Consider the following 115343-nt stretch of genomic DNA (forward strand, 5'->3'; position numbering starts at 1 on the left):
TGCTGACGGCGGCCATGTCTCAGAAGGCGATCATCTGATCTCTCCTCCCGCTTGACGCAATTTCAGAAAATTGAGTGTTCGAGATTGAGGCGCTGCCGATTTTGGCGGCCGTTGGCTTCACGCGCCCGAAACGCGCAGGCGGTCCCGGCCTGATTAGACCTTAGTCGGCTGCGTCGTTACGGCTCATATGTAGTTTATCTTACGCAGTCGACCGAATTACGTTGTGTGCACTCCGCGTTTTAGAGTGCATCCTGCAAGCTGCGGGGTGTCGGACGGGACACCTGCAAGCAGTGGTCGATTTTTCGAGCGGTGCGGAAATGGAAGCACCAAGGAATGGAGATCACCCGCTGACGTAGCAAATGAAGGCCGTGCCACAGGCACGAAGGAGGGACATATGGCTTATTTCGACGCGGGTACCCCCGGCCAGGGCGCAGCACCAAGAATGACAGGTGCTCCCATCTGCACACCCAGCAAGACATCGTTTTCGGAATTTGGCGGCAAGGCTGTCCAATACGATACCCATGCGGTGATCTATTACGAAGGCGATCCCGCAAAGCGGCTCTATGAGTTGGTGAAGGGCTCGGTGATGCTCTACAAGCTGCTGCCGGACGGACGCCGCCAGGTTGTCGAAGTCCTTCGTCCCGGTGACATTTTCGGTCTCGCCGGCAGTGACGAGAACGACTGCACCGCCGAAACACTCACCAATGCCGAAATTCAGGAAATCGATCTGAAGCAGGTCGAACGTTCCGATGCGCTTCAGCGCACGCTCACCAGATGCCTGACCAACCAGATGCGCGTGCTGCACGAGCATGCGGTTCTGCTTGGCCGCAAGTCCGCCGTCGAACGGGTTGCAAGCTTTCTGATGCATCTCGTTCCGGATCGCGGTGGTGTCGGCTGCGTTGGGCCGATTGACGACAGCGACGACGGGTTCGACCTGAGACTGCACATGACCCGGCAGGAAATTGCCGACTATCTGGGGCTGACCATCGAAACTGTCAGCCGCGTTGTGTCCGATCTGAAACGCCGGGGCGTTATCCGCGTCGACCGCGCCGACCAGATCCATCTCAACAAGGTCTGCAGCCTCTGTCAGATGACAGGTATGCACTGATCCGTTGCTTTATAGTCGACTTGGAAAGGGCTGCGATTTTCGCGGCCCTTTTTTGTTTTCGATCTTCGGCGATCCGTAAGCTGGCAAGTTTGGTATTCGGCCCCGAGGTCTCGCCTCGGGGCTATTTTCTTCAAACCGCGGCAGAATGCCGAGCCTTGCCACTTGCCTGGCTCGCCGCCAGGTAGGCGTCAAAGGCGGCGGCTGCGAGACGTACGTAAGGCCGTCCGGCCTCAGTTACCTCAACCCTGGCAGTTTCATTGCCCACTTCCAGACGGACCAGGCCGTCGGCGGCCAGGTCCTGCAAGGCATCGAAAGCACCGTTCAAGTGGCTTGTCGGCAGGCCGAATGCGCGGCAGGCCGGCACGAGATCGCAGGCATAGTTGGTCATCAGCTCTTCGATGATCCGTGCCCGCAAACGGTCGTCGGCAGAAAGCGCCAAGCCCTTGGATACGGGCAATTCGCTCGCCATGATTGCCCGGCGCCAGTTGCCGACATCAGACATGTTCTGAACATAACCGGCAGACAGACGTCCGATGGAGGAGACGCCGAAGCCAACGAGTTGTTCGCCCTGGTCCGTCGTATAGCCCTGGAAATTGCGCTTCAGGGAGCCGTCCGAAAGGGCGATGGCCATGCTGTCGTCCGGCCGGGCAAAATGATCTAGCCCGATGGCGACATAACCGGCCTTGAGGAGTACCGCGCGGGCGAGGTCCGCAAGGGCCAGCCGTTCGGCGGCGTTCGGCAAGGTGCTTTCGTCAATCAGGCGCTGGTGCTTGCGCATCCAGGGCACATGGGCATAGCCGAACAGGGCAATGCGCCCGGGTGCCAGCGAGAGCGTCTTTTCCACCGTATCGAGTATCGTTTCCGGCGACTGGCCGGGCAATCCGTACATCAGGTCGAAATTGAGCGCGGTGACACCGGCTGCTGTCAGAAACTCTACGGCCTGTTTGACGACCCTGTAGGGCTGAAGACGGCCGATGGCCTTTTGAACGTCGGGATCAAAGTCCTGAACCCCAAGGCTGGCACGGTTCACTCCGATGATGGCCAGTGTCTCGGCGAGCTGTTCCGTAACAAGCCTCGGATCGAGTTCGATGGCATGTTCCAGGTCCGGTGCAAGGTCGAAATTGACACGCATCAGGCCGGTGAGGTCGATCAGGCTCTGCCGTGGCAGAAGGCTGGGCGTGCCGCCGCCCCAGTGAATGTGCCGGACAGGACCGGCATTCGGCATGTGCCCGGCAACCAGATTGATTTCCTGGCCGAGTGTCGCTGCATAGGCCTTGAGCGGCGCATCCTGACGGGTCGCCTTGGTATGGCAGCCGCAATAATGGCAGAGCTCACGGCAATAGGGGACATGCAGGTACAGCGAAAGCGAGTCCTGCGGCGAAAGCGCCTTGAGCCAGTCCGCGTAAACGCCGGCCGTTACGCCGTCATGAAAATGCGGTGCTGTCGGATAACTTGTATAGCGCGGTACGTTGCGCATGGCGTAGGAGAGCGGATCTTTCATCATGTGTCGATCTATCCGCCCTTCCCCCGGTCGTGCCTTGATATCGCTCAAGTCCAGCCGTTTGAAAGACACGCAATTCGATGGAGAGCTTTGGGGTGACCGATTTGCTTGTCGCAACTGAACCGACCCGGAAACCTGAGGGTCTGGAGCGCTATCGCCTGCACGGTTCGCCTGACAGCGCCAATTTCATTGTCAGGATGATATTGGAAGAACTGGGCCTGCCCTATGACTACGTGGCTGTTGACAGGTTGATCTCCGAACAGAATTCGGAAGCATATCGGCGGCTCAATCCTCAAGGTTTGATCCCGGTTCTGGAAGTGCCGGGTCAGGATGCCCCCATGTTCGAAACCGCCGCGATCGCCCTGCATCTGGCAGACGCGCACGGCTGTCTGGCCCCGGAGCCGGCCTCTCCACAGCGCGGCCGCTTCCTGAAATGGCTGTTTTTTCTCTCAAACACCCTGCATTCCGACCTTCGGATCTCCTTCAAGCCGGAAAGATATGTTCGCGAACCGGAGACGGCCTTGAGCCTTCACGCCGGGCTGACCCGCCGGATTGCCGGCAGTTTCGCGCATCTGGAAACTGAACTTGCCACTTGGAATGGACCATTTCTCATGGGGCAGGACATTTCCATCCTCGACCACTATCTTGCTGCCTGTGCCAGGTGGGCGCAGATCTATCGTAATGATGGCAAGTGGTCCCTGGCGGCGACGCCGCGCCTGCGCGCCCTGTGCGAACGGCTGGAAATGCGCCCGGCGATACACAGGGCCTGTGAACTGGAAGGAATTGAGGGTAAACCTTTCACGGAGCCCCGTCCTGTACAGTTGCCGGGGACAACCGCCTGATAAAATACAGGCCGTACATGTTGATCCATGCAATCAACCATGCGCTGGCCGATCAATCCATTTATAGCTCAAGGAGCCATTCCAAGCTCAACGGTTCCCGATGCCTGCCAATTCGTTTCAATCTGCCGCCGGAAGACTTGCGGTCACACTTCTCATTGCCGCTGCCGGAGGAGCAACATTCAACCTGTTCGGGCTTCCCGCGGCATGGCTGTCGGGAGCCATGGTCTTCGTTGCCATTGCAACGCTTGCGCAAGTGCCGACGCTCATGCCGGTCCCGCTGCGGGACGCGCTCTTCGTCATGATCGGCATCTCCATGGGGGCGGGTGTCCATCCCGATATCGTTGACCGGGTGGCGGAGTGGCCGGTGTCCATGGCCATGCTGATCGCTGTCATGGTGGCGGTCACGTTCGCGGGCTACGCGGTTCTGCACTACGGGGCAAAATGGTCCAGGGAAACGGCCTACTTCGGCGCCATTCCCGGCGCACTTTCCTATGTCATAGCCCTTGCCACCGAACGAGGGGCGGACCTTCCCCGCATCGCTTCCAGCCAGTCCTTGCGTCTGTTCGTTCTGGTGGCGGTGCTGCCTTTCGCCGTTGTGTCCTCCGCAGAACCGGCGGGCGGTGGCAGCAGCACGATTTATGTCTCCGGTCTCAAGGACTTCCTGATCGGGATACCGCTCTGCCTCGCGGCAAGCTGGCTTGCCATCAAGGCCAGAGTTCCGGGGGGCGGTCTGACGGGTGCGTTTTTCATGAGTGCCGGCCTCAATGCATCCGGCCTCTTGGTCCTTGTCCTGCCGGGCTACATCGTGCTGCCGTGTTTTGTCATGATGGGCGCTCACATCGGTTGCCGCTTTGCGTCCATGACACTGCGCCAGTTTCTCAGCGTGCTCGGCGCATCCATGGCCGCCTTTGCCGCGGCGTTCCTGACCTCGCTTGCCGGGGCGTGGATCGTTGCCGAACTGGTGGACATTCCCTTTGGCCAGGCCCTGCTTGCCTATGCGCCGGGCGGACTTGAGGTGATGACGCTGCTCGCATTCATGCTGGATCTCGACCCCGCCTTTGTGGCTGCGCACCAGATCGCCCGCTTTACCGGAATGGTGCTGCTGCTGCCTTTCATCACCGGACTTGTTCTGGGGCGTCGAAGCAACTGATCCTGCTTGGCGGTCCTGCGTGCGGAACAAAGAACCGCCGATCTGCAGGTTGAGTGATGCTTCTCAAGGGTGGATGAAGTGGAGCGTGTTGAAACTCTGGCGCCATTTGGCCACGCGTCCTGCCATCGCTGACGGATCGTTCGATCGCAGCGCTTCGGCTATCATTTTTGCCAGCTCTGGCATGTCGGCCGTCGTCATGCCCCAGCGGACCAGTTCCGGTGTTCCGAACCTCAGGCCGTTCATGTCACCGGCGACGGACGCTATCGGCAGTCCGATTCCGCATGCCAGAAACCCTGCCTGGCGAAGCTTCTTCGAAGCTGCCTGACCGCCGCCGAGGGCTGCCGCTTCCAGGGCAAACTGATGTGAAGCGGTTGTCCCCTTGGCGGTAGAGAACACCGGCATTCCCTCTGCTTCGAGAGCTGAGGCGAGCGCACCGGCGCTGGCGGCCATTTCGGCAGCGTAGGCCTTGCCGAAATCGCGCCAATCCAGAAGGGTGATGGCGAGCGCGGCAGACTTAGCAACGTCAAAGTTGGCTGTCAGCCCTGGAAAGGCAATCTTGTCGAGCTTTCGGGCAAGATCCTGGTCATTGCTTACGATCAGCCCGCCAGCGGGACCTCCCAGGCTCTTGTAGGTGCTCATGGTCATGAGATGTGCGCCTTCCGACAGCGGGTCGGAAAAGACGCCACCGGCAATCATGCCGCACTGATGGGCAGCATCGAACAGGACAAAGGCGCCGACTTCATCGGCGATGGCCCGAATTTCTTTTACCGGGTGCGGGAACAGGTTGAGGCTCATGCCGATGGTAATCAGCTTCGGCCGGACCTTCAGGGCCAGGGCGCGCAGACCTTCCAGATCGATTGTGTAGCCGTCGGCATCGACCGGTGCTTCGTGGATATCCAGGCCATAAAGACCGGCACACCCCGGCGCATGGTGAGTGACGTGGCCACCGACGGACGCAGGCGGTGCGATGATGGCGTCGCCCGGCTTTGTGGTTGCCATGAATGCATAAAGATTTGCCAGCGCGCCCGAGGCGACCCGGATTTCCGCATAAGCCGACTGGAAGATTTCGCAGGCAAGGTTCGCTGCGATCACCTCGATTTCCTCGATGGCTTCGAGGCCCATCTCATATTTGTCACCCGGGTAGCCGAGCGAGGGACGGGACCCCATGCCGCTCGCCAGCAAGGCTTCGGCGCGCGGGTTCATCACGTTGGTCGCGGGGTTGAGATTGAAGCAGTCTTTCTCGTGGATGGTCCTGTTGGCCTCGGCCAGCGCTTCGATGCGCGCGGCAATTGCTTCGGATCCGAGAGGCGAAGTTGCCTGGGTGATCTCGTCGATACGGGTGGCAGCCACAGCGGGGAGCCAGGGGCATTTGTCTTGCGCGGTCATGTCGGAACTCCGGTTCTATTTGGACAAAGTGTCCATCTCCGCTTGTGTTCGCGCAAATCAGATTTTAGAAATTCGAGGGCTAGAAAAAATAGGCCTTGTAGATGTCCGTAGCTCCTCCCGTCCCCAGACTGCCTTCGCTGAACGCACTGAGAGCGTTCGAAGCGTCCGCGCGCCTCGGTGGGTTTGCACAGGCCGCGGCGGAACTGCAGGTTACACCCGGAGCCGTGGCAGCGCAGATCAAGGCGCTGGAGCAGGAGGTCGGCGCGGCCCTGTTCGTGCGGCATGCCAAGGGGGTCCGCCTGACGGCCACTGGTCAGCGGGCACTGCCGGGTTTTGTCGCCGCATTCGACCAGCTTGGAACTGCGGTGCGCGACCTGAGGCGTGACGCGGCACCCGGCAGGATACACATTGCGGCCCTGCCGGCGCTGGCGCAGCTTTGGCTGGCCCCCAGACTGCCGCAGCTACGCGAGAAGTTGCCGGAGATCGACATTTCGGTCACAGCCCTTGAAACACCGCCGAACCTGAAGCGGGTGCCATTCGATCTCTGCCTGTTCTACTGCGACAGCGTTCCGGACAACGGGATCGCGTTTTCGGGAGACGAATTGCTGCCGGTCTGCACACCAGCGCTTGCAAAGGCACTCAAGCAGCCTGGTGATCTGAAAGAGGCGGTTTGTCTGACGGACACGGCCTGGGCAGACGATTGGCGGATATGGGCGGATGAAGCTATGCCGAGCGAGGGGTTTGCGCCACGCGGACCTGTCTTCTCGCTTTATGCTCTTGCGGTCGAAGAAGCACTGAACGGCGCAGGCGTTCTGATGGCGCATCGCTCACTTGTCGCAGATCAGCTTGCCGCCGGCACCCTGGTGGCGCCTCTTGCAGCAGTTGTCCCGCTACAGCGTCAGATCTGCCTGTGGACCCTTCCGGCAAGCCGGGGCAAAGGTGCGGCCGGACAGGTGCTGCAGGCCTTGCGTCAGATGGGCTAGGTGCCTGAAAGGCTATTCCCGTTTCAAGTGCGCCGGGTCTTCGCCTTGTTGCCGCGCCACAGGATGAACAGTCCCGATCCGACGATGACGGTGCAGCCAACCAGCATCTGCGCGTCGATCCGCTCGTTGAACCAGACGGCACCGAGCAGGACGCCGAACAGCAGCCGCGAATAGCGGAACGGTGTGACGGTGGCGATTTCTCCGGTGCGCATGGCCTTCATCAGGGCGCTATAGGCAAAGACACCACAGAAGACTGCGGTTCCGAGGGCGAGAAGGGCGGTTGTGTCAGGCACCACGAAGGCGGACCTGTCCCAAAGACCATAGACAAGACCGGCGATAATGATCGTCAGGAAACCGTAGAACCCGAGGATATTGGTGCTGAGGGTCGCCGGCGCAGCGCGGCTGGCAAGGTCGCGGCCGGAGAAGCCAAGCATGCCGATGACGGCCAGGACCGAAAGCAAAGAAAAGCTGTCGCTGGTCGGCCGGAGCACGATCAGGACGCCCACAAGGCCGATAAAGATTGCTGTCCACCTGCGCCAGCCGACCTTTTCGCCAAAGAACAGGGAAGCGCCCAGCACAACGAATATCGGTGTTGCCTGGAGAATGGCAGTGGTCGAGGAGAGCGGCGTCAGGGCCAACGCCAGAACATAGAACAACCGGCCGACCAGTTCGAAGGCGAAGCGAACTCGCATGACAGGCGAGAATACGTCCCGGTTGAGAACTTTCTCGCCTGTGACAGTGGCAAGGCCGAAGAAGGCAATGGTTCCACCGACGCCGAACAGCACCAGGATTTCCGCCACGGGCAACTGTGCCGCAGCCTGCTTCACGAAGGCATCTTCCAATGCGAAGGCGGCCATCGCAGCCACCATCCAGAGGCTGCCGATGATATTGGGATGGAGGCTTGCGCCATTTTGAGATGCAGCGTTCAAGGGAGGGGTCCCGTGTCGAGGTGGAAGGTCGTCAGCGGCAGATCAGGGGCCATCGGACGCGCCAGAAAGCATCGCCCTTCAGCGGAGGGAAGAACGGCGTAACACGTTTCCCGGTCCTTGGCTTCGGAAAACCGCAAGGCCGGCGGATGAGCAAGGGTGCCAGGACGTTGCCGCAAACCGGCCTACGTCCTTCAGGCGGGCGTCACATCCCTTTCACGGCGTGCCTTCATCTTGCCCGCGACAATTTACGCAATGCAATCTGACCTTTGGAGGCTGTTCCGACATCGCCAATTGCTGGCATGTTGATATGAATCAACGCGGCATTTTCAGAGTCGTGTGCATGGTCGTGCCATCGTTGGCACCTTGTAACGATTTCAAGACTGGGGCGCTAAAATGGCACAAAACAAGGCCAAAATGATCTCGCTCGAGGAAGGCGGCTTCGCCATCTTCCTTGTGCTGCTTGCGTTTGCCTGCATCATCGTGGCAGGCAAGACATTCGATCAGGTCATGGCATTCCACGCTGGCATAGGCGCATTGTTCGCCGCCGTCAGCGTGTTTCTGATTTTCAAGAACTACTTCGATGACGGCGGGGAAGTGATTCCGGCCGAAATCGACGGCAAACCAAACTACAACATCGGACCGATCAAATTCGGTGCGGTCGCGGCAATGTTCTGGGGCATTGCCGGTTTCACGGTCGGTTTGATCATCGCTCTTCAGCTGGCCTGGCCTGCGCTGAACTTTGATTTGCCGTGGACCAATTTCGGGCGCCTGCGTCCGCTGCACACCTCCGCGGTGATTTTCGCCTTCGGCGGCAACGTGCTGCTGGCAACGTCCATGTATGTGGTCCAGCGCACCTGCCGTGTGCGCATGCCCGGCAAGGTCCTGCCCTGGTTCGTGATCCTGGGTTACAACGCCTTCATCGTGATCGCGGGAACGGGCTATCTGCTCGGCGCGACACAGAGCAAGGAATATGCCGAGCCGGAATGGTATGCCGACCTGTGGCTGACCATCGTCTGGGTGGCCTACCTGCTGCTGTTCCTGGGCACGCTCTGGAAGCGCAAGGAACCGCATATCTACGTGGCCAACTGGTTTTATCTGGCGTTCATCGTCACGATTGCCATGCTGCACATCACCAACAACCTGACCATTCCGGTCTCGATCTACTCGACCAAGTCCTACATCGTCTGGTCGGGCGTTCAGGACGCCATGGTGCAGTGGTGGTACGGCCATAACGCGGTGGGCTTCTTCCTGACCGCCGGCTTCCTTGCCATCATGTACTACTTCATCCCGAAGCGCGCGGAGCGGCCGGTCTATTCCTACCGTCTTTCCATCGTGCACTTCTGGGCGCTGATCTTCATCTACATCTGGGCAGGTCCGCACCACCTTCACTACACGGCTCTGCCGCAGTGGGCGTCTACGCTGGGTGCAACCTTCTCCATCATCCTGTGGATGCCGTCCTGGGGTGGCATGATCAACGGCCTGATGACGCTTTCGGGTGCATGGGACAAGCTGCGGACCGACCCGGTTCTGCGCATGATGGTGGTTTCGGTCGCCTTCTACGGCATGTCCACCTTTGAAGGTCCGCTGATGTCGCTGCGCTCGGTCAACTCCCTGTCGCACTACACCGACTGGACCATCGGTCACGTGCACTCCGGTGCTCTGGGCTGGGTTGGCTACATCTCGTTCGGCGCGATCTACTGCCTGATCCCGTGGCTCTGGAACAAGCGTCAGCTGTATTCGCTGAAGCTCGTGAACCTGCACTTCTGGCTGTCCACGATCGGTATCGTTCTCTACATCACCGCGATGTGGGTGTCCGGTATCATGCAGGGCCTGATGTGGCGCGCCTACGACCAGCTCGGCTTCCTGGAGTACTCCTTCGTGGAAACCGTCGAGGCGATGCATCCCTTCTACATCATCCGTGCTCTTGGCGGTGCGCTCTTCGTGCTCGGCGCCGTGATCATGGCCTACAATCTCTGGATGACCGTCCGTCACGGCGAGGCTGAAGAAGCCGATGCCACGCCGGCTGGCTCCCTGGCTCCGGCCGAATAAGGGAGGGACAGACTATGTCTGCATGGAAAAAACACGAAGTCTTTGAAAAGAACTCCTTCGTTCTCTTGATCGGCATTCTGGTCATGGTCGCCATCGGCGGCCTGGTCGAGATCGCTCCACTCTTCTATCTGAAGAGCACGATCGAAAAGACCGAAGGCGTGCGGCCCTATACGCCGCTCGAACTGGCCGGACGCAATATCTACATCCGCGAAGGCTGCTATCTGTGCCACTCGCAGATGGTGCGTCCGATGCGCGATGAAATGGAACGCTACGGTCATTTCTCGCTGGCTGCGGAATCGATGTACGATCATCCGTTCCAGTGGGGGTCCAAGCGTACCGGTCCGGATCTGGCCCGCGTCGGTGGCAAATACTCCGACGACTGGCATGTGGAGCACCTGAAGGACCCGCGCGCGCTGGTTCCAGCGTCCATCATGCCCGGCTATCCGTTCCTGGCTGAAAATCGCCTCAACACCCGGGACATCGAGTCTCACCTGACGGTCAACACCGTGATTGGCGTGCCGTATACCGAAGAGCAGATTGCAAATGCCGCATCTGACATCCTCGGTCAGGCGAGACCGGACACGGAAGCGGCTGATGGCTTCGAGGAACGCTGGCCGAATGCCACGATCCGCGATTTCGACGGCAACCCGAGGGAAGTGACCGAGATGGACGCGCTTGTCGCCTATCTCCAGGTGCTGGGTACCATGGTCGATTTCTCGATCTATGACGACAAGGCAAACGCGAGGTAAGGGCGATGAACGAGACATACTCAGCATTCGCAGGCTTCGCACAAACCTGGGGCCTACTCTACTTCATGATCCTGTTTGGCGTCGTTCTGGCCTACGCATTGTGGCCGAAGAACCGGAAAAAGTTCGACGACGCTGCTCAAATCCCGTTTCGGGAGGACTGATCCATGGCAGACACACATAACAAGGAAGTCGACCAGATCTCCGGGGTCGAAACCACCGGCCACGAATGGGACGGTCTGAAAGAACTGAACAATCCTCTGCCGAAATGGTGGCTGTATCTGTTCTACGCCTGCATTGTCTGGGCGGTGATCTACTGGGTTCTCTACCCGTCCTGGCCGCTGGTCTCCAGCTACACCACCGGTGTACTGGGTGCCAACCAGCGGACCGAGGCGATCGCAGCCTACGACAAGGGGATCTCCGACCGGTCCGTCTTTGCCGACAAGATCGTGGCAGCCTCGCTTGAGGACATCTCCACTGATCAGGAGCTGCTGCAATTTGCCCGGGCCAACGGCCAGGCAGCTTTCGGTGACAACTGTGCACCGTGCCACGGTTCCGGCGGCACGGGTGCGGAAGGTTATCCGAACCTGCAGGACGACACCTGGATCTGGGGTGGCACGCTGGATAACATCCACACCACGCTGGAATTCGGTATCAGGTCCGGTCATGACGAAGCACGCATCGGCGAAATGCCTGCCTTCGGCCGTGATGAGCTGTTGAGCCGCGAGGAGATCAATCAGGTTGCCAACTTCGTCGCATCCCGCGCGGGACTTGAGACCGACGAAGGCGTCGATCTGGCTGCGGGGCAGACCGTCTATGACGACAACTGCGCAGCCTGCCACGGCGAAGACCTGAAGGGCATTCAGGATGTCGGTGCGCCGAGCCTGCTGTCTGCCAATTACCTCTATGGCAAGTCGCTGGACGCCATCAAGGCGCAGATCAACAATCCGCGCAACGGCGTGATGCCGGCCTGGGTCGATCGTCTCGATCCGGCGACCATCAAGTCGCTGACGGTCTACGTCCACTCCTTCGGGGGCGGGCAGTAGAACCAGCGGATCTGGTGCGACAAATGCGCCAGATAGCTTGAACGATTTGATCCGGCGCAAAGTGTGACGCTTTGCGCCGGTTTATTTTGAGCACTCGCTGCTAATGGTGGGCGGCGAATGATTTTCCAAAGATCCTATTGGGGCAGGATCGCGTTGAAGAGGACGGACGGTATGTCTACGGACACCGAGACGCATGAGGGCGCGCAATCCGATGAATGGTTTGCATCAGCCAAAAAGATCTATCCCATGGCGACGCACGGCCTGTTCCGCAGGATCAAGTGGGCGCTGCTGTTCATCACGCTGGGCATCTATTATTTCCTGCCTTTCATCCGGTATGACCGCGGCCCGGATGCTCCAAGCCAGGCTGTTCTTGTCGATATGGAAGGCAGCAGGGCCTATTTCTTTTTCATCGAGATCTGGCCGCAGGAAGTTTACTACCTCACCGGTCTCCTGATTCTTGCAGCGCTGGTACTGTTCCTGATGAACGCGGTCGCAGGACGCGTCTGGTGCGGCTATCTGTGCCCGCAGACGGTCTGGACGGACCTGTTCCTCTGGGTCGAGCGCAAGGTGGAAGGCGATCGGCGCGAGCGCATCGTGCTGGACAAGGACCCCTGGACCTTCGACAAGGTCCGCAAGCGCGTGACAAAGCATTTCCTGTGGCTGATGATCGCCTGGTGGACGGGCGGTGCGTGGGTGCTTTACTTCAACGACGCACCGACCCTGGTATGGGAACTCCTGACCTTCCAGGCGCCGATGATTGCCTATGTCTGGATCGCCATCCTGACCACGACGACCTATCTCCTCGCAGGCTTCATGCGGGAGCAGGTGTGCATCTACATGTGCCCGTGGCCGCGCATCCAGGCTGCCATGACCGACGAGAAGGCCCTAAACGTCACCTATCGCTGGGACAGGGGCGAGCCGCGCGGTTCCCTGAAGCAAAACAAGAAACTTGCCGACCAGGGCATGCCTGCTGGCGATTGCGTGGACTGCTACCAGTGCTTCCAGGTCTGCCCGACCGGTGTCGACATCCGCAAGGGAATGCAGCTCGACTGCATCCAGTGCGGCCTGTGCATCGATGCCTGCGACAACGTCATGGAAAAGATCGGCAAGCCGAAGGGACTGATCGGCTACGATACGGACGAAAACATCCAGCGCCGCCTGGAAGGCAAGGAATCGGTCTACGAGATCGTCCGCGTCCGAACGGTCATTTATGTCGGCATCATCGCCGTGGTCTGCGGTATCATGCTGTTCGCACTGCTCAATCGTGATTTCGCCGATATCAGCGTTCTGCATGACAGAAACCCGGTGTTCGTCGAGCAGTCGGACGGGTCCGTGCGCAACGGCTATACAGTGCGTCTGTCGAACAAACGCCGCCACGAGCGCCATTTCATGCTGCATGTGGAAGGCATGCCGGCCAACACGATGGTGGAAGCCGTCGGTACGGAGGACACCTTCGCCGGCCGTCCGATCATCTCTGTCGGTCCTGACACGACCCGGGAAGTCCGTATTCTCGTGACATCGCCGCCCTGGGCAAAGATGCCACATTCGACGCCGGTTACCTTCCGGATCACCGAAAGCGTCATGGGCGAAGTGGTCACAGCCAAAGACACGTTCAAGGCACCGGAAAAACCTTGAGGAGCAAAGAATGACGATGGTTCAATCGAACATGAAAGATCCCAAGGCGATCACCGGAAAGACGGTCCTGGTCTGGCTTCTTGCCTTCTTTGGCGTGATCTTTACCGCCAACGCCGTGTTCATCTATCTCGCGCTCGGGTCTTTCCCGGGCGTGGTGGTGGAAAGTTCCTATGAAGCCGGACAGGCCTACAACCAGGAAATCGCGGCCGCCAAGGCTCAGGCAGACCTGAACTGGCAGGTCTCGACCGAATTTACCCGCACCAGCAGTGCGGATGGCAAGCTGGTCGTCACGGCCAACGATGCGCAGGGAACGCCGCTTTACGGGGTGGTCCTTCATGCCCTTTTGCGCAATCCGGTTCATGACGACGCCGACGTGAAGGTCGATTTCACGGCTGACGGCGGTGGGCGCTATGTCGGCACAGTCGAGAACCTTGCCGACGGCAACTGGACACTCATCCTGGAAATCGAACAGGATGGCGAACGGAAATTCCGGTCCGAGAACCGGATCTTCGTCAAGAACTGAGGCACGTACCGTGACGGTCCATCAGCGTGATTGGCAGGCATTCGTGACGCCGGGCGAAGACGGTGCGGTCCACATGGACCTTGCCGTCGACGGCATTACCTGCGCTGCCTGCATGGGAGACATCGAGCGAGGTCTGAAACGGCTTCCGGGCATCCGGGCGGCACGCGTCAACCTGACCAGCCAGCGGCTCGCCGTCGACTGGTCGGAAGACCAGACCGGGGCTGACGAGATCGTCGCCGAGCTGGAACGTCTCGGATACAAGGCCCACCCGTTTGATCCGGCAAGCCAGAAGGAGCGTCAGGACAAGACCGGCAAACAATTGCTGCGCTGCCTGGCGGTTTCCGGCTTTGCCGGCATGAACATCATGCTGCTGTCCGTTTCCGTGTGGTCGGGCAATGCCACCGACATCACCCCGGAAACCCGGGATTTCTTCCACTGGCTGTCTGCGCTGATCGCCTTGCCGACAGTTGCCTACTCCGGGCGGCCGTTCTTTCGCAGCGCCTTCAACGCCCTGGCTGCCGGCCGGTTGAACATGGATGTGCCGATCGTGATCGGCGTGACACTGGCGGTCGCTCTGTCGGTCGTCCAGACCATCCAGCACCAACATCACGCCTATTTCGAATCCGCCGTTATGCTGTTGTTCTTCCTGCTGGTCGGGCGGTATCTCGACCACAACATGCGGGGGCGGACGCGGTCCTTTGCAGAGAACATCGCCGCGCTGAAGGCGGAAGTTGCCGCACTGATCCATTCCGACGGCGCTGTCCGCGAAGTACCGCTTTCAAAAATCGCCGCAGGTGACCTGGTTCTGGTATCGGGCGGCGAGCGGGTGCCGGTGGATGGTGTGGTTGAAACTGGTGTTTCCGAGATCGACCAAAGCCTTGTGACCGGTGAAAGCGTGCTGGTGCCGGTTGCGGCCGGTCAGCGGGTCTACGCCGGTACCTTAAACGGAGCGGGGGTGTTGCAGGTCCGGGTTCAGGCTGCTTCCGGCGCGACGTTGCTGGATGAGGTCAACCGCCTGCTGGAAGCGGCATCCCAGGCCAAATCCAAATACGTGCGCATTGCCGACCGAGCCGCCCGCCTTTATGCGCCCCTGGTGCATGGCGCGGCTGCGCTGACATTTCTTGGCTGGTTGCTGGCCGGGCTAGACTGGCAGCCAGCCCTGATCATCGCCATTTCCGTCTTGATCATCACCTGTCCCTGCGCGCTCGGTTTGGCGGTTCCTGCTGTGCAGGTGGTGGCATCCGGGCAGCTCTTCCGGTGTGGAATCCTGCTCAATTCGGGCGATGCCATCGAACGATTGTCGGATATCGACACCATCCTGTTCGACAAGACCGGTACGTTGACGCTTACCGAGCCGGATCTGTGTAGCTCCATCGATCCAGATGACGAAACGCTCGCACTGGCCGGACGCCTTGCCCTGGCCAGTCGGCATCCCTTGTCGGCAGCCCTGGTCAAGGCAACAGGAGCGCTGCAGCCTCTGCCGGACGTCAGCGAGATATCCGGGGCGGGTCTTGAAACCCTGGTTGCCGGACAGCGTCTGCGGCTTGGCAGCCCGCTGTTCTGCGAAGCATCCGACGAACAGGTCGAGGCAGCACTGCAGTCGAACCCGGGTGCCTCTCTGCTTGCTATCCGCTTTGGCGCGGATCCTGCCCGCCTGTTGGCCTTCCGGCAACGGCTGCGGCCGGATGCCAGGGCGGTGGTCGATCAGTTGAAATCAGCCGGCTACGCGCTTGAAATTGTTTCCGGGGATACGAAACCTGCTGTGGCCGATTGCGCGGCTGTGCTGGGTGTATCGGACTGGCGCTCGGGCATGAAGCCGGCCCAGAAAATTGCACGTCTCGAAGAACTCCAGGCCAGTGGCCGCAAGGTCCTGATGGTTGGCGATGGCCTGAATGATGCTCCGGCGCTGGCCGGGGCGCATGTCTCGTTGTCGCCTGTCTCGGCCGTGCATCTCAGTCAGGCCGCTGCAGACGCCGTTTTTCTCGGTGACAAATTGCAGCCGGTGGCCGATGCGCTCAGGCTGTCGAAACGGGCAAGGGCGGCAATCGAGCAGAACCTCTGGATTTCGGTCGTCTACAACATCATTGCCGTGCCCATTGCCGTGGCCGGTTTCGTCACACCTTTGATGGCGGCAGCAGCGATGTCCGCATCGTCGCTGGCAGTTACCGCAAACGCGCTCAAGCTGCGCTGGGGAGAGGGCGGCAGGAACGCGGGAGCGAACGCACCCACGTTGCGACAGCAACAGGCTGCTGAATGAGATCGACATGGACGTTCTGATCTATCTGATACCGATTGCACTGCTCCTGGGAGCGCTGGGGCTGGGGGCTTTCCTCTGGTCCTTGAAAAGCGGCCAGTATGACGATCTCGAAGGTGCCAAATGGCGCATCCTTGACGACGACGACCTGCCAGACAAGTAGTTGCCGGCAATCTTGACTTTGTGTTCCCGTGCGCCTAGCCCCATGCATTCCTTTAGGTAACTGGAGCTATGCATGGATTCGTTTCCGGACGCGCACAAACCGGGCTACGCCGTTTATTCCAGAACGTCGCTGGCCATCTACGATGCCCTGGTGCTGGGTTTGTCGAACCGCTGGATCTGGCGTTGTCCGAGCTCTCATCTGGTCGCGCTCTATGACCAGCATGTTTCCGCCAAGCACCTGGATATCGGCGTGGGCACCGGTTACTTCCTGGACAAGACCAGGTTTCCCGTTGCAGATCCAAGGGTGACGTTGCTCGATCCCAACCGGGAGTGCCTCGACAAGGCTGCCGCCAGGATTGCCCGCTTGAACCCCGTCACCGTTCAGGCAGATGCACTCGTGCCGTGGCCAAAAGACATCGGCAGTTTCAAGACCATCGGCCTCAACTACGTGCTTCATTGCCTTCCGGGCACCATGACTGAAAAGGCAGTGATCTTCGATCATGCGGTACCGCATCTCGAAGAAGGGGCAACGGTCTTTGGCTCCACCATCCTGCAAGGCGATGCGCCGCGGTCCGGTGCCGCCCGCAAGCTGATGCAGATCTATAACCGCAAGGGTGTCTTTTCGAACGAAGCCGACACGCAGGACACTTTGCGAGCGGAACTTGAAAAACGCTTTGCCGAGGTGAAGATTGAAAGGATCGGGTGCGTGGCACTCTTCAGTGCCCGGAAGCCGCGCCTTGCCTGAGCCCTGTCGCGGCACGGCACAACGGGCGGCTTAGGAGAGGACGTTGGACAGGGCCATGCCTGTGGCAAGCAGGACGAGCCCTATGCCGGCAAGCAGAAGGAGATTGTCTCTCAGTCTTGCATTTGTGCCGAGGTCGGACGGTTCATGCTCCATAGGGAGCGGATCGTCTTCCCCGAACGTTTCAGGATCCCGGGACATGGTTCTTACAATCGTTTGCAAAAGGCTGCTCATTCAGTTCGATTTCTTGCCTGAAAGATGGGGGCGTACAATTGAAAGTCCCGTTAATATCGAACCAGCCAAAAGATTAATTGAGCGCAACATTACCAATAGGTGAAATCCCTCAGTGTATTGCGAGTAATTTCTCAGCCTTTCCGAAACTATTCAAAGTCGATGCCGCGTCGGCGGATGTTTGTGGGCTCCTCGCGGCCGGAGACTAACTCATTGTTCAGACTTTCATGGCAAAGGTTAAGTCAAACAAGGAGGACTAGGTGAGCCTGGATCTTGCCTCTCTGACATTCTTGCTGGTCGAAGACAGTGCTTACATGCGGACCATCCTGCGCACCATGCTGCAGGGGTTCGGTGCGCGGCGCATTGTCGAGGCTGAAGACGGCGCGTCCGGCCTTGAAGCCATGGACCGGGCGAACCCTGACATCCTTATTCTGGATTGGGTCATGCCGATCCTGGACGGGGCGGACATGGTGCGCATGATCCGCAGTCCGAACAATCCCTTCGCCTATATCCCGATTATTATGGTGACCGCCCACACCGAGCGTAGCCGGATCGTGGAAGCGCGCCGGCTCGGCGTACACGAGCTGCTGTCCAAGCCGATCTCGGCAAAGGCACTGTATCAGCGCGTTTCCAGCGTGATCCTGCACCCGCGCGATTTCATCAAGACGGCCACCTATTTCGGCCCTGCACCGCGCGAAATCCGGAACCGCCAGAAGATCTGGCAAGGTGGCCCCGGCCAGCCGCAACAGCAGGGCGGCGAAGGCGACGGTAACCTCACCGCGATCGGTTAAGCGTAAAATTCAGCTGAATGTGATGTGGACGCGTCAGGCGGCCGACTGTGCTGCCGCGCGATTTTCCGCTGCCGCATAAGACGATGCGCCTTGAGCTTGGGCACTTTCTGCCGCTTCGGCAAACTGCGCCAGAACGTCAAGATCAACCGTGTAGTGGTCGAGCAGGAACTGGGAAAGAACATCGATAGGGAGATGATGGTAGCCTTCGATGGCGGCCATCAAAGCTTCAAGTGTGTCCAACCGTTCGCGGAGTTTAATCATGGTTACCCGATGAGCCGATTTTTTCTCACACTGGAGTTTTATAGTTAATAATGCGTAAAACCGAGCGTCGCAAGGATGCGGGACCGCGGTATCACCTCCGATAACAATCGTCCACAAACTTTTGCCGGAAATCTTCGAATTTCTTGGTAAAAATCGCCAGTGCGGGGCAAGTTGTCGACGAAGGTCTAGGGAAAATTCAATGGCAAAAATCATCTATGTTCTGAACGGTCCGAATCTCAATCTGCTTGGCAAGCGGGAACCGGAGATCTACGGGGCTCAGACCCTGGATGATGTCCGTGCGATGTGTGAGGCCGCCGCTGCGCCCAAGGGCTTTGAGATCGCATTCCATCAGAGCAATGCCGAACATGTGCTTATCGACTGGATCCATGAGGCGAGGGAAGCGGCCGCGGGTATCATCATCAACCCGGCGGCCTATACGCACACGTCGATCGCAATTCTGGACGCATTGAATACCTGCACCTGTCCGGTGATCGAGGTTCATGTCTCCAACATCCACAAACGGGAAAGCTTCCGACACCATTCCTACGTTTCAGCCCGCGCGGATGCGGTGATTGCTGGCTGCGGTGTGGAGGGTTACCTGCTTGCCCTGCAGCGCATGGCGACTTTGTGCGCAGACGCATGATCCTGCGTCTCCGCCAGGGACACTGTTTGAGGATTTTCCGGCGGTTCAGTAACCGTTGCCGTTGAAGAATTCCCTGGCGACCGTCGTCGCGAGGATTTTGACATCAAGGATAACCGACTGACGCTCGATGTAGGCAAGATCATAGGCAAGCCGCATGCGGGCCGCATGAGGGTTTTTGGTTTCCCCGCGAAAGCCGTTGACCTGTGCCAGGCCTGTGATGCCCGGAAGCACCTTGTGGCGGTCCATGTACCTGGGGTGGAAGTCTTCATAAGGCATTCCGGCGGCCAGCATGCCGGGCACATGCGGTCGAGGACCTACCAGGGACATCTCTCCCCGCAACACGTTGATGAGCTGCGGCAATTCATCGAAGTTGCTCTTGCGAAGGAAGGCGCCGATCAATGTGACGCGCGGATCGTTGGCAACGGTTTGCGAAATCCCGGAGCTGTCGCACTGGTTGGCATGCATCGTCCGGAACTTGAGAACGGCAAACTTCTTGCCATTCAAACCGTAGCGCCACTGACGGAAAAATACCGGTCCGCGGCTTGTCAGTTTTATTGCAACCGCGAGTGCAACAAATAAGGGAAAAAGCAGTAGAAGGCCGGCACTTGCACCGGTCAGGTCAATACATTTCTTCAGTCCGGATTGAATCACTCCGCGTGCCGGGCGGAGGTCGCGGGAGGCACGGTTTGTCGCATCGAGCAGGTCGGGGTGCGGATAGCCCCACGTCGCGAAGCCGGCGATATTCATCGCTTCGCGGCCGTGATCATCTGCTTCGTAAGATACTGTTTCGTCTGCCAAGATATGCCAGCCTCAACCCGATTTACGAGACCACTTGATGTGCGCCGGCATCCTGTCTGGAGGCAGTCGCAATCACGATCGTATCGTTAATATTTGGGTAACAAGATCGGGAAAATTGTTATCCATTAAGGGTTTGGTTACCATAGTGACGCGACGGGAGCAATGTTCCGGCGTCAAAAGTGATGTGAAATTTAATTAATTTTTAAAAAATTGAACGCCGGGCTAGGGTTAGCCCGACGTTCGCATAGGATATTAAATTCTGAGGTGGGAACCGGCCGCTTAGTAGCTGCGGCCGACGCTGGTGTACTCGAAGCCACGGGCTTCCATGTAGTCCGGCTTGTAGATATTTCGCAGGTCGACAACCTTGGGTGCAGAGACCAGAGTTTTGACGCGGTCGAGGTCAAGCGCACGGAACTGATCCCACTCCGTAACGATTACAACCACATCTGCGTTCTCGATGGCATGATAGGGGCCATCGCAGAACATCACACCCGACATGACCTTCTCGGCTTCTTCCATGCTGGCCGGGTCGTAGGCACGGATCTTGGCACCAGCAGCCTGCAGTTTTTCCACGATGTCGATGCTCGGAGCTTCGCGCATGTCGTCCGTATTGGGCTTGAAGGCGAGGCCAAGCAACGCGATCGTCTTGCCGCTTACGTCGCCGTCCATGAATTCGATCACCTTGTCGGCCATCTTCTTCTTGCGGGCTGCGTTCACCTCGATGACGGAATCGACGATCTTCAGATCCGACTGTGCATCCGCGGCGATCCGCGAGAGGGCAAGAGTGTCCTTCGGAAAGCAGGAGCCGCCGTAGCCTGGGCCGGCATGCAGGAACTTGCCGCCGATGCGGTTGTCGAGGCCGATACCACGCGAGACTTCCTGGACGTTTGCCCCGACTTTCTCACACAGGTCTGCAATTTCGTTGATGAAGGTGATCTTGACCGCGAGAAACGCATTGGCCGCATATTTGGTGAGTTCCGATGTGCGGCGGCGGGTCACGATGATCGGGGTTTCGTTGAGATACAGCGGGCGGTAAAGCTCACGCATCACTTCGACCGCGCGCTCGTCATCGGTCCCGACCACCACCCGGTCGGGGCGTTTGAAGTCGCTGATGGCGGCGCCTTCGCGCAGGAATTCCGGATTTGAAACGACGGCGAATTCTGCGTCAGGGTTGGTCTTGCGGATGATCGCTTCCACTTCGTCTCCCGTGCCGACCGGAACGGTCGATTTGGTGACGATCACGGTGAAGCCCTCGATCAGTCGTGCGATTTCCTCTGCCGCGGCATAAACATAGGACAGATCGGCATGGCCATCGCCTCGGCGTGTCGGCGTGCCGACGGCAATGAAAACGGCATCCGCTTTGCGGATCGCTTCTTCAGGAGCAGTGGTAAAGAAGAGGCGTTCTTCGGCAACGTTCTTTGCAACGAGTTCCTGCAAGCCAGGTTCATAGATCGGGATCTGTCCGTTGTTCAGGGCGTCGATCTTGCTTGCATCCTTGTCGATGCAGGTCACGACATGTCCGAAATCGGCAAAACAGGTTCCGGACACCAGACCGACATAGCCGGTCCCAATCATTGCAACACGCATTTTAAATTTTCCTGCTTCTGGGTGGTCTTCAGGCGCTAGTCAATCACCATAAGCCCGCTAGGTGCTGCCCGAATTACATGGACCGGCAGCAAAAGACCAGTTCGTTGAAAACGTATTGTTTGAAATTTTGAAATTCTGCTCCGCACACTACTCTGAATAGGGACAGGATGAGGCGTCTGCAATTGCCTGAACGCGTCCCGGTCATGAAGACTAACGGAACGACACAAAAAACGGGAGCATTTTTCTGGCTAAAGAGGGGATGTGCTCCTCCGGAAGGAAGGCCCTGTGCGAAGAAGGGCCTCCTCATTTCGGTGCAGCTGAACTGGCCTACGTCGGTGCGATGCCGCACCAGGCAGCGGTAAACAGGGCGATCGTCTTCGTCACTCTTTTCAGCGACGGCAGGTTCACGCATTCGTCTATGCCGTGAATGTTCTTTGTCAGCGGGCCATAGGTGAGGGCGGGAATGCCGCAATGGTTCACGTAAAGAGCCGCATCCAGATAGCAGGCCATGATCGACCGTTTGAGCGCAGTTTCGGATGTGATCTTGTGTGCGGCGGCGAGCGCATTTTCCGCGTCGCTGCCTTCGGCAAGAAGATATCCTGCCTGACATGTCCCGATCCATTCGAGCTTTGGATTGGCTTTTTCAAGCCGGGGATCCTTCGTACCAAGCGTTTTCAGCATCTGTTCCACGCTGGCCATCCGGTCTTGTGGGGCGTCACCCGGATAAAATCCGATCCGGCCTTCGAAACGGCATTCAAACGGGATGGACGCCGGCCATTCGCCGCCGTTGATGGTGCCGATGTTGAGGCTTGCAGGATTGCGCAGGTCATCGAAGCCGGGATGGCTGGTCTTTTCCTCATTCCAGCGAGCTTCCAGAACCTTCAACTCATTGATGACGAGGAACGCCGCCTCGATTGCGCTGAGGCCTGACTCCGGCTCACGTGGGTGAGCCGGCACGCCCTGGACGGAGATCCGGAACTTGATGACACCGGAATTTGCATAGGTGACCTCTTCGTCTGTCGGCTCGGGAATGAGAACCGCGTCCGCTGTCGCACCATTCATGATCGCAGCTGCGGTGCCATTGCCCGTCACCTCTTCGTCGATGACAGATTGGAACTCGAGCGGCCCTTTCAAGCTGAACCCGGCAGCCTCGATGGCATCGACTGCGAAGAGATTGGCTGCGAGGCCTGCCTTCATGTCCCCCGCGCCCCGTCCGAAAAGCCAATCGCCCTCGCGCACGGCTGCAAACGGCGGATGGGTCCAGTTTGCCGGATTGGCAGTGGGCACGACATCGACGTGGGCATTCAGGATCAACGAACGTCCGCCATGGCCAGACTTCTTGCGACCACTGACGTTGAACGTGTCGGTGTAGTCGATAGTGGCTGGAGAATAGGCCGGATGGGACTGCAGTTGCGCCACATCAAGCCCATAGGTCTCGACGTCATAGGCACGGTCACGGAGAGCGTCTGCAATGATCTTCTGGACACCGGCCTCCTCACCGCGAAGGGATCTTGCCCGCACGATATCCTGCAGGAAGGCGATCTCGTCCTCGAATGCGGCGTCAACGGCAGCGGTGATTGCGGAAATGGCTTCGTTGGAAAGTGGTTCTGACATGACGATCCGGCTGGGAAGGATGATGAGGTGGGCGATTTGCCCGCACCCTATCAACTGCACTGCCTGCGTCAAATGCGGGTAACAGAACGCCTAGCCCCATCATCTCACGCAGCATCGTTGAAGCAGCTCCCCAGGATGAGGCGGAAAAGTGAGCTTTGGGAGACGTTCCCCTGGCCTAAACAGTCAGATACCGACGGACTTCCGTTTCAGAAAGGTCGGCACCCGTGCCCGAGAGCACCACTTCGCCGCGGTCCATGACGGCATAATCGTCGGCCAGATCACGGGCGAACTCGAAATATTGTTCCACCAGCACGATGGCCATCGTGCCCTGGTCGCGCAGCCACGAGATTGCCCGGCCAATGTCCTTGATGATTGAAGGCTGGATGCCTTCCGTCGGTTCATCAAGCACCAGAAGTTTCGGACGGGTGACCAGGGCTCGTGCAATCGCGAGCTGCTGCTGCTGTCCGCCGGACAGATCACCGCCACGGCGGGACAGCATGTCCTTGAGCACCGGGAAAAGTTCGAAGATCGTATCGGGAATGAACCGTTCCTTGCGCGGGATCGGGGCATAGCCGGTCTCAAGATTTTCCTTTACCGATAGAAGAGGGAAGATCTCGCGTCCCTGCGGCACAATTGCGATGCCTTTCTTGGCGCGGGCGTGGGCTGCCAGCGAGGAGATGTCCTCGCCGTCCCACAGGATCTTGCCGGCGCTGATGCCGTGCTGACCGGCCACGGCACGCAAGGTGGACGTCTTGCCAACGCCATTGCGCCCCATCAGACAGGTTACCTTGCCGGTCTCGGCCTTCAGCGAAACCTTCTTCAGCGCCTGGGCGGCGCCATAATGAAGATCGATGTTTTCAACTTGCAGCATGAGCTGACTTCCCTTGGCTGATCGCGATGCGCCTTGTGGCCGTTGGTTCGTTCGTGGTCGGTATCGCCGTATCACTTCCACGAGCGACGAGACGCGAAAGACAAAGCCTACTCCTCATCGTCCGAGATAAACTTCCACGACACGTTCGTCGGCTGAGACATGGTCGAGTGAGCCTTCAGCCAGGACCGAGCCTTCGTGGAGAACGGTGACTTTGACACCCAGGGAGCGCACAAACACCATGTCGTGCTCGACCACGACGACCGAGTGATCATTGGCGATATCCTTCAGAAGTTCAGCAGTTTCGGCAGTTTCGGCATCCGTCATGCCGGCAGCAGGCTCGTCCACGAGAAGCAGCTTCGGATCCTGTGCCAGCAGCATGCCGATCTCCAGCCACTGCTTCTGGCCGTGGCTGAGGTTGGCTGCGAGCTCGCTTCTCTTCGAACCAAGCCGGATCAGATCGAGCAGATATTCAACCCGCTTCTTCTCACCACCCGAAATGACATGAAACAGGGTCGCAAATGGGCCACGCGGTGCCTTGAGCGCCAGTTCCAGGTTGTCCCAGACGGTATGGCTCTCAAAAACGGTCGGCTTTTGAAACTTGCGGCCGATCCCGAGTTCGGCGATCGAAGCTTCGTCCTCGCCGGTAAGGTCCACGGTGCCGTTGAAAAAGACCTCGCCACTGTCCGGTCGGGTCTTGCCGGTAATGACGTCCATCATCGTTGTCTTGCCCGCCCCGTTGGGACCGATGATGGCCCGCATTTCACCCGGGGCAATCGTCAGCGACAATTCGTTCAGTGCCTTGAAACCGTCGAAGGAAACCGACACGCCGTCGAGATAAAGAAGACTGGAAGATCGTGCCATGGCTTTACTCCGCGGGCTGGGGTTCGGCATCCGCCGGAACGGTCGAGGCAGATTTTTTCGGGCTGACGTTGGCCGGAGAGGCGGGCGACTGCGGCGCCTGGCTCGGAGGTTGGTCCGACCCGGCTTCGAAGTCTTTGGAGACTTTCCGTTGCCGCAAGGCCGTCCAGCCCTGGGAAAGGGTGCCGACGATGCCCTTCGGCAGGAACAGGGTCACGACCACGAAAAGGCCACCGAGCGCAAAGAGCCAGATGTCGGGCAGGGCGGCGGTGAACCATGTCTTGGCGAAGTTGACCAGAACGGCGCCGAGAACGGCCCCGACCAGCGTTCCGCGCCCGCCGACGGCAACCCAGATCACCACCTCGATGGAGTTGGCAGGTGCAAATTCACCCGGGTTGATGATGCCGACCTGCGGCACGTAAAGGGCACCGGCGATACCGGCCATCATGGCCGACAGGGTCCAGACGAACAGCTTGTAGTGTTCCACACGGTAGCCCAGGAAGCGTGTCCGGCTCTCCGCGTCGCGCACGGCCACCAGCACCTTGCCGAGTTTCGATCGGGTGATCGCCCGGCAGATGAGGAAACACAGGACCAGCGCCAGGCCTGAGGCTGCAAACAGGCCCGCGCGGGTCGTGTCGGCTTGAATATCAAAGCCGAGAATGTCCTTGAAGTCGGTCAGGCCGTTGTTGCCGCCAAAACCCATGTCGTTCCGGAAGAAGGCAAGCAGCAGCGCGTAGGTGAGCGCCTGCGTGATGATCGACAGGTAAACGCCGGTGACGCGTGAGCGGAAGGCGAACCAGCCGAAGACGAAGGCCAGCACGCCCGGCACCAGCACCACCATGAGCGCCGCAAACCAGAACATGTCGAAGCCGTACCAGTACCAGGGCAGTTCTCCCCAGTTCAGGAACACCATGAAATCCGGCAGGATCGGGTCGCCATAAACGCCGCGGGTCCCGATCTGGCGCATCAGGTACATGCCCATGGCATAGCCGCCGAGCGCGAAGAAGGCCGCATGACCGAGCGAGAGAATGCCGCAATAGCCCCAGACCAGATCTACCGCCAACGCCAACAACGCGTAGGTCAGGTATTTGCCCATCAGCGTTACCGCGTAGGTCGGCACATGGAAGGCCGAGCCTTCCGGGACAAGCAGGTTGCCGGCAGGAACCAGGACAATCACGGCCGCCATGATGGCGAGGAAGATCCCTGCTCGGGCGTCCATGGCGCGGAAGAGGAAAGAGGTCATCATGCTTCAACTGCCCGGCCCTTGAGGGCGAACAGGCCCCTCGGACGCTTCTGGATAAAGAGAATGATAAAGATGAGCACGAAGATCTTGCCGAGCACGGCCCCGGCATAGGGCTCCAGGAACTTGTTCACGACACCGAGGGTCATGGCGCCTACCAGCGTGCCCCACAGATTGCCGACCCCGCCGAAGACCACGACCATGAAACTGTCGATGATGTAGCCCTGGCCCAGGTTCGGCGAAACGTTGTCGATCTGGCTGAGCGCGACGCCCGCGATCCCGGCAATGCCAGAGCCGAGCCCGAAGGTGAGGGCGTCGATCCAGGGAGTGCGGATGCCCATCGAGGCGGCCATGCGCCGGTTCTGGGTCACGGCCCGGGTATAGAGTCCGAACGGGGTCTTCTTGAGGACAAGCATCAGTCCGGCGAAGACCAGCATCGCGAAGACGATGATCCACATGCGGTTATAGGTGATCGTCATCTGGCCGATCTCGAAGGCGCCGGACATCCAGTCCGGGTTGCCAACCTCACGGTTGGTCGGACCGAAAATCGAGCGCACTGCCTGCTGCAGCACCAGCGAGATGCCCCAGGTCGCAAGCAGTGTTTCCAGCGGGCGTCCGTACAGCCAGCGGATCACGCCACGCTCGATGGCAACGCCCACCAGTCCTGAGGTGAGGAAGGCAAGTGGCAGGGCGATGAACAGGGAATAATCGAAGAGCCCTGGCGCGGAGGAGCGAATGAATTCCTGAACCACGAAGGTGACGTAAGCCCCGATCATCACCATCTCTCCATGCGCCATGTTGATGACGCCCATGACACCGAAGGTGATGGCAAGACCAATGGCAGCGAGCAGCAGCACGGATCCAAGCGACAGGCCGTACCAGACATTCTGTGCTGCATCCCAGGCGGCGATGGATTTCTCGATCTTGGTGATTTCCGTGGTTGCCGCTTCGCGCAAGGCGCCTTCAGAGGAAGATTGCACGGCAATCAGAAGCGACAGAGCATCACGGTTGCCCATCGTGCCGAGCGTCGAGACCGCCTGAAGTTTCGCTGCCTCGTCCATATCTGAGTTCAGAACGGCCGCGGCCCGGGCTTCTTCCATCTTCTTGCGCACGCCGTCGTCCGCTTCTGCGGCAATGGCGGCATCCAGGGCTTCGATACTGTCCGGATCCTTCGCCTTGAACACGGCTTCGGCAGCCGCCATCCGCACCTTCGGGTCGGGCGCCATCAGGGTCAGCGACCCGAGCGCTGACCGGATCACCCGGCGCAGCTTGTTGTTGACCTTGATCTTGTCGATTTCGCCCTTGGCCGCTTCGCCGGTCGTTTCCATGGTCAGCGGGTCGATCAGGGCAAAGTTCTTGCCGGCCTTCCTGGTGATGAAGACTTCGCCATCGGCCTTGCGCACGTAGAGGTCGCCATCGCTCAGGGCCTCGAGGGCAGGGGCCACCTGCGGGTCACCGGTCGCGACAAGGGCACCGATCTGCTTTTCGGTTTCGGAATATTTGCCCTTGGCCAGGTCGTTGATCAGCGGACGGAGTGCCTCTGGATCGCTTTGGGCCAGTGCCGGTGCGGCAAGGAGGCTGGCAGCGAGGCTGAGGAGGAGTAGGAAGGATCTCATCAAGGACATCGTGTCCACCGGTGTTTAGAACTTTCACCTGACGACCTCATCCTGGGGAGTCGCATTGCGGCGTCTCGAAGGATGGGTCACTTGCTTCCGGGGTTGCCGCCCATCCTTCGAGACGGACCTTGTGGTCCTCCTCAGGATGAAGGGAGAGCTAAGAGCGACTCTCCAGGCAAACCTTTCCGGTTGGAAAACCGGGGAAAGAGGACGGGTCTCGTAAGACCCGCCCGAGCTCCGTCTCCTCCCTTAAGACCCGGAGCCGCCGCACTTGCCGGTGGCAGTGTTGAAGTTGCCGCAGGAAAGCGGTGCGCGCCAATCGGAGATCAGGTCCTTGGAGCCGTCCAGATAGTCGGACCATGCGTCGCCGACGACGAGACCGGAGGTTTCCCAGACGGTTTCGAACTGGCCGTCTTCCTGAATTTCACCGATCAGCACCGGCTTGGTGATGTGGTGGTTCGGCATCATCGCGGAGTAGCCGCCGGTCAGGTTCGGGACGCTGACACCGACGATGGCGTCGATCACGGCATCCGGCTCGGTGCTGCCTGCCTTCTTGACTGCTTCAACCCACATGTTGAAGCCGATGAAGTGCGCTTCCATCGGGTCGTTGGTCACGCGCTTGTCGTCGCCGATGTAGGCGTGCCAGGCGTCGATGAATTCGGCGTTGGCTTCGGTATCTGCGGACTGGAAGTAGTTCCAGGCAGCCAGGTGGCCGACGAGCGGAGCGGTGTCGAGACCGGCGAGCTCTTCTTCACCAACGGAGAAGGCGACAACCGGAATGTCTTCAGCCTTGATGCCCGCGTTGCCCAGTTCCTTGTAGAACGGCACGTTGGCATCGCCGTTGATGGTAGAGACCACAGCGGTTTTCTTGCCGGCAGAGCCGAAGGTCTTGATGTCGGACACGATCGTCTGCCAGTCGGAATGACCGAACGGCGTGTAGTTGATCATGATGTCTTCTTCAGCCACACCCTTGGACTTCAGGTAGGCTTCAAGGATCTTGTTGGTCGTGCGCGGGTAGACATAGTCGGTACCGGCCAGAACCCAGCGCTCGACGCCTTCCTCGTTCATCAGGTAATCGACGGCCGGAATGGCCTGCTGGTTCGGTGCAGCGCCCGTGTAGAAGACATTGCGCTGGGATTCTTCACCTTCGTACTGAACCGGATAGAACAGCAGCGAGTTGAGTTCTTCGAAGACCGGCAGAACGGACTTGCGCGAAACGGACGTCCAGCAGCCGAACACGGCGTCGACGCCGTTGACTTCGATCAGCTCACGCGCCTTTTCAGCAAACAGCGGCCAGTCGGAAGCCGGGTCAACGACAACCGCTTCCAGTTTCTTGCCAAGCAGGCCACCCTTCTTGTTCTGCTCTTCGATGAGCATCAGCATGGCGTCTTTCAGAGTGGTTTCCGAAATGGCCATGGTGCCGGAAAGCGAATGCAGGATGCCGACCTTGATCGTGTCTTCCTGGGCGGATGCGCCGCCGATCATCGTGGAGGCCATCAGGCCTGCCAATGCGAGTTTGGTGAATGTGTTTTTCATGGATGTTCCCCTTTGCTTGACGTCACCGGTTCCCACGCCGGCGATTGGCGGCTGGAAGGTGTGCCGCTGTCAGGAAGGGATCGTGCACTGGCACCACTGCACCGCAACATACGTCAATTGACGTAACCGGCTTGAAAGCCTGCCACGGCGTTCCAGAAGCAAAGACGGCATGAAATGTGCTGAAGAGAGGAGCTGAATAAAAAAACGGGGCGGAAAGCGGGCGATGAAGAACGGCATTTGCCGAATAAATAGTCATATGTCCAGTTATTGGGCATTCGGTGCCGGTGTGGAGGCGGACGCGTGAGGGCGCGCCAACGCATTCTGCCTGTTCGGCGCCAGTACAACAAATGGGTCAACAACCAGACCCTGGAAGACTATGCGCTCAGGTTCACCGCCAAGAGCGCGCGCCGCTTTTCCTCACGCGCGATTTCCCAGACGGCGATCGGGGCGATCTCCTTTCTGGCTCTGGAGGCGATCGGTGGTGCGATCACCCTGTCCCACGGAACTGCCAACGCGTTTCTCGCCATACTGGTCGGTAGCCTGGTGCTGTTGGTCGTCGGTCTGCCGATCAGCCGCTATGCCATGCGCTACGGCGTCGACATAGACCTGCTCACGCGTGGTGCAGGGTTCGGCTACATTGGTTCGACGGTCACTTCGCTGATCTATGCCAGCTTCACCTTCATTCTTTTTGCGATTGAAGCCTCCATTATGTCGAGCGCGCTGGAATTCGCTTTCGGTGTGCCGCTCTGGCTGGGGTATGTCATCAGCGCGGTTGCGGTCATTCCGCTGGTGACCCACGGCATTACCTGGATCAGCCGCTTTCAGCTCGCAACCCAACCCTTCTGGATCATCCTGAACATCCTGCCGTTCGTCTTCATTGCCTTCACCGACTGGCAGGCCGTCGGCGAGTGGTTGACGTTTTCCGGCATCGACCCGGTCACACAGGCGCCGCGTACGACAGCTGGCGGCTGGGACAGCATCAACCTGGTCAGCTTCGGCGCAGCCTCCGCAGTCATTCTGGCGCTGATGGCACAGATCGGTGAACAGGTGGACTTTCTGCGGTTTCTTCCGGCGCAGGATTATGCCCGCCGCCGGCACCGGCTTGCCCTGTTTCTGGCCGGGCCCGGCTGGGTTGTTCTCGGTGCCCCCAAGATGATTGCAGGCTCTTTCCTGGCAGTCCTCGTTTTGTCGCACGGTGTTCCGGTTGATCATGCCGACGAACCCTCGCGCATGTATGCGGTCGCTTTCGGCTACATGATCCCGAACGAAACCGTCGTCCTCTTGCTGATGGCGGCATTCGTGGTGGTGGCGCAGCTCAAGATCAACGTCATGAATGCCTACGCCGGGTCGCTTGCCTGGTCGAATTTCTTCTCGCGCCTCACACACTCCCATCCCGGCCGGGTCGTCTGGCTCGTCTTCAATGTCGGCATCGCTCTGCTGTTGATGGAACTCGGCATCTATCGGTTGCTGGAAGAAACCCTTGGCGTCTTTTCCATCATTGCGATGGCCTGGCTTTCCGCCATTTCGGCTGACCTCTTCATCAACAAGCCGCTCGGGTTGTCGCCTCCGGGAATCGAATTCAAGCGTGCGCATCTTTATGACATCAATCCGGTTGGTACCGGCGCAATGCTTCTGGCCGCCGGTCTCGCATTGGCCGCGCACTTCGGCGAGTTCGGCAAGACGGCGGAGGCCCTCGCCACCTTTCTGGCGATGGCCATTGCCTTTGTTGCCGCGCCCCTGATCGCTTATGCGACCAGGGGTCGGTTCTACCTGGCTCGCAAGCCGCGCCAGAGCTGGCAGACGAAGGAGCACATCGCCTGTTCGATCTGCGAAAACCCGTTCGAGCCGGAAGACATGGCTTATTGCCCGGCCTATCAGTCGCCGATCTGTTCGCTGTGCTGTTCACTCGATGCCCGCTGCCACGACAGCTGCAAGCCGAAGGCACGTTTGTCCTATCAGGTCGGCACCGTCGCGGGCCGGGTTTTGCCGGAAAACGCGATGGCGTTCCTGCAGTCCCGGCTGGGGCGCTATGCGTTCATCTCTGTTCTGTCGAATGCTGCAATCGGCCTGGTGCTCTGGATCATTTATGCCCAGGCGGAAAATCGTCTGGGAGATCCGACCGGCATCATCGGCCAGACGGTGCTGTTGATTTTCTTTGTTTTTGCCATCGTCGTCGGTATTGCCTGCTGGTTCCTGGTGCTTGCTCACGACACCCGGCGGGTCGCCGAAGAGGAATCCATGCGCCAGAACGCGCTGCTTCAGAAGGAAATCGACGCTCACGGTGTTACCGACGCGGCTCTGCAGAAGGCCAAGGAAGATGCCGAGGCCGCCAACCTTGCCAAGAGCCGCTACGTTGTCGGCCTCAGTCACGAACTCAGAACACCCTTGAACGCGGTCATGGGCTATGCCCAGGTGCTGGAGCGGGACGACAGCGTGCCGACAGCCCGCAGGCCTGCGATCAGCACCATCCGGCGCAGTGCCGAGCATCTGTCAGGGCTGATCGACGGCCTTCTGGATATTTCGCGGATCGAGGCTGGCAGGCTGCAGATCTATTCCAACGAGATCAACATTCACGAGTTCCTGGATCAGATCGTCGACATGTTCCGCATGCAGGCGGCTGCCAAGGGGCTTGGCTTCAACTATGCGCGCGCACCCAACCTGCCGGTGTTTGTTCGAACTGATGAAAAGCGCCTGCGGCAGATCCTGGTGAACCTCCTGTCGAATGCGATCAAGTTCACCTCCGAGGGCACTGTTTCGTTTTCGGTCAGTTACCGGTCACAGGTGGCCAGCTTTGTCGTGTCGGACAGCGGGCCGGGCATCGCGCTTGACGAACAGGTCAAGATTTTCGAACCATTCGGCCGCAGCAAGACCGCGGACGGGGCGAAGACACCGGGGTTGGGGCTCGGGCTGACCATTACCAAGCTTCTGACGGAAACCATGGGTGGAGCCATTGCGCTGTCCAGCGAACCGGGGAAGGGCGCTTCCTTTGAAGTGCGACTGATGCTGGCGGCTGTCGACCGGCCTGTCGATACCATCCGCCTGGAAAGACAGGTGCGAGGTTACGAAGGCGAGCGGAAGACGGTTGCCGTGATCGATGACAATCCGGATCACCGTGCGCTTGTCTGCGATATCCTGAAACCGATCGGATTTGCCGTCGTCGAGGCGGATACGGGCAGGGCCTGCCTGGAGACGGTCGAGCCGCTGCGGCCGGATCTCTACCTGATCGATATCCTGATGCCGGGAATGAACGGTTGGGAACTGGCCGAGGACCTGAGGGACAGAGGCGTCAGCGCGCCGATCATCATGCTGTCGGCCAACATCGGTGACAAGGCTTTGCGGCCGGACGGTCCGGCTCACCATTCGGCAACCCTTGCAAAGCCCTTCGGCATCGGCCAGCTTTACGACCTGCTGCAAAAACACATGGGTGTTGTCTGGACCGAACAGCCGGTCGAGCGAAACCAGGAACCTGCCCGAAAGGATCCCTTGAAATCACCCGGTGCCGATCACGTCGCCGATCTCATCTCGCTTGCGGAGATCGGTTATGTGGAAGGCATCGAGGCCAAACTGAACGAACTGGCGAAAACGCCGGAAAATCTGCCCCTGATCGACGCATTGAATGTCCATCTCGCCCGGTTTGATTTCGATGCCTACAAAAACGTCTTGAGTGAATTGGAAACACATGACGGATGATCGTCGCGATACGGTCCTTGTGGTCGACGACAGCCCGGAAACGCTCGGCTTCGTCACCGAAGCCCTGAAAAAGACCGGCGTAGCCGTTCTGGTGGCGACCAGCGGCGAAACCGCTCTCAACATCTGCAACAAGGTGACACCGGATACGATCCTGATGGATGCGGTCATGCCCGGGCTCGACGGTTTTGAGACTTGCCGGCAGATCAAGGAAAATCCGGCGCTCCAGCACGTACCGGTGATTTTCATGACCGGGCTGTCCGAAACGGAACATGTGGTAAAGGCGCTGGAATCCGGTGGGGTCGATTTCCTCACCAAGCCGATTGACGTCGACGAACTGAAGGCACGGATCAAGGTGCATCTGAAGAATGCCCGGTCGGTTCAAAGCGCGCATGTGGCGCTGGATGCAGCCGGGCGCCATCTGGTGGCCGTGTCTCAGGAGGGGACAGTGCTGTGGTCGACACCGCAGATCCACAACCTGCTGGCAAAGACAGGGGCTGCCGAAACCAGTCTTTTCCGGCTGGGCCGTGCACTGGGGGACTGGCTGGACGGGCCGAATTCCTCGGGCGAGCGTCGCAAGAGTTTCATGCTCGGCTTATCTGAAAACCTGGCAGTGCAACTTCACCCGCTTGGCCGTGTCGGCCCGGATGAAAACCTGTTCCGCGTCACTGCAGAAGACGAAGCCGGGCAGGTCCAGGCGCTTCAGGGCAGCTTTGAACTGACACAGCGCGAGGCGGAAGTCCTGATCTGGATCGCCAAGGGCAAGTCCAACAAGGATATCGGCGAAATTCTGGGTCTGTCGCCGCGCACCGTGAACAAGCATCTGGAGCAGATCTTCGTCAAACTTGGTGTTGAGAACAGGGCCTCCGCTGCCGTTCGCGCAGCAGAGGTGATCTACGCGCTTTAGGGCTTCATGGGAAACGGGTTCCTCGGCTCGATCTGCAATCTGCTTCCGTAATCGCGTTCGATCCGTGAGAATGGCGGGTTTCGGCCATCTGACCTCGAGGTGCCGACCGGCTCGACAAGCACCCGAGCTTGTCCTATGGATGCATTAAGCCGTTGAAGAACACGAATAACCCACCGGCAATGCGAAGAGGAGCCCGGCATGGCTGAGTTTCGGGAAGTGCGTCGGTCATCGCTGTTGCCGGACCGCATCGCCGCAGACATCATGGCGAAAATTCAGGATGGTGAACTGAACCCCGGCGATACGTTGCCGACAGAACATGCACTCGCGGGAACCTTTGGCGTCAGCCGCAATGTGGTGCGCGAAGCCATTGCCAGGCTGCGGTCTGATGGCGTCATTGAATCGCGCCAAGGGCGCGGGGCAATCGTCAAACCTGTTTCGGAGCGCGAAACCTTCCGGGTCGATATCCGCTCACTCGACAAGTCCGGCAACCTTGCGGACCTGTTCGAGTTGCGTGGCCTCCTGGAAATCGAAGCTGCGGGACTTGCCGCGATGCGTCGCACTGGGGCAGATCTCAGGGAGATGCGGGCGGCAGTCGCCATTCTGGAAGGGCACAAGCAGTTCGACGAACAGCGGCTGGAAGCCGACGCCGTCTTTCACCGCGCAATCGGCAAGGCGGCCGGCAACTCCTATCTCTTCGGCATCATCTGCTACATCTCCTCCAGGCTGAAGGAAACCACGCGGGTGACATCCGACATCTACGCCAAGGACGACCTGGTGGAGATCACTTTGGGTGAACATTGCAGGGTTCTTGAGGCCATTGAGGCAGGTGACAGGACCGGCGCCCGGGAAGCCATGGCGGCTCATGTTCAGGGCGCTGCGTCCCGTCTCAACGTTCAGGTCAAGCTGGGCGCCAGGGTTTAGCGCCTCCGGCCCATTTGCCTGCAAGTGAATTGTTCATGCGGTTGATTTCCACGTCAGCAAGCCGACGGTCTCAAGTGGGGGCTCCGGCTGACAGGGGCGTAGCAGCGGATCAGGTTCGGTACAGTCCTGTTCTTTTTAGGAGCCGTGTCAACTTGTTGGAATTGCGCTCTGCTCGCATTGCCTCATAGAGCTGCAGATCGAGTTGATTGTGTCTCCTGACGGTGTCGAGCTGACGATCTGAAAGCGAAAGCGCAGGATAGCGGCTCGGATTGTCCTGCCGCATTGTCAGGGGCAGGCCGGTTTCTTGCGAGATCTTCTCATAGAGAGCCGGCATATCATCGGTAAAACCCATGATGTCCACCGAGCGACCGGTTGAAATAGCTCGTTTGAAAAGATCGTTATGATCGACAATCGGATTTGATTTGGAATCAAGAAATCGGGCGGACAGCTCTTGTCCTACTGCTTCTATGGCCGCACCACCCAGATATCGGCACAAAGCATTGTCGGGAACAGGCAATCTTCCCTGATCCAGGCTTTCAAGCGCATCTGCCTCTGTAATTCGTCCATCTGCAAGAAAATGTCGAATGTGGGAAAGGACACGCTCCACCGGCTCACGCAGAACCGCGATCGTTAGCGTATCTGTTGGAAGATATCTTCGGACCCAGAAGCCGTAGTGTCCTCGAAACAGGCGATAGTCCGGTTTCTCCTGAAGCTCCTGCAGGGCTTCGTGAAGCGGCGGATAGCGGCCACCATGATGGGAAATCAGCGCTTGAGAGGGAACAACGGCTGCGTCTCCGACAGCCTGTTCCAGCGACAGGCGCAATGACGTGCCGGCTGTTTTCGGGATATGGCAGAAGAAGATCTTTCTATCAAACTTCAAAAACGTCTCCCTGTTCCTGCAGTGTATTAACTGCATTCGCGCAGATCAGCGCAGTCACAGGTGCGCCAGACGATCGTGAAAGTTTGAATATCCTATTGCAAAGCTGACGGTTCTTGAAGGGTGCGTTCTTTGCGGGTCACTAAGCGGATTTGCCTTCTGCTGCCCAGAGTGCACCGCGACGGATGATTTCCGTCACCTGGGGAACCTTCAGGTCATCCAGTTCGTGTCCGATGGAGCAGTAGAACACTCGGCCCTTGTCCCAACGCCGTTTCCAGACAACGGGAATGACGGTGCCCTCGATCCACCACAGATGGTCGCCTGAGAAGGTCGTGGTGGCCAGCACGTCGTTGGAGGGATCGACCAGCATGTAGTATTGCTCGGACCTGAGGCGGAAACTCCTGATGCCCTTGACGATCGGATCGTCCGGTTTGCAGATCGTCACGTCGTAGTCGATGTAGTCCTCCCTGGGCTGCAGGTTGTCCGGCCAACCGGGAGGATGGGCGACGAATTGACCTCCAATCAGGAAGTGGTAGGTCGGCCGGTCGCGGAAGGCATCTCCCATATGTCCGTGCCACCCGGCAATGCCGCAGCCGTTGGCGACGAGCTTCAGCAGCCCGTCCTCCTGCGGTTTGGTCATGTTGCCGAATTCCTGCTGGTGACCCGACCGGGCCGAGGACCAGATAGGCGTGATCAGGTCGACATCGGCAAGGTCCTCCGGGCGTTCCAGCGGTTCCATCGTATCGTAGACGGTAACGCTGAAACCATTGTCGCGAAGCAAGGCCTCATACCAGTCGCTGAAATGGGTTGGTGTGTGGCCTTCCCAGCCACCGACAAACAGAACTGCCTTCATTTCAGACCCTTGTTCACGAAAGAAAGAATGGAAGCCATGTCGCGGTCGTCATATCCGGCTGATCCGGCGGCCTTCAAAACCGCATGATTGAGTTCCGCCTGCGGCATGATCACACCGCAAGTGGATGCAAGTTCCAGCGCCAGCCCGACATCCTTGCGGGCAAGTGCGACCGTGAAGCTGACGTCGTGCGCAGTCTCATCCAGATAAAGCCCCTTGCGATAGGCAAGAACCGGAGCGGCAGCCGCCGAATTTTCCACGACCTCATAGGCTTGTTCTTTTGGGATGCCGGCTGCCGTGGTCAGGGTAAGGGCTTCTGACAATGTCTGGTTGAGGCCATGAATGAGCATGTTGACGCCGAGTTTCATGGCAGCGCCAGCGCCGGGTTTGCCAAGCCAGACGGTTTTCCGGCCAAGAACCTCGAAGAGGCGGCCCAGATCAGGCACATCAGTTGCTTCTGCTCCTGCCATGATGAGCAGCTTGGCATCCGCCGCCGCTTGTGTGGCTCCGGAAACCGGCGCATCGACGAAGCGTCGGCCCTTCCCCCGTGCCGATAGCGCCACACGTTCTGCCATGGGTACGGAAATGGTACCCATTTCGGCCAGAACCCGACTGCCCCCTGACGCTTCGAGCAAGCCATCCGGCCCGAGATAGACTGCCTCCGCAGCAGCATCGTCGGCGAGCATGGTGATCACCACATCCGACCGCTCCGCCAGGTCTTTTGGGTTGGCTGCCGAAAAGGCGTTGTGGGCGGCGGCGAAGGCCTGTGCAGGTCCAGCTGTCCGGTTCCAGACGCTCACATTCAGACCGGCAGCAGCCAGATTGGCAGCCATGCGCACGCCCATCCGGCCAAGCCCCGCAAATCCGACCCGCATCAGGCGGCCTTGTCCGGCCGAATGCCGGAAATGGCCTGGATGAGATTGTCTTCGGTGACTTCCTCGGAGGTGAACGTCCGGATGATCTCGCCGCTGTACATGGCGACGATCCGGTCACTTACATGCAGGACTTCCGGCATTTCCGAACTGATGACGATGACCGCATAGCCCTGGCTTGCCAGTTCACGGATGAGGTTGTGGATCTCGGACTTGCTGCCGACATCGATGCCGCGTGTCGGTTCATCGACGATCAGAACGCTCGGGTGCATCGAAAGCCATTTGCCGATCACGATCTTCTGCTGGTTACCGCCGGATAGGTTGCCGGCAAGCTGCTTCCAGCCGGGCGTGCGAATGTCGAGCCGGTCCCGGTACTGGTCGAAAATCGCGATCTCCGCGCCTTCGGCGACGAATGGGCCGGCTTTCAAGTCGTCTACTTGAGGCAGGGTCATGTTGTCCCGGCAGTTCATGCCCAGAACGAGGCCCTGCGTCTTGCGGTCCTCAGGCACCAGCGAGATACCCTTGGCAATGGCATCGGCCGGTGAGTGAATGGCAGTTTCTTCTCCGTTCAGGAAAATAGCGCCGCTGCTGGGTTCTCTGAGACCGAACAGCGTTTCGGCGATTTCCGTGCGGCCGGCCCCGACCAGGCCATAAAAGCCGACAACCTCGCCCTTGCGCACTTCGAAGCTGATGTCACGGAAAAGCGAACCACAGGAGAGCCCTCGCACCTCCAGCGCCACATCACCCAGTTCGTGATGGACGGCGTTGCGTGACAGGTCGAGCTTGCGGCCGATCATCAGCTGCGTGATCTCGTCCTCGCTGGTTTCGGCGGTGTTCAGTGTGCCGCGATACTGTCCGTCCCGCAGCACGCTGATGCGGTCGGTGATCCTGAAGATCTCTTCCATCCGGTGCGAGATGTAGATGATGCCGACGCCTTCGGCTTTCAGGTTGTCGATGACATCGAACAGAACCACCTTTTCCGCATCGGTCAGCGAGGCGGTTGGCTCATCAAAGATGACCGCCTTGGCTTCCACCGTCAGGGCACGTGCGATTTCCACCATCTGCTGGTTGGCGATGGAGAGATCGCCGACACGCGTGCGGGCGTCGAAGCCGACTTTGAGCATCTCCAGAATGCGGTTGGTCTGTTCATGCAGCTTTTGCCAGTCGACCCGGCCGAAGCTCTTTCGCGGCAGTTCGCCGAGATAGATGTTTTCGGCAACTGTCAGTTCCTCGGCGAGGCTCAGCTCCTGATGGATGAAGACGATGCCCTTGCTTTTCGCCTGTAGCGGCGACGTCATGACAACCGGTTGCTCGCTGACGATGATCTTGCCTTCATCAGGCTGATAGATGCCGCCAAGCACTTTCATGAGGGTCGATTTTCCGGCGCCGTTTTCGCCCATCAGGGCATGCACTTCACCGGGCAGGACGGAAAAGGACACACCGTCGAGCGCGCGCACGCCGGGGAAGGTCTTGACGATGCCTTCCAGGCGCAAGGCTGGGGTGGTGCCGGTCATATTCTCAGCTCCTGTTTGCCTTTCAGGTTCAATTGGCGGTCGAGGAACAGGACGGCAATCAGGATCAGGCCGATCACCAGATTGACTGTTTCCGTGTCGGCGCCGATGTGTCCAAGCCCCTTTCGCAGAAGCTGGATGGCCAGAACGCCGCCGAGCGTCGAAAGCACGGACCCCGCACCTCCGGTAAGTTTGGTGCCACCCAGAACCACGGCGGTGATGACCCACAGTTCATAGAGTTCGCCGTCGTTGGGATTGACCGAGCCGGATTCCGAATAGAACACCACGGCAGACAGGGAGGCGAGAAAGCCGATGATCATGAAGTTGATCATCATGTGCGGCCCGACGCGAATACCCGCATTGATGGCCGCAGACCTGTTGTCGCCGATGGCATAGGCGTTGCGTCCGTGGATCGTGCGGTTCATCACGAACCAGATCACGGCGGTCACGACGATCAGGAACCAGGTGGCGGTGTGCAGTCCCAGGAAATGGGCTTCAGCGAAATCAACCAGCGTCCAGTTGAGATGAGATGTGGGCTGTTCGCCATTGTACATGAACACAAGGCCGCGATAGCCGAGCATGGAACCGAGCGTGACGATGAAGGCATCGACACCGGTCTTCCAGACGATCAGCCCGTTCAGAGCGCCCAGAACGATCCCGGTCAGCAACGCCAGTCCCCAGGCAATGGGAATGACGCCGTCGCCGAGGCCGGCGAAAACCGGCCAGGTCATGCTGTCGAGCAGGACGACGGCGCTCAGGGCAAAGGTCGCTCCGACGCTGAGGTCGATATTGCCATTGATCATGATGATCGTCATGCCGATGGCGATGATCCCGATGGGGGCTGACTGCTTGAACAAAAGCAGCATGTTGTCCACGTCCATGAAGGCCTTGTCACTGAGCGACAGGAATTCGCCCGCGACCGAGAAGAAGACCAGCTCGACGAGAATGAAGCCCCAGATCGCGCCGCGTTTCAGAAAAGTGCTCAAGGTTCCCGGTTCCATCAATCCCTCCCTCACGCGATCGGCGACCAGAGCTTGCCGCGTTTGGCGGCAATATCCAGCCACACGGCAAGAATGATGATGATCCAGGTCACCACATACTGGACGTAGAACTGCAGTCCGACGAGCAAGAGGCCGTTCTGGATAAAGCCGAGGATCAGAACACCGATAACGGTCTTGAAGATCGTGCCGGAGCCGCCCATCAGCGACGCTCCGCCGAGGATGACTGCAGCCAGAACTTCAAGCTCAAGCCCCTGACCAACCGTGTTCTGGCTTCCCAGTGACCGGCTGGCCTGGATGAGACCGGCAGTACCGACGCAGAAAGCGGACATGAGGTAGCAGGTGAAGACGACACGAGCTCTGCGAATGCCCGAGAAGGTTGCCGCGGTGCCGTTGCCTCCAACCGCGTAAACCTTGCGACCGAACGGTGTCTTGGCAAGGACGATCCCCAGAACAGAGGCGACAAGGGCAAACAGCAGGATCGGTACCGGGATGCCGAGGACGGTCGACTGGCCGAACACGCTGAACCAGGTGCCTTCCTTGTCGGCAATATCCATGTTCTTGCCGCCGGAATAGGTGAGGGTCAGTCCGTGGATCGCCGACAACATGCCAAGGGTCACGATCAGGGAATTCAGCTTCAGATATCCGACGAGGAAGCCGATGAAGGCGCCCAGGCACAGTACCATGGCGTACATGGACGGGATGGCGAGCAAAGGCCCCAGCTTGTCGTGCAGATCGAGGACGACGATGGTGGCAAACGACATCATCGACCCGACGGACAGGTCGAGATTGCCGCTGATGACGACAAAGGTGACGCCGAGGGCCATCACGCCCAGGATTGCAGAGGAGCGGACAACGCCCATGATGTTGTCTGGGTCGAGAAAGCGCTGGTTGGCGATCGTGAAGCCGATCATGAAGACGGCGAAGGCGATCAGAATGCCCTGTTTCGCCAGAAATCCCCCAACGCCCGACAGACTGAAGGGCTTCATGGATTTTTCCTTGGAACTGCCGGGACGGCTGGCAGCCTTGCTTGATATGTCGGACAACAGACCCTCCCTCATCCTGTTGTAAAGTTTCAAACGAGCGTCATGCCACCATCGATCATCACCACCTGACCGGTCATGTAATCGCTTTCTGGTGACGCCAGGAACGTGGTCGTTCCCGTGATGTCGGACGGTGTCGCCACCCGGCCGCGCAGGATCTCGGAGGAGAATTCCTCCATCGCCTGTCCGGGCCGTTCGGCAGCGCCGATATCCAGAAGATCCCGGTCCACCTGTTCCCACATTTCGGTAGCCACGACACCCGGCGCGAAGCCTGTGACGGTGATGTTGTGTCTGGCAAGGTCTCTTGCGCCGGATTGCGTCAGCGAGACCACGGCCCATTTCGAGGCGCAATAGGGCGCGACATTGTCGAACCCCTGTCGACTGGCGATCGACGCGGTGTTGATGATCTTGCCGCCGCTGCCCTGGCCAATCATCTGGCGGGCGGCCTCCTGCATGCCGATCAGGCACCCAAGGCCGTTCACTCCCATGATGAAGTTCCAGTTGTCCTCAGTGACATCGAGAAAGTTCATGGGCTTGTTGACGCCGGCATTGTTGAACTTGACGTCCAGCTTGCCGAAAGCCGCGACGGTTTTTGCGATCATGGCACGAACCTGGTCACGATCGGTCACATCGACCTGGGCCCATGTCACCCCGGCGCCCGTTTCGGCAGCACGGTCGCGGTTGGCTTCGGCAACGGCACTTGCCTGTTCGCCGTTGATGTCCGCAAAACAGACATCCGCTCCCTCGTTGATAAGGGCTTCGCCAATGGCACGTCCGATCCCTCGGGCAGCGCCGGTGACGATACAGGAACGCCCGGACACTCGGCCCATGGTTTCCTCCCGGTCAATGTATTGGGAAAAAATGGGGCGCAAGGCTTGGCTCGCGCCCCAGTCGGGCTTGACCTTCAGGCTCAGAAGACAGGCTTGTCGAATTCGGCCATGTTGTCCTGGGTGATCTTCGGTGTGTCGAAGTAATTCAGGAACGGAACATCCTTGCCGGACAGGATATCGATTGCCGTCTGCAGGGCAGCTTCGGCATCGTCAACGGGCGACTGGTAGATCGAACCCCAGTATTCGCCGCGCTCCATCGCCTCGTAACCGACGGAGAAATTGGTCGCGCCGACGAAGATGATGCCCTCACGTCCAGCGGCCTTGGCGGCATTCAGCGCGCCGACACCCATGTTGTCGTCTCCGGCGTAAACGCCGTCGATGTCGTCATACTTGACCAGGAACGCTTCCATGACCTTCTGGGACTTTTCGCGGTTCCAGTCGCCCGGCTGGGTCTCCACCAGGGTCACATTCGGGCAGACTTCCGGCAGGCGGTCTTCGAAGCCCTTGGCGCGTTCGATCGCCGTCGTGTAGCCCGGCTGGCCGGAAATCTGAACGATCTGGGCTTCGTTCTCGATGCCCATGGCCTTGAATTTGTCGCACATGATCTCGGCGGAACGGGAGCCCTGGGTGATGTTGTCCGGACCGGAGAAGGACTTCACGAACTCGAAGCCCTGTTCGGCGATGTTCGAGTTGGTCACAATCACCGGAATGTCGGCCTTGAAGGCCTTGCGGACGGCCGGGATGACGGCTTCACCGTTCGTCGGCCAGATGATGATCGCGTCCACTTCCTGCTGGATCAGGTCTTCCATCTGGGCGATTTGCCGCGCGACGTCGCCGCCGGCGTCCAGGACGACAGTCTCGACATCCGCATTGGCGTCGGCTGCCGCGATGAAGGCCTTTTCATAGGTGGTCTGGTAGCTGTCGACGCCGACGTTGTTCTGCGTGATGCCGATCTTCATCGTTTCTGCACCGGCTGCACCAGACAAGGTCAGGCCTGCGACGGCCGTCGTGGCGACAAGCAGCGAACGGAAAGTGTTCATCGTTTCATTTCCTCCCTGAGAGACCATTTCGAATGGTCTGAATTCTGAACCGTGCCTCCTCCTGACACGGATATGCGCCCACCGTGAGCGTCACTCAAAAGCCTGCACGCCTCGGCAGAACGACGCCCCCTCGAAAATATCCAAAATGGATGTTCTTATATCCAAAATGGATTTTTTGGCCGTTTTTCTAATCGGCCACGTCGCTCACGCTTAGGAGGACATTCAATGTCGATCCAAAAAATATCCAAAACGAGGAAACGCAGCAGTGGTTCATCCCGTCCGGAAAACTGGAGCCGAGCGATGAACCAGCAAGAGGGAGAGTTGGTTCGCGAAAAGACTTATCTGACGCAACAGGCCAAGACGGAAATCCTCCAGGTTCTCAGCTTTCTGGAGAACTTTGAAGAAGAGATGGATGGTCTGTTGGAGATATCTGCTCCGAACCCCTATGTCAAAATGTCGACCTATCTGGTGAAAAGGCATCTGGAAGCGAAGGCGGTGACCCCGACCTCGCTCATTGGCGCGTCGGGCGTTCCCTACGCGACAGCCAGCCGCCGCATGCGCGAGATGATCGACAACGGCCTGATCGAGCAAAGGCCGAGGACGTCTTCCGGCAGAAGCTACTCCCTCCATCCGAGCGCCGACATGCTGGAGGCATGGACCCAGTTCAGCAGCCGGGTCCGCAGGATGGCGGCACAATCGTTCGGGTCTGCCGATCTGCGCTCCGGCACACAGGACTATTATTTTGGCGGGTCCTATCTGGAAGCCCAGACAATCCAGCCGCCCCAGGTCCTGCTTGAACCCTTGAAACTGTCCGGCGATCTTCGTGTCCTGGTCCATGGTGATCCCACCTTCATGGTGATGCATGGTCTGAAACGCCAGTTCGAGCAGGTGGTCGGGTGTTCCATTCAGCAGCGGGCATTTTCCATCGACCGGCTTCACGAAGAAGCGGTCAAGAACGCCCACAGGGCGACAAGTCGCTATGACCTGATTGCCCTGGACCTGCCGTGGCTTGGGGAGTTTGCCGAGAACGGGTATCTCCTGCCGCTGGACGAAGTGCTGGATGTCGAGCGGCTTCAGCCGAGCGATTTTCACACCGCCGGCTGGCAGGCAGCTCACTGGGGAGGCAAGCCATACGGTGTGCCTTCGCAGACCACGCCGGAACTGCTGTTTTACCGGAAGGATCTGCTGGCGGAAGCAGGGCTTGAACCGCCCCTCACGACGGACGCGCTGCTCAAGGCCGCCGCCCGGCTCAACGACCCGGTTCAGGGCAGATACGGAATTGCCTGGAACGCGGCACGCGGGACAGCGCTTGGCCATACATTCATGATGACTTGTGCGGACTTCGGTCAGCCTATTCTGGATTTGCCCAAACAGGCTGGTGGTTATGACGCCTCACGACTGGCAGACGGCGGCTACCCGCCTGTCATCTATTCCGAACGTGCACTCGATGCTGCCGAATACCTGATGGCGCTGTTGCAATATTCGCCGCCAGATATCCTGTCGATGTCCTGGTACGAGCGCGTCCGTCCGTTCGCCAGCGGACGTGTGGCGATGGCCTACGGCTATACTTTGCTCGCTCCATACTTCGAACAGAATCCGGCCTGTGCGGCTCACGGCAAGGTTGGTTTTCTGCCGCATCCTTCCGGCCCGAATGCGCAGAATATCGCCCCAGTCGGCGGCTATCTGCTCGGCATTCCGGCCAATATCGCGCCGGAACGGCTGGAGGCGGCAGCCGAAGCGCTGATCGTCTTTACGTCGCCCGAAGCGCAAAAGCTCTACGTCGAACACGGCAGCCGCACTAATCCGCGCTATTCGGTTGGCGCGGACCCGGAAGTCCGGCGCCTGTCTCCGATCTTTGAAGCGGTGGACGCCATGTCCTGGCGGGACGAGTTGCAGTTCTGGCCACGACCGCCGATCCCGGAAATCAACGACATCATCCGCATCTGCGGGGAGGAATGCCACGACATGTTGCGTGGCGTGAAGACGCCAAAAGCCGCGTTGCAGATGGCTCAAGATCGTGCCGACCGACTTCTGCGGGAGGCTGGAAAACTTTAATGGGAGGAATTCATGGACCCCAATCGGCTCAAGGGAAAAAACGTTCTGATTACCGGTGCCGCACGCGGCATGGGCGCAACCAACGCCGAGCATTTTGCAGCTCAGGGCGCCAACGTCTGTCTTGGTGATCTGGACCTCGACGAAGCCCAGGCCGTCGCGGATCGCATTAATGCGGCCGGTAACGGCAAGGCGGTTGCGGTCAAGATGGACGTGACCCGCCGCGAGGACAACGCCGCGGCGGTAGCGGCAACTGTCGAAGCCTTCGGCAGCATCAATGTGGGCCTCTTCAACGCCGGCCTCAACAAGCCCCGTTTCTTCATGGATATCGATGAGGACAACTGGGATCTCATCATGGGCGTCAACACCAAGGCGATGTGGCTGGGCATGCAGGAAACCGCCCGGCAGATGATTGCGCAAGGGCCACAGGATTTTCCCTACAAGCTGATCAATGTCGGCTCCATCGCTTCGCGCAAGCCGCTGGTGGATGTGACCGTCTATTGCACGTCCAAATATGGCTGCCTGGCTCTGACCCATTGCGGGGCCGTTGCGCTCGGCGAACACAACATCACCGTCAACGGCTATGCCCCTGGCGTGGTGGTGACACCACTTTGGGAACAGCTCGACAAGGATCTTGTCGAAATCGGGTTCAAGGAACGGGCCGGACAGGCCTACGAAGACATCGCCAACAACGAACTGGTGATCAAGCGTGTGTCCTATCCGGATGACATCAAGGGCACCGCGTCGTTTCTCGCCAGCCCCGACAGCGATTACATGACCGGCCAGATGATCCACATCGATGGCGGCTGGTGCATCCAGTAACACTCTGAAAAACAATATTCTTTTTCACATGACGGATGTGCGCAGGTGCATCCGAAGGAGAGAGCCATGTCTCGCGCACTGTTACCCAACCTCCTGACGCCACAGGATCTCGAACCGCATTGGCGCTGGGAGGGGCGTTTGCCTGCCTGGGGGCACACATCCGTCGATTTCGAACGCCGTATCGACCATGATCGGCTGCGCCGGTATCGCCTTGCCAGAACACGGGAGGCGCTGAAGGCCTCTCCCGCCGGTACGCTGCTGCTGTTTGACGTCAACAACATCCGCTACGTCTCGGCCACCAAGATCGGCGAATGGGAGCGGGACAAGATGTGCCGCTTCTGCCTGCTGACGGGCGATGATGCCCCATACGTGTGGGACTTCGGTTCAGCCGCCGTCCACCACAAGAAGTTCTCCGACTGGCTGGTGCCGGATCATTGCCGGGCAGGTGTGGTCGGCATGCGCGGCACCATTCCGCCGGAATTCGGCCTGATGCGCAAATATGCCCGCGAAATTGCCGGGTTGATCCGGGACGCCGGCATGGCGGACATGCCCGTCGGTGTCGATTATGCCGAAACCGCCATGTTCCATGCGCTGCAGGCAGAGGGACTTAACGTGGTGGACGGACAGCAGATCATGCTGGCGGCGCGCGAGATCAAGAACTGGGACGAGATCCAGCTTCTGACGCAGGCGGCTTCCATGGTCGATGGCGTCTATCACATGATCTACGAGGAACTGAAGCCGGGCGTGCGCGAGAACGACATTGTCGCCCTGTCCAACAAGATGCTCTACGAGATGGGATCAGATGATGTCGAGGCGATCAACGCCATTTCCGGCGAGCGCTGCAATCCGCATCCGCACAATTTCACCGATCGCTATTTCCGTCCGGGCGATCAGGCGTTCTTCGACATCCTGCAGTCCTACCAGGGCTATCGGACCTGCTACTACCGCACCTTCAACATTGGCCGGGCAACTCCGGCGCAGCGTGATGCCTACGTCAAGGCGCGCGAATGGATCGATGCCTCCATCGCCATGATCAAACCCGGCGTCTCCACTGACAAGGTGGCGGAAGTCTGGCCCAAGGCGGAGGAGTTCGGCTTCCCCAACGAGGAGACAGCCTTCGGTCTGCAATTCGGCCACGGCCTGGGTCTGGCCCTGCACGAGCGGCCGATCATCTCGCGTGCGGTCTCGCTCGACCATCCGATGGAAATCAAGACGGGCATGGTGTTCGCGCTGGAAACCTACTGCCCGGCCGCCGATGGCTATTCCGCCGCCCGGATCGAGGAGGAAGTCGTGGTGACGGACACGGGCGTTGAGGTGATCAGCCTGTTCCCGGCTGAAGAACTTCCGATCGCCAACCGGTACTGACCTGCCCATCGTGCCCGGCCGCGCGGCGGCTGGGCCCAGTCAAGGGACAACAAGATGAGCGCTGCGAAGAAAAAGAAACACAACACGGAAGAGTATCTGCGCATGTACACGCAGATGGTGCGCATCCGTGCCTTCGAGGACAACGCCAACCAGCTTTACCTGTCGGCTAAGATGCCGGGCCTGACCCACATGTATTCCGGTCAGGAAGCCGTGGCCGTCGGCATCTGCGAAGCGCTGACGCCCGAAGACAAGATAACGTCGACGCACAGGGGGCACGGTCACTGTGTCGCCAAGGGCGCGCATTTCAAGGAAATGTTCTGCGAGCTTCTGGGCAAGGAAGAGGGCTATTGCCGGGGCAAGGGCGGGTCGATGCATATCGCCGACCAGGCCAACGGCAATCTGGGTGCCAACGCCATTGTCGGCGGCTCCATGGGCATTGCCACCGGATCGGCACTCACCGCCAAGCGTCTGGGCACCGGGCACGTCACCGTGTGTTTCTTCGGAGATGGCGCGACGGCACAGGGGCTCTGGTACGAGGTCATGAACATGGCCGCGCTCTGGAAGCTCCCTGTCATCTATGCCTGCGAGAACAACGGCTACAGCGAATACACCAGGACCGAGGAAATCGCGGCGGGTTCGCTGACCGCCCGGGCCGAAGCCTTCGGTATCGAGAGTTTCAAGGTCGATGGACAGGATGTACTGGCCGTGAACAAGCTGGCGGGAGAGCTCGCCGCCCGCTGCCGAAAGGGCGAAGGCCCGTTCTTCATCGAACTCGACACCTATCGCTATCACGGCCACCACGTCGGCGACATCAATCGCGACTACTACCGCACCAAGAATGAAGAGACGGAGTGGAAGTCTGCGCGCGACCCGATCACCAACTTCGGCAAGTGGCTGATCGACCAGAAGATCATGACCGCCGACGAACTGGTGGCCATCGACAATGAAATCGCCGCCGATGCCGAAGCTGCCGTCAAATATGCGCTCGACGCGAAATATCCGGATGTGCGGGAAGTGGACATGCATGTCTACGCCGGCACGGCCGCCTGAGGGGGGACGCCATGACACGTGAAATCACCCTGTCCAGGGCCGTCAACGAGGCCATCGCGGAAGAAATGCGCCGGGATCCGTCGATCATTCTCCTGGGCGAAGACGTTGCCGAGGCCGGAACGCCGTTCAAGGTGCTGTCCGGCCTGGTGGAGGAGTTCGGAACAGACAGGATAATCGACACGCCGATATCCGAACCCGGCTTCATGGGCATTGCCGTTGGTGCGGCGATGACCGGACTGAGGCCGATCGTCGACCTGATGTTCGGTGATTTTCTCTATCTGGTCATGGATCAGCTCTGCAATCAGGCCGCCAAGACCCACTATATGTCAGGCGGCAAGCTGAACGTGCCGCTGGTCCTGCGCACCAACATGGGCGCGACCCGGCGCTCCGCCGCTCAGCACAGCCAATCCCTGCAGGCGCTTGTCGCCCACATACCGGGACTGAAGGTCGCCATGCCGTCTTCTGCTTACGAGGCAAAGGGCCTGATGAAGACCGCAATCCGGGACAACAATCCGGTGGTCATCTTCGAAGACAAGCTGATGTACAACGACAAGGCCCCGGTGCCGGAGGAAGAATACCTGATCCCCTTCGGTCAGGCGCACATCAAGCGCGAGGGTCGGGACGTCACGCTGGTGGCGACCTCCTCCATGGTGCAGGTGGCTGAGGAAGCAGCGGAAACGTTGTCTCGCGAGGGCATCAGCGCGGAGATCATCGACCCGCGCACGATCGTGCCGCTGGATGAGGAAACGATCCTGAAGTCCGTCCGCAAGACGTCGCGCGCCATCGTCATCGACGAAGGCCACCAGAGCTACGGCGTGACGGCGGAAATTGCCGCACGCATCAGCGAGAAAGCTTTCTACCACCTCGACGCGCCGGTCATCCGCATGGGCGCCATGGACGTGCCGGTGCCATTTTCGCCTGCCCTTGAAGACATCACCGTGCCGAATGCTGCAGGAGTTGCCGACAACGCGCGCAAGATCTGCCGCGGGGAGCTGGTCCATGCCGCATGAGGTGATCATGCCCGCGCTCGGCATGGCCCAGGACAGCGGCCAGTTGCTGGCCTGGCACAAGAAACCGGGAGAGGCGGTCGCCGCTGGCGATGTGCTTTTCGAGGTGGAAACCGACAAGGCCGCCATGGAAGTGGAGGCGCAGAAGGAAGGCTATCTGACCGACGTCTCCGTGGAAGCAGGCAGCGATGTTCCGGTTGGACAGGTGATCGCGATGATCTCTGAAACCCCGGAAGGGGCTGTAGAGGCAGGCAATGCGCCTTCACCGGAGAAGACCGTCGATACGGCAGAACCCGCACCGAGCGGCGTGGAGGCCGGGGAGGATGAGCTTCCAGACGGACATCAGGTGATCATGCCGACACTCGGCATGGCTCAGGACACGGGCCTTTTGGTTGCCTGGAGCAAACAGCCCGGAGAAGCCGTTGCGGCTGACGACATTCTCTTCGAAGTGGAAACGGACAAGAGCACGGTTGAGGTGAATGCCGGCCGCGACGGTTTCGTGGCCGCGCTTCTGGCGGAAGCGGGAGAGGAAGTGCCTGTCGGTCAGGCGATCGCGGTGATTTCGGCGCAAAAACCGGACAAGGCAGTGTCGCGCAAGGCGGCTGGAGCACGAACCTCTGCAGCCGGTGAAACAGCGCCGGAGCAGCAGGAAAAGACGGAACCTGTTAACACGCCTGCACCTTCTCCTGAAAAACGAGTGGCGGCCAAGACAGCGCCCGGGGTGGCCGGGAGAGTTCTTGCGTCCCCCAAGGCACGGCGGCTTGCGCAGGAACAAGGGCTGGACCTGCAGCGTCTGGCCGATGCCGGCCATCCCCAGCCGTTTCACGTCAAGGATCTGGAGACCCTCAAGACCCTGCACGTGGAAACAGCAGCGGCAAGTGCCACGGCGCAGCGCTTCGAACTCAGGGCAGAGGTATCGGGTACCGGATTTGCAGACTTCGTGGCCTGGGCGAAGGACAACGGCGGGCAAGCCGATCAGGCAGCTCTGCTAGCCGGATTTGCGGCTGCCAGTTTCGGGAACTTTCCCGCCAAAGTCCGCGTTGAGAATATGTGGCAGTCGCAAGCCTACTCCGCTGCTTCGCTATGGCTTGGTCAGGTCAAACCGGCGGACGATGATCAAGAAGTGGATCTGCTGGTGCGTGACCTGAGAGCAAGCCGCATCTCGGCGCTTCAGCTTGATGCAGGCAAATGCCCTGTCATCAGCATCCTGCGCCAGGGGGAGGATCTCGCTCTGGTGCTGGAATGGACCGGTGACCGAGTGACCACGCCTCAGGCGATTGACCTGCTTTCCAATTTCGCGGGTCGGATGGAGCAACCGCTCCGCCACCTGCTTTGAACCGATGGGGACCATTATGGACCATACCGATCTCTACATTAACGGCACCTGGTGCGCGGGAGCGAGCGGCGAAAGGTTCGACGTTCTGAACCCGGCAACCGAAGAGGTGCTTGCCTCCGTTGCCTCCGCAGACATCAAGGACGCGGATGCCGCGCTGAATGCAGCGGAAGCCGCGATGGCAAAATGGGCCGCCAAAACGCCGCGCGAACGTTCTGAAGTGCTGCGCAAGGCGTGGGAATTGATGACGGCGCGGCTGGAAGACTTTGCCCGCATGATCACGCTGGAAAACGGCAAGGCGCGCAGTGACGCCATGGGCGAGGCGACTTATGCCGCCGAATTCTTCCGCTGGTTTGCCGAAGAAGCCGTACGCGCCGACGGCCTCATCACCCATGCGCCTGCCTCTGGCGCGCGCATCATCGTGCAGCACAAGCCTGCTGGACTTGCGGTTCTGGTCACGCCCTGGAACTATCCGGCGGCCATGGGCACCCGCAAAGTCGCTCCGGCTCTGGCCGCCGGCTGCGGGGTGATCATCAAACCGGCTTCCGAAACACCGCTGACCATGCTGGCGCTCATGCCCCTCCTGGAAGAAGCCGGCGTTCCGGCTGGCCTTGTCAATGTGCTGCCTTCCAAGCGCACCGGCGCGCTTGTCGATCACATGCTGCACGACCCGCGCGTGCGCGTCGTCTCCTTCACCGGTTCCACGGCGGTTGGCCGAAAGCTGCTGCATTCTGCGGCTGATCAGGTCCTCAAACCGGCGATGGAACTTGGTGGCAACGCGCCGCTGATCGTCTTTGACGATGCCGACCTTGATGAGGCGGTGCAGGGCACGATGCTGGCCAAGATGCGTAATCTCGGTGAAGCCTGCACGGCGGCCAATCGGATCTATGTACACGAAGCCGTTGCCGACGACTTTACCCGCCGACTTGTCGAAGCCATGAAAAAACTGAAAGTCGGGGACGGATCTGACCCGGACGTGGATGTCGGTCCGCTGGTCAATGCGGAAACCCGCGACAAGGTTGCGGATTTCGTTCGTGATGCCGTTGAGAAGGGGGCGAAGATCGAAGTCGGTGGCGACCTGCCGGGCGGGAAGGGCTTTTACTATCCGCCCACGGTTCTGTCGGGTGTGCCCGAGACGGCCGACTGCGTGCACGACGAAATCTTCGGGCCCGTCGCCGCCCTCCAGACCTTCACCGATCAGGACGACGTGATCCGCAGGGCCAACGACACGGAATACGGTCTGGTTGCCTATGTCTTCACGAAGGACATGAAACGCGGCCTGCAGGTCTGCGAGAAGCTGGACTACGGCATGGTCGGCTTCAACCGCGGCCTCGTTTCTGATCCGGCGGCTCCCTTCGGCGGCACCAAGCAGTCCGGTCTCGGCCGTGAAGGCGGCCATGAAGGCATGCTGGAGTTCATGGAAACCCAGTATATTTCGGCAAGCTGGTAGGAGGTGGAGATGTCCGACGTGATCGCACCGCCTTCGGTCAGGGCGCTGGCCCGGCAGAAGGGCATAGACATAGAGAAACTCGCGCGCGACATCGGACGCACGTCCATCGCCCGCGAGGATGTGGAAGGCGAAGGCGATACTGGGATGCCGCCTTCGGTCTCAGCTTCTCCAGTTGAAACAGGAGACCGCGGGTACTGGGACGTCGACCACGCGCTTTCTGGCCCCATAACGGAAGAACCGGTTTCAAGGTTCGCGCAGGTTGCCGCGCAGAACATGGCCGCGGCCCAGCGGCTCATTCCCGCCGTCACGCATCATGACCGCGCGGAGATGACCGCCATTGAAGCCCTGCGCAAGGAATTGCGGACGGAAGCTGGCGAACGCGGCGTGAAGCTGACGGCACTGGCCTTCCATGCCAAGGCCTTGTCGAAGGCCCTGCGGGAATTCCCGAAGTTCAACGCTTCTCTCAGCTCGGACGGCAAGACGCTGTTCCTGAAGAACTACGTGCACCTTGGCATCGCGGTCGACACCGCCCACGGCCTGATGGTGCCGGTGATCCGGGACGTTGACCGGAAAGGCCTCTGGCAAATCGCGGCGGAAATCGCCGACCTTGCCTCCAGAGCACAAGAGCGCAAGGTGCGCCCTGATGAAATGGGCGGTGCGTCCATGACCATCACCAACCTCGGCGGGATCGGCGGCACCGCCTTCACACCTATCGTCAACCCACCCGAAGTCGCTATTCTCGGTATCACTCGCACCGAAGTGACCCCCGTCTGGGACGGGGAGGCTTTCCAACCCGTCCAGATGGTACCCCTCGATCTCAGCTACGACCACAGGGTCATCAACGGCGCCGACGCCGCGCGCTTCCTGAGCTATTACGCGGGTCTTTTGAAAGAGCCTCGGCGGATGTTGATCTGACGGGCTGTTTGCTGGATTTACCTCACTGCAAGATTGAGGTTCCCGGAATGTGTGTAGCTGCCTGGGAGCTTGTGGACGCTATGCGGTCCTTGAAAAACCTGAGGAATAGCCGGAACGACGTTATCTCTGTTCTCCACGAAGTTACCGAAATCGCGTTTCCGACTGTCCAGCTGCGCTTGGAACAGATTTGGAGCCTTGCCGCGCGTGTGTCTCTCCGGGTGCGGTGAATGAGAATGAGCCGCTTGAACAGCGGACAACCTCTTCAGCACCAGCTCAAGGGCAGGGACTGATTCCGAACGACAGCAGGAAACGGTCGATCGCTCTTGATATGGCCTCGGACGGATCGTCCGGGCAGGGGGTTCGGTAGATGTGCTGTCGGATGCCGATGTAGACGATGCCGCCGTGCAGGTTCCAGATATCTTCCATGACCGGTGTGACGCCGGAACTGGCCTCGTGCTCGATCTCGCCCAGGAGCGGCAGCAGGATGACGTCACCCAGATGTTTGAGATAGCGTCGGTTGAGTTCTGCGCCATAAAGGCCGGAAAACATGAAAATCCGCATCCACTCGTACTGGAAGATGAGTGTGCTGTATTCGGTGTAGAAATCGAGCAGGCGACGACGCAGCGGCACTTCCCGGTCGGTCAGCCGCTCCGGCCAGTCGGGAGAAAGACGCCCGAGGTACACCTTTTCGTAGACCGCCTCTATGAGGTCGTCCTTGGTGGCGAAATAGTTGAAAAGCAGCGATTGCGTGACGCCGATACGCTTGGCGAGATCGCGTGTGTTGCCGTCAAGGCCGACCTCGGCGAAGAAGGCGACGGCACCTTCAACGATCTGCTGGCGGCGTTCGGAAGGGGGCAGCCTGCGACGGCTGGAAGTGTCCCCCGTTTCGGCGACATCGGTCATTCCATTCATGTTCCTTTTCCTGCCTCCCTCATACGGCACGCAATAATCTACTTGCAATCTTCCGATTTTTATAGATCATCTGATCAATAAAGTTGAGCAGATGCTCAATAAGCGATGCTGGAGGGCGTCGCGATGAAATCGGGAGGGAGACGCCATGAAGGCATCGGCGGGCGGTTATGCCCGGGCATCCAGTTTGCGCAACGCGCTGGAAATGCTGGCCGCGAGCGACGGCAACGGCCGCGTGCTTGCAGGTGGCCAGAGCCTGGTTGCGGCCTTGAACCTGCGTCTCTCCGCAGGCGACGTCCTGATCGACATTTCCCGCCTGAGCGAGCTTTCCGGGGTAACCGAAACGCAGGATGGTCTGCGGATCGGCGCGCTGACATCGCATGCGGAGATTGGTCGTAACCCGCTGATCCGGCAGTCTGCTCCGCTTCTTTCACAGGCGGTGGAATTCATCGCCCATGCTGCGATCCGCAACCGCGGCACCATAGGTGGTGCGCTGGCTCATGCCGATCCGGCTGCGGAGTTTCCAGCCTGCGTTCTGGCCCTTGGCGCCACGCTACATGTGGAGGGCCTCAACGGCTCGCGGGACATACCGGTGCAAGATTTCTTTCAGGACATTTTCGAAACGGCCATCGAGGAGGGGGAAATCCTGACCGGCCTCTCGGTCCCGAAGGCAGAGCCCGGCGAAAAGCAGGTCATCGTAGAGGTTGCCAGGAGATCCGGCGACTATGCCCTTGCCGGAGTGTGCCTCGTCACGCGCGCCGATGGACACCGGCTGTCGCTTTTTTCCGTCGGACCCAAGCCGGTCCTTGCCGAAGGGGCCATGGCCGCTCTCGACCAGGGCAACATTGATGGCGCCGTTCAGGCTCTTCAGGCGGAAATCGACCCACCGTCGGACACCCAGGCAAGTGCCGCTTACCGCCGCCACCTTGCCGGTGTCCTCTTACGCCGCGCCGCCGCCAGGATCGAGGGAGGAAACGCATGACGGAGATGTTCCGCGACAAGATCGACATCAGCCTGACCGTGAACGGGGAGCCCGTCGAGGCGCGTGTTCCGGCAGGTCAGCATCTCGTTGATTTCCTGCGTGGCGAGCTTGGCCTTACCGGCGCCCATGCAAGCTGCGAACACGGTGTCTGCGGTGCCTGTACACTGAAGGTCGACGGCAAAGCCGTGCGTGGCTGCCTGATGCTGGCCGCCCAGGCGGACGGTGCCGACGTCTGGACAGTGGAAGGCCTGTCGGACCTGGGCGCGATAAAGGATCTTCAGGACGTCTTTGTCGAGCGCAATGCGCTCCAGTGCGGCTTCTGCACACCCGGTATGCTGGTTGCCATTAACGAGCTGCTGGAGGCCGGCGGCACGCCGTCGCGTGATCAGATCCGCGAACATCTGTCGGGCAATTACTGCCGCTGCACCGGCTACGAAGCCATCGTGGATGCGGTTGAATCGGTAGCGCGTGTCCGCGCAAATAAGGGGGCCGCATGACCATTCAATTCGGTAATCCGGACCGGCCCAATTCCTATATCGGCAAGACGGTCCCCCGGCCCAATGCCCGGCGTCTGGTCCAGGGACGCGGGGTCTATGTGGACGACATCGTGCTGCCGCGCATGGTCCATGTCGCTTTTGTGCGCTCGCCCTTCGCGCACGCGAAGATCAACCGTATCGACGCCGAGGATGCAAAATCGGTGAAGGGTGTGCTCCGGGTCTTCACGGGCCAGGACATCGCCGAGGTCTGCAAGCCGTGGGTCGCTGTTCTCGCCCATCTGAAAGGCCTGAAATCGCCGCCGGAACACGCAATTGCCGTTGACCGAGCCTGCTGGGTCGGCGAACCGGTGGCAGCCGTTGTCGCGACCTCTCGCGCTGCTGCCGAGGATGGCGCGGCTCTTGTCGATGTTGACTACGAGCAACTGGACGTCGTCACCGACATGATGACCGCGCTCGATCCTGAAACGCCGGTGCTGCATCCGGAAATGGGCGACAACCTCGCCTTCCGGCGCCTGCACGAACAGGGGGACGTGGACGAATCCTTCCGGACCGCGCACAAGGTCGTCTCGGCGCGCTTCGTCACCGGACGGCACACGGGCGTGACGCTGGAGCCGCGCTCGATCCTGGTCGACTGGAACCCGGCCGAGGAACAGATGACCGCCTGGCATGCGACGCAGGCGCCCCACATGATCCAGACAGTTCTGGCCACCCATCTCGACTTGCCGGAAAGCCGGGTCCGGGTCATCTGCGAGGACGTCGGCGGCTCCTACGGCATCAAGGTGCATGTCTATCCGGACGAAATGGCGACGGCGGCAATCGCCAAGATCATGAAACGGCCGGTGAAATTCATTGCCGACCGGCTGGAAAGTTTCTCCAGCGACATCCACGCCCGCGATCATCAGATCGAGGCGAAGATTGCAGTTGGAGAAGACGGCCGGATCCTCGCAATGGATGTCGATGACTGGACGGCGATCGGCCCATATTCGGTCTATCCGCGCACCTCCGCCATCGAAGGCAACCAGGTGGTGAACCTCTGCGGTGGCCCCTATGACTTCCAGAATTACCGGGCCAGGACCACGGTCGTCTTCCAGAACAAGACGCCGACCTGCCAGTACCGAGCAGTCGGCCATCCGATCGCGGTCGCGATCACCGAAGGCCTGGTGGATATGGCGGCCGCCGAAATCGGCATGGACCCGGTCGAGATCCGCCGGCGCAACATGTTCAGGGATGATGCCTATCCGGTGACGTCTCCCGCGAACATGCGCTTCGAGGGGCTGTCGCATCACGCCTCCATGGACAAGCTTCTGGAGCTGATGGATTACGACGGCTTGCGAGCCGAGCAGGCAGAGCTCCGCAAGAAGGGCATTTACAGGGGCATCGGTATTGCAAGCTTCATCGAGCTGACCAATCCCTCGCCCTTCATGTACGGTATCGGCGGCGCGCGCATTTCGGCACAAGACGGTTGCACGGTGCGGATGGATCCGGACGGATCGATCGTTGCGCTGTCCGGCGTAACCGAACAGGGGCAGGGCACCGAGGCGATGCTGAGCCAGGTGGTTGCCGAGGGGCTTGGCGTGTCACCTGCGCGTGTACGCGTCATTACCGGTGATACACAAGTGACGCCCTATGGTGGCGGCACCTGGGCGTCGCGCGGGGCTGGTATCGGCGGCGAGGCTGCGCTGCAGGCGGCGCGGGCGCTTCGCGATTCCATCCTTGAGGTGGCCGCTTCCATGCTCCAGGCCGATCAGGCGCAGCTCGACATCCGCGACGGCGCTGTGGTCGACAGCACTTCGGGCGAAGCCCGCATGCCGCTCGAAGAGCTCGGCCGGATCGTCTACTTCCGCGGCGACACATTGCCGAAGGGCCTGCCGCGGGAACTCGTCCAGACACGGCACTTCATCACGTCCGAATATCCCTTTGCCTTCACCAACGGCATCCAGGCCTCCTACCTCGAGGTCGATACGGAGACCGGCATCGTGAAGCTGCTGAAGCATTGGTGCGTCGAGGATTGCGGGCGGGTGATCAATCCGCTTCTCGTGGACGAGCAGATCCGGGGTGGCATCGTTCAGGGACTCGGTGGAGCGCTCTTTGAGGAAATCCACTACGACGCGGAAGGCCAGCTCCTGAACGGCTCGATGGCAGACTACCTCGTGCCGATGGCAGCTGAAATGCCCGACATGATCATCGGTCACGTTGAAACGCCGACGGAGGAGAGTTTGCTCGGGGCCAAGGGCGCGGGCGAGGCGGGTACTGCTGGGTCTCCGGCCGCCGTCATGAATGCGATCAACGACGCCCTGCGGCCCATGGGCGCGCAAGTGACAGAAATGCCGTTCACGCCTGAACGGATCGTGAGAGCACTTGGAACCTTGAATGACTGAACCAGAGGAGCCTGGGAGGATAAGGCTCCGAATGCAGGGAGGAAAATCATGAAGTTCGTAACATTGGCAACCGCAACGGCCATGCTGGCCAGTTCTGCCGGCCTCGCCGCCGCGCAACAGGCGATCACGGTCAACATCGGTTCGTCGCACCCGGAACAGAACATCTGGGTCTATGCGATGAAGAACACTTTCCAGCCGGAAGTGAACCGGATCCTGGAAGCCGCCGGCGAATACAAGGTCGACTGGGTGGAGTCCTATGCCGGCACGCTCTACAAATTCACCGACACGCGTGAAGCCGTCATGGACGGCATCGTCGATGTGGGCATGGTCGGCACCGTCTGGGAAGGTGCGAACATGCCGCTCCAGAACGTGACCTACTTCACGCCGTTTGCCACGGAAGACCACAAGATGATCATCGAGATCTTCGATGATCTTTCGGCAAACCTGCCGGAGCTGCGTGACAGCTGGGCGGAAAACGGCATGGTTCATCTGTCATCGCTCATTACCGACAGCTACGACATCTATGCCACCTTCCCGGTCAACTCCATGAAGGATCTTGAAAACCGCAAGCTCAACGCCCCGGGAACCTCGGCCAACTGGTTGCGCGGAACGGGTGCAACGCCGGTCGATGGTGCACTGACGACCTACTACACCAACATCCAGACCGGCGTGACCGAAGGTACGCTGTCCTTCGCGTCGGGCATTCTGCCGACCCGCGTCTATGAAGTCGCGCCTGAACTCACCCGCGTGGGCATCGGCTCGATGTATTTCGGCGGCATCGCGGCCAACAAGGACTTCTTCGACGGTCTGCCGGAACCAGTCCAGGCCGCCTTCCGGGAAGCTGCGAAGGCAACTTCCGCGGCACACGGTCAATATGTCGAGGATCTTGCCACGCGAGCACTCAAGGAAATGCAGGAAGCGGGTCTGACGATCCACGAACTGCCGGAAGCAGAAAAAACCGCCTGGGTGAACGGACTGCCGAATATCGTGGAACCGTGGCTGGAACAGACCGGCGATGCCGGCCGTGTCGTGCTGAAGGCCTATTTCGACGCCCTGCGCGCACGCGGTGCGGAACCGCTGAGGTCCTGGGACGAAGGGCTCTGAGAGCGGCCTTGCCTCACACCTCTCCCGCCCGGCATCTTGTCCGGGCGGGTTTATTGAGAGCGAACTGGACGTAACGATGACGGATGAGACCAGAACCGAGGCCGACGACGCCTATGTCCCGGCATTCTCGGAAGCGCCTTTCGGCGCAATGCTCGGCGGCACGGCCGCCATCATGTCATCGGTCGGTACACTTTCCATCGGCGCGCTCATGATACTGATCGTCGCTGATGTCCTTGGTCGAAACTTCTTCAACGCGCCGATTACCGGCGTTGCGGAAATTGCTGCGCGCACCGTTGTTGCCATCGTCTTCCTGCAGGTTGCCGCTGCCATCCTGCAAAAGCGCCTGACCCGGGCCGATTTTCTCGTCCGGCGTCTTGAAAGCGTGTCGCCGAAAGGTGTCTGCCTGATCGAGGCCCTGTTCTCCCTTTGCGGCGTCATCGTGTTCGGTCTCATTCTCTGGGCTTCCTGGCCGAAATTCGCCAGTGCCTGGGCGACGTCCGAATTTTTCGGCGTCCAGGGCGTCTTCACCATTCCGACCTGGCCCTTCCGGGGCATAACGGTCCTGGGCTCGGCGGTGGCTGTTCTGGCCGCGTTTTACCGGGCGCACACAGAAATTCGCATGTTCCGGAGCTTTTCATGACGACGTTGACCATTGGCTTCCTGCTTGTCGGCGCGTTGATCGTTCTGGTTCTGCTCGGCATGCAAATAGCCTATGCGCTGTTCCTGGTGGCCTTTGCCGGGATATGGATCATCCGCAATAACATCGACCTTGCCTTCAGGATGCTGGAGCTGACCGTCTACAGCGGCATTGCCGATTATCTGTTTGCGACCATTCCCCTCTTCGTCCTGATGGGGCTGCTGGTGAGCGTTTCCAACGTCGGGCGGGACACCTTCGAAGTTGCAGAGGAACTGCTGCGCCGGGTCATCTGCGGGCTCGGGGTCGCGACTGTCGCGGCCAACACGATCTTCGCTGCGGTCACCGGCGTTTCCATTGCCTCGGCGGCGGTATTCACGCGCGTCGCAGTCCCTGAAATGGAGCGTCACGGGTATCGCCCGGCCTTTGCTGCCGGCACGGTCGCGGGCTCGTCGGTACTCGGTATGCTGATCCCGCCGAGCTTGCTCCTCATTATTTACGGGGTTCTGGCAGAAGTCTCCATCGGTGGCATGTTCATCGCCGGCATCGTGCCGGGGCTGATGCTTGCCGGTGGCTTCGTAACAATGCTCGTTGCCGTGACCGTCCTGTTCCCGGGTTTCGTTCTCACCGATCCGGCTGCTGCGAAGGAGCGCCGGCGCGACAGCGCGATCGAACCGATGCCGCTTGGCCGGATGATCGCCAAGCTGGTGCCGATCATCCTGCTCGTGGTTCTGGTGCTCGGCGGACTTTATTCGGGATATTTCACACCAACAGAGGCTGGCGGTGTCGGCGCCTTCGGTGCGCTGCTGGTTGCGCTTTCACGCCGTTCCCTCAACCGCCATAACCTGTGGCGGGTGATGAAGCAGACCGGCGTGATCTCGGTATCGATCCTGCTGCTGCTTGTCGCTGCCAGTTACTATTCGCGCATGTTGTCGATCGCCGGCCTTCCCAACGCCATCGCAAGCCTCGTCAACGAAACCGGCCTCGGCCCAATGGGCTTCATGGTTCTGTGCTCGGCGCTCATTCTCGCCATGGGCATGATCCTCGACAGCACGTCGATCCTCCTGATCATGGTGCCTATCGCAGCGCCCATCGCGCAGCACATGGGTATAGACCTCAGCCAGTTCGGCATCGTCATCGTGATCGCCGTTGAAATCGGCCTCCTGACGCCGCCCTTCGGCATCTCGGTGTTCACGGTGCACAATACGCTCAACGATCCGGACGTTTCCGTCGAACAGATTTTCGCGGGCACGATGCCATTCATCGCGGTCATGCTGCTGGTTTTGCTGCTCGTTATTCTGCTGCCCGGCATTGCCACCTTGTTCTTGTGATGGAAAAAACAATGCGAGGATCTTCCGTTTGTCCAGGCAACACCTTCTTTCGCGGCCCTGAAACCGAACGACCTCGTTGGTGACAGCCTTTTTGACAAGACACATTGATGAGGCGGTGCAGCCTACCGGCTGGTGATCCTCCGGAGGATGGTCAAGACACGTCCTCTATTCTGCTTACGCCATGCGGGGCGCAAAGTTCGGCAAGTACCGTGTGGATACGCGCGATGATTTCAGCCCGCGGCGATACGATCCGCTCAACGATGCCGATTTGCCTTGTCACTTGCGGATTGCCGAAAGGGAGTTTTGTCAGCCGCTGGTGATCCGGTTCCTGCAAGGCGACATGCGGTACAACGGAAACTCCCATGCCTTGCCGGACACATGTCACGATGGACCCGATCGTGTCGATCTCGGCAACGTCGTTGGTTGCGATCCCCATGCGAGAGATCTCCGTGTCGATAAGGTTGGCAAGCGGCACGGCGCTGCGAAATCGAATGAACGGACAGGTGGCAAGCAGGTCGGCGGGGTCGGTGGATTTTGTGTCTTCCGGTGCGATCAGCCAGAGCGGCTCACGAAGAAAGGGGCTCCAGCGCAAGGCGGGCGGAATACCGACATGCTCCGCAACCACTGCGGCATCGAGCCGTCCGGAAGCCACATCGGCAATCAGGGTTGAAGACAGCGAAACTCTCAGATTGGTTTTCAGATCGGGATACTGGTTTCGCATCTGGACAATGGCTCTCGGCAGCAGATTGAGTGCACTGGAACGAACAGAGCCCAGCATGAGGGTGCCGGCGAGCTTGTCTCCCCGCAGATTTGCCTTGGTATCGTCTTCGAGACGTAACATCTCCTGAGCCATTTCAAGGACTTGAAGTCCCTGCGAGGTCAACTTCGGAGGACGGGACGACCGTTCGAACAGGATGATGTTCAGTTCGACTTCCAGCGCCTGGATCTGTTGACTGACTGCCGATGGCGTCAGGTTTACGATCTCCGCCGCCTTGGTGAAGGTGCCATGGGTTGCAATAGCGACCAGGGTCTTGAGTTGACGAGTGTCCATACCTTCATCCAGTTTTTCTTAATATAAGAACCAGATTAATTCGCTTTTGTTAAGTCATTCTATCCGTTACCCAAGATGGCGGAGGAATTCAGCCGTGCAAGCTGGGAGGCGGACGCGGTCACTCATCCCCTATCAAAGAACAATCACTTTCCGCTTGCGGAGAGCAGAGAGACGTACGCATGAGCAAGAAAATCCTTGTGACCGGCCCCGACCTCGACCCAAGTGCTGTCGCGCTTGTGAAAGACCACGGATACGAAACCGTTCATACCCCGGCCTATGCAGACAGCGATGTGATCTCCACGCTGCTGGTCGAGACCGGGGCGGAAGGGATCGTCTCGCGGATGGGCCGACTGGATGCCGACGTCCTTGAAAAGGCTCCAAAGCTGCGCGTCATTTCAAAGCATGGTGTTGGCGTCGACAACATCGATCTCCAGGCAGCCGCATCCCGCGGCATTCCGGTACTTGTTGCAACGGGCGCGAATGCAGTTTCAGTCGCCGAACATGCAATTGCACTCATGCTTGCTACCGTGAAGCGCATCCTGCCGCTTGACGCAGGGCTTCGTGCCAGCCGCTGGGAAAAGGCAGGTTTTCTTGGCCGCGAGCTGGCAGGAAGCCGACTGGGCCTTTTGGGAATGGGGTCTATTGCACAGGCGACAGGCCGAATTGCCAAGGGCATTGGCCTGAACCTGATCGGCTACGATCCCTATGCCGACAACGACGTATTCGAAAGACTGGGCGTAAAACGCTGCAGCTCGCTCGAAGAGCTGCTGGAACAATCCGATGTCCTCAGCCTTCATTGTCCGCTGACCGATCAGACACGCCAGATCCTGAACGCCGAAGCCATCGCGCGCATGCCGGAAGGCAGCTACGTGATCAACACGGCACGTGGTGGGCTGATTGACGAAGACGCGCTGCTCGCTGCAATTCAATCAGGTCATCTTGCAGGCGCGGGACTTGACACCTTTGCCGTGGAACCACCCCAGGCGAACCATCCGTTCTTCAGTGAAAACCGCATCGTTGTCACTCCGCATATCGGCGGCGTCACGCGCGAAGCCGGTGCACGTGTCGGAGTGGAAGCCGTGCGCGGCATTTTCCAGGTCCTGGATGGCCAGCCTGTCGCCCGCGAACGCATAGCAAATCGTGCACTTCTGGCCGACGCCGGTGCCATGTACGCCAAAGCAGGAGAATGAACATGTCGGTTGGCTTTCGTATTTGCAGCCGAAAACAAGCTGCGCCGCTGGAACTCGTTGCTGAATTTGCCAAGCTTCCGGTTGCCAATGTCTCCGACTGCATGGGACGCCTCGCAGCCGCCGGTCCGCGTCTGCGGCCGATGCATGCCTCCGGTGGCCTGGCCGGCGTGGCGCTGACCGTCAAGAGCCGTCCGGGTGACAACCTGATGCTGCACAAGGCGATCGACCTGGCCAAACCCGGTGATGTGATCGTTGTCGATGCCGGTGGGGATCTTTCCAATGCGCTCATGGGTGAGCTGATGCTTGCCTACGCCGTCAAGCGAGGGGTTGCGGGCTTCGTCTTGAATGGCGCAATCCGCGATGTCGATGCCTTTCTCAAGACCAACCTGCCGACCTTCGCCGCGGGGGTCACCCATCGCGGTCCTTACAAGGACGGCCCGGGTGAAATCAATGTTCCGATCAGTCTGGACGGAATGGTGATCGAGCCAGGTGACATCGTGCTGGGCGATTCCGATGGCGTGCTCGCGGTTCCCCTGGATGGGGCCGAGAAAATTCTTCGTCAGACCCTGGCGAAACAGGATGCCGAAGAACGGCAGATTAAGGCAATCGCTGAAGGCAAGAACGATCGCAGCTGGGTGGACGCAGCCCTCAAGGAACGTGGTTGCGAATTTCCGGATTACTGAACAGTCTCAACAAAGGGAGGAGACAAATGCTTACTTACCTGAAGGCTTCTGCAATTGCAGGTGCGCTGGTTATGGTCGCTGGGGCTGCCATGGCCGACTATCCCGAAAAACCCATTGAGGTCATTGTCGGATATTCCGCAGGCGGCGGCACGGACGTTATGGCCCGCACCGCTGCACCTTTCATCGAAAAATATCTGGGCGAAGGGGCAAGCCTCGTCGTCAAGAACATGCCGGGTGCAAGTGGGCAGATCGGCATTACGGAAACGGCGAGATCTTCTCCGGATGGCTACACGCTCGGCACCTTCAACCTTCCGGGCATGATGGCGCGCACGATTGATCGTGAAGCGGAATATGATGCCGACAGCTTCACCTATCTCGCCAATGTGGTGAACGATCCCAACGTGATCGTCACCTCCAAGGCGAGCGGTCTCGACACGCTCGACAAGCTGATCGCGGAAGCCAAGGCCAATCCCGGGGCCATCACCGTCGGGATGTCCAGCCTCGGAGGCGATGATCACTTCGCGCTGATCAAGCTTGAAGGCCTGACCGAAACCGAGTTCACCATCGTACCGTTCAAGGGCTCCGCGCCGGCGCGAACCGCACTCATGGGCGGACACGTGGCGATGGGGATCCTCAACATTTCCGAGGTGGCCGAGTTTCAGGAAGAACTGAATGTACTTGGCGTTGCGACGCCGGAGCGCTCTGACTTTGCGCCAGACCTGCCAACTTTCAAGGAGCAGGGGCTGGACCTGATAAACGGATCCATGCGGGGGTTCGTTGCGCCTGCCGGCCTGCCTGAGGATGTGCAGGCAAAGCTTCTTGCCGCATTCGAACAGCTTGCCTCTGATCCGGAGTTCCTCAAAGCCATGAAGGAAACCGCAAATCCGGTCGAAGTGGTAACCGGGGACGATTTCAAATCATTGACCGAGGATCTGCATACCCTTGCAAAGCAGGTCTGGGATACGACTCCCTGGAACTGATGCGCGTTGCGCGGGGCACGCCCCCGCGCGGCCTCTCTTACTCAGATAAAGCCAGTGCCATGTCCGACCATCGTACACACCGCCTTCTCCGGCCCGAGACACTGACCGCTCTTGGCATCGCCGCGGCCGCGTTTGCTTTTCTCTACCCGACCTCGACATTGAGGCCGATATCTGCCCTGCTGCCAGCCGTGATGCTGGTCGGGCTGATCATCCTCTCGCTACTGCTTCTGATTGCCGATCAACGCAAGGCGTCGGCTGGTGAAGAAACCGAGCCCATGAGCAAGTCACCCGGCCGGGTCGCAGGTGCCTTTCTGCTGATCCTTGGCTACGCATTGGCCACCGACCTGATCGGCTTTTACCCGAGCACAGCCATAACCATTCCGCTCGTTGCCTGGCTCTTCGGCTATCGCAACCCACTTGGACTTGCAGTGGCAACCCTGGTCGTCGTCGGAGCCATCTGGCTGATCTTCGATTACGGAATGTCGCAAGACTTTCCGGCAGGACGCCTCTGGCAGGAGTGATCTCAATGTACTCCGATCTTCTCAGCGCACTTCCCGAAGTTTTCGGGCTGGCCAACTTTGCCGCTGTCGTCATAGGCGTGATTGCGGGCATCGTTGTCGGTGCAATGCCCGGCCTGAGCGCCACGATGGCCATCTCCGTGCTTGTGCCATTCACGTTCGGTCTCGAACCTCTGGTCGCGCTCGGTCTGATGGCCGGCATCTACAACGGTGCAATGTATGGCGGTGCCATCCCCGCTGTTCTTCTGCGCATTCCCGGAACCCCCGCAGCCGTTGCCACAACGTTCGACGGTTATCCGATGGCGCAAAAGGGCGAGGGTGGATTTGCGCTGCAAGTGGCCGTCGTCTCATCTTCGATCGGCGGCATCGCAAGCGCCTTTGCTCTGATGCTGCTCGCGCCTCCGCTCTCCAAGGTCACGCTCCTGTTTGGCCCTTCGGAAGTGTTCTGGGTTGCCGTGTTCGGCCTAGCCAGCATCATCTTCCTGCTGGGAGGCAACCCGGTAAAAGGGTTGATCAGCGCCTGTTTCGGTGTCTTCGTCTCAGTGGTGGGCTCGGACCCGATCTATGGAAATGACCGCTACACTTTCGGACAGCTGGAGCTTCTGGACGGCGTCAATATCGTCATTCTGCTGGTCGGCCTCTACGCGCTGCCTCCGGTCATCGATTTGCTGGAAACGCCTTTGAAAACGGACGGCGTCAACAGTTCCAAACTGGGAACGGAGCCGATCTGGCGTGCGCTGCCTCGCATGTACCGCTTCTGGAAGACATGGATCCGTTCATCGATCATCGGGATCTGGATCGGAATTCTTCCGGGAGCCGGCGGTTCGATGGCTGCTTTCATGTCCTATAACGAAGCTCGCCGGGCCTCGAAAACACCCGATACCTGGGGCAATGGTGAACCCGAAGGCGTCGCGGCCGCGGAAACAGCTAACAATGCGGACACCGCTTCCGCGCTGATCCCGGCCCTGACACTTGGCATCCCTGGAACTGCTGTCGCTGCGGTCATGCTGGGTGGGTTGCTGGTGCATGGTCTGCAGCCGGGGCCCATGCTGTTCCGGGACAATCCGGACGTGGTATTCGGCTTCATGTGGCAGTTCCTGTTCGGCGCGATCCTTCTGGTGCTGCTTGGCGGGGCACTGGCAACGAACAGTTTTGCGCGCCTTTTGAATCTCCCGCGTCCTCTCCTGGGGTCGGTCATCATCGTCTTGATGCTGATCGGGGTCTATTCGATCCACGGACGGATGTTCGATGTCTATCTGATGCTCGGCTTCGGTGCTATCGGTTGGGTAATGGACAAGCTCAAGTTCCCGCTGCCACCGGTTGTCCTGGGTCTTATCCTGGGTGGGTTTGCCGAGGAAAACCTTCGTCTTGCATTGCGGATCGGACGCGGCGACTGGCTGGTCCTGTTCTCGAATACAACCAGCCTGGTTCTTGTCGCCCTGACGGTCGCGGTTGTCGTCGGGCCGATGATCAAGCGGCGGTTTCAAGCCGCAAAAAGGGAAGAGGCTACCAACTGACAAGACCTTGAGTGTTTGACGGGAAACCTGCCTGAAAAATCAGGACCCCGGTGCAGCGCGATCAGCTCGCATCGGGGTTTTCCGCCTGTTCCATTCCTTTCCATGAGATCCGGTTGCTGTGGTTTCTCGGGGATCCCCCACATGTATCTTTCGAAGGACTGACGGAGTCGCAACATGGGTAGGTTTCGACTGCTATTCGTAGCTCAGCGCATCCTTTGGAAAACAGCGGGCAAGATGGTCGATGAATAATCGGACAGCTGGCGGCAGCCCGCGCCGCGTCGTGAAGACCAGATGCACGATCCCTTTCTGACTTCGCCATTGCGGGAGGACACGCACAAGATCCCCGGTAGCCAGTTCCGCGCTGCAGACGTGGTCGGGCAGTAGGGCCACACCGAGACCCTTCTTCACGGCCGTTCGTGTTGCCGAAAAATCCGTGCAACCCATCCTGGCCTGCTTTCGAAACGCGCGGGTTTCGCCCATGTCGGTTTCGATGTGCCATTCGATTTCATCCGCGCTATCACTTGTCGATAGCAAGGGAACTTTGTCCAGGTCATCGACCTCATGAACGGTCTGCGCCAGGCCCGGATTTGCAACCAGAATTCTGATTGAGGTACCGATCGTACGCATGGTCAGCGAGGCATCGCTGGTCAACGCCGTGCGCACACGCAAGGCGAGGTCAATGCGTTCCGAGATCAGGTCCAGCGCCCGATCGGCAGCTACCAGTTGCAGCCGCACCTTGGGGTGACGAGACAGGAATTCGCTTATCAGCGGGGCAACAACCTCAACGAGGCCGGTTGGGCATCCGAAGCGGATCAGCCCGTGCGGTTCTGCCCTGGATTCCGCAACCAGGGCATGGGCGTGTTCAGCTTCCGACTGCATGCTGCGGCACCGCTCATAGAATTGCTCCCCGATGTCGGTGACCCGAAACCGACGGCTTGATCTTTCGATCAGCCTTACGCCCAGGCGCTCTTCCAGAGCCGCTATTCGCCGGCTGAGCTTTGACTTGGGAACGCCGATCGCCCGGCCCGCCGGCGCAAATCCGCGATGCGCCACCACCTCGGCGAAATAAGCCAGGTCATTCAGGTCTTGCTGCATCTATCGTTCTTTCTGTGGAACGCTAAGTGTTGAAATTGCCCACTAGAGAAACGATCGTTCCATTTGCATCTTCATGTCAACGGCAATCGTGCCGTCAGACAGGAGAATGAAATGACACAGAACTTCGAGAACAAGGTTGTGGTTGTCACCGGCGGAACCAGTGGCATCGGTCTCGCGACGGCAAAAGCATTCGCATCTGCGGGGGCATCGGTCTTCATCACCGGTCGCCGCCAGGCAACTCTTGACGAAGCCGTCAAGTCCATTGGCGGGCGAACGACCGGCGTGCAGGGAGACATGTCCGTGCTTGCAGATATCGACCGGCTGTACGACGCGGTCCAGCAGCAACACAGCCAGATTGATGTACTCTTCGCCAATGCCGGTGGAGGTGAATTTGCCCCGCTCGGCGAGATCAGCGAAGAGCACTATCAAAAGACATTCGATACCAATGTGAAAGGCGTCCTTTTCACCGTGCAAAAGGCGCTGCCGCTGTTGCGGGACGGAGCCTCGATCATCCTGACGTCTTCGACCACGGGCACCGCGGGGACACCGAACTTCAGTGTCTATTCGGCAACCAAGGCGGCAGTGCGCAATTTCGCCCGCAGCTGGATCCTCGATCTGAAGGACCGCAATATCCGGGTGAATGCCATCAGCCCAGGGCTGACCGAGACCGCCGGCCTCAACGATCTCTTCGGCGGCGGTGAGCAGGCCGAAGGTGTCAAGAACCACATCCTCGGCAATATTCCCTCGGGCCGGATCGGCCGGCCGGAAGACATCAGCAACGCAGTGCTCTTTCTTGCTTCAGAGGCGTCGAGCTTCGTCAACGGCATCGAGCTGTTCGTCGATGGCGGCATGAACCAGATTTAAGTTCGCGGTTGACCAGACGGTTCGGGCCGACAACCGGTTTGGCCGTCTGGCCGACGTGCTCACTCCAATACGTTCTCAAGGAGTCTCTTCGATGGAAATCGGAATTCTGGGCGCAGCGTCGCTCGGGCAGACCCTCGCCAGCCGTCTGGCCGCTGCCGGTCACGACATAGTCCTGGCCAACAGCCGCGGGCCGGAAAGTCTGCGTGATGTCATCACGCGTCTTGGGAAAGGGATTACCGCCGGCCATGCGGCGGAGGCCATGAAAAAACCGGTTGTTGTCCTGGCCATGCCATGGACGAAACTCAGCGACGTGCTTGCGCCTGATATCAATTGGGACAACCGCGTCCTGATCGACGCGACAAATATCTTCACCAGCTATGCGCCGTCGTTCGAGATCGATGATCTGGGGGACGAGTCCGGCAGCGAGATTGTCGCCCGCCTGGCCCCCGGCGCCCGTGTCGCGAAGGCGTTCAACACTCTTCCTGTCGCCACAATGATCGCGCCGTTCCAGGAAGAGCGTTTGCGCCGTGTCCTGTTCGTGGCCGGTGACGACGAAGACGCTGTCGCCATCGCACGGCATCTGGTTTCAGACATCCATCTGCACCCGGTGTACCTCGGCTCGCTGGCGACAGGCGGGAGGCTGATGGAACTCGGCGGCGTGCTGAGCGGTCTGGAACTCTTCATCGATGGCGGCAGGTGATAGAGCTGACCCGACGGCCCACACGTGTGACACCGATGACGACCCGGTCCTCGAGTAGCCGAAAGCGGTAGCGCAAGAATACAAATGGCGGAGGAGGGAAGACAAGGTCCCGACCCGGAGCCATGCGCTAAAGTAGCCGAAGGCGGTAGCGCAAGGATAGATATGGCGGAGAGAGGGGGATTCGAACCCCCGGAACGCTTGCGCGCTCAACGGTTTTCGAGACCGCCCCGTTCAACCACTCCGGCACCTCTCCGCGGTACTTGCGATAAACGGGTCTCAAGTGGCGCGGAACATAGACACACTCTGCGCGCCCTGCAAGCCCGGAAATGAGTTCTTTTTTCAGTTTGTGGATTGGGGCTGTTTTTGCCCGGTTTGCCTGCTTCCTGGGCGCGAATTGACCGCCTGCAGACATATTCGCACGACGCGAAAAGCGGTCTGCAGGGAGCTCGGGGAAGGGGAGGAGGGAGCACCATGGAGATTCGGATTGACCGGATGTCGGCTTGCCCCGATAACGGCCGTCAACGCCGATTGGCGTATCCCTGTTTGCGGGAATCGTGGTGACCACGAGAGAAACCGCCGGGAAAGCGAGGGCGCCAGGGAAACGAAAACAAGCGGTTTTGCGGCAGAAAGGCCAGATTTCCGTTTGACAACGAGAACCGGCCGACTATATTGCGCGGGCTCGAAAAGGTTCGTTTTTTCGAGTTATGTTTGTCGTTCAAGGCCTGCCGGGCTTTAAAAGCTTCACGCTCAACCCGACACAAAGACTTGTCAGCCAGGGTCAAGACCTGGAGAGACAGGCGCCTCGGTTCGACCTGAAAAGCAGCTGGTTCGATGGTTTAACAGCCCGTTCCGGTGTGTCAAAAACGAAAAGAAGGACGTGCGAGACATGTTCGCAGTGATCAAGACGGGTGGCAAGCAGTACACTGTTGCCGCCGATGACCTCCTGAAGGTCGAAAAGCTCGATGCCGAAGCCGGCAGCACCGTCACCTTTGAAGAGGTTCTGATGGTCGGCAATGGCACCGACACCACCGTTGGCGCTCCGCTTGTCGAAGGCGCAACCGTGGTTGCCGAAGTGGTCGAACAGGGCCGTAACCGCAAGGTTATCATTTTCAAGAAGCGCCGGCGTCAGAATTCCCGCCGCCGCAACGGCCATCGTCAGGCTTTCACCCTCGTGAAGGTGACCGATATCCTGACCGGTGGTGCAAAGCCGGCCAAGAAGGCAGCGCCGAAGAAGGCAGCGCCGAAGGCTGAAGAAACCGCTGAAGCCGCACCGGCTGCAGCAGAAGGCGCCGACGACCTGAAGAAACTCGATGGCGCCGGTCCGGCAGCTGTGAAGAAGCTGAACGAAGCAGGGATCACCACCTTCGCTCAGATCGCAGCAATGTCCGCTGACGACGTCGCACGCGTTGAAGAAGAAACTGGCCTGAAAGGCAAGTTCGAACGCGGTAATTGGGTTGAGCAGGCCAAGGAACTGGCTGGCAACTAAGCCGCCGCTCCCGAACCTAAAAAGTATTCGAAGAACGAGGAGTTCTAACGATGGCACATAAAAAGGCAGGCGGCTCGTCCCGCAACGGCCGCGACTCAGCTGGCCGCCGTCTCGGCATCAAGAAATTCGGCGGGGAAGCTGTGATTCCCGGCAACATCATCGCGCGTCAGCGCGGCACTACCTGGCACCCGGGCACCGGCGTTGGTATGGGCAAGGACCATACCATCTTCGCAACCGTGGAAGGCAAGGTAGAGTTCCAGGCGAAAGCCAACAAGCGAACCTACATTAACGTGCTCCCGGTAGCGGAAGCAGCGGAGTAAAGCCGACGTGAAGTTTCGAAACGCCGGCGTCCCGTAAGACCCCGGCAATTCGAGACAGGTCAGCAATCCGACCAGTCAAGATCCAAGGGGGAGATGGGGCGCCATCTCTCCCTTGATTTGTTTTGGCTGGAGGAAAAGATGGTTGTTGAAAGTGACGGTTTATTAGACGAAAGCAGTCTGGCTGCGGCCCCATTGCCGCAGGAAGCGGTTCGTGTGCGGCTCGACAAGCCGCGTATGGACGATTTGGCCGATATGGTGTTTCTGGCCAACAACAAGAAAGTGGCGGCAAACCTTTCCACCATGCCGCATCCCTTCGCATTGGACGATGCCCGGGCGCTGGTCGCCAAGGCCGCGATCAACCAGCCCCGTTCTGCAAGCTTTGCCATCCGTCTGAAGTTAACCGGCCGGCTGATCGGCATCGCGCGGTATGCCAATGTCGAGCCCGGCGGTCCGGTGCATGTCGGCTATTGGCTGGGTGAACCCTTCTGGGGCCAGGGTCTGGCGACAGAGGCCGTGCATGCACTGGTCGACCATGCCTTCACCTATCATGACATCGGCGAGCTGCAGGGATCCTGCAGGGTCACCAACCCGGCATCGCGCCGGGTGCTCGTCAAATCCGGATTTCAGTATCGCGACCAGGCCATGATCCGCTCTCTCGGGGCGGGTGGCTCGGTGCCCATCGAGCGCTATACGCTGGAGCGGGCTGTCTGGAAGTCATTGAAAAGATGGGGGCAGGGACGATGAGCATGTTGCCTGAGCTGAAAACAAGACGCCTGATCCTGCGGCCGATCGAGATGTCGGACGCCGAAGCCATGGTTGCGCTGGCGGGCAAGGATTTCGAGGTCGCCCGCTGGATGACGTCGTTCACCTGGCCTTATGAGGACGGGGCTGCGGAAGCCTTCCTGAAGACGGTGGTCGGCAAGGATCCGTTCGAGACCGAAGCACTGTTTGCCATTACGCTCGGTGGGGTGTTCATCGGGGTGGTTGCCATCGAACCGCCGGGTGACCTGGATGATCTGCCGAACCTGCCGACACTCGGCTATTGGCTCGGCCGGGCGTTTCAGGGGCATGGCTATGCTAGCGAAGCTGTAGAGGCTGCTCTCGCCTGGGCGTTCGAAGCCTTCGAGACGGACGCCATAGCCGCGCGCGCCTTTGAGGACAACTTCCGCTCCCGCGGTCTGCTGCGGAAAATGGGTTTCAAGCCCTACTCCATGACGGAACGTTTTTCGAAGGCACTGGATCGCAGGGTTTCCAACGTGATCGTCCGCCTGGCGCGCACCGATTTCGATGCCCGCAAGGAAGCGGCCTGATGTCGCCCGTTCTGAAGACCGAGCGTCTGGTCCTTCGAGCCCCGCGCCCGGAGGACCTCGATCGCTGCGCCGAGCTTCTGGGGGACTACGAAGTCGCCAAGATGCTGTCGCGGGTTACCTACCCGTACGATCTGGAGCAGGGCCGGGCTTATCTGGCGCTGTCTGTCGAGCGCTGGTCGACATGGCAGGAGGCGGAGGAACTCGGTTTCCAGATCGACTGCGACGGCCTGATGATCGGTGGCATCGGCTTCAAAAAGTTGCGGGAGACCCCGGAGATCGGCTATTGGCTGGGGCGCGCCTATTGGGGCAAGGGATTTATGAGCGAAGCAGTGCAGGCGGCGGTCGCCTGGCTGTTCGGCAATACGGATCACACGTTGGTCGCCTGCGAAGCCATGACAGAGAACCCGGCTTCGCTCGGCGTTGCCCGGAAATTGGGTTTCCGGGAAGTTGGTGAAGTGGGCTGTGCCAGCGTGTCGCGAGGCTGTACGATGCCCGCCATTCGCACCGAGATGACACGAACAGACTTTCTGAACGGCCATTGATCCGATCGGGATCCGGCCTGAAACAGGACGAAAAGAGAAAAAGAAAATGAAATTCCTAGATCAGGCCAAGATCTATGTGCGCTCTGGCAATGGCGGAGCGGGCTGCGTATCGTTCCGGCGCGAGAAATACATCGAATATGGCGGACCGGACGGTGGTGACGGCGGCAAGGGTGGTGATGTCATTATCGAATGTGTCGACGGCCTGAACACGCTTATCGACTATCGCTACAAGCAGCACTTCAAGGCGGAAACCGGCATTCACGGCATGGGCCGCAACCGCACCGGCGCGCACGGCGGCGACGTTGTGCTGAAGGTTCCTGTCGGTACCCAGATCTTCGAGGAAGACAACGAGACGCTGATTGCCGACCTGACCGAGCTTGGCCAGAAGGTGATGCTTCTGAAAGGGGGTAATGGCGGCTTCGGCAATGCCCATTTCAAGTCGTCGGTCAATCAGGCGCCGCGCAGGGCCAACCCTGGTCTTGAAGGCGAGGAAAAATGGATCTGGCTGCGGCTGAAGCTGATCGCCGATGCCGGCCTGGTTGGCCTGCCCAATGCGGGCAAGTCCACCTTCCTTGCAACGGTATCGGCTGCAAAGCCGAAAATTGCCGACTATCCGTTCACGACCATTCACCCCAATCTTGGCATCGTGCAGATCGACGGTCGCAGCTTTGCCATGGCCGATATTCCCGGCCTGATCGAGGGGGCGCACGAAGGCACGGGCCTTGGCGACCGCTTCCTTGGGCATGTCGAACGCACCCGCGTTCTGCTTCATCTGGTTGACGGCTCCGGCCAGGAAGACCCGGGCGAAGCCTATCGGATCGTGCGCGGCGAGTTGGATGCCTATGGCGCCGGGCTTACGGAGAAACCCGAGATCGTGGCGCTCAGCAAGTGCGACGCTCTCAATGAAGACCTGATTGCCGAAAAGGCGGCGAGCCTCGAGGAAGCCTGTGGCCAGAAACCGCTGATCCTGTCCTCGGCCAGCGGCCTCAATGTCGACCGGGCGCTGCGCATGATCGTGCGCGCGATTGACAGGGACAAGGAAGAAGAAGCCAACCAGGTGCCTGCACCCGAACAAGAGGGCTGGCATCCCTGATGTCCCGCAGTCTGAGAGACTTCAGCCGCATCGTTGTCAAGATCGGCTCCGCCCTGCTTGTCGAGCAGGGCGAACTCAAGCGTAGCTGGCTCAACGCGCTGATCGCCGATGTGGTCAAGCTGTCCGATGCCGGTGCGGAGGTGCTCCTTGTCTCCTCCGGATCGATTGCGCTTGGCCGCGGTATTCTCGGGCTGCCGGGTGGACCGCTGAAGCTGGAGGAAAGCCAGGCGGCAGCCGCAGCCGGTCAGATCGCGCTGGCCCAGGCCTATGCGGATGCCCTCGGTGCGCATGGCAAGAAGGCTGGTCAGATCCTGCTCACCCTTGGCGACACGGAAGAAAGGCGGCGCTATCTCAATGCGCGCGCCACTATCGGCACTCTGCTGAAGCTTGGTGCGGTACCGATCATCAACGAAAATGATTCCGTGGCGACTTCCGAGATCCGCTACGGCGACAACGACCGGCTGGCAGCGCGTGTTGCCACCATGGCCAGTGCCGACTGCCTTGTGCTGTTGTCGGATATTGACGGGCTTTATACCGCACCGCCCCAGCAGAACCCCGATGCAGTGTTCCTGCCGGAAGTGCCGCGCATTACCCATGAAATCGAATCCATGGCCGGAAGCGCCGGGTCGGAGCTTTCGCGCGGCGGCATGAAGACGAAAATCGATGCCGGCAAGATCGCGACCGCGGCCGGAACGTCGATGGTGATCACCTCCGGCAAGGAACTCAACCCGCTTCAGCGGCTGGATCAGGGCGCCCGCGGCACCTGGTTCCCGGCGCTCAGTTCACCTGCCAGTGCCCGCAAGGCCTGGATTGGCGGCCATCTGGAGCCGCGCGGCGAAATCCGGCTGGATGCAGGCGCGGTCAAGGCGATGACGTCTGGCAAGAGCCTCCTGCCTGCCGGAGTGACATCTGTATCGGGAAGTTTTTCGCGCGGCGACGCCGTGACATTGCTCAACCCGGAAGGCCGGATCATTGGCCGAGGGCTGATTGCATATGACGCGGACGAAGCGCAGTTGATTGCAGGCCGCAACAGCCGCGAGATTGAAGCCATCGTCGGCTATCCGGGCCGGGCGGAAATGATCCACCGGGACGATCTGGTTCTGGAACTGCCCGCGCTCGAGTGAGTGTGAGCGAACCGATGGATGCCTTTTGAGGCAGAACGCGCTAAAACGCGGAAAGACTGGCGGCGATGAACGCCGCAAAACGGGAGCAAGTGAGTATGCTGGAAGTAGTCGAGGCAAAGACGACCGAGGACTTGATGGCAGAGATCGGGCAGCGCGCCCGTGCTGCCGGCCGGATCCTTGCCATCGCTCCAGCAGACCAGAAGAACAAGGCCCTGGCCGAAATGGCAGCCGCCGTTCGGGCTGCAACACCGGATATTCTTGCAGGCAACCGTCTCGATCTCGAAGCGATGAAGGCAGGCGGCCAGACGGCAGCGTTCCTGGACCGTGGCACGCTTACGGAAGAGCGGATCGAGGCGATTGCGAAAGCCCTTGAGGACATTGTCGCGCTGGACGATCCCGTCGGCAGCGTGATCGCCGCCTGGGATCGGCCGAACGGCCTGAAGATCGAACGTGTGCGCACGCCCCTGGGTGTTATCGGTGTCATTTACGAAAGCCGCCCGAACGTGACCGCGGATGCAGGCGCGCTGTGCCTGAAAGCCGGCAACGCCGTTGTTCTGCGTGGCGGCTCCGACACCATCAATTCCAACCGGGCGATCCATGCGGCCCTGCAGAAAGGCCTCGTCGCCGCCGGTCTGCCGGAAGATGCGATCCAGATCGTTCCGGTGACCGACAGGGCCGCTGTTGGCGAAATGCTGCGCGGTCTTCAAGGCAACCTCGATGTCATCGTCCCGCGTGGTGGCCGCAGTCTTGTCGAGCGTGTGCAGACCGAAGCTCGGGTGCCGGTCTTTGCCCATCTGGAAGGCCTGGTGCATATCTTCGTCGACAAGGCGGCCGATCTTGAGAAATCCGTCGAGGTGATCGTCAATTCCAAGCTGCGCCGGACCGGCATCTGCGGGGCACTGGAAACATTGCTGGTGCATGAAAACGTGGCCCACAGCCACTTGCCGGTGATCGTGAAGGCACTTCAGGAAAAGGGCTGCGAGATCCGGGGTGGTGCGATTGTGCGCGACATTTGCGAAAACATCGTGCCGGCAAGCGAGGACGACTGGTCGACGGAGTATCTGGACAAGATCCTTTCGGTGAAGGTGGTCGCGGATCTCGACGCTGCCATGGAGCATATCGCGCGCTACGGTTCCAACCATACCGATTGCATCCTGACCGAAGATCAGGCGACTGCCGACCGGTTCCAGCGGGAAGTGGATTCAGCCATCGTACTGCACAATGCGTCGACCCAGTTTGCCGACGGTGGTGAATTCGGCATGGGCGCGGAGATCGGCATTGCCACTGGGCGCATGCATGCACGCGGACCAGTGGGCGTGGAGCAGCTGACCAGCTTCAAGTACAAGGTGCATGGCACCGGCCAGACCCGCCCGTGACGACAGCACTTGAGGACCGCCAGGAATGACCAATCGTGAGTTCGCCTGAATGAGCCCCTTGAGTCTTGGTGCGGGACTGGACCGTGACTGGATGAAACTGCCCCATGCCGAGCCGGGCAACCACATCGGCATTTTCGGCGGATCCTTCAATCCTCCTCATTCAGGTCACCGGCTGGTGGCTTCGACCGTGTTGAAGCGGCTGGGGCTGGATCAGGTCTGGTGGCTGGTGACACCTGGCAACCCGCTCAAGAGCCACGCGGACCTGGCGCCGCTGGAGCGGCGGCTGCGACTGACGGCGGACCTTGCCGACCATCCACGCATGAAGGTCACCGCCTTCGAGCAGGTTCTGGGAACACCCTATACGGCCAGAACGCTGGTTGCCCTGCGCCAAATGCGTCCATCTGTCCGATTCGTTTGGGTCATGGGGGCTGACAATTTAGCCGGCTTCCATCGCTGGCAGGATTGGCGCTACATCGTCGGCTCGGTGCCGATCGCCATTGTCGACCGGCCGGGAGCCTCCTTGTCAGTGATGTCGTCTCCCATGGCAAAAGCCTATGAAAAATATAGGCTTCCTGAAGAAGACGCGGCACTTCTGCCGGAAATGGAGGCGCCGATCTGGACTTTTCTGCACACGCCATTGGACCGGACATCGTCCACCGATCTGCGCCTTGGGCAAAAGCGGTAAACAGCAGATTTGCCAAGAATTCCCGCGTGTCTTGAAAATGCCAAACGGGAAGCGGTATTATAGGGACGGTCGCGATGAGCGCGGCCGAGGTACGGTCAACCGGTCCTGCATCCAAAACGGGTGACGTACGAAGTCGGACGTTTCAGTTCGTGACGACGTTGGGCGCGGGACGGCATAAACGGCGAAAGGCACAACACCTGACCATGACCTTTGAAAGTGGGCGGACAGACATGTCCTCTCCTCTGCAGGCTTCCGTAGGTAAAGAACTTGCGGCAGACCTCCTCGATACGGTCCTCACCAGTCTTGACGACTCCAAAGCTGAGGACGCTGTTACCCTCGACATCGCAGGCAAGAGTTCACTGGCCGATTACATGGTAATCGTGTCCGGTCGTTCCCATCGTCACGTGGGCGCGATTGCCGAGCACTTGCTGAAAGACCTCAAATCGGCCGGCGCCGGATCGGCAACGGTTGAGGGTCTGAACATTTGCGATTGGGTGCTGATCGATGCGGGTGATGTGATCGTACACATCTTCCGTCCGGAGGTTCGCGGCTTCTACAATCTTGAGAAGATGTGGGCACCGGAAGAGGATGCGGCACCGCATTACATCGGCTGAGCCGGCATTGAGGCCCTGAGGCAGGGCCTCCGTCTGCTGCCGGGCAGATTTATCACCGGATCGATCTCCGGCAGGGACTTATGCGCTTTACGCTCTTCTGCATTGGCAAAATGAAAGCCGGTGCGGACAAAGAACTTTTCGACCGATATATCGACCGCGCCCGCAAGACAGGCCGCGGTCTCGGTGTTACCGAAGTCATCCTCAACGAAATGCCGGAAAGCCGTGCACAGCGCGCCGATGACCGCAAGGCGGAAGAAGCGCGGGGAATTCTTGCCGCGCTCAACGCCGGAGCGCGGCTGGTGGTGCTGGACGAGAACGGCAAGAACCTGACCAGCCCGGCCTTCAGCCAGAAACTGGAAGCCTGGAAGGATGAAGGTGTTCCCGACGTGGTCTTTGCCATTGGCGGAGCGGATGGTCACGGCCAGGAAGTTCTGAGCCGCGCCGACCTTAAACTCGCTCTTGGTGCCATGACCTGGCCGCATCAGATCGCCCGCATTCTTTTGGCGGAGCAGGTCTACCGTGCCATGACGATCCAGTCCGGTCACCCTTATCACCGTGTGTGAGACTTCTGAAAGAGCCCTGGGAGAGAACCGGTGATACCGGCACTTGAGACCGAAAGACTGATCCTGCGGCCGATGACCATGTCGGACTGGCCGGCGTACGAGGCTTTGATGGCCTCGGATCGATCCCAATATATGGGAGGCCCGCTATCGCGGTTTGCAGCCTGGGGCCTGTTCTGTCACGACATTGCGCAATGGCAGTTGATGGGGCATGGGGCCCTGATGATGGAGGCGCGCGGCTCCGGCGAGGTCTTCGGTCAGGTCGGTATCAATCATGGCCCGCTTTTTCCGGAACATGAACTCGGCTGGTTCGTCTATGAGCATGCGGAGGGAAGGGGCTATGCTTTCGAGGCGGCCGGGGCCTTTCGTGACTGGGCACGGCAGGAGCGCCGTCTACCGTCGCTCGTCAGTTATATGGATCAGGAAAACACCCGCTCGGCGCGCCTTGCCGAACGGCTTGGAGCGCATCTCGATGTCGATGCTGCGCGCCCGGACCCCAAGGATATTGTCTACAGACATTACTGATCGTGAAGGACAGGAGATGGGGTCTCCGCCGGAAAACCTGTTGTCGTAACGGCACTATGACCAAAAATTAACGATTGAAACGGCGGAAAAAGGCGAGAATGCCTGTATCTCGCCGCATTCGCCACGTAACGGTCATCGATCAGACAGAAGAGGGAATGCGATCCTCGGTGGGAGCAGAAGTTAATTGGCCGGTCACTAGGGTAAACGGTTCGTTAACGCAGACTGTGTATCGCATTGGAAGATAACCCTTTGGGAGCTTAGGCAGGTTGATAGCGGATCGCATGACAGCGGCGCGTTCGGAACTCGAGAGACGGAAGAAATTCCGCCCGCTCTTGAGTGGCCTGACTGCGGCCTTGCTCGTTCTGCCCCTGCCAGCCGGATCGACGGAAAGTGTCGATGAGACCACCACCCAGGAACAGGCGGCTCTGCCTGCTGAGGTGACTGCTGCACTGGAACGCAAGAAACAACGCGAAGAGGAACTTGCCGCGCTGTCGCGCGATATCGAGGTGTCGACGGACCGGCAGGCGACCATTGCACGCGAAATCCGCGCACTTGATCGCGACCGGGACACGTTGAATGCCAAGATCATCAGCACGTCCGACACGATCAAGGGCCTGGAAGGCGAACTGACCGATACCGAGCGGCGGCTGCGCGCGCTGGGGGAGAACGAGGACGCGGTGCGCTTGTCGCTGATTGCTCGCCGCGACGTGCTGGCAGAAGTTCTGGCTGCCCTGCAGCGAATCGGACGCCGTCCGCCACCGGCGCTTGCCGTGCGCCCGAGCGACGCGCTGTCGGCCGTGCGCAGTGCGATTCTCCTGAACGCGGTCATGCCGGAGCTGAAGGTGGAAACCGAGGCACTGGCAGCAGATCTTGAGGAATTGCACCGTCTGAAGACGGTGATTGCTGAGGAAAAAAACCGCCTGCGCGGCGACGCGATGCGATTGGCTGAGGAAAAGTCCCGGCTGGAGCTTCTTCTGAGCGCGAAAAGGCAGGAACATCAAAGATCGGTACAGGACCTTCAGGAAGAGAAGGAGCGTGCAGCGGAACTTGCGGACAAGGCGGGATCTCTCCAAGAATTGATCGCGACCCTGGAAGTGGAAATCGAGAGTGCCCGGGAGGCAGCGGAAAAGTCGCGTCAGGCAGCACTCGAGGCCAGGAAAAATCCGTCGCGCTCGTATGATCCCTTTGCAGATCCTGGGCGTCTGGCACCGGCCATTTCGTTCCAGGAAGCCAAGGGCAAGCTGCCTCAGCCTGTTGCCGGTACGCTTTTGAAGGACTATGGCCAGGAAGACGATTTCGGCGGTGTGACGGAGGGTCAATCTATCGCCACACGGCCTGGGTCCAATATTACGTCACCTGCCGACGGATGGGTGGTCTACTCCGGACCGTTTCGTTCGTTCGGACAGCTCTTGATCCTGAATACCGGCGACGGCTACCATGTGTTGCTGGCCGGAATGGACCGGATCGATGCGGAGTTGGGGCAATTTGTTTTGACCGGGGAACCGGTCGGAGTGATGGGCGCAACCCAGTGGGCAAGCGCTTCGACGTTCGGTTTGGGCTCGACCCAGCCGATCCTTTATGTTGAATTCCGGAAAGACGGTCGTGCGATCGATCCCACACCTTGGTGGGCACGCACTGAAGAAGAAAAGGCTCGCGGATGATACGGAAAGCTTCCTTGCTGCTTGTGGGTGCTCTCATGGGAGCAGCAGCAATCACGACACTGTCCCAGATGCCGATCAATGTCTCGGTAGCGGCCAATGCGGCGGCAACGGATACGTACCGGCAGCTTAACCTGTTTGGCGACGTGTTCGAACGCGTGCGGTCAGACTACGTGGAAGTCCCTGATGACGCCCAGCTCATCGAGAGCGCCATCAACGGCATGTTGACCTCCCTCGACCCGCACTCCAGCTACATGTCTCCGAAGAGCTTCCGGGACATGCAGGTGCAGACCCGCGGCGAATTCGGTGGTCTCGGCATTGAAGTCACCATGGAAGAAGGCCTCGTGAAGGTCGTGTCGCCGATCGACGATACGCCTGCCGCCAAGGCCGGTGTCCTGGCAGGTGACTACATCACCTACATCGACGGCGAACAGGTCCAGGGACTGACCCTCAACGAAGCGGTCGAAAAGATGCGCGGTCCGGTCAAGACGGACATCGTGGTGACGGTGCGCCGCAAGGGCCGTGCCGAGCCGTTCGACATCACCATCACCCGCGACATCATCCGCATCCGTTCGGTTCGCTGGCGGGAAGAGGATGACGTCGGATATGTTCGCGTCACCCAGTTCAACGAACAGACCTTCGACGGCCTGAAGGAAGGCATTGAGGAAATGACCGCGAACATCGGTGAAGACAAGCTCAAGGGCTTCGTCATCGATCTGCGCAACAACCCGGGTGGTCTGCTGGATCAGGCAATTGCCGTTTCCGACGCCTTCCTGGACCGTGGCGAGATTGTTTCGACACGTGGCCGTGAAGCCGACGAAACCCAGCGCTACAACGCACGGGCTGGCGACCTGACAACCGGCAAGCCGGTAATCGTGCTGGTCAACGGCGGTTCCGCCTCCGCTTCGGAAATCGTTGCAGGTGCGCTGCAGGATCATCGCCGGGCAACCATCCTCGGCACACGGTCCTTCGGCAAGGGTTCGGTTCAGACGATCATCCCGCTTGGTGCCAACGGCGCCATCCGCCTGACCACGGCTCGGTACTACACCCCGTCTGGCACATCGATCCAGGCCAAGGGCATCGTGCCGGACATTGAGTCCCTGCAGGATCTGCCGGACGATCTGGTCGGTCGTGTCGATACCAAGGGCGAAGCCGGTCTTCGTGGCCACCTGGAAGCTTCCGAAGGTGAGGAAGAATCCGGTAGCCAGGCCTATGTGCCGTCCGATCCGAAGGATGACACCCAGCTGAACCTGGCACTCGACCTTCTGCGCGGTAATCAGGTGAACAGCGCCTTCCCGCCGGTCTCCGACAGCGCGGCTGTCAAAAACTAAATCAATAAACGCGCGCCGGTCCGCCGGCGCGCGACTTGCCGTTCTCGTTCTGCGTATATCAAAAACAAACTTTCCGTTTCGGGGACATCCTGAAACCGGGCAATAGGCTCAGGACGATATGTCGAGCGAAGATCTCACAGCTCCTTTAGGCATGGGCAAGCGGCGGCTGGTCAGGCTGCCGTTCGGTCTTATCGGGGTCGGAATTCTGAGCGTGATCCTCACTTCTACGCTCGTCTGGATCACTGTTGTCGACGACCCGCTTGGCGGAGAACCCGTCGCCGTTCTGCCGCTCGACGCCATTGTCGAAGGCGTGACCTCCCAGGACATCGAAGTGGTTGAAATCCGCCCGGGCATCAACGGTGACCTGGGCCCGAACCTGCGTCCGGAAAGCAGCAAGGATCTGCTTGGCCCGCGCTACGACATGGTCATGCGACCGGACGGACTGGGTCCGGAAGCCCCGGTAACCGGCCTGTCGATCAATCCGGACAGCCGTGTCAGCGAACGGTCCGATTTCGGGTTCCTGCCGAAAGTCAGCGATGCCGGTATCCGTCCGCTGGATGCCTATTCCCGGCCCATCGTTCGCGAGTTCACCTCGATCCCGAAAATTGCCGTCATCGTGACCGGGCTCGGCCTGAGTGAAACCGGTACGCAGAACGCCATTACCCGGTTGCCGGCCGATACGACCTTTGCGCTTGCCCCTTATGGTGAAGACCTGGACCTGTGGATGCAGCAGGCCCGGACCAAGGGCCATGAACTGCTGCTGCAATTGCCGCTGGAGCCGTTCGATTTTCCCGACAATGACCCGGGCCCGCACACGCTGCTGGTCAGCCTGCGCCCCAATGAAATGATGGATCGGCTTGGGTTCCTGCTCACGCGGGCGACCAATTATGTCGGCGTCATTCCTGAAATGGGCGCGCGTTTCACGGCGACGAAACCCTCCATGGAGTTCCTTCTGGAAAAACTGAAGGCGCGTGGCCTGATGTTCGCCGACAACGGCACATCTTCCCGGTCCATCGCCGATGATGTCTCCAAGGAAATGCGCGTTCCCTTCAGTGGGGTGGACGTGGTGCTGGACGAAGTGCCGCGTGAAGACGATATTAACGCCAAGCTGCTGCAGCTTGAAAGCGTCGCCCGTGCCCGCGGTGTCGCGGTGGCGACCGCATCCGCATTGCCTGTGACCGTGCGCCAACTGGAAAAGTGGGTGCAGGACCTCGAAGAGCGCGGTCTGCAGCTGGTCCCCGTCAGCGCGACCATCGATCGATAATTCTGAGAAACTGAGCACCAAGAGGTATTCGTGACGAAGCTGGCACTCGGACCGGGATTTCCGGAACCCGTCGACGGTCTTCCCTATCGGCCCTGCGTCGGTATCATGCTGATCAACAAGGCGGGCAAGGTCTGGATCGGCAGCCGCGATGATGGGGGCAGTTCCTCCAACTACGAATATTGCTGGCAGATGCCGCAAGGCGGCATCGACAAGGGCGAAGCACCGGAACCGGCTGCCCGGCGCGAGCTTTACGAGGAAACCTCGATCAAGTCCGTTTCCCTTCTGGAAGAAGCCCCGGAGTGGTTCGCCTACGACTATCCAGAAGACGTCGTCCGCGCATCGCGCAAGGGCAAGTATCGCGGTCAGGCTCAGCGCTGGATCGCCTACCGCTTCGACGGATCGGAAGACGAAATCAATATCCTCACGCCCCCGGACGGCCACACCGCGGAATTCAGCGAGTGGCGCTGGGAAGATGCCGACCGGCTGCCTGGTTTGATCGTGCCGTTCAAGCGCCCGGTCTATGAGCGCGTGGTTGCCGCGTTTTCTCATCTGACCTCGTAAAACGAAGCTCATCCAACACGGGCTGAAAAGCCCCCTGGAACCTGCCGGGTTTGCGGTGCTTTTTGTCCGTGAGGTGCTCCAAAGCGTCAGCATTGGAGTCCCGTTTGTCGTTTTTCAAACAGACAGGTTGACTCGGCGCGGCTAACATCCGGACCAAAATGCGGGGTAGGTCCTGGGTTCGCCTGTTCGGACCATCAGCCGCCCCCGCGAAGATCGAGAGAGGAGCGCGGACGCGAAATCCAGATGCGCTCCAGCAATACGGGAGGTACGCCAATGTCTTTCGGCAAGGGGCTTTCACGCAAGCCGTCCCAGCCAAAAGGGCGTCAGTTGGAAGATGCGGCCCTGGACGAAGTCCGGAATTTGCTGGGTGATGAGCCGCGCCGGCGGGACCTGCTCATTGAACATCTGCACAAGATCCAGGACGCATTTGGCTGTCTTGAGGCTCGGCACCTGCGCGCATTGGCCGACGAGATGCGCCTGTCGCAGGCAGAGGTCTATGAGGTCGCGAGCTTTTACCACCATTTCGACATCGTACGGGAAGGAGATGCAAAGCCTGCACCTCTGACCATTCGTGTTTGCGACAGCGTTGCCTGCGCGCTCAAGGGGGCGGACGCTCTGGCCGCTGCGCTTGAAGTCGGGGTTGATCCGGCAAAAGTCCGCATCCAGAAAGTTCCGTGCATCGGTCGCTGTGCCGGTGCCCCGGCCGTGCAGGTCGGCAAGCGGGCCATCGACAACGCAAGCGAAGTGTCCGTGCGCTCTGCCTTGTTCGAAGGAACGTCCGATCCGGTGGTTCCCGATTACATCAAGCTGGATGCCTACCGCGAAGCTGGTGGTTACAAGTTGCTGGAGCGTGTGCGCGCGGGTGAACTGGATGCAGCGGCAATTGCGGACAAGGCGCTGGAAGCAGGCCTTCGCGGCCTGGGCGGTGCAGGCTTCCCGACCGGCACGAAATGGAAGATCGTCCACGACCTGCCGGCTCCGAAATACCTCACCATCAATGGCGATGAAGGCGAACCAGGCACGTTCAAGGACCGCGTTCACCTGGAACGCGACCCGCACCGGATGCTCGAGGGTGCGCTGATTGCCGCCCATGCGATTTCCGCCGCGCGCATCTATCTCTATATGCGCGACGAATACCCGGCGGTTCTCCAGATCCTGAAGACGGAAATCGAGGCCCTGCGCGAAGCGGGTATCATCACGACCATCGACATCGAACTGCGCCGCGGGGCGGGAGCCTATATCTGCGGCGAGGAAAGCGCGATGATCGAATCGATCGAAGGCAAGCGCGGCCTGCCACGCCACCGCCCACCGTACATTGCCCAGGTCGGCCTGTTCGGTCGGCCGACGCTCAATCACAACATAGAAACCCTGTTCTGGATCAGGGATATCGTCGAGAAGGGTTCGGAGTGGTTCGCCAGCCACGGCCGCCGTGGTCACAAGGGCTACCGCTCCTTCTCGGTTTCCGGCCGTGTCAGGGACCCAGGCGTCAAGATGGCCCCGGCGGGGATCACCATGAACGAGCTTCTGGCAGAATATTGCGGAGGCATGGAAGAGGGGCACGTCTTCAAGGGCTACCTGCCCGGTGGTGCCTCCGGGGGCATCCTGCCCGCATCTCTTGCCGACGAGCCGCTGGATTTCGGTACGCTCGACAAATACGGCTGTTTCATCGGCAGCCACGCGATCGTCGTTTTCTCCGATCAGGATGACATGCGCGATGTGGCATTGAACCTGATGCGCTTCTTCAAACACGAGAGTTGCGGTCAGTGCACGCCCTGCCGGTCCGGAACGGAGAAGATGGAACATCTGCTGGCAGCAGGCGATTGGGACAAGACGAAGATCACGGATCTCGATGAAGTCATGCGATCGGCATCCATTTGCGGTCTTGGGCAGGCAGCCAGCAATCCGGTCACGTCGGTGCTGAAATTTTTCCCGGAGGAGTTCGAGAAATGAGCCAGGTCACTTTCTCCCTCGACGGTCGGATGGTCACCGCGGAAGACGGCGAAACCATCTGGCAAGTTGCCAAGCGCGAAGGCGTCGCCATTCCGCATCTCTGCCACAAGGACGCACCGGGTTATCGCTCAGACGGCAATTGCCGTGCCTGTATGGTCGATATCGAGGGCGAGCGCGTGCTTGCCGCTTCCTGTATTCGCACCCCAGCCGAAGGCATGGTGGTGAAGACCGCCAGCGAACGTGCGTCCAAGGCACGCGAGATGGTGCTCGAACTTCTGGCAGCCGACCAGCCCTCGCGCGACCATCACCCTGACCCGGAAAGTGATTTCTGGAAATGGTCCGACCATGTCGGTGTCGCCACCAGCCGCTTTGCCCCATGCGCCAAACCGGCCCAGGACATTTCCCATCCGGCCATCGCGGTCAATCTGGACGCCTGCATCGCGTGTAATCTGTGCGAGCGAGCCTGCCGGGAAGTGCAGGTCAACGACGTTATCGGCATGGCGGATCGCGGTTCGCACACGGTGCCGGTGTTCGATCTGGCAGACCCGATGGGTCTTTCCACCTGCGTTGCCTGCGGCGAATGCGTGTCGGCTTGCCCCACCGGGGCCCTGATGGAAAAGAGCCTTCTGGATGCCAGCGCCAGCAAGCGAGAGATCTTTGCCGAAGAAACCGTCGACAGCGTCTGTCCTTTCTGTGGTGTGGGCTGCCTGACGTCGGTCTCGGTGAAGGACGGCAAGATCGTCAGCGTCGAGGGACGCGACGGTCCGGCCAACGAGAACCGGCTCTGCGTCAAGGGCCGCTTCGGCTTCGATTATGTTTCCAGCCCCGAGCGCCTGACCAAGCCGCTGATCCGCCGGGACGATGCGCCCAAGCGTGGCGACATTGCCATGACGCTGGAAAACCATCTCGACTATTTCCGTGAAGCAACCTGGGACGAAGCGCTCGAGCGAGCCGTTGGTGGTCTTAAAGCGGTTTATGACGCGAAGGGCGGCCGTGGTATTGCGGGCTTCGGCTCGGCCAAGGGCTCCAACGAAGAGGCTTATCTCTTCCAGAAGCTGATCCGCCAGGGTTTCCAGACCAACAATGTCGACCACTGCACGCGTCTCTGCCACGCTTCTTCCGTGGCTGCGCTCATGGAGGGCATCGGTTCGGGTGCAGTGACTGCCCCTTTCAATGCAGCCGGCGATGCAGACTGCATGATCGTGATCGGCGCTCGTCCTGAGCAGAACCACCCGGTTGCCGCGACCTACATCAAGCAGGCGGCCAAGAACGGCACAAAGCTGATTGTCATGGACCCGCGCGGCCAGGGGCTGATGCGCTTTGCCGACTACGGCTTGAAGTTCAAGCCGGGAACCGATGTGGCGATGTTGAACGCGATTCTCAACGTCATCATCACCGAAGGCCTCTACGACAGCCAGTATATCGCCGCTCACGTGGACGGCTTCGAGGCACTGAAGGAAAAGATCGTCGACTTCACGCCGGAAGCGATGGAGCCAGTCTGCGGCATCGACGCGCAAACCCTGCGGGAAGTCGCAAGGCTTTACGCCACCAGTGCCAAGTCGATCATCTTCTGGGGCATGGGCGTTTCGCAGCATGTCCACGGCACCGACAACGTCCGCTGCCTGATCGCCATGGCGCTGACAACCGGCCAGATAGGCCGCCCGGGCACCGGCCTGCATCCTCTGCGCGGTCAGAACAACGTGCAAGGGGCATCCGACGCCGGGCTCATTCCGATGGTGTTCCCGGACTATCGTTCAGTTGAAAACCCGGACATCCGCGCCGAATTCGAAGACGCCTGGGGCCGCACGCTCGACCCTGCGCGCGGTTTGACCGTGGTGGAGATCATGGACGATATCCTGGATGGTGGCATCGAGGCGATGTTCGTTCAGGGTGAAAACCCGGCCATGTCCGATCCGGACCAGGCCCATGCCCGCAAAGCACTGGCCAGTCTGAAACATCTTGTGGTTCAGGATATCTTCCTGACAGAAACCGCCTGGCATGCGGACGTGATCCTGCCTGCCTCCGCCCATGCGGAAAAGCTCGGTACGTTCACGAACACCAACCGCCAGGTTCAGATCGGCCGTCCTTGCGTGCCGATGCCCGGTGAAGCACGCGCCGACTGGCAGATCCTCATCGATATCGCCAACCGCCTGGGCCTGAACTGGACCTATGACGGCGTCCCGGCGATCTATGAGGAAATGCGGTCGCACATGAATTCACTGAGCAACATTTCCTGGGAAAGGCTGGAGCGCGACGGGACGGTCACCTATCCGGCGGATGCCCCGGACAAGCCTGGCAACGAGATCCTGTTCGGCCAGTCCTTCCCGACGGCAGATGGCCGCGGACGCATCGTGCCGACGGATCTGGTGCCGCCGGACGAGCTTCCCGACGATGATTTCCCGTTGGTGCTGACCACGGGGCGCATGCTGGAGCATTGGCACACCGGTGCCATGACGCGGCGTGCGGAAGTGCTCAATGCCATCGAACCGGAGCCAGTCGTTTCCATGAACCCGCGCGATATCGAGCGCTCGGGTCTGGATATCGGCCAGCAGGTGAGGGTGGAAACACGGCGCGGCGCAATCACGTTGACCCTGCGCGCAGACCGGGACGTGTCGACAGGCATGCTCTTCATCCCGTTCTGCTTCAGCGAAGCCCCGGCCAACTTCCTGACCAACCCGCAGCTGGATCCCTTCGGTAAGATCCCGGAGTTCAAATTCTGTGCAGCGCGGATCGGAACGGTCGGACAGCAGCAGGCGGCAGAGTGACGCCAGGTCTCGCCAGAATTCAAAGAACGAGCTAACTGCCTGAAGGCAAAAAAGGGCGGCCACTGGCCGCCCTTTTGGTTTTCGCATTCACGTGGTCAGAGCAATCAATTGGCAACAATCTTGACTGCAAGCAGATCCGGCAGGGTTTGCGGTGCTGCCATCGAACCCAGGATCTGTGCCAGCGGAACCGGGTTCGGCGGCGTCAGGGTGACCTTCAGTTCACCCGGATTGTCGAGGAACTTGGACGCTGCTTCAGTAACCATCTGCGTGAAGGCCGCATTCTGGATCGGCGCGGTCATTTGCGTCGCCTGTGCCACCAGGGCTTCCCGGAAGACATTTTCGGGGATGTTCTGAGCCTCGGCAATGTGGGCCAGGCCCTTCTTGGTGAGGCCGGCATCCTTGAAGGTCAGGGATGCGTCGACAAACTGGGCAACCACAAGGGCCATTTGTCCCTGGTTCTCGGGATCCTCGAACAAGGACTTCGGCACGTTTGCAAGACGTGCGGACAATTCGGCGCGGCCGAGCCCTTCGACATTCACCATCATGCGCTCCAGGCGCAGTTCCAGCGTTGCCTCGTCCCAGTAGAGCCGGGTCTCGTCGGACCAGACGACCGTTTCCAGACCGAGAGCTTCCAGCAATGCCTGGGCTTCCGGGTCATCAATGGCCGCGACAGGCACTTTCAGCCCTTCGGTCCTGGCGTGAAAGCTGGTCGGGATTGGCGGCACCGTGGTGGACAGCGTCATCTCGGCTCTGCCGATTTCGGTCCGACCGAGGTCCGGAACGGCAACGTCCAGTCCTTCCAGTTCATAACCGAAAGAGCGCGGCATGAACGCGCGGGCCACTTCCATCGGGTGATCCTCGCCGAAGCTTGGGTCCGCCATCAATGTGCTGATCATGGCACGCATGGGCGTATATTCGGCGAATTCGATATCGCCGATCGCCGCCCAGTCGATCTTGACCGATGCACCTTCCGGCAGGTCCGGGGCATCGAGACCGACCATCATCATTTCGCCGATACCGTCGGAGTTGATCTCCGACATGGACATTTCCTTGATGGCGATTTCCATCGGCTTTTCTGGGCCAGGTGTCGGCACGGTCACGTTGATACCGCTGATGCGGGCATCGGTGACGCCGAACGACCGGTAGAACTGGAATACGCCGGTGATCAGTTCTTCAGGAGCTGGAACCTGCTTGGCAAACAGACTGTCGAACAGGGCAAGGATGTTGTTTTCACGCTTCAGAACGGTGACTTCTGAAATCGAGGTCTTGTCGACGGCAATTTCAATCGCCAGCCCGTCGGCGATGTCCTGTTTGGACTTGTAGTCGATCGCCGACGCCGAGCCGAGCATGACCACTTCATCGCCGGTTTCGGGAACATCGGGGTCGAACAGATCGAAGAACGCGGCCGCGTCCATGTCCGTGTAAACGGTCTTGCCCTGGCTGGTGGTCTGGTTCAGCATCTGGCCCGAGGTCGTGTCCAGGGTCTGCATCGACTGGCTCATGCTGTCGATCGTGTATTCCCCGATCCGGCCATCCACAGCGTCGGCCATGCGGTAGCCGGCAATCTGCATGGTGCCTGACAGAACAAGAGTGTCCTTGCCGTCTTCGATCTCATGCGCCTCGATGGTCATCGCCGTGTTGTCGGCCTTGACTTCGTCGTAGGAAGTCAGGAGGGCGGCCTTCACGAACGGCAACCAGCGGCTGACCTGGTGGGCCTCGTCTTCTGCCGGCACTTCCGGCATGGTGAAGCTGTAGTTGGTCGCGGAAACTCCGCTCAACCGACCGTCGATCTTCAACCGGCCCTTGCCTTCGGCGCTGGCGGAAAGAACCATTTCTGAATCGTCGGAATAGACCCAGCTTGCGGCGTCAAAGTCGCCGTCTTCATGGCTGAGACCTGTAATGGTGACCGTGCCGCTGCTGAATGAAAGCGAATAGGTCAGGTCGGTCAGCTTTTCCGGTTCGATATCCGTCGCGCCGTCATTGCCCGTGACATCCGTTTCCTCGGCCGGAATATCCTCGATGGTTCCGCTCAAGGAGATTGTGCTGTCGGTCAGGGTCAGAGTATCGGTACCTTCGTCGTAAGCGACGCTACCGTTTTCGACCTCGACACCCAGGCTCTTCAAACCTTCTACATAAGCTTCATAGGCGGTCTCGCCGGTGTCCTGCGCAAGGGCGGAGCCGGAAACCAGCGCAAGCGCGGTGCCGAGCATGAGGAGCCGGACGCGGGCCCTGGCTGATTTGGATGAGAAAACGGAGGCGGGCTGAAAATTCAATGTCGTGGCTCCAATAAAATGATCGGAATCGAGCGGTTTGAACGAGATCGGTCCCGATAGGGTTGGACGTCCAAGTCCTCATCAAGACCTAGGCCATTCCATGACTATGTACCAATCACATGACAAGGTCGAATCGGGAAAAGCCGGATCAGGATTGCGCGAGCAGCCATTCAGAACGCACGGTCTCGTCGGTTTCGACGCGCAACGCCGCGGTTTTACGGACCTGAAAATCTTCCTGTGCAGAAAGTTGGCCGAATGCCCAGACGGCGGTGCCGCGAACAAGGGCGTCTGCATCGTCGAGCAGTGCTTCGATCTTGCCGAGCAGTTCAATTTCTCCGGAATTGCCGGCGGCAATCAAAACGTTGCGCAGAAACTTTCCCCGTCCGATCCGTTTCACCGGTGATCCGGAAAAGAGCTGGCGGAAAGCTGTGTCGTCCAGCGACAGGAGGTCTGCAAGCTTCGGGGTAATCATCTCCTCCCGGGCAATCAACTTGGCCTCCCGGGCGGCTTCGGCAAACTTGTTCCAGGGACAGGCAGCCAGGCAATCGTCACAGCCGTAAATTCGGTTGCCGATGGCTTTGCGAAACGCGCCCGGAATGGGGCCGGGGTGTTCGATGGTGAGGTAGGAAATGCAGCGCCTCGCATCGAGCTGGTAGGGCGCGGGAAATGCGTTCGTCGGGCAACTGTCGAGGCAGGCGCGGCAGGAGCCGCAATGATCGCGTTCCGCGCCGCTCGGCGGCAGATCCAGTGTGGTGAAGATCGAGCCGAGGAAAAACCAGGACCCGAGATCTCGTGACACCAGGTTCGTGTGCTTGCCCTGCCAGCCAAGCCCGGCAGCCTCCCCGAGCGGCTTTTCCATCACCGGTGCGGTATCGACGAATACCTTCACATCGCCACCGGACCGGGAAACCAGGAAGCTGGCCAGTTCCTTCAAGCGCCCCTTGATGACATCGTGATAGTCGCGGTGTCGCGCATAGACGGAAATGCCGCCGGTGGTCTTGTCGGCCAGATGGGCGAGGGGATGTTCGTGCGGTGCGCTGCCGGGGCCATAGTTCATCGCCAGCATGATGACAGAGCGAACCTCCGGCCATAGCGCTTGCGGTGAGGATCGGCGGTCGGCGGTTTCCGCCATCCAGGCCATGCTGCCTTCATAACCCTTGTCCAGGAAGTGCCGCAGGCGTTCGCCCGCTTCCGGAATGCTGTCGGCAGCGGCAATCTTCACGCCGTCGAAACCGAGGGCGCGGGCCTTCTCCTCAAAGGCGGTCAGAAGCTTTTGGGTCTTTCGGTCCAAGGCCTTCGGCTGCTCGCTGGAACAACGTTCAGTTCAACCGGAACCGGTTGAACGCACGAAGAATGCGTCAGAAATCGAGATCCGCATAGGTCTGTGCGGCCGGCATGCCCAGCACCTTCTCGCCCAGGAGCGGGCGCATCGACGGCCGCGACTTGACCCGCGCATACCAGCTCTTGATGTCTTCCTGATCGCTCCAGGGCACTTCGCCCAGATAGTCGGCACACGACAAGGATGCCGCAAGGGCGAAGTCGGCGAAGGTCAGCCGGTCGCCGGCAACCCAGCGGCGGGAGGCGACCAGATAGCCGAAGTACTTCAGGTGGTGATGGATGTTTGCCCGGGCAACGCGCAGGGCAGCCGAATCCGGTTCGCCGCCGCCGGCGGATTTCGGCATGATCTGCTTGTAGATGCGTTCGCGCACAAGATGACCGATCACTTCCTGATCGAACTTGCCGAGGCTCCACTCGACCAGGCGTCTCGTTTCTGCACGGGCATCGGGATGATCCGGCATCAACCGACGGTCGGCAACCGCATAGCCCCGGGTTTCGTCCAGATACTCCATGATGGGTCCGGCGCCGCAAATGGCAGGGCCTTCGTTTTCCACGATAACCGGCACGGTGCCTGCCGCGTTCAGCACCAGGAGCGCCTGAGGCCGCTCCCATGGGTTCACGTGATGCTCCTCGAAGGCGGCTCCGTATTCGCTCAGGATGAGCCGGATGAACCTTGAAGATGGCGAGAACGGATGATGGTAGAGCGTCAGCATGAAGGGGTTAAGAGCCTGAACTGTGGCAAGACTACGTCAAAGCGAATGCCGAATGCTGCAATCGCCTTAACGGAGAGTTTGCCCCGAATATGGTTATCAAGGGTTTGACGGCGTGACTTCGCTTCGTCAAATAAGCGGCGACTTGGGAGACGCCCTGAGTCGCGAGACATACTTGGTCAGGCTGGTTTTCATCAAGCCATTTGGAGACAAGATACACAATGGACGGCCAAACGATTGTTAATGCTCTCATTTTGGGGATTGTCGAAGGTCTGACCGAGTTCATTCCCGTCTCGTCAACCGGTCACATCCTGCTGCTGGGGCATTTTCTCGGCTTCGACAGCACAGGCAAAACTTTCGAGGTTCTGATCCAGCTCGGCGCCATTCTGGCGATCCTGTCGGTTTATTTCGGCCGTTTGTGGACGCTTCTGATCACGCTGCCAAGCGATCCCTCCAGCCGGCGCTTTGTGGCCGGTATCCTGATTGCCTTCCTGCCGGCCGCCGTCATCGGCGTGCTGCTGCATGGTTTCATCAAGGAAGTGCTGTTCGAAACGCCCGCGCTTATCTGCACGACATTGCTGCTCGGTGGCATCGTCCTTCTGTGGATCGACCGCCTGCCGCTGAAGCCGCGCTATACAAATGTGATGGATTACCCGCTGTCGCTCTGCCTGAAGATCGGCTTTTGCCAGTGCCTTGCCATGGTGCCCGGCGTTTCACGCTCCGGTGCGACCATTGCCGGTGCATTGCTGATGGGCACCGACAAGCGCTCGGCGGCCGAATTCTCGTTCTTTCTGGCCATGCCGACAATGGCCGGCGCCTTTGCCTACGATCTCTACAAGAACCGCAACGTGCTCTCGATGGACGATGCCATGCTCATTGGTATCGGCTTTGTCGCGTCTTTCATCGCCGGTGTGTTTGTGGTCAAGGGGCTGCTCGACTTCGTCTCCAAACACGGCTTCGCGCCCTTTGCCTGGTGGCGCATTTTCGTCGGCATCGCCGGTTTCGCCGGACTTTATTTCCTGGGCTGAGGCCGATTTACCAATGTCCGGATCAGCGTGCATATTTTGCTGCGCTTGTCCGGACCGACGGAGCGAGTGTGACGCGGCTTGGCTCAGGCTGAACGGTTGAGCTGTCTCTTGGCCGTATAGGTCCCCGCCAATGCCTCCAGTTCGTTTGCAAGCTCCTGACGAAGGTCCTCCGGGCCAAGCAGTTCCGCCCCCGGCCCGAGCCAGCGGACGAGCGGCAATATGCGGGCCCGCTCGGTAGAGGGGATGCTGACGAGGATCCGGCCTTCTTCGGCCGGTGTGAAGACGGCGTGACGGTAATACCAGTCGGCGCTCAGCTTCTTTGCCTGTGCGGCAGTGATCAGGATCTCGGCAATCGCTTCTTCCTGCTCCCAGCGACGCATCGCCTGCGACAGCCATGCCCCGCCGAGAAGGCTCTTGATGGAGAAGGTCTTGTCGGGCCGGAAAAAGAGCCCGCTGATTTCCAGATCCCGTACCCGGTCCGCCCGATAGACCTTGAGCGTGTCCGTATCGACGCAGCGTCCGGCCAGATACCAAAGGTCCCGGTCGAACATGACCCCATAGGGTTCGACGTCATGGGCTTTCACGGTCCGCCTTGTCGGGTTGACATGTTCGAAGCGGACCCGTTTGCCATCCAGGATACCGGCCATAAATCCGTCGAGGGCCTTCTGCCAGTCGCCCGTTGGTTCCGCCTTTGTGCCGGAATGAAAGATGTCGGGCGGGATTGGTTCGATGCCCACGATCCTGTCGGCCTCTTTCAATAGCCCGTGAACCGTTTTGGGCAGGGACGCCAACAGCTTCTTTTCTGCTGCCGCAAGATCGTCTGCCAGCGGTACCGTGCGGCTGGAGCGCACCAGTGCCATTGCAGCCAGCAGGGCGGCGGTCTCATTGCGGGTCAGCGCCACAGGTGGCTGAAGATAACCGCTGGCAAGCCGGTAGCCGCCTTCCGCACCACGCTCCGCATCCACCGGAACGCCAAGCGCGATCAGCCTGTCGATGTCGCGATAGATCGTGCGATGGGAAACGTGAAACCGTTCGGCAAGTACGGTTGCCGGGACAAGTTTGCCGCCGGTCAGCAGAAGCAGGATGCCGAGTGCGCGTTCAATCGGGTTCATGGAAAATCGGGCTCTGTGAGGTCGGAACAAAAAAAATCATAACCTGAGAACAGAACGGGATCAAACATGACTCACTGCTGTCAGGATTGATTTGTCATTCTCATCTCGTCCCCAGAAAGGAACGGGCATTCAGCCCTTAGGAGAAGAGAGATGAGCCTTGAGATCGACACCATTTTCCGCAGCCGCGCAAACAGCCGCAGTGTTCTGTTTTCTGCCCTTCGTGTTTGTGTGGCAGAGTTCCGGAATTATCTTCGCCGCCGGGAAACTAACCGAGCACTTTCTCGCCTGAACGAGAGTGAGCTGAAGGATATCGGCCTGCAACGCACAGAGCTCGGCTACAGCGAGCTGCACGACGACCGCTTCAAGTTGGGGCCTCGCCGTGGATAAACTTTTCCGGCGGCTGGCAAGTTCTCCTGTCAGCCGCCGGATCCACGCATCAATGCCTTTATCTCCGGCTTGTTCCAGGCAAAGAACATCACCACAAGAGCGGTGAGAGCCGCGATGATCACGCCGTAGAACGGCAGATCAAGATCAAGCCCGATCAGTTCCCCGCCCAGCAGCGAGATCACGCCCGCCACCAAGGTGAAGACGGCGATGGTCACGCCCATGACCCAGCCCTGTTCCTTGTCGCTGACGGCCGCCGAATAAAGCCCGAGAAACGTCGGGTAGGCGATGCCGAAGGCAAAGTAGAAACAGAAGACCGGCACATAGGTCAGGATTGCGTTGGGCGAGGCTATGAAAGCTGCCGCCGACACCGCCCAGACCGTGAAGGTCATGCCCAGAATAGCTTCCTTGCTGAACCGCTTTTGCGCCGGCACCACCAGAAACGTGCTGGAAAAGGCGAGGGCTATGCCGATCGTCAGCATCACCATCGAGCCGCCGAGCGTGCCGTAACCGAAGCGGCTGGTCAGGTAGTTGTCGACGAAGATGTAGAACGACAGGTTGGCGACGTGAAAGAAGAAGAACACCACCGTCAGCCGCATCACTGTCGGATACTTGCGGATACGCCATAGAAGTTCGAGGATTTCCGAAGGCCGGAACACGAATTTCTGCCGCTCCGCCTCGGCGTCGTGTGCATCCTTGAATGAGAATATCACCAGCAGGATGGCAATCAGCACCAGCACGAAACAGGCATAGAACGGCAGTTTGATGCTCGCCAGGTCGCCAAGCAGGACCGGGTCCGACAGGAGACCGCCGAGCAGCGGGCCGCCGACCAGCCCGAAGCTGACGCCGGTGATGATATAGCCCATGTTCCGGTTGCGGTCCTCGTCATCCGTGCTGCCATCGATCATCGCGGCCTGCGCGATCGGCTGGTTGCCCGCAGTCAGCCCGGTGATCGCACGGCCCAGGATCAGGAGCAGGAAGCTGTTGAGATAGAGCCCTGCAATGGTGAGCGCATAGCCGCCGAGCGCGCCGAACAGGCAGATCAGGATCGCGTTCTTGCGGCCGATGACGTCCGACAGTTTGGAGATGTAGGGCGCACCGAAGAACCAGCACAAGAAGAAGACGCCGATGATGAGGCCATAATCGAAATGGCGCATCGCGTCGCTGGTGGACTGCGGCAACATCGATGTCGACGGTTCCATCACCAGGGAATTGATGATCGGAAACACCAGCCCCTGGCCGAGCAGGTCGACAAAGACAACAAAAAGTAACGTGACCTTCGCAAGAAATGACATCTGCGCCTCCCGTCAATTTTGACGGTAGGCGAAGGAGCGGGATGCGGCAACGAAAAGCTGTGCCGGGTGGGCCGGGGATGAAAGGTTCTGTGTGCGGACGGGCTGCTGGCGTGCGCATACCCGCCCGGCAACGGGCAAGTTTCTTTCAACAGAAAACGGGCCCCGAAGGGCCCGTCGTAGAAGTCATGTGCAAGCAGGCGTTACGCCGGCCGGTGCGCGTCGTATTGGCCGTGTTCGCGGTAGCGTTCCAGATAGGTCGGCAAAACGGCGGCGAGCGTTGCCGGGGGAACGCCGATGCCTTCCAGGGTGCGGCCTTCCGCCTTTGCCTCGTCAGACACCACGTTGTCGGTTTTCAGCAGCTCGACCTGATCGGCGGTGAACGGCGCGTACGGGAAGAGCTGCAGAACCTTGCCCATGGCAGATGCGACCGGGAAGGGCAGCGGCAACAGAACGCGGTTGCGGCGGGTGACTTCCAGCACGTCTTCCAGGCAAGACTTGAAGCTTTTCACTTCAGGGCCGCCGAGTTCATACGTGGTGCCACCGGCAAGCTGGCCATCGACAGCGCGGGCAACGGCTTCGGCAACGTCGCAGACATAAACCGGCTGGAACTTGGACTCGCCGCCACCAAGCAGCGGCAGCACCGGCGAGAAGCGGGCCATGTCGGCAAACTTGTTGAAGAACTTGTCTTCCGGACCGAACACGATGGATGGCCGCAGGATGACGCTGCCGGGCAGGGTTTCCAGAACACCGGCTTCGCCGACCGCCTTGGAGCGGGCGTAGGCGGAGCTGCTTTGTGCGTTAGCACCGATGGCAGAGATATGCGTGATCCGATCGAGGCCAGCTGCACGCGCGGCTTCAGCGATTGCTCGCGGACCGAAACTCTGCACTGCGTCGAAGGACTGTTTGCCGCTGGGGGCCAGGATGCCGACGGCGTTGACCACCGCATCCGCGCCGATCACGGCCCGGTCAACCGACCAGCGATAGCGTAGGTTGGCCTGTACCGGCATGATCTGGCCAACGGCGCCAAGCGGCTGAAGATGAGTCGCCAGATCGGGACGGCGGACGGCTGCGCGCACGCGGTAACCGCGCTTGGCGAGCGCCTGAACGATATGACGGCCAAGGAAACCCGATCCGCCGAAAACCGTGACGAGTTTGCCGTTAAGTGCTGTGGACATCCTGAAAATGCCTTCTGTCGCGTCCAAAAGGAGAGGCGGCCTGGAATTTGGCCGGCTCAGTCTGGGAGTTTCTTAGCCCTTTGCCGCGGGTCTGTGAAGGGCTGGCTGTGAATGAATAAAAAAAGTCACACAGAGTGATTGACAAGCCCCGGAACCACCCTTACAAGCCCCCCTCACAGCCCAGGTGGCGGAATTGGTAGACGCACTAGCTTCAGGTGCTAGCGCTCGCAAGGGCGTGGAGGTTCGAGTCCTCTCCTGGGCACCAAATTTCGGTTTTGGACACACTACCAAGGTCCAGAACAATCTAAAAAAGCTCCGGTTTTCCGGAGCTTTTTTCGTTTTTGGGGCTGCTTCTGCGTTTTGGCCTAATGGCCTACCGATTTCGAGAAAACATTGATGATCACCACCCCGCTAAGGATCAGTCCGAGGCCGATCAGGGCCGGCAGGTCGAGTTTCTGGTCGAACACCAGCCAGGCGACCATGGTGATGAGAACGATGCCCGCTCCGGACCAGATTGCGTAGACGATTCCCGTCGGCAAAACGCGAATCGGATAGGACAGCAGCCAGAAAGAGATCGCATAACCGGCCACGGTGATGATCGAAGGCAGCAGGCGGGTGAAATTTTCGGTTTTTGCCAGGGCGGAAGTTGCGATCACCTCGGCGATGATGGCCGCGACGAGAAAAAGATAGGTGGCGGCGAGGCTGTTCGGCATCTCTGGCTCTTTTAGGCTGTGAGGGAGCCCCAGATGAAGGTACGCAGGCCTTCAGGGAGCAAGTGGTTTCCGTTTCGTCTGTTTATACGAAAAAGGCCCGCGTGCGCGGACCTTTCTGAAGGTTGGGGCTTTATTTCCGGGCAGCTGCCTGGCGCAAATCGCGATGCACGATCCTTCTGGTTGAAGGCGACACTCTCTAGAAGGTGTATTTGCTTTCCAGCAGCAGGCCGTAGCGGTGATAGTTCTGGTCGAGAACCACTTTCTCGCCAGTGACGACATATCTGCGGTCGAAATTCGAGTGGAGCCACCAGTAGCGGCCGCCGACGCCCAGTTGCCAGTTCTTGGTCAGGTCGACATTCAGCATCGCATCTGCTTCCAGACCATAGGTCCAGTCGCTTTCCCAGGTTTCGATCTTGTTGTAGCTCCAGGGAACACCTGCCACGTCAACGGACCAGCCAGCGCGTTGGCCGATGTCGCCTTCAGCAGTCATGCCCAGGCGGATCGCATGCCAGTCCCGGGACTGTTCTACGGTCAGGTTTCCGTATTTCGCCGAAACGTCGTCGGACAGGTACTGGTAGCCGACGAACCCTTTCAGCCGCACCTGGTTGTTTGCAAATTGCGCAAAGCCCCAGCCGCCGTCGAGAACAACATATCCAAGCGAGGTCTCATCGGTTTCGTCCATCTCGTAGCCGGAGAAATGTACATCGCCGCCGTCGCTCCTGCCGAGGCCGACATAGCCCCTGAAGAAGGTGTTGGACGTCGTGTCCTCGAGCGTTCCGACCAATTCAGCGGTATGCGAGGTCACATTATCCGTGCTGGAAATGTCGAAACCGCTGTTGTCCAGATCGGAGCGCGACTGGCTGTACCAGTATCGCAGGCCGATGCTGCCGCGCAGCGTCGATGGCTGATAGAGCTCGCCGGGCCCTGAGTAGACATCCGCAGCGGAGGCAAGGGGCGCCGAAGAAAGCGCAAGGAAGGCCGCAATCGGAAGGGACTGCAAAAGTCTTTTCATGGCTGAAACACCGCTTGTCTGATTACGCGGAAATGCGCGCTATTGGTGTGTCAGGTATTGCAATTTATGGTTAACAGTGCGTGAAGGCACACCTGATTGAGCCAGGTGACGCAGCGTCCCGCCCGGTGGGCCTTGCAAAGGAGGCAGGCCCCGGCACAGCCCCAGCACGGCCCCGGCAAGCCTTGCTGCGGGGCCCCTGGTGAAAAAATGATTTGGCCCTCCCGCCTCCCGCACACTTTCGGGGGGAGGCGGCGAGTTACCGGTGATGGATCAGATCGGATAGCCCTGACCGGGGTCTTCGATGGTGATCCAGCGCAGTTCCGTGAACTCGTTGATGCCTGCCGTACCGCCGAAGCGGCCATAGCCGGAGGATTTCACACCGCCGAATGGCATCTGCGCTTCGTCAAAGACAGTCGGGCCATTGATGTGGCAGATGCCGGACTGGATGTCCTTGGCAACTTCCAGAGCCCTGCGGGTATCCTGCCCGAAGACAGCCGCCGAAAGGCCGTAGTCCGTGTCGTTGGCGATCTCGATGGCATGGGCGGTGTCGCGGGCGCGGATCATCGTGGTGACAGGACCGAAGCTTTCCTCGCCGTAGATGCGCATCTCCGGTGTTACCAGATCGACGATGGTCGGGGCCATCACGGTGCCTTCCTCCGGTACGCCACCGCACAGAACCTTTGCGCCTTTCGCAACGGCGTCGTCAATCAGGGCTTTGACATGGTCGACCGTGTCTCGATCGACAACCGAGCCGATATGAACCTGTTCGGTTGGCGCACCCACTTTAAGCGCGCTAGCGCTGGCCGCGAATTTCTCCGCAAAGACGTCTGCAACGGACTGATCGACAACAACTTTTTCCGTGGACATGCAGATCTGTCCCTGGTTCATGAAAGCGCCGAACCGGGCCGCATTGACCGCACCGTCGAGATCGGCATCGTCCAGCACCACCAGCGAAGCCTTGCCGCCGAGTTCCAGAAGGCAGGGTTTCAGGTGCTTTGCAGCACGCTCTGCGATGATCCGGCCAACGCGGGTCGATCCGGTAAAGTTGATCCGGCGCGTCAGCGGGTGGTCGACCAGCGCGTTGACCACTTCTGGAGCGTCAGCTGCATCGTGGGTCAGGATGTTCAGGACGCCCTTGGGCAAGCCCGCATCAGCCATGACGTCACCCAGAAGCCTGTGCAGGCCCGGGCATTTCTCGGAGGCCTTCATCACCACCGTGTTGCCGCAGGCAATCGGCAGCGCGAAACAGCGGACACCCAGAATGGTCGGAGCGTTCCACGGCGCCATGCCGACCAGAACGCCAACGGGCTGGCGGTAACCCATGGAAAAGGATCCGGGCTTGTCGGAGGGGATGATCTCGCCCTTGATCTGAGTGGTGGAAGCGGCCGCTTCACGCAGGATCTTGGCGGCGAACATGTTGTTGAAACCGAGCCATGGCGCGGTCGCCCCTGTCTCGCGAATGCCGACCTCGACGAACTGCGGCGTGCGTTCTTCCATGAGATCGGCAGCCTTGTTGAGGATCTTGCGCCGTTCGCTCGGGCCAGTCTTCGACCACGCGGCAAAGGCAGCCTGCGCGGATTGCACAGCCTTGTCGACGTCGGCCGCCACCGCGGCTGCCGCCACGCTGGCGCGTTCGCCGCTGACCGGGTTCTTGCGTTCGAAGACAGCCGCGTTGCTGGCTGCCTGGTCCTCGTTGTCGATGAAAAGGCCGTAGTCCATGGGATCCTCCGTTGTGTTGGTCTTGTTTGGTTCCGTCAGTCGTCCGGGCCTGCGAACAGGGCGGAGTAGACGAGTGTCTGGTTGGCGTGTTCGCGCATGATCGATTCAGCGCGCTGTGGGTCGCGTTTCGAGATCGCGTCGAAGATGAGGCGGTGCTGCATGTTGCCCAGGCGCAGGCGCATCATGTCTTCTTCGGCCTTGTCGGCGCTGAACACCACCGTGCCCAGCTTGAGCATCGGGAGGCTTTCCATGCGATCGAACGCATAGCCGATGTAGTCGTTGCCGCACTGGCGCATGATCGTCTCGTGAAAGGCGACATTGCCGTCCTGATAGCGCGAGATCTTGTCACCATCCGCCGATGTGTCGGTTAGCGCGATGTCCATGTCCTTGATGACGGATTTCAGCGTCGACTCGACGTCCTTGCTCATGCCGCTCTTGGCAAGCGTGCCGGCAGCCAGGCCTTCCAATACACCGCGCACCTCGTAGGCGTGCTTGATGTCGCCCAGATTGAATTCCTGCACCGTGAAGCCGCGACCGTCACGCTTCTTGATGAGACCTTCCACCTCCAGCGCGCGCAGTGCCAGCCGCGCAGGTGTTCGCGACACGTCGAACATGTCGGCGACGCTCACTTCGCTGATCTTCGAGCCCGGTGCCAGCGAGCCGTCCATGATCATGCGATGAAGAACTGCCAGCACGCGCTTGTCGGACGGGGCTGTTTCATTTGCCTTGGTCGTCATCTGTCCTTGCCATTTTCGGATCCATACCTGTTCGAAGGCATGGACCTTATCATGAGCATTTTCATATTTATGTATCCAAAAATAGCGCATTGTCATTACAAAATTTCTGAAATCACCATTATTGGATGCAATATGTTGCAAAGTTGAAAATTTATGGATACAAAGTTGACGCGCGATCAAACGCATGATCTGCGCGACTGGGAGGAGTTCTGATGCGTAGAATAGTTTTTGGAGCGACCGCGCTTGCCGCGGCGCTGCTGGCCTCCACGGCCTTTGCCGCGGACCCGATCAAGATCGGCCGCGTGGTGCATATGACCGGTCCGGCGGCAGGAGGTGATGCTGCCAGCCACAGCCCGAATGTGGAGCTCTGGGTTAGCCAGGTGAACGGACGCGGCGGCCTGATGGTCGGTGGCGAGCGCCGTCCTGTGGAACTGGTCGAATATGACGACAAATCCAATCCGGCCGAGATGATCAAGGCGGTGCAGCGTCTCGCCACGCAGGATGAAGTCGATTTTCTGCTGACGCCCTGGGGCACCGGTTTCAACGCGGCAGCTGCTCCGATCTTCGCAAAATACGGTTATCCGCAAATCTCGGTGACCAACATCACCGACGAGATCGAGGAACTTTCCGAACGGTTTCCGAACATGTTCTTCACCCTCGGCAACACGACCGGTTTTGTCGAGGGTCTGCGCGACACCTTGAACAAGCTTCGTGACAACGGTGCCATCGGCAACAAGGTGGCCATGGTCAACGTCGCAGATGCCTTCGGCATAGAGCTTGCGGCCGTCGCCCGTGAAGTTCTGCCGGCGGCTGGCTACGAGATTGTCTTCGACAAGTCCTACCCCCTCGGCACGGCGGATCTGTCTCCGGTGGTCAAGGGAGCCAAGGCGACCGAACCGGATGCGTTCATCGCCTTTTCCTACCCGCCGGATACCTTTGCTCTGACGGAACAGGCGATCATTGAAAATCTCGATGTCGGCGCCTTCTACACGGCGGTCGCGACAGCGTTTCCCGCCTACGCCGGCAAATTCGGCAGCAAGATCGAAGGTAATCTCGGGGCAGGGGGCGTCAATCTTGATCTGGAGCCGATGACGGAATACCGCACGGCCTTCAACGCGCTTCATGGCAACCAGCCTGAATACTGGGCCGCAGCCACCTACTATGCCAGCCTGCAGGTTCTGGAACAGGCGATCGAAGGGGCTGACAGTACGGACCGCGAGGCCGTGACCGAGTACATCAAGGCCAACAGCTTTGACACCGCCCTCGGCACGATCAGCTTCGACAAGCACAATGAATCGAAGCACTACTGGACGGTGGGCCAGTGGCACGACGGCCAGTTCAATGCCGTCGCCGGCGTCGGTGTCCCGGTTGCGGTCGAGCCGGTCGCCAAGGAAGGCTGGAACTGAAGACCTTCGGACCGGCCGGCTAAGGCCGGTCCGGATCGTCTCGCGAATTGGTAGTTTAGATGGACATCCTGATTTCCGGCCTGCTTCTGGGCGGAACCTATGCGCTCATAGCCATGGGGCTCAATCTGCAATACGGCGTCGCCCGGATCATGAACCTTGCCAATGGCGAGGTTCTGGTCATGGGGGCACTGGCGTCGTTTCTTGCCTTTACCGCGGCTAGCATAAGTCCGCTGATCACGGTGTTCCTTGTGGCGCCATTGGCATTCGCAACCAGCTGGCTGGTCTACCGCGTCCTGCTTCTGCCGCTTGTCCGGCGGGCGAAAACGCAAGGCCAGCTGGAGGTGGACTCCATTCTGGCAACCTTCGGAATGGCATTCATTCTGGTGGGCACCATGGTGTTGATCTATCCGGAACTGTTTGCCTATTCCTTCCTTGCCGTTCCGGTGGACGTTGCCGGAACGACGGTTGCCGCCAACCGGTTGGTTGCCTTCGGCGGGGCCGTGGCCATCAGTCTGGCGCTTTATCTGTGGCTGAACCGGTCCAACGCCGGATTGGCTGTCCGGGCTGTTGCCGTAAGTCCGATGGCAGCCGGCCTTGTCGGCATCAACGTCGAACGCATCAGCGCGCTGGCCTTTGCCATCGGCGGCACGATCACCGCGATGGGGGGCGTGCTGATTTCAACCTTCGTCACGCTTGATCCGTCGTTCGGTGTCATCTTCACCATGAAGGCGCTGATCATCGTGATCATGGGCGGGGTCGGCGACATTCGCGGGGCAATTGTGGCTGCGCTGATCCTGGGCGTGGTGGAAACCGCCGTGGCGACGCTGATCGATCCGGGGCTGACCCTGGCTGCTGCCTACACGATCTTTCTGCTTGTTCTCCTGTTTCGGCCCCAGGGCCTGTTTGGCAGGAGACCCGCATGAACATTTCAGCCCTTGCGATGCCCGGCGCCGCAGCGCTTCTGGCCGCCGCCGCATGCGTTCCCTTTGTCGCTGACGGCTACTGGCTGTCGATCGCCGTAACCGTTCTCATGTATGCCGCCCTTGCCACTTCATGGTCGCTGTTTTCCGGGCCGACCCATTACATTGCCCTGTCGACGGGCGCCTTTTTCGGCATCGGTGGCTATCTGGTCGGCCTCGGCATGAGCGACTACGACCAGAGCTTCTGGGCCATGGCGGCACTCGCTCCCGTTGTCGCGACAGCGCTCGCCGCGGTGATCGGCTGGGCAACCCTGCGCTTGTCCGGCGTCTATTTCGTCATCTTCACGCTCGGTCTTGCGGAAATGGTCCGCAACCTCGTCAGCTGGGTGCAGAACAATTTCCTCGGCAGCCGCGGGCTCTATGTGCTCACCGACCTGGATGAAACGCATATCTACTGGATGCTGCTTGCCGTTCTTGCCGCCGTGTTCGCGTTCGGCTGGTGGCTGGGGCGGTCGCGGCTCGGGTTCGCGCTGCGTATTCTCGGCAATGACGAGGCTGTGGCGCGTCATGTCGGCATCAACACCGCGCGCACAAAGGTCCTGATGTTCATGACCACCGGCTTCGTCGCCGCTCTCGTCGGTGCCATCGTCGCACCGCGCTATTACTACATCGAACCGAATGTCGTGTTCTCGCCGGAGCTCAGTTTCGTTGTTGTCATCATGGCTCTTCTGGGCGGCACGCGTAAACTTTACGGCCCGCTTCTGGGCGTTCTTCCCTTCACGCTTCTGTGGGAGGTGATTTCTGTCTCTTTCCCCAATGCCACCACGCTGGTTCTGGGGCTCGCTTTTCTTCTGATCGTCTATTTCCTGCCGAATGGTGTCACCGGTCTTTTCGGCAAGCTTCTGGCAGGGAGGTCGTCATGACACAAGGACAACCGATCCTTCACGTGGAAAGCCTCAGCAAGCGCTTCGGCGGTCTTGTTGCAGTCAACAATGTCAGTTTCCAGGTACTTGAGCATGAGGTGATGGGGCTGATCGGGCCGAACGGATCCGGCAAGTCCACGACCATGAACATGATTTCCGGCGCCCTGAAGCCGAGCTCCGGGGCGATCATTCTCAAGGGGCAGGATCTGACCAGGAAAAAGCCCCACGAAATTGCCCGCTCTGGCGTTTCCAGAACCTTCCAGCTTGTCCGCATTCTGCCGGAGCTGACCGTGCTGGAAAACGTCATCGCCGGCGGCGTCTTCGGCCACGCCAGGCGCTGGGGCAATGAGGTGGAAACCTACGCGGCGGAGCTTCTGGCAAGGGTCGGTCTGGAAGGGCAAAGTGGCAAGCCGGTCTCCGCGCTGACCTACATCGACCAGAAGCGGCTGGAACTTGCCCGCGCGCTCGCCAGTGAACCGGAAGTCCTTCTTCTGGACGAGTGGCTCGCCGGTCTCAATCCTTCCGAACTGACGGTCGGCATCGATCTGATTGCCAGCCTGCGCCAGGAGGGACGGACGATCATTCTTGTCGAACATGTCATGGACGCCATCCGCTCGCTATGCGACCGGTGCCTGGTGATCAACTCGGGCGCCCGGATTGCCGAAGGCACACCGGAAGACGTGCTTTCCGACCCGGAAGTCATCCGGGCCTACCTGGGGGATGGCTGATGCTGGATATCAACGGGCTCACCGTCACCTATGGTCTTCATGCAGCCCTTCAGGGTGTCAGCCTGACCGCATCGAAAGGCGAGATCGTCGTCATTCTGGGCGCAAACGGGGCCGGCAAGAGTTCGCTGTTGCGGGCCATCGCCGGGATCAGTGCAGGAACGGTCAGTGGTGAGGCAGCACTCGCTGGCCAATCCCTTCGCCAGATGAAAGCGGACAGGATCGTCGAGGCTGGAATAGCCTTCGTGCCGGAAGGCCGAGGCATATTCGGCGATCTCAGCGTCTGGGAAAACCTGATGCTGGGCGCCTATCCGGAGCGGGCGCGAGCAAGCCGGCAGGAGAACCTGGAAAAGGTGGTTGCTCTCTTTCCGAAGCTGGCACAGCGGCGCAACCAGACCGCCCGAACCATGTCGGGTGGCGAACAGCAGATGGTGGCCATCGGCCGCGCCATGATGTCGAACCCGGACATCCTGATGCTGGACGAGCCGTCCCTTGGCCTGTCGCCACTCCTGTCGGGCGAACTCTTCGAGAACCTGTCGCGCATCCGGGAAACCGGCATCGGCGTCCTTCTGGTCGAACAGAACGCCAAGCGAAGCCTGGCGATCGCGGACAGGGGTTATCTGATTGAAAACGGCCTGATCACAGGCGCTGATACGGCATCTGCCCTGCTCAATGATCCGGCTGTACAGAAAGCCTATCTCGGATCGGGATAAACACCGGGCCGGAGAATAAGCAATTGTCCGCCTTGACCTTCCAGCAACTGGAGGGCCTATCTGATGAGGAGATCGAAGATCCATCAGGGCGAACATCATGCAGGATGCAGAGATCCAGCCGAACCAGACTGGCGAGGCAGGCAAGGTCACGGACCCGGTCTGCGGCATGTCGGTTACTCTTGGAAAAGGCAAGCCGAGCCTGAAATACAAGGGCAAGGAGTTCCACTTCTGCAGTCCGAAGTGTCACGACAAGTTCGAGGCTGATCCCTATTTCTATGTGTCCGGCAATAGCAGGACGAAAAAGGCGATGGAGGCGGAACAGTCCGCCAAGGGCGCACTTTATACCTGCCCCATGCACCCGCAAATCGTCCAGGAAGGTCCGGGAACCTGCCCGATTTGCGGGATGGCACTGGAACCGCAGAGCGGCGTTTCCGACGAACCCAACCATGAGCTGGTCGATTTTACCCGCAGGCTCTGGGTCAGCGCCCTGGCGGCTGTCCCGCTTCTGATCCTGACCATGGGGCCGATGGTAGGCGTGCCGATCCGCGACTGGATCGGCGAAGGCGTTGCGATCTACCTTGAAGTCCTGTTGGCTACGCCGGTAGTCCTGTGGGCAGCCTTGCCTTTTTTCCAGCGGGGCTGGGCGTCTCTGGTCACTCGCAATTTCAATATGTGGACACTGATCATGATCGGTGTCGGTGCAGCCTATCTCTATTCCATGATTGCCGCTTTCCTGCCTTTCCTGTTCCCGGATGCGCTGAAGGGACCGGAAGGCCATATGCCGGTTTATTTCGAGGCGGCGGTGGTGATTATCGCGCTGGTCTTCGTCGGCCAGGTGCTGGAACTGAGCGCCCGCGAACGCACGGGCGACGCGATCCGCGCCCTGCTGGACCTTGCCCCCAAGACAGCCCGGCGGATCACGCCGGAGGGTGACGAGTACGACGCACCGCTGGAGAATATCCTTGCAGGGGATCTGTTGCGCGTTCGACCAGGCGAGGCTGTTCCGGTCGATGGTGTGGTCAAGGAGGGTGGGTCATCCGTCGACGAAAGCCTGGTCACCGGGGAACCGGTTCCGGTCGAAAAGAACCCGGGAGACAAGGTTACCGGCGGAACGCTCAACAAGACCGGGTCCTTCACCATGGAGGCGAAGCTGGTCGGGGCGGACACCATGCTGTCCAAGATCGTCGACATGGTTGCCTCGGCGCAACGTTCACGGGCCCCGATCCAGGGGCTGGCCGATCGCGTTGCAGGATACTTCGTGCCTGCGGTACTCGGCGTGGCGGTGCTTGCTTTCGTGATGTGGCTGTTCCTAGGTCCAAGCCCTGCGTTCGTTCACGCGGTTGTCGCAGCCGTTTCGGTGCTCATTATCGCGTGTCCGTGTGCACTCGGCCTTGCCACCCCGATGTCGATCATGACGGCAACAGGCAGAGGTGCGCAGGCCGGCGTTCTGGTAAAGACCGCCGAAGGTCTGGAACGGCTAGCAGCGGTGGATACGATCGTCGTTGACAAGACGGGAACTCTTACCGAAGGCAAACCGGTTGTCGATGAGATCGTTCCGGCCGCCGGCAAAAGCAAAATGGAACTTCTGCGGCTGGCCGGCGCGCTTGAAAAAGGCTCGGAACACCCGCTTGCCGAAGCGATCCTCGGGGCAGTCAAAAGCCAGGATCTGGATCTGCCCAGGGCAGAAAACTTCGAAGCCGTCACGGGGAAAGGCGTGCGTGCACGGGTCGGTGATGCAGTCGTTCTTTTTGGCAACGCCGCTTTTGCCAGCGAAAGTGGCGCCGATTTGTCCGATCTTGGCGATCGTGCCGAAGAACTGGCTGAGCTGGGCAAGACGGTGATGTATCTGGTGCAGGAGGCTGGTGAGGCAGCCCAGCTTCTTGGGCTCATCGCCGTTGCGGATCCGGTCAAGGCAAATGCCAGGGCAGCCATCAGCGCCCTGCATGACGACGGTATCAGGATCGTCATGGCGACGGGCGATGCGCCCCGCACGGCAGACGCCGTAGCCAAACTGCTGGGGATTGACGAGGTTCACGCCGGTGTGTTGCCGGAAGGCAAGAAAAAGCTCATTGAAGACCTGAAGTCCAGGGGGGCAACGGTTGCCATGGCTGGTGACGGTGTCAACGATGCGCCCGCATTGGCTGCTGCCGATGTCGGTCTTGCCATGGGCACGGGAGCCGATGTCGCGGTGGAAAGCGCCGGTCTGACGCTGCTCAAGGGCGACCTGGAAGGCATCCTGCGTGCCCGGAAGCTTGCCCGCGAGACGGTTCGCAACATCCGGCAAAACCTCTTCTTCGCCTTCGTCTATAATGCGGTCGGTGTGCCTGTGGCGGCCGGTGTGCTCTATCCGGTCTTCGGCATACTGCTGTCGCCGATGCTGGCCGCCGCCGCCATGAGCCTGTCTTCGGTTTCGGTTATCAGCAACGCGCTGCGTCTGCGCACGCTGAAGCTTTAAGGAAAAGAAAAATGAATATCGGTGAAGCCTCCGAACAGAGCGGACTGCCGGTCAAGACGATCCGCTACTACGAGGATATCGGCCTCGTCCGTCCTCTGCGCAGCGAGAACGGATACCGCGATTTTATCGACGCGGATCTCCAGCGGCTGAAGTTCCTTCAAAGGTCGCGCAGCCTTGGGTTTTCCATCGACGAGTGCCGTGAACTTCTGTCTCTCTACGAAGACCGCAACCGGGCAAGTGCCGACGTCAAGGCGATCACCCGGGCGAAGATCAAGGAAGTGGATCGCAAGATCGAGGAGCTGCGCTCACTCAAGAAGGTTCTGTCAGAGCTGGTGACCGCCTGCCATGGTGACGATCGGCCCAACTGCCCGATCATCGATGATCTGTCCGGCCAGCATGACCACGATCAGCTGGATGAAGATGGCAGGCAGGCTTGATGAAGAGGATCTTTCTGACAGTTTCAGCGATCTTGTCCGTTATTGTGCTGGGCATTCTGTTCTGGGGGCTCGTGTCCGGAAAGGAACAACCGCCTGCCGCCAGTGGAGCCGCGCTGGTGTCGGTGCAAGTCCCGGCCCTGGAAGGAGACGCCCTGGCTGGCGAAACTCTTTTTCGCGAAAACTGCGCGAGTTGTCATGGCGACAACGCTGCCGGGCGCGATGGCATCGCGCCTCCGCTGGTACACAAGATTTACGAGCCTGGCCATCACGCCGACGGGGCATTTCTGCTTGCAGTCTCCCGTGGCGTGCGCGCGCACCACTGGCCATTTGGCGATATGCCGCCCGTGGATGGCGTCAGCCAGGAGGATGTACAAAAGATCGTTGCCTATGTACGCGCGCTTCAACGGGCAAACGGGATCAACTGAACTCGAGGGGCGGGGCGCGAGCTTTGAACCGGAGGGGTGTTTGTTGGCCTCGGCTGTCGCGCCGTCTTTCCGAACCGGTCATGGAAGAGGGATGGCCGGTGGCCGAGTGCCTGGTGCATTGATTACGACTTGGGACTGGGATTGCAATGAGCTGCCACCAGGCAATTCGTATCAAGAAATAGCATTCTCTTCACGTATCGGCATGGTTCTGCGGTCAACCGACTTGCCTCATCCCGCCGCATGTTTTACCTGACGGAAAACTTATTCGAAAAAGCGGCCTGTCGTTTGCCTGTTGCGGGCAGTCGGCAGGCAATAACATTTGCGGTCGTTCAACCTGTGTTCATGTGTCTTGGCATAAATGCAGGTGCGGTCATTGAAGATAAGAAACAGGTGGCCTGCTGGATCAGTATGGCAGGAGCACCGACAGAAATTGTGCTCGGGACAGGCCAGAGGAGACGAAACGTCATGACCATCCGCTATCACAAGGGCGATTTGCCCGATCTGAAAGCCTATGAAACGGCAAGTGCGGTGGCGGTCGATTCCGAGACCCTGGGCCTCAACCCGCATCGTGACCGGCTCTGTGTTGTGCAGCTTTCACCGGGCGATGGCAGCGCCGATGTGGTCCAGATCGCACGCGGCCAGAGCGAGGCGCCAAACCTCGCTGCGCTGATGACCGATACGGCCAAACCGAAAATATTCCACTTCGCCCGGTTTGATGTTGCGGTGCTTCAGCACTATCTGAACATCCAGGTCTCGCCGATCTGGTGCACGAAAATCGCCTCCAAACTGGTTCGGACCTATACGGATCGCCACGGACTGAAGGATATCACGCGCGAACTTCTCGGGGTTGAATTGTCCAAGCAGCAGCAGAGCTCGGATTGGGCTGCTGAAACCTTGAGCGACGCTCAGCTGGCCTACGCGGCTTCGGACGTGCTTCATCTGCACGCCTTGAAGGAACGGCTGGAAATGATGCTGGAGCGTGAAGAACGTAGTCATATTGCCCGGGCCTGTTTCGATTTCCTGCCGACGCGGGCGGAACTCGATCTGAAGGGCTGGGAAGAAAACGATATTTTCGCCCACTCGTAATGGCTTAGGTGCCAGGAGATCGGGCACACGATTTCGGAGAATGGATTGAGCGCTGTTGGCGATCATATGCACGGACATGCGGCCAGGCGACCATTGACCCGCGCCCAACGAGCCGCGCGCCGGCACAGCCTGATGGTGCGCATCATGCGCTGGCTGTTTCCTGGCGTCGGGCTGTTGATTCTGGCAGTCATGGTCGGGCTTGTGGTCTTGTTCAACGTGCTCAGCGGGCTTGGTGCCACCAACATGATGCTGACCAGCGAGGGGCTGGTGATGGATCATCCCGAACTGTCGGGTCATGATGGTGATCGCTCCTACCGGGTAACCGCCTACAGGGCGATCCAGCGCCTCAGTGACCCGCGCGTCATCGATCTTGAGACCATTCGGGCCGACATCACGCTCAGCAAGGACCAGAGCGCGCAGATTGTGGCGCTGAAAGGTACCTACAACAACGCGACGGAGAGCTTGCGGCTCTATGAAGGCATTCAGCTTGAATGGAGTGAAGGCTACACGGTCGACCTGTCCGAAGTGGAAATCGACCTCAGCAACGGGGCTCTGAAGACCTCGCAGGTCGTGTCCATTCGTTCCGATCAGGGCCGTGTCGTGGCGGGCAAACTCGACTATGATAAAGCCAAGGGAATCGTCAGGTTTTCCGACGGTATCAAGATGACCCTCAATCCTGCTTCGCAAGGACAGTAAGAGATGACTTTTCTGAAACGCATGACGATTGCCGCCGCCGCAGCCCTTCTTGCCGGTTCGGCCCATGCCCAGACCTTCTCCGATGCCTTCGCCGGCTTCGGGTCGAACGATGGTGAGCCTATCGAGATCGAGGCGAGTGAACTGAGGGTCGAAGACAACAACAACACCGCAACCTTCGTTGGCGATGTGCTGGTCACGCAGGGCGAAACCAGCCTCAAGACGCAGCGGCTCAAGGTGTTCTACGTCGGCTCAGGTGCTGAGAAGACGGAAGAAAGCGCCGTCCAGCAGAAGATTTCGAAGCTGGAAGCGGCGGGAGGCGTGTTCATCACCTCCAAGGACCAGACCGCGAAGGGCGACGAAGCCAGCTTCGACATGAACAAGGAAGTCATGGTGATGACCGGCAAGGAAGTCGTGCTCAGCCAGGGACCGAATGTTGTCGTCGGGAACAGGCTGACCGTCAATCTGAAGACCGGCCAGGCCAATCTGAGCGCCGGCAATGGCAAGGTGTCCGGCCAGGGCAGCGGCCGCGTCAAGGTGCGCATTCAGCCCAACAGTGTGAACAACGACCAAAACGGCAACTGATATTGACGGCTGGTTCGACTCGACAGTGTCGGCCTCAGACCTTATGTGAAGCCGCGGCAATGATCGGATGGACGGCGCGCCAGTGAAGAGAACGTCTTCGGAGTATAACGGATTGCAGGGAAGCATGCCGGAAACGGGCCACGATGGCGAAGAACTGTCGCAGGCGCTGGTCGTCGATGGCATCGGCAAGACCTATGGCCGCCGCCAGGTGGTGAAGTATGTGAGCCTGTCCGTGAAGCCTGGCGAAGCCGTCGGCCTTTTGGGGCCGAACGGTGCCGGCAAGACCACGACCTTCTACATGATCACCGGGCTGATCCGGCCGGATCAGGGCAAGATCTCGCTGGAAGGCTTCGACATCACCCGTATGCCCATGTACCGGCGCGCCCGGCTCGGCATCGGCTACCTGCCCCAGGAAGCGTCCATCTTCCGTGGCCTGACGGTGGAAGAGAATATCCGCGCCGTTCTGGAAGTGATCGAGCCGAACCGGCAGAAACGCCGGGAGGAGCTCGACGAGCTGCTGGCTGAATTCGGCCTCACCCACTTGCGGAAATCGCCGAGTATCGCCCTTTCCGGTGGTGAACGCCGCCGCGTCGAAATTGCCCGCGCACTTGCAAGCCGTCCGTCCTTCATGCTGCTCGATGAACCTTTCGCAGGTATCGACCCCATCGCGGTAGGGGATATTCAGCAGCTCGTGCGTCACCTGACTCAGCGTGGCATTGGCGTTCTGATAACGGACCACAATGTTCGCGAGACGCTTGGCCTCATCGACCGCGCCTACATCATCGCTTCGGGCGAGGTTCTGACAGAAGGGCTCCCCCAGGAAATTGTCACCAATCCGGATGTGCGCCGGCTTTATCTGGGTGAACAGTTTACGCTTTGATGACACGCCGCCAGCTACGTTATACACTCGGTCTGCAATCAAGAAGCAAAAAGCAGACCAACTTGAAATAACGCTTGCCTGGGAACTCAATGGCCATTTCAACCAAGCTGGAGATGCGACAAAGTCAGTCGCTGATCATGACGCCGCAACTGATGCAGGCGATCAAGCTGTTGCAAATGTCCAATCTCGATCTCGTTGCCTATGTCGAAGCCGAGTTGGAACGAAATCCGCTTCTGGAAAAGAACGACATCGCCGAAGGCGGAGGCGAGGGGGATGGCGGCAGGGACGCCGCTGCAGACGCATTTGGCGATGGCGCGGACAATCAGACCCGTCAGGGCGACGAGCCCGATACCGGCGACTGGATGCAGAACGATCTGGAAACCGGGTCGGAGGCCATTGCCTCACGCATGGATACCGACCTGGGCAACGTCTTTCCCGACGAGCCCGGCGTGCCTGCATCGCCGGACCCGGCTCTTCTGAAGGCCGGTGACAGTTACAAGAACGCCGGCAGCAGTGGTGCTTCTGAAGATTACAATCTGGAGGCCTTCGTTGCCGACGAAGCCTCCCTGGTCACGTCTCTTGAAGAACAGATGCATCTGGCGATCGGCGATGAAGCCGACAAGCTGATCGCGACCCACCTGATCAACTCGCTTGATGAAAACGGCTACCTTTACCTGGATTTCGATGAGACGGCGGAGCAGCTCGGGGTCGAAACCGAACGGCTGGAAAGCGTTCTGGCCATCTTGCAAACCTTTGAGCCCGCAGGCGTGTTTGCGCGTAACCTGGCCGAATGCCTGAAGTTGCAGCTTATTGACAAGAACCGCTACGATCCGGCGATGGAAGCGCTGATCGACAATATTGAACTGCTGGCCAGACGTGATCTGCCGGGGCTTCGCAAGGTTTGCGGGGTCGATGATGAGGATCTGGTCGAGATGATTGCGGAAATCCGCGCACTCGATCCCAAGCCCGGCAGTCTCTTCGGATCGGCGCTGGTTCAGCCGGTAGTGCCGGATGTTTTCGTGCGCCCGGCCAACGACGGCACCTGGGCGATCGAGTTGAATTCGGACACCCTGCCGAAAGTGCTCGTCAATCAGACCTATTATGCCAAGGTCATCAAGACGGCCCGAAACGAGACGGAGAAGGAATATCTCACCGACTCGTTGCAGACGGCCAACTGGCTGGCCAAGAGCCTCGATCAGCGCGCCCGTACGATCCTCAAGGTATCGACGGAGATTGTCCGGCAGCAGGACGGGTTTCTCACCTACGGCATCGCCCATTTGCGTCCGCTCAACCTGAAGACCGTCGCGGAAGCGATCGGCATGCACGAATCGACAGTCAGCCGGGTGACCTCGAACAAGTTCATGGCGACCCCGCGCGGCATCTACGAGCTCAAGTACTTCTTCTCTTCCGCCATCTCCGCAACGGTGGGCGGCGATGCCCATTCGGCGGAGTCGGTCCGGCACCGGATCAAGCAGATGATCGATGCCGAGGATCCGAAGTCGATCCTTTCGGACGATACGATTGTCAAAATTCTGAAGGACGACGGTGTCGATATTGCCCGCAGGACCGTCGCCAAATACCGCGAAGCCATGAAGATCGGTTCGTCCGTTCAGCGCCGGCGTGAAAAAAACGTGCGACTTTAAGTCCTGATGTGATCTGCCGTTAGGGCTCAATGGTGCAATATTTAAAATGTTTCAGAGATTTCCACTGAAACAATACAAGGCAATTACACGGCTCTTTTTCAACTTTGTTTCTTTAATTCATAATCAATTGACTCTTTGAGCGAGCGCAATTATAGCACCGCCCTCGTGACGTAAACAGGGGATGGCGCTTCGGCGCTGACTGGTCCATTCTGTAAGCTTGAAACGTCTCGCGTTTCAACACCGGCGGCAACGCCGGTGACCTATCGGTCAATAGAAAAAGAAGAGGTCCCCATGGCTTTGCGGATTTCGGGTAAGAATGTCGATGTAGGCGATGCACTGCGCGTCCACGTCACAGACCGAATCGAAGACGCTCTGGAAAAATATTTCACAGGCGGCTTCACAGGCCACGTTACGCTCAGCAGGGAGGGCACAGGCTTCAAGTCTGAATGCAGCCTGCATTTGGACACCGGTATTGTACTTCAAGTGTCCGCGCAGGATCAGGACCCGCGCGCCAGTTTCGATATGGCTGCGGAAAAGATCGAAAAGCGGCTTCGCCGCTACAAGCGCAAGCTGAAGGACCATCATGGCCCCAACGGCCACGACCGGGAGGCTCTGGAAGCAGCATCTTATGTGCTGGCTTCGCCCGAGGAAGACGAGGAAGTGCCGGTGGATTTCAATCCGCTGGTGATTGCCGAAACTTCCGCGAAAGTTAAAACGATGACCGTCG

108 protein-coding genes and 2 tRNA genes (2 of these 110 only partly in view) are annotated in these 115343 nt (G+C 59.8%); 75 read left to right on the forward strand and 35 right to left on the reverse strand.

Features of this window, described 5'->3' with window-relative positions; all coding sequences use genetic code 11:
• Positions 1-38, forward strand: partial view of a response regulator gene (locus Q666_RS63465; protein ID WP_023001752.1) — the 3' portion only. 319 nt of this gene lie to the left of the window's left edge; 38 of the gene's 357 nt are visible here — the last part of the coding sequence; its start codon lies beyond the left edge, outside the window; its stop codon occupies positions 36-38.
• 356 nt (positions 39-394) lie between these two features.
• On the forward strand, positions 395-1108 hold the full coding sequence (locus Q666_RS63470) for a helix-turn-helix domain-containing protein (RefSeq protein WP_023001751.1): 714 nt from the start codon (positions 395-397) through the stop codon (positions 1106-1108).
• Between the two features lie 130 nt (positions 1109-1238).
• Here Q666_RS63470 and hemN read toward each other — a convergent pair whose 3' ends face one another.
• Positions 1239-2612 (reverse strand): oxygen-independent coproporphyrinogen III oxidase, encoded by a 1374-nt coding sequence (hemN, locus tag Q666_RS63475; protein ID WP_023001750.1) that lies wholly within the window; start codon positions 2610-2612, stop codon positions 1239-1241.
• 92 nt (positions 2613-2704) lie between these two features.
• On the opposite strand from hemN, the gene Q666_RS63480 reads away from it, so the two are divergent.
• Both Q666_RS63480 and Q666_RS63485 read left to right on the forward strand, forming a co-directional pair.
• Positions 2705-3451, forward strand: coding sequence for a glutathione S-transferase family protein (locus tag Q666_RS63480; RefSeq protein WP_208993945.1), 747 nt, complete (start codon positions 2705-2707; stop codon positions 3449-3451).
• A gap of 100 nt (positions 3452-3551) precedes the next feature.
• The gene (locus Q666_RS63485; protein WP_023001748.1) at positions 3552-4601 is read left to right on the forward strand and encodes an AbrB family transcriptional regulator; all 1050 of its coding nucleotides are present in this window, start codon (positions 3552-3554) and stop codon (positions 4599-4601) included.
• 63 nt (positions 4602-4664) lie between these two features.
• On the opposite strand, the gene Q666_RS63490 is transcribed toward Q666_RS63485, so the two are convergent.
• Positions 4665-5987, reverse strand: a complete 1323-nt coding sequence (locus tag Q666_RS63490) for an aminotransferase class I/II-fold pyridoxal phosphate-dependent enzyme (protein WP_023001747.1) — start codon at positions 5985-5987, stop codon at positions 4665-4667.
• Between the two features lie 101 nt (positions 5988-6088).
• Between Q666_RS63490 and Q666_RS63495 the strand changes: the two genes are divergently transcribed.
• Complete coding sequence (locus tag Q666_RS63495) at positions 6089-6970, forward strand: LysR family transcriptional regulator (RefSeq protein WP_023001746.1); 882 nt, start codon at positions 6089-6091, stop codon at positions 6968-6970.
• A 23-nt stretch (positions 6971-6993) separates the two neighbouring features.
• Here the strand turns inward: Q666_RS63495 and Q666_RS63500 are convergent, their stop codons facing one another.
• A complete protein-coding gene (locus Q666_RS63500) occupies positions 6994-7899 on the reverse strand; it encodes a DMT family transporter (protein ID WP_023001745.1) in 906 nt (301 codons plus the stop codon).
• Positions 7900-8292: 393 nt separating this feature from the next.
• On the opposite strand from Q666_RS63500, the gene ccoN reads away from it, so the two are divergent.
• The 9 genes from ccoN to Q666_RS63545 all read left to right on the forward strand — a co-directional run bounded on the left by ccoN (position 8293) and on the right by Q666_RS63545 (position 17059).
• A complete protein-coding gene (gene ccoN / locus Q666_RS63505) occupies positions 8293-9948 on the forward strand; it encodes a cytochrome-c oxidase, cbb3-type subunit I (protein WP_023001744.1) in 1656 nt (551 codons plus the stop codon).
• Between the two features lie 14 nt (positions 9949-9962).
• Positions 9963-10697: a cytochrome-c oxidase, cbb3-type subunit II gene (gene ccoO, locus Q666_RS63510; protein ID WP_023001743.1), complete on the forward strand. Its 735-nt coding sequence runs from the start codon at positions 9963-9965 to the stop codon at positions 10695-10697.
• 5 nt (positions 10698-10702) lie between these two features.
• Positions 10703-10858 (forward strand): cbb3-type cytochrome c oxidase subunit 3, encoded by a 156-nt coding sequence (locus Q666_RS63515; RefSeq protein ID WP_006933670.1) that lies wholly within the window; start codon positions 10703-10705, stop codon positions 10856-10858.
• Between the two features lie 3 nt (positions 10859-10861).
• Positions 10862-11740: a cytochrome-c oxidase, cbb3-type subunit III gene (gene ccoP, locus Q666_RS63520; RefSeq protein ID WP_023001742.1), complete on the forward strand. Its 879-nt coding sequence runs from the start codon at positions 10862-10864 to the stop codon at positions 11738-11740.
• Between the two features lie 171 nt (positions 11741-11911).
• Entirely contained in the window at positions 11912-13375 is a 1464-nt protein-coding gene (ccoG, locus tag Q666_RS63525; RefSeq protein ID WP_075281454.1) for a cytochrome c oxidase accessory protein CcoG, read from the forward strand.
• A 10-nt stretch (positions 13376-13385) separates the two neighbouring features.
• Positions 13386-13898, forward strand: coding sequence for a FixH family protein (locus tag Q666_RS63530; RefSeq protein WP_023001740.1), 513 nt, complete (start codon positions 13386-13388; stop codon positions 13896-13898).
• Positions 13899-13908: 10 nt separating this feature from the next.
• Entirely contained in the window at positions 13909-16155 is a 2247-nt protein-coding gene (locus Q666_RS63535) for a heavy metal translocating P-type ATPase (RefSeq protein WP_023001739.1), read from the forward strand.
• Between the two features lie 7 nt (positions 16156-16162).
• Positions 16163-16315: a cbb3-type cytochrome oxidase assembly protein CcoS gene (gene ccoS / locus Q666_RS63540; RefSeq protein WP_023001738.1), complete on the forward strand. Its 153-nt coding sequence runs from the start codon at positions 16163-16165 to the stop codon at positions 16313-16315.
• A 72-nt stretch (positions 16316-16387) separates the two neighbouring features.
• Complete coding sequence (locus Q666_RS63545) at positions 16388-17059, forward strand: class I SAM-dependent methyltransferase (protein WP_023001737.1); 672 nt, start codon at positions 16388-16390, stop codon at positions 17057-17059.
• A gap of 30 nt (positions 17060-17089) precedes the next feature.
• Here Q666_RS63545 and Q666_RS66130 read toward each other — a convergent pair whose 3' ends face one another.
• Positions 17090-17290: a hypothetical protein gene (locus Q666_RS66130; RefSeq protein WP_023014640.1), complete on the reverse strand. Its 201-nt coding sequence runs from the start codon at positions 17288-17290 to the stop codon at positions 17090-17092.
• 257 nt (positions 17291-17547) lie between these two features.
• Between Q666_RS66130 and Q666_RS63550 the strand changes: the two genes are divergently transcribed.
• Positions 17548-18078 carry a response regulator gene (locus Q666_RS63550; RefSeq protein ID WP_023001735.1) on the forward strand — a complete coding sequence of 177 codons (531 nt, stop codon included), beginning with the start codon at positions 17548-17550 and terminating at the stop codon, positions 18076-18078.
• Positions 18079-18111: 33 nt separating this feature from the next.
• Here the strand turns inward: Q666_RS63550 and Q666_RS66135 are convergent, their stop codons facing one another.
• Positions 18112-18552 (reverse strand): hypothetical protein, encoded by a 441-nt coding sequence (locus Q666_RS66135; RefSeq protein WP_139314026.1) that lies wholly within the window; start codon positions 18550-18552, stop codon positions 18112-18114.
• Between Q666_RS66135 and aroQ the strand changes: the two genes are divergently transcribed.
• A complete protein-coding gene (aroQ, locus tag Q666_RS63560) occupies positions 18539-18982 on the forward strand; it encodes a type II 3-dehydroquinate dehydratase (protein ID WP_023001733.1) in 444 nt (147 codons plus the stop codon). The two genes, Q666_RS66135 and aroQ, sit on opposite strands and share 14 nt — an antisense overlap.
• A 45-nt stretch (positions 18983-19027) precedes the next feature.
• Here the strand turns inward: aroQ and Q666_RS63565 are convergent, their stop codons facing one another.
• The 8 genes from Q666_RS63565 to urtA all read right to left on the reverse strand — a co-directional run bounded on the left by Q666_RS63565 (position 19028) and on the right by urtA (position 29102).
• Positions 19028-19780, reverse strand: coding sequence for a sugar transferase (locus Q666_RS63565; protein ID WP_023001732.1), 753 nt, complete (start codon positions 19778-19780; stop codon positions 19028-19030).
• Between the two features lie 279 nt (positions 19781-20059).
• Positions 20060-21367: a UDP-glucose/GDP-mannose dehydrogenase family protein gene (locus Q666_RS63570; protein WP_023001731.1), complete on the reverse strand. Its 1308-nt coding sequence runs from the start codon at positions 21365-21367 to the stop codon at positions 20060-20062.
• 327 nt (positions 21368-21694) lie between these two features.
• Entirely contained in the window at positions 21695-22981 is a 1287-nt protein-coding gene (locus Q666_RS63575; protein WP_023001730.1) for an ArgE/DapE family deacylase, read from the reverse strand.
• A gap of 175 nt (positions 22982-23156) precedes the next feature.
• Entirely contained in the window at positions 23157-23852 is a 696-nt protein-coding gene (gene urtE, locus Q666_RS63580; protein WP_023001729.1) for an urea ABC transporter ATP-binding subunit UrtE, read from the reverse strand.
• Positions 23853-23966: 114 nt separating this feature from the next.
• A complete protein-coding gene (gene urtD / locus Q666_RS63585) occupies positions 23967-24713 on the reverse strand; it encodes an urea ABC transporter ATP-binding protein UrtD (RefSeq protein ID WP_023001728.1) in 747 nt (248 codons plus the stop codon).
• A 4-nt stretch (positions 24714-24717) separates the two neighbouring features.
• Entirely contained in the window at positions 24718-25956 is a 1239-nt protein-coding gene (urtC, locus tag Q666_RS63590; protein WP_023001727.1) for an urea ABC transporter permease subunit UrtC, read from the reverse strand.
• On the reverse strand, positions 25953-27575 hold the full coding sequence (urtB, locus tag Q666_RS63595; protein WP_023001726.1) for an urea ABC transporter permease subunit UrtB: 1623 nt from the start codon (positions 27573-27575) through the stop codon (positions 25953-25955). The genes urtC and urtB overlap by 4 nt, the downstream gene beginning before the upstream one ends.
• 240 nt (positions 27576-27815) lie before the next feature.
• Positions 27816-29102, reverse strand: a complete 1287-nt coding sequence (gene urtA / locus Q666_RS63600; RefSeq protein WP_031269634.1) for an urea ABC transporter substrate-binding protein — start codon at positions 29100-29102, stop codon at positions 27816-27818.
• 300 nt (positions 29103-29402) lie between these two features.
• Here urtA and Q666_RS63605 point away from each other — a divergent pair, with 300 nt between their 5' ends.
• The 3 genes from Q666_RS63605 (at position 29403) to Q666_RS63615 (ending at position 34617) form a co-directional block, all read left to right on the forward strand.
• Complete coding sequence (locus Q666_RS63605) at positions 29403-32792, forward strand: ATP-binding protein (RefSeq protein WP_023001724.1); 3390 nt, start codon at positions 29403-29405, stop codon at positions 32790-32792.
• Positions 32782-33696, forward strand: coding sequence for a response regulator transcription factor (locus tag Q666_RS63610; protein ID WP_023001723.1), 915 nt, complete (start codon positions 32782-32784; stop codon positions 33694-33696). The genes Q666_RS63605 and Q666_RS63610 overlap by 11 nt, the downstream gene beginning before the upstream one ends.
• A gap of 198 nt (positions 33697-33894) precedes the next feature.
• Positions 33895-34617: a FadR/GntR family transcriptional regulator gene (locus Q666_RS63615; protein WP_031269632.1), complete on the forward strand. Its 723-nt coding sequence runs from the start codon at positions 33895-33897 to the stop codon at positions 34615-34617.
• A gap of 109 nt (positions 34618-34726) precedes the next feature.
• On the opposite strand, the gene Q666_RS63620 is transcribed toward Q666_RS63615, so the two are convergent.
• The 8 genes from Q666_RS63620 to Q666_RS63655 form a co-directional block, all read right to left on the reverse strand.
• Positions 34727-35497: a sulfotransferase family 2 domain-containing protein gene (locus Q666_RS63620; RefSeq protein WP_031269631.1), complete on the reverse strand. Its 771-nt coding sequence runs from the start codon at positions 35495-35497 to the stop codon at positions 34727-34729.
• A 139-nt stretch (positions 35498-35636) separates the two neighbouring features.
• The gene (locus tag Q666_RS63625) at positions 35637-36347 is read right to left on the reverse strand and encodes a ThuA domain-containing protein (RefSeq protein WP_023001720.1); all 711 of its coding nucleotides are present in this window, start codon (positions 36345-36347) and stop codon (positions 35637-35639) included.
• Entirely contained in the window at positions 36344-37219 is an 876-nt protein-coding gene (locus tag Q666_RS63630) for an NAD(P)-dependent oxidoreductase (protein WP_023001719.1), read from the reverse strand. Before Q666_RS63630 ends, Q666_RS63625 begins: the two co-directional genes overlap by 4 nt.
• Positions 37219-38730, reverse strand: a complete 1512-nt coding sequence (locus Q666_RS63635; RefSeq protein WP_023001718.1) for a sugar ABC transporter ATP-binding protein — start codon at positions 38728-38730, stop codon at positions 37219-37221. Before Q666_RS63635 ends, Q666_RS63630 begins: the two co-directional genes overlap by 1 nt.
• On the reverse strand, positions 38727-39728 hold the full coding sequence (locus tag Q666_RS63640) for an ABC transporter permease (protein WP_023001717.1): 1002 nt from the start codon (positions 39726-39728) through the stop codon (positions 38727-38729). Before Q666_RS63640 ends, Q666_RS63635 begins: the two co-directional genes overlap by 4 nt.
• Positions 39729-39739: 11 nt before the next feature.
• Positions 39740-40771, reverse strand: a complete 1032-nt coding sequence (locus Q666_RS63645; protein ID WP_228869438.1) for an ABC transporter permease — start codon at positions 40769-40771, stop codon at positions 39740-39742.
• A gap of 29 nt (positions 40772-40800) precedes the next feature.
• Positions 40801-41598 carry an SDR family oxidoreductase gene (locus Q666_RS63650; RefSeq protein WP_023001715.1) on the reverse strand — a complete coding sequence of 266 codons (798 nt, stop codon included), beginning with the start codon at positions 41596-41598 and terminating at the stop codon, positions 40801-40803.
• A gap of 80 nt (positions 41599-41678) precedes the next feature.
• Complete coding sequence (locus Q666_RS63655; protein ID WP_031269629.1) at positions 41679-42638, reverse strand: sugar ABC transporter substrate-binding protein; 960 nt, start codon at positions 42636-42638, stop codon at positions 41679-41681.
• A 300-nt stretch (positions 42639-42938) separates the two neighbouring features.
• On the opposite strand from Q666_RS63655, the gene Q666_RS63660 reads away from it, so the two are divergent.
• The 8 genes from Q666_RS63660 to Q666_RS63695 all read left to right on the forward strand — a co-directional run bounded on the left by Q666_RS63660 (position 42939) and on the right by Q666_RS63695 (position 52632).
• On the forward strand, positions 42939-44693 hold the full coding sequence (locus tag Q666_RS63660; RefSeq protein ID WP_023001713.1) for an extracellular solute-binding protein: 1755 nt from the start codon (positions 42939-42941) through the stop codon (positions 44691-44693).
• Positions 44694-44705: 12 nt separating this feature from the next.
• The gene (locus Q666_RS63665; RefSeq protein ID WP_023001712.1) at positions 44706-45512 is read left to right on the forward strand and encodes an SDR family oxidoreductase; all 807 of its coding nucleotides are present in this window, start codon (positions 44706-44708) and stop codon (positions 45510-45512) included.
• 66 nt (positions 45513-45578) lie between these two features.
• Entirely contained in the window at positions 45579-46877 is a 1299-nt protein-coding gene (locus Q666_RS63670; RefSeq protein WP_006933717.1) for a Xaa-Pro peptidase family protein, read from the forward strand.
• Positions 46878-46931: 54 nt separating this feature from the next.
• Positions 46932-47927 (forward strand): thiamine pyrophosphate-dependent dehydrogenase E1 component subunit alpha, encoded by a 996-nt coding sequence (locus tag Q666_RS63675; RefSeq protein ID WP_023001710.1) that lies wholly within the window; start codon positions 46932-46934, stop codon positions 47925-47927.
• Positions 47928-47938: 11 nt separating this feature from the next.
• Complete coding sequence (locus Q666_RS63680; protein ID WP_023001709.1) at positions 47939-48937, forward strand: alpha-ketoacid dehydrogenase subunit beta; 999 nt, start codon at positions 47939-47941, stop codon at positions 48935-48937.
• Positions 48927-50270, forward strand: coding sequence for a biotin/lipoyl-containing protein (locus Q666_RS63685; protein WP_023001708.1), 1344 nt, complete (start codon positions 48927-48929; stop codon positions 50268-50270). Before Q666_RS63680 ends, Q666_RS63685 begins: the two co-directional genes overlap by 11 nt.
• A 16-nt stretch (positions 50271-50286) precedes the next feature.
• Positions 50287-51717: an NAD-dependent succinate-semialdehyde dehydrogenase gene (locus Q666_RS63690; RefSeq protein ID WP_023001707.1), complete on the forward strand. Its 1431-nt coding sequence runs from the start codon at positions 50287-50289 to the stop codon at positions 51715-51717.
• Between the two features lie 9 nt (positions 51718-51726).
• Positions 51727-52632, forward strand: coding sequence for a 2-oxo acid dehydrogenase subunit E2 (locus Q666_RS63695; protein WP_023001706.1), 906 nt, complete (start codon positions 51727-51729; stop codon positions 52630-52632).
• A 273-nt stretch (positions 52633-52905) separates the two neighbouring features.
• Here Q666_RS63695 and Q666_RS63705 read toward each other — a convergent pair whose 3' ends face one another.
• Complete coding sequence (locus Q666_RS63705; protein ID WP_023001704.1) at positions 52906-53544, reverse strand: TetR/AcrR family transcriptional regulator; 639 nt, start codon at positions 53542-53544, stop codon at positions 52906-52908.
• Between the two features lie 145 nt (positions 53545-53689).
• Here Q666_RS63705 and Q666_RS63710 point away from each other — a divergent pair, with 145 nt between their 5' ends.
• From Q666_RS63710 to Q666_RS63735, 6 genes are all read left to right on the forward strand, one after another.
• On the forward strand, positions 53690-54523 hold the full coding sequence (locus tag Q666_RS63710) for a xanthine dehydrogenase family protein subunit M (protein WP_023001703.1): 834 nt from the start codon (positions 53690-53692) through the stop codon (positions 54521-54523).
• Complete coding sequence (locus tag Q666_RS63715) at positions 54520-55020, forward strand: (2Fe-2S)-binding protein (protein ID WP_023001702.1); 501 nt, start codon at positions 54520-54522, stop codon at positions 55018-55020. The genes Q666_RS63710 and Q666_RS63715 overlap by 4 nt, the downstream gene beginning before the upstream one ends.
• Positions 55017-57398 carry a xanthine dehydrogenase family protein molybdopterin-binding subunit gene (locus Q666_RS63720; RefSeq protein ID WP_023001701.1) on the forward strand — a complete coding sequence of 794 codons (2382 nt, stop codon included), beginning with the start codon at positions 55017-55019 and terminating at the stop codon, positions 57396-57398. The genes Q666_RS63715 and Q666_RS63720 overlap by 4 nt, the downstream gene beginning before the upstream one ends.
• A 48-nt stretch (positions 57399-57446) precedes the next feature.
• Positions 57447-58502 (forward strand): C4-dicarboxylate TRAP transporter substrate-binding protein, encoded by a 1056-nt coding sequence (locus tag Q666_RS63725; RefSeq protein WP_023001700.1) that lies wholly within the window; start codon positions 57447-57449, stop codon positions 58500-58502.
• A 76-nt stretch (positions 58503-58578) separates the two neighbouring features.
• Complete coding sequence (locus Q666_RS63730) at positions 58579-59142, forward strand: TRAP transporter small permease (RefSeq protein WP_023001699.1); 564 nt, start codon at positions 58579-58581, stop codon at positions 59140-59142.
• Positions 59139-60467: a TRAP transporter large permease subunit gene (locus Q666_RS63735; protein ID WP_023001698.1), complete on the forward strand. Its 1329-nt coding sequence runs from the start codon at positions 59139-59141 to the stop codon at positions 60465-60467. Before Q666_RS63730 ends, Q666_RS63735 begins: the two co-directional genes overlap by 4 nt.
• 151 nt (positions 60468-60618) lie before the next feature.
• Here the strand turns inward: Q666_RS63735 and Q666_RS63740 are convergent, their stop codons facing one another.
• Positions 60619-61518, reverse strand: coding sequence for a LysR family transcriptional regulator (locus Q666_RS63740; protein WP_023001697.1), 900 nt, complete (start codon positions 61516-61518; stop codon positions 60619-60621).
• A 179-nt stretch (positions 61519-61697) separates the two neighbouring features.
• Between Q666_RS63740 and Q666_RS63745 the strand changes: the two genes are divergently transcribed.
• Genes Q666_RS63745 through Q666_RS63765 form a run of 5 tightly spaced genes read left to right on the forward strand, consistent with a single transcriptional unit; the run spans position 61698 to position 66406 of the window.
• Complete coding sequence (locus Q666_RS63745; protein WP_023001696.1) at positions 61698-62708, forward strand: hydroxyacid dehydrogenase; 1011 nt, start codon at positions 61698-61700, stop codon at positions 62706-62708.
• 2 nt (positions 62709-62710) lie between these two features.
• Positions 62711-63391: an RraA family protein gene (locus Q666_RS63750; protein WP_031269626.1), complete on the forward strand. Its 681-nt coding sequence runs from the start codon at positions 62711-62713 to the stop codon at positions 63389-63391.
• A 26-nt stretch (positions 63392-63417) separates the two neighbouring features.
• Entirely contained in the window at positions 63418-64371 is a 954-nt protein-coding gene (locus tag Q666_RS63755; RefSeq protein ID WP_023001694.1) for a tripartite tricarboxylate transporter substrate binding protein, read from the forward strand.
• Between the two features lie 59 nt (positions 64372-64430).
• Positions 64431-64892 carry a tripartite tricarboxylate transporter TctB family protein gene (locus tag Q666_RS63760; protein ID WP_023014641.1) on the forward strand — a complete coding sequence of 154 codons (462 nt, stop codon included), beginning with the start codon at positions 64431-64433 and terminating at the stop codon, positions 64890-64892.
• Between the two features lie 5 nt (positions 64893-64897).
• Entirely contained in the window at positions 64898-66406 is a 1509-nt protein-coding gene (locus Q666_RS63765; protein WP_023001692.1) for a tripartite tricarboxylate transporter permease, read from the forward strand.
• A 192-nt stretch (positions 66407-66598) separates the two neighbouring features.
• Here Q666_RS63765 and Q666_RS63770 read toward each other — a convergent pair whose 3' ends face one another.
• Entirely contained in the window at positions 66599-67501 is a 903-nt protein-coding gene (locus Q666_RS63770) for a LysR family transcriptional regulator (protein WP_023001691.1), read from the reverse strand.
• Positions 67502-67612: 111 nt separating this feature from the next.
• Between Q666_RS63770 and Q666_RS63775 the strand changes: the two genes are divergently transcribed.
• Positions 67613-68365, forward strand: a complete 753-nt coding sequence (locus Q666_RS63775; RefSeq protein WP_031269625.1) for a glucose 1-dehydrogenase — start codon at positions 67613-67615, stop codon at positions 68363-68365.
• Between the two features lie 91 nt (positions 68366-68456).
• On the forward strand, positions 68457-69065 hold the full coding sequence (locus Q666_RS63780; protein ID WP_023001689.1) for an NAD(P)-binding domain-containing protein: 609 nt from the start codon (positions 68457-68459) through the stop codon (positions 69063-69065).
• A 163-nt stretch (positions 69066-69228) separates the two neighbouring features.
• On the opposite strand, the gene Q666_RS63785 is transcribed toward Q666_RS63780, so the two are convergent.
• Positions 69229-69318 (reverse strand) — tRNA-Ser (locus tag Q666_RS63785).
• A gap of 633 nt (positions 69319-69951) precedes the next feature.
• Here Q666_RS63785 and Q666_RS63790 point away from each other — a divergent pair.
• The 18 genes from Q666_RS63790 (at position 69952) to fdhF (ending at position 88229) form a co-directional block, all read left to right on the forward strand.
• Positions 69952-70551, forward strand: coding sequence for a 50S ribosomal protein L21 (locus Q666_RS63790; RefSeq protein WP_023014642.1), 600 nt, complete (start codon positions 69952-69954; stop codon positions 70549-70551).
• A 50-nt stretch (positions 70552-70601) separates the two neighbouring features.
• Positions 70602-70871, forward strand: a complete 270-nt coding sequence (rpmA, locus tag Q666_RS63795; RefSeq protein WP_006933726.1) for a 50S ribosomal protein L27 — start codon at positions 70602-70604, stop codon at positions 70869-70871.
• Between the two features lie 138 nt (positions 70872-71009).
• Positions 71010-71615, forward strand: a complete 606-nt coding sequence (locus Q666_RS63800; RefSeq protein WP_031269624.1) for a GNAT family N-acetyltransferase — start codon at positions 71010-71012, stop codon at positions 71613-71615.
• Positions 71612-72181 (forward strand): GNAT family N-acetyltransferase, encoded by a 570-nt coding sequence (locus Q666_RS63805; protein WP_023001686.1) that lies wholly within the window; start codon positions 71612-71614, stop codon positions 72179-72181. Before Q666_RS63800 ends, Q666_RS63805 begins: the two co-directional genes overlap by 4 nt.
• On the forward strand, positions 72181-72723 hold the full coding sequence (locus tag Q666_RS63810) for a GNAT family N-acetyltransferase (protein WP_023001685.1): 543 nt from the start codon (positions 72181-72183) through the stop codon (positions 72721-72723). Before Q666_RS63805 ends, Q666_RS63810 begins: the two co-directional genes overlap by 1 nt.
• 46 nt (positions 72724-72769) lie before the next feature.
• Complete coding sequence (gene obgE / locus Q666_RS63815) at positions 72770-73816, forward strand: GTPase ObgE (RefSeq protein ID WP_023001684.1); 1047 nt, start codon at positions 72770-72772, stop codon at positions 73814-73816.
• Complete coding sequence (gene proB / locus Q666_RS63820; protein WP_023001683.1) at positions 73816-74940, forward strand: glutamate 5-kinase; 1125 nt, start codon at positions 73816-73818, stop codon at positions 74938-74940. Before obgE ends, proB begins: the two co-directional genes overlap by 1 nt.
• Before the next feature lie 95 nt (positions 74941-75035).
• Entirely contained in the window at positions 75036-76316 is a 1281-nt protein-coding gene (locus tag Q666_RS63825) for a glutamate-5-semialdehyde dehydrogenase (RefSeq protein WP_023001682.1), read from the forward strand.
• Positions 76317-76365: 49 nt separating this feature from the next.
• Entirely contained in the window at positions 76366-77001 is a 636-nt protein-coding gene (locus Q666_RS63830; RefSeq protein WP_286133875.1) for a nicotinate-nucleotide adenylyltransferase, read from the forward strand.
• A 230-nt stretch (positions 77002-77231) separates the two neighbouring features.
• Complete coding sequence (gene rsfS, locus Q666_RS63835; RefSeq protein WP_023001680.1) at positions 77232-77615, forward strand: ribosome silencing factor; 384 nt, start codon at positions 77232-77234, stop codon at positions 77613-77615.
• Between the two features lie 80 nt (positions 77616-77695).
• Positions 77696-78178: a 23S rRNA (pseudouridine(1915)-N(3))-methyltransferase RlmH gene (rlmH, locus tag Q666_RS63840; RefSeq protein WP_023001679.1), complete on the forward strand. Its 483-nt coding sequence runs from the start codon at positions 77696-77698 to the stop codon at positions 78176-78178.
• Positions 78179-78208: 30 nt separating this feature from the next.
• Positions 78209-78700, forward strand: a complete 492-nt coding sequence (locus tag Q666_RS63845) for a GNAT family N-acetyltransferase (RefSeq protein WP_023001678.1) — start codon at positions 78209-78211, stop codon at positions 78698-78700.
• A 281-nt stretch (positions 78701-78981) separates the two neighbouring features.
• Positions 78982-80361, forward strand: a complete 1380-nt coding sequence (locus Q666_RS63850) for a peptidoglycan DD-metalloendopeptidase family protein (RefSeq protein WP_023001677.1) — start codon at positions 78982-78984, stop codon at positions 80359-80361.
• On the forward strand, positions 80358-81689 hold the full coding sequence (locus Q666_RS63855) for a S41 family peptidase (RefSeq protein WP_023001676.1): 1332 nt from the start codon (positions 80358-80360) through the stop codon (positions 81687-81689). The genes Q666_RS63850 and Q666_RS63855 overlap by 4 nt, the downstream gene beginning before the upstream one ends.
• Positions 81690-81807: 118 nt before the next feature.
• A complete protein-coding gene (locus Q666_RS63860) occupies positions 81808-82953 on the forward strand; it encodes a divergent polysaccharide deacetylase family protein (protein WP_208984457.1) in 1146 nt (381 codons plus the stop codon).
• A 30-nt stretch (positions 82954-82983) separates the two neighbouring features.
• Positions 82984-83514, forward strand: coding sequence for an RNA pyrophosphohydrolase (locus Q666_RS63865; RefSeq protein ID WP_023001674.1), 531 nt, complete (start codon positions 82984-82986; stop codon positions 83512-83514).
• A 273-nt stretch (positions 83515-83787) separates the two neighbouring features.
• Positions 83788-85464 (forward strand): NAD(P)H-dependent oxidoreductase subunit E, encoded by a 1677-nt coding sequence (locus Q666_RS63870; RefSeq protein ID WP_023001673.1) that lies wholly within the window; start codon positions 83788-83790, stop codon positions 85462-85464.
• Positions 85461-88229: a formate dehydrogenase subunit alpha gene (gene fdhF / locus Q666_RS63875; protein ID WP_023001672.1), complete on the forward strand. Its 2769-nt coding sequence runs from the start codon at positions 85461-85463 to the stop codon at positions 88227-88229. The genes Q666_RS63870 and fdhF overlap by 4 nt, the downstream gene beginning before the upstream one ends.
• Before the next feature lie 104 nt (positions 88230-88333).
• Here fdhF and Q666_RS63880 read toward each other — a convergent pair whose 3' ends face one another.
• From Q666_RS63880 to Q666_RS63890, 3 genes are all read right to left on the reverse strand, one after another.
• Positions 88334-90502 (reverse strand): hypothetical protein, encoded by a 2169-nt coding sequence (locus Q666_RS63880; protein WP_031269613.1) that lies wholly within the window; start codon positions 90500-90502, stop codon positions 88334-88336.
• 148 nt (positions 90503-90650) lie between these two features.
• Entirely contained in the window at positions 90651-91793 is a 1143-nt protein-coding gene (gene queG, locus Q666_RS63885; RefSeq protein WP_023001670.1) for a tRNA epoxyqueuosine(34) reductase QueG, read from the reverse strand.
• A 67-nt stretch (positions 91794-91860) separates the two neighbouring features.
• Positions 91861-92553 carry a glutathione S-transferase family protein gene (locus Q666_RS63890; RefSeq protein ID WP_023001669.1) on the reverse strand — a complete coding sequence of 231 codons (693 nt, stop codon included), beginning with the start codon at positions 92551-92553 and terminating at the stop codon, positions 91861-91863.
• Between the two features lie 218 nt (positions 92554-92771).
• Here Q666_RS63890 and Q666_RS63895 point away from each other — a divergent pair, with 218 nt between their 5' ends.
• On the forward strand, positions 92772-93578 hold the full coding sequence (locus Q666_RS63895; protein ID WP_023001668.1) for an undecaprenyl-diphosphate phosphatase: 807 nt from the start codon (positions 92772-92774) through the stop codon (positions 93576-93578).
• A gap of 83 nt (positions 93579-93661) precedes the next feature.
• On the opposite strand, the gene Q666_RS63900 is transcribed toward Q666_RS63895, so the two are convergent.
• Complete coding sequence (locus Q666_RS63900) at positions 93662-94690, reverse strand: WYL domain-containing protein (protein ID WP_023001667.1); 1029 nt, start codon at positions 94688-94690, stop codon at positions 93662-93664.
• A gap of 150 nt (positions 94691-94840) precedes the next feature.
• Here Q666_RS63900 and Q666_RS63905 point away from each other — a divergent pair, with 150 nt between their 5' ends.
• Positions 94841-95077: a DUF1127 domain-containing protein gene (locus Q666_RS63905; protein ID WP_023001666.1), complete on the forward strand. Its 237-nt coding sequence runs from the start codon at positions 94841-94843 to the stop codon at positions 95075-95077.
• 29 nt (positions 95078-95106) lie between these two features.
• Here Q666_RS63905 and Q666_RS63910 read toward each other — a convergent pair whose 3' ends face one another.
• Both Q666_RS63910 and Q666_RS63915 read right to left on the reverse strand, forming a co-directional pair.
• Positions 95107-96369, reverse strand: coding sequence for an MFS transporter (locus Q666_RS63910; protein WP_023001665.1), 1263 nt, complete (start codon positions 96367-96369; stop codon positions 95107-95109).
• A 200-nt stretch (positions 96370-96569) separates the two neighbouring features.
• A complete protein-coding gene (locus Q666_RS63915; protein ID WP_031269610.1) occupies positions 96570-97544 on the reverse strand; it encodes a complex I NDUFA9 subunit family protein in 975 nt (324 codons plus the stop codon).
• A 178-nt stretch (positions 97545-97722) separates the two neighbouring features.
• Between Q666_RS63915 and Q666_RS63920 the strand changes: the two genes are divergently transcribed.
• Positions 97723-97809: transfer RNA gene (locus Q666_RS63920), tRNA-Leu, on the forward strand.
• A gap of 100 nt (positions 97810-97909) precedes the next feature.
• Here the strand turns inward: Q666_RS63920 and Q666_RS63925 are convergent.
• The 4 genes from Q666_RS63925 to Q666_RS0134340 all read right to left on the reverse strand — a co-directional run bounded on the left by Q666_RS63925 (position 97910) and on the right by Q666_RS0134340 (position 101725).
• Positions 97910-98257 (reverse strand): SMR family transporter, encoded by a 348-nt coding sequence (locus Q666_RS63925; protein WP_023001663.1) that lies wholly within the window; start codon positions 98255-98257, stop codon positions 97910-97912.
• Positions 98258-98453: 196 nt separating this feature from the next.
• Positions 98454-99269 carry a hypothetical protein gene (locus Q666_RS63930; RefSeq protein ID WP_023001662.1) on the reverse strand — a complete coding sequence of 272 codons (816 nt, stop codon included), beginning with the start codon at positions 99267-99269 and terminating at the stop codon, positions 98454-98456.
• A 270-nt stretch (positions 99270-99539) separates the two neighbouring features.
• Positions 99540-100988, reverse strand: a complete 1449-nt coding sequence (locus Q666_RS63935) for an aldehyde dehydrogenase (protein ID WP_023001661.1) — start codon at positions 100986-100988, stop codon at positions 99540-99542.
• 35 nt (positions 100989-101023) lie between these two features.
• The gene (locus Q666_RS0134340) at positions 101024-101725 is read right to left on the reverse strand and encodes a GntR family transcriptional regulator (protein WP_161633265.1); all 702 of its coding nucleotides are present in this window, start codon (positions 101723-101725) and stop codon (positions 101024-101026) included.
• A gap of 212 nt (positions 101726-101937) precedes the next feature.
• Between Q666_RS0134340 and Q666_RS63940 the strand changes: the two genes are divergently transcribed.
• The 14 genes from Q666_RS63940 to raiA form a co-directional block, all read left to right on the forward strand.
• Positions 101938-103131: an amino acid ABC transporter substrate-binding protein gene (locus Q666_RS63940; protein ID WP_023001659.1), complete on the forward strand. Its 1194-nt coding sequence runs from the start codon at positions 101938-101940 to the stop codon at positions 103129-103131.
• Between the two features lie 59 nt (positions 103132-103190).
• A complete protein-coding gene (locus tag Q666_RS63945; RefSeq protein WP_023001658.1) occupies positions 103191-104054 on the forward strand; it encodes a branched-chain amino acid ABC transporter permease in 864 nt (287 codons plus the stop codon).
• Positions 104051-104974 carry a branched-chain amino acid ABC transporter permease gene (locus tag Q666_RS63950; protein ID WP_023001657.1) on the forward strand — a complete coding sequence of 308 codons (924 nt, stop codon included), beginning with the start codon at positions 104051-104053 and terminating at the stop codon, positions 104972-104974. Before Q666_RS63945 ends, Q666_RS63950 begins: the two co-directional genes overlap by 4 nt.
• A complete protein-coding gene (locus Q666_RS63955; protein ID WP_023001656.1) occupies positions 104971-105702 on the forward strand; it encodes an ABC transporter ATP-binding protein in 732 nt (243 codons plus the stop codon). The genes Q666_RS63950 and Q666_RS63955 overlap by 4 nt, the downstream gene beginning before the upstream one ends.
• A complete protein-coding gene (locus Q666_RS63960; protein ID WP_023001655.1) occupies positions 105702-106412 on the forward strand; it encodes an ABC transporter ATP-binding protein in 711 nt (236 codons plus the stop codon). The genes Q666_RS63955 and Q666_RS63960 overlap by 1 nt, the downstream gene beginning before the upstream one ends.
• Before the next feature lie 97 nt (positions 106413-106509).
• Entirely contained in the window at positions 106510-108867 is a 2358-nt protein-coding gene (locus Q666_RS63965; RefSeq protein WP_023001654.1) for a heavy metal translocating P-type ATPase, read from the forward strand.
• An 11-nt stretch (positions 108868-108878) separates the two neighbouring features.
• The gene (cueR, locus tag Q666_RS63970; protein ID WP_023001653.1) at positions 108879-109304 is read left to right on the forward strand and encodes a Cu(I)-responsive transcriptional regulator; all 426 of its coding nucleotides are present in this window, start codon (positions 108879-108881) and stop codon (positions 109302-109304) included.
• Positions 109304-109729, forward strand: a complete 426-nt coding sequence (locus Q666_RS63975; protein WP_023001652.1) for a cytochrome c — start codon at positions 109304-109306, stop codon at positions 109727-109729. The genes cueR and Q666_RS63975 overlap by 1 nt, the downstream gene beginning before the upstream one ends.
• A 465-nt stretch (positions 109730-110194) precedes the next feature.
• Entirely contained in the window at positions 110195-110815 is a 621-nt protein-coding gene (locus Q666_RS0134345; RefSeq protein WP_031269608.1) for a ribonuclease H-like domain-containing protein, read from the forward strand.
• 45 nt (positions 110816-110860) lie between these two features.
• The gene (gene lptC / locus Q666_RS63980) at positions 110861-111511 is read left to right on the forward strand and encodes an LPS export ABC transporter periplasmic protein LptC (protein ID WP_208984459.1); all 651 of its coding nucleotides are present in this window, start codon (positions 110861-110863) and stop codon (positions 111509-111511) included.
• Between the two features lie 3 nt (positions 111512-111514).
• Complete coding sequence (locus Q666_RS63985; protein ID WP_023001649.1) at positions 111515-112093, forward strand: LptA/OstA family protein; 579 nt, start codon at positions 111515-111517, stop codon at positions 112091-112093.
• 124 nt (positions 112094-112217) lie between these two features.
• Entirely contained in the window at positions 112218-112973 is a 756-nt protein-coding gene (gene lptB, locus Q666_RS63990) for an LPS export ABC transporter ATP-binding protein (protein WP_023001648.1), read from the forward strand.
• A gap of 89 nt (positions 112974-113062) precedes the next feature.
• Positions 113063-114616 carry an RNA polymerase factor sigma-54 gene (rpoN, locus tag Q666_RS63995; protein WP_023001647.1) on the forward strand — a complete coding sequence of 518 codons (1554 nt, stop codon included), beginning with the start codon at positions 113063-113065 and terminating at the stop codon, positions 114614-114616.
• Positions 114617-114907: 291 nt separating this feature from the next.
• Positions 114908-115343, forward strand: the 5' portion of a protein-coding gene (raiA, locus tag Q666_RS64000; RefSeq protein WP_023001646.1) for a ribosome-associated translation inhibitor RaiA. The gene runs 152 nt beyond the window's last position; only the first 436 of its 588 coding nucleotides appear in the window; it begins with the start codon at positions 114908-114910; the stop codon falls past the right edge of the window.

Origin of the sequence: Labrenzia sp. C1B70 (assembly GCF_000475395.1) — a bacterium.
Taxonomy (GTDB): domain Bacteria; phylum Pseudomonadota; class Alphaproteobacteria; order Rhizobiales; family Stappiaceae; genus Roseibium; species Roseibium algicola.

Coding starts and splice junctions, on each gene's coding strand:
- Q666_RS63755 (WP_023001694.1), top strand. CDS start 63,418: ATGCTTACTTACCTGAAGGCTTCTGCAATTGCAGGTGCGCTGGTTATG.
- lptB (WP_023001648.1), top strand. CDS start 112,218: ATGCCGGAAACGGGCCACGATGGCGAAGAACTGTCGCAGGCGCTGGTC.
- Q666_RS63470 (WP_023001751.1), top strand. CDS start 395: ATGGCTTATTTCGACGCGGGTACCCCCGGCCAGGGCGCAGCACCAAGA.
- Q666_RS63735 (WP_023001698.1), top strand. CDS start 59,139: ATGACGACGTTGACCATTGGCTTCCTGCTTGTCGGCGCGTTGATCGTT.
- Q666_RS63790 (WP_023014642.1), top strand. CDS start 69,952: ATGTTCGCAGTGATCAAGACGGGTGGCAAGCAGTACACTGTTGCCGCC.
- Q666_RS63740 (WP_023001697.1), bottom strand. CDS start 61,518: ATGGACACTCGTCAACTCAAGACCCTGGTCGCTATTGCAACCCATGGC.
- urtB (WP_023001726.1), bottom strand. CDS start 27,575: ATGTCCTTGATGAGATCCTTCCTACTCCTCCTCAGCCTCGCTGCCAGC.
- Q666_RS63685 (WP_023001708.1), top strand. CDS start 48,927: ATGCCGCATGAGGTGATCATGCCCGCGCTCGGCATGGCCCAGGACAGC.
- Q666_RS63860 (WP_208984457.1), top strand. CDS start 81,808: ATGTCGAGCGAAGATCTCACAGCTCCTTTAGGCATGGGCAAGCGGCGG.
- Q666_RS63910 (WP_023001665.1), bottom strand. CDS start 96,369: ATGTCATTTCTTGCGAAGGTCACGTTACTTTTTGTTGTCTTTGTCGAC.
- Q666_RS63855 (WP_023001676.1), top strand. CDS start 80,358: ATGATACGGAAAGCTTCCTTGCTGCTTGTGGGTGCTCTCATGGGAGCA.
- Q666_RS63895 (WP_023001668.1), top strand. CDS start 92,772: ATGGACGGCCAAACGATTGTTAATGCTCTCATTTTGGGGATTGTCGAA.
- Q666_RS63650 (WP_023001715.1), bottom strand. CDS start 41,598: ATGGGCCGAGTGTCCGGGCGTTCCTGTATCGTCACCGGCGCTGCCCGA.
- hemN (WP_023001750.1), bottom strand. CDS start 2,612: ATGATGAAAGATCCGCTCTCCTACGCCATGCGCAACGTACCGCGCTAT.
- urtE (WP_023001729.1), bottom strand. CDS start 23,852: ATGCTGCAAGTTGAAAACATCGATCTTCATTATGGCGCCGCCCAGGCG.
- urtD (WP_023001728.1), bottom strand. CDS start 24,713: ATGGCACGATCTTCCAGTCTTCTTTATCTCGACGGCGTGTCGGTTTCC.
- Q666_RS63780 (WP_023001689.1), top strand. CDS start 68,457: ATGGAAATCGGAATTCTGGGCGCAGCGTCGCTCGGGCAGACCCTCGCC.
- Q666_RS63830 (WP_286133875.1), top strand. CDS start 76,366: ATGAGCCCCTTGAGTCTTGGTGCGGGACTGGACCGTGACTGGATGAAA.
- Q666_RS63675 (WP_023001710.1), top strand. CDS start 46,932: ATGAGCGCTGCGAAGAAAAAGAAACACAACACGGAAGAGTATCTGCGC.
- Q666_RS63975 (WP_023001652.1), top strand. CDS start 109,304: ATGAAGAGGATCTTTCTGACAGTTTCAGCGATCTTGTCCGTTATTGTG.
- Q666_RS63515 (WP_006933670.1), top strand. CDS start 10,703: ATGAACGAGACATACTCAGCATTCGCAGGCTTCGCACAAACCTGGGGC.
- Q666_RS63960 (WP_023001655.1), top strand. CDS start 105,702: ATGCTGGATATCAACGGGCTCACCGTCACCTATGGTCTTCATGCAGCC.
- cueR (WP_023001653.1), top strand. CDS start 108,879: ATGAATATCGGTGAAGCCTCCGAACAGAGCGGACTGCCGGTCAAGACG.
- Q666_RS63940 (WP_023001659.1), top strand. CDS start 101,938: ATGCGTAGAATAGTTTTTGGAGCGACCGCGCTTGCCGCGGCGCTGCTG.
- Q666_RS63765 (WP_023001692.1), top strand. CDS start 64,898: ATGTACTCCGATCTTCTCAGCGCACTTCCCGAAGTTTTCGGGCTGGCC.
- Q666_RS63760 (WP_023014641.1), top strand. CDS start 64,431: ATGTCCGACCATCGTACACACCGCCTTCTCCGGCCCGAGACACTGACC.
- Q666_RS63770 (WP_023001691.1), bottom strand. CDS start 67,501: ATGCAGCAAGACCTGAATGACCTGGCTTATTTCGCCGAGGTGGTGGCG.
- aroQ (WP_023001733.1), top strand. CDS start 18,539: ATGGCAAAAATCATCTATGTTCTGAACGGTCCGAATCTCAATCTGCTT.
- Q666_RS63945 (WP_023001658.1), top strand. CDS start 103,191: ATGGACATCCTGATTTCCGGCCTGCTTCTGGGCGGAACCTATGCGCTC.
- Q666_RS63985 (WP_023001649.1), top strand. CDS start 111,515: ATGACTTTTCTGAAACGCATGACGATTGCCGCCGCCGCAGCCCTTCTT.
- Q666_RS63495 (WP_023001746.1), top strand. CDS start 6,089: ATGTCCGTAGCTCCTCCCGTCCCCAGACTGCCTTCGCTGAACGCACTG.
- Q666_RS63530 (WP_023001740.1), top strand. CDS start 13,386: ATGACGATGGTTCAATCGAACATGAAAGATCCCAAGGCGATCACCGGA.
- Q666_RS63775 (WP_031269625.1), top strand. CDS start 67,613: ATGACACAGAACTTCGAGAACAAGGTTGTGGTTGTCACCGGCGGAACC.
- Q666_RS63680 (WP_023001709.1), top strand. CDS start 47,939: ATGACACGTGAAATCACCCTGTCCAGGGCCGTCAACGAGGCCATCGCG.
- rlmH (WP_023001679.1), top strand. CDS start 77,696: ATGCGCTTTACGCTCTTCTGCATTGGCAAAATGAAAGCCGGTGCGGAC.
- Q666_RS63935 (WP_023001661.1), bottom strand. CDS start 100,988: ATGGACTACGGCCTTTTCATCGACAACGAGGACCAGGCAGCCAGCAAC.
- Q666_RS63900 (WP_023001667.1), bottom strand. CDS start 94,690: ATGAACCCGATTGAACGCGCACTCGGCATCCTGCTTCTGCTGACCGGC.
- Q666_RS63615 (WP_031269632.1), top strand. CDS start 33,895: ATGGCTGAGTTTCGGGAAGTGCGTCGGTCATCGCTGTTGCCGGACCGC.
- Q666_RS66130 (WP_023014640.1), bottom strand. CDS start 17,290: ATGAGCAGCCTTTTGCAAACGATTGTAAGAACCATGTCCCGGGATCCT.
- Q666_RS63625 (WP_023001720.1), bottom strand. CDS start 36,347: ATGAAGGCAGTTCTGTTTGTCGGTGGCTGGGAAGGCCACACACCAACC.
- Q666_RS0134345 (WP_031269608.1), top strand. CDS start 110,195: ATGACCATCCGCTATCACAAGGGCGATTTGCCCGATCTGAAAGCCTAT.
- ccoP (WP_023001742.1), top strand. CDS start 10,862: ATGGCAGACACACATAACAAGGAAGTCGACCAGATCTCCGGGGTCGAA.
- Q666_RS63870 (WP_023001673.1), top strand. CDS start 83,788: ATGTCTTTCGGCAAGGGGCTTTCACGCAAGCCGTCCCAGCCAAAAGGG.
- Q666_RS63825 (WP_023001682.1), top strand. CDS start 75,036: ATGCTGGAAGTAGTCGAGGCAAAGACGACCGAGGACTTGATGGCAGAG.
- ccoN (WP_023001744.1), top strand. CDS start 8,293: ATGGCACAAAACAAGGCCAAAATGATCTCGCTCGAGGAAGGCGGCTTC.
- Q666_RS63745 (WP_023001696.1), top strand. CDS start 61,698: ATGAGCAAGAAAATCCTTGTGACCGGCCCCGACCTCGACCCAAGTGCT.
- rpmA (WP_006933726.1), top strand. CDS start 70,602: ATGGCACATAAAAAGGCAGGCGGCTCGTCCCGCAACGGCCGCGACTCA.
- fdhF (WP_023001672.1), top strand. CDS start 85,461: ATGAGCCAGGTCACTTTCTCCCTCGACGGTCGGATGGTCACCGCGGAA.
- Q666_RS63485 (WP_023001748.1), top strand. CDS start 3,552: ATGCCTGCCAATTCGTTTCAATCTGCCGCCGGAAGACTTGCGGTCACA.
- Q666_RS63695 (WP_023001706.1), top strand. CDS start 51,727: ATGTCCGACGTGATCGCACCGCCTTCGGTCAGGGCGCTGGCCCGGCAG.
- Q666_RS63925 (WP_023001663.1), bottom strand. CDS start 98,257: ATGCCGAACAGCCTCGCCGCCACCTATCTTTTTCTCGTCGCGGCCATC.
- Q666_RS63715 (WP_023001702.1), top strand. CDS start 54,520: ATGACGGAGATGTTCCGCGACAAGATCGACATCAGCCTGACCGTGAAC.
- ccoS (WP_023001738.1), top strand. CDS start 16,163: ATGGACGTTCTGATCTATCTGATACCGATTGCACTGCTCCTGGGAGCG.
- Q666_RS63730 (WP_023001699.1), top strand. CDS start 58,579: ATGACGGATGAGACCAGAACCGAGGCCGACGACGCCTATGTCCCGGCA.
- Q666_RS63710 (WP_023001703.1), top strand. CDS start 53,690: ATGAAGGCATCGGCGGGCGGTTATGCCCGGGCATCCAGTTTGCGCAAC.
- Q666_RS63640 (WP_023001717.1), bottom strand. CDS start 39,728: ATGGAACCGGGAACCTTGAGCACTTTTCTGAAACGCGGCGCGATCTGG.
- ccoG (WP_075281454.1), top strand. CDS start 11,912: ATGTCTACGGACACCGAGACGCATGAGGGCGCGCAATCCGATGAATGG.
- Q666_RS63810 (WP_023001685.1), top strand. CDS start 72,181: ATGTCGCCCGTTCTGAAGACCGAGCGTCTGGTCCTTCGAGCCCCGCGC.
- ccoO (WP_023001743.1), top strand. CDS start 9,963: ATGTCTGCATGGAAAAAACACGAAGTCTTTGAAAAGAACTCCTTCGTT.
- Q666_RS63705 (WP_023001704.1), bottom strand. CDS start 53,544: ATGAATGGAATGACCGATGTCGCCGAAACGGGGGACACTTCCAGCCGT.
- rpoN (WP_023001647.1), top strand. CDS start 113,063: ATGGCCATTTCAACCAAGCTGGAGATGCGACAAAGTCAGTCGCTGATC.
- obgE (WP_023001684.1), top strand. CDS start 72,770: ATGAAATTCCTAGATCAGGCCAAGATCTATGTGCGCTCTGGCAATGGC.
- Q666_RS63665 (WP_023001712.1), top strand. CDS start 44,706: ATGGACCCCAATCGGCTCAAGGGAAAAAACGTTCTGATTACCGGTGCC.
- Q666_RS63570 (WP_023001731.1), bottom strand. CDS start 21,367: ATGCGTGTTGCAATGATTGGGACCGGCTATGTCGGTCTGGTGTCCGGA.
- Q666_RS63545 (WP_023001737.1), top strand. CDS start 16,388: ATGGATTCGTTTCCGGACGCGCACAAACCGGGCTACGCCGTTTATTCC.
- Q666_RS66135 (WP_139314026.1), bottom strand. CDS start 18,552: ATGATTTTTGCCATTGAATTTTCCCTAGACCTTCGTCGACAACTTGCC.
- Q666_RS63630 (WP_023001719.1), bottom strand. CDS start 37,219: ATGCGGGTCGGATTTGCGGGGCTTGGCCGGATGGGCGTGCGCATGGCT.
- Q666_RS63965 (WP_023001654.1), top strand. CDS start 106,510: ATGCAGGATGCAGAGATCCAGCCGAACCAGACTGGCGAGGCAGGCAAG.
- Q666_RS63635 (WP_023001718.1), bottom strand. CDS start 38,730: ATGACCGGCACCACCCCAGCCTTGCGCCTGGAAGGCATCGTCAAGACC.
- Q666_RS63890 (WP_023001669.1), bottom strand. CDS start 92,553: ATGCTGACGCTCTACCATCATCCGTTCTCGCCATCTTCAAGGTTCATC.
- Q666_RS63800 (WP_031269624.1), top strand. CDS start 71,010: ATGGTTGTTGAAAGTGACGGTTTATTAGACGAAAGCAGTCTGGCTGCG.
- Q666_RS63720 (WP_023001701.1), top strand. CDS start 55,017: ATGACCATTCAATTCGGTAATCCGGACCGGCCCAATTCCTATATCGGC.
- Q666_RS63805 (WP_023001686.1), top strand. CDS start 71,612: ATGAGCATGTTGCCTGAGCTGAAAACAAGACGCCTGATCCTGCGGCCG.
- urtC (WP_023001727.1), bottom strand. CDS start 25,956: ATGATGACCTCTTTCCTCTTCCGCGCCATGGACGCCCGAGCAGGGATC.
- Q666_RS63955 (WP_023001656.1), top strand. CDS start 104,971: ATGACACAAGGACAACCGATCCTTCACGTGGAAAGCCTCAGCAAGCGC.
- Q666_RS63930 (WP_023001662.1), bottom strand. CDS start 99,269: ATGAAAAGACTTTTGCAGTCCCTTCCGATTGCGGCCTTCCTTGCGCTT.
- Q666_RS63670 (WP_006933717.1), top strand. CDS start 45,579: ATGTCTCGCGCACTGTTACCCAACCTCCTGACGCCACAGGATCTCGAA.
- proB (WP_023001683.1), top strand. CDS start 73,816: ATGTCCCGCAGTCTGAGAGACTTCAGCCGCATCGTTGTCAAGATCGGC.
- Q666_RS63575 (WP_023001730.1), bottom strand. CDS start 22,981: ATGTCAGAACCACTTTCCAACGAAGCCATTTCCGCAATCACCGCTGCC.
- Q666_RS63950 (WP_023001657.1), top strand. CDS start 104,051: ATGAACATTTCAGCCCTTGCGATGCCCGGCGCCGCAGCGCTTCTGGCC.
- rsfS (WP_023001680.1), top strand. CDS start 77,232: ATGTCCTCTCCTCTGCAGGCTTCCGTAGGTAAAGAACTTGCGGCAGAC.
- Q666_RS63850 (WP_023001677.1), top strand. CDS start 78,982: ATGACAGCGGCGCGTTCGGAACTCGAGAGACGGAAGAAATTCCGCCCG.
- Q666_RS63915 (WP_031269610.1), bottom strand. CDS start 97,544: ATGTCCACAGCACTTAACGGCAAACTCGTCACGGTTTTCGGCGGATCG.
- Q666_RS63690 (WP_023001707.1), top strand. CDS start 50,287: ATGGACCATACCGATCTCTACATTAACGGCACCTGGTGCGCGGGAGCG.
- Q666_RS63660 (WP_023001713.1), top strand. CDS start 42,939: ATGAACCAGCAAGAGGGAGAGTTGGTTCGCGAAAAGACTTATCTGACG.
- Q666_RS63655 (WP_031269629.1), bottom strand. CDS start 42,638: ATGAACACTTTCCGTTCGCTGCTTGTCGCCACGACGGCCGTCGCAGGC.
- Q666_RS63490 (WP_023001747.1), bottom strand. CDS start 5,987: ATGACCGCGCAAGACAAATGCCCCTGGCTCCCCGCTGTGGCTGCCACC.
- Q666_RS63750 (WP_031269626.1), top strand. CDS start 62,711: ATGTCGGTTGGCTTTCGTATTTGCAGCCGAAAACAAGCTGCGCCGCTG.
- Q666_RS0134340 (WP_161633265.1), bottom strand. CDS start 101,725: ATGACGACCAAGGCAAATGAAACAGCCCCGTCCGACAAGCGCGTGCTG.
- urtA (WP_031269634.1), bottom strand. CDS start 29,102: ATGAAAAACACATTCACCAAACTCGCATTGGCAGGCCTGATGGCCTCC.
- Q666_RS63905 (WP_023001666.1), top strand. CDS start 94,841: ATGAGCCTTGAGATCGACACCATTTTCCGCAGCCGCGCAAACAGCCGC.
- Q666_RS63725 (WP_023001700.1), top strand. CDS start 57,447: ATGAAGTTCGTAACATTGGCAACCGCAACGGCCATGCTGGCCAGTTCT.
- Q666_RS63610 (WP_023001723.1), top strand. CDS start 32,782: ATGACGGATGATCGTCGCGATACGGTCCTTGTGGTCGACGACAGCCCG.